Annotated in this window: 98 protein-coding genes and 1 tRNA gene; 68 read left to right on the forward strand and 31 right to left on the reverse strand. The window is 62.8% G+C overall.

Going from position 1 to position 85762, the window contains the following annotated elements:
- The first annotated feature begins 6 nt into the window (after positions 1-6).
- The 13 genes from tuf to ACN5W5_RS22965 all read left to right on the forward strand — a co-directional run bounded on the left by tuf (position 7) and on the right by ACN5W5_RS22965 (position 7271).
- Entirely contained in the window at positions 7-1197 is a 1191-nt protein-coding gene (gene tuf, locus ACN5W5_RS22905) for an elongation factor Tu (protein ID WP_420050742.1), read from the forward strand.
- Positions 1198-1208: 11 nt separating this feature from the next.
- Positions 1209-1523: a 30S ribosomal protein S10 gene (gene rpsJ / locus ACN5W5_RS22910; RefSeq protein ID WP_068174613.1), complete on the forward strand. Its 315-nt coding sequence runs from the start codon at positions 1209-1211 to the stop codon at positions 1521-1523.
- A 217-nt stretch (positions 1524-1740) separates the two neighbouring features.
- Positions 1741-2415 carry a 50S ribosomal protein L3 gene (rplC, locus tag ACN5W5_RS22915; protein WP_177137002.1) on the forward strand — a complete coding sequence of 225 codons (675 nt, stop codon included), beginning with the start codon at positions 1741-1743 and terminating at the stop codon, positions 2413-2415.
- On the forward strand, positions 2415-3035 hold the full coding sequence (gene rplD, locus ACN5W5_RS22920; protein ID WP_420050743.1) for a 50S ribosomal protein L4: 621 nt from the start codon (positions 2415-2417) through the stop codon (positions 3033-3035). The genes rplC and rplD overlap by 1 nt, the downstream gene beginning before the upstream one ends.
- Positions 3032-3346: a 50S ribosomal protein L23 gene (gene rplW, locus ACN5W5_RS22925; RefSeq protein ID WP_177137004.1), complete on the forward strand. Its 315-nt coding sequence runs from the start codon at positions 3032-3034 to the stop codon at positions 3344-3346. Before rplD ends, rplW begins: the two co-directional genes overlap by 4 nt.
- A 2-nt stretch (positions 3347-3348) precedes the next feature.
- Entirely contained in the window at positions 3349-4173 is an 825-nt protein-coding gene (gene rplB, locus ACN5W5_RS22930) for a 50S ribosomal protein L2 (RefSeq protein WP_305360856.1), read from the forward strand.
- A gap of 12 nt (positions 4174-4185) precedes the next feature.
- Positions 4186-4461: a 30S ribosomal protein S19 gene (gene rpsS, locus ACN5W5_RS22935; RefSeq protein WP_077334601.1), complete on the forward strand. Its 276-nt coding sequence runs from the start codon at positions 4186-4188 to the stop codon at positions 4459-4461.
- A gap of 9 nt (positions 4462-4470) precedes the next feature.
- Positions 4471-4806 carry a 50S ribosomal protein L22 gene (gene rplV / locus ACN5W5_RS22940; protein WP_177137006.1) on the forward strand — a complete coding sequence of 112 codons (336 nt, stop codon included), beginning with the start codon at positions 4471-4473 and terminating at the stop codon, positions 4804-4806.
- A gap of 15 nt (positions 4807-4821) precedes the next feature.
- Positions 4822-5697 (forward strand): 30S ribosomal protein S3, encoded by an 876-nt coding sequence (gene rpsC, locus ACN5W5_RS22945; RefSeq protein ID WP_226464578.1) that lies wholly within the window; start codon positions 4822-4824, stop codon positions 5695-5697.
- Between the two features lie 2 nt (positions 5698-5699).
- A complete protein-coding gene (rplP, locus tag ACN5W5_RS22950) occupies positions 5700-6116 on the forward strand; it encodes a 50S ribosomal protein L16 (RefSeq protein WP_300865739.1) in 417 nt (138 codons plus the stop codon).
- A gap of 16 nt (positions 6117-6132) precedes the next feature.
- Positions 6133-6339 (forward strand): 50S ribosomal protein L29, encoded by a 207-nt coding sequence (gene rpmC / locus ACN5W5_RS22955; protein ID WP_177137009.1) that lies wholly within the window; start codon positions 6133-6135, stop codon positions 6337-6339.
- An 11-nt stretch (positions 6340-6350) separates the two neighbouring features.
- Positions 6351-6620, forward strand: coding sequence for a 30S ribosomal protein S17 (gene rpsQ / locus ACN5W5_RS22960; protein WP_177137010.1), 270 nt, complete (start codon positions 6351-6353; stop codon positions 6618-6620).
- A gap of 138 nt (positions 6621-6758) precedes the next feature.
- On the forward strand, positions 6759-7271 hold the full coding sequence (locus ACN5W5_RS22965; RefSeq protein WP_177137011.1) for a peroxiredoxin: 513 nt from the start codon (positions 6759-6761) through the stop codon (positions 7269-7271).
- An 83-nt stretch (positions 7272-7354) separates the two neighbouring features.
- Here the strand turns inward: ACN5W5_RS22965 and ACN5W5_RS22970 are convergent, their stop codons facing one another.
- Both ACN5W5_RS22970 and ACN5W5_RS22975 read right to left on the reverse strand, forming a co-directional pair.
- Positions 7355-7849: a GNAT family N-acetyltransferase gene (locus tag ACN5W5_RS22970; protein WP_177137012.1), complete on the reverse strand. Its 495-nt coding sequence runs from the start codon at positions 7847-7849 to the stop codon at positions 7355-7357.
- Positions 7850-7915: 66 nt separating this feature from the next.
- Positions 7916-8590 (reverse strand): cytochrome b/b6 domain-containing protein, encoded by a 675-nt coding sequence (locus tag ACN5W5_RS22975; protein ID WP_420050744.1) that lies wholly within the window; start codon positions 8588-8590, stop codon positions 7916-7918.
- A 149-nt stretch (positions 8591-8739) separates the two neighbouring features.
- Here ACN5W5_RS22975 and ACN5W5_RS22980 point away from each other — a divergent pair, with 149 nt between their 5' ends.
- On the forward strand, positions 8740-9192 hold the full coding sequence (locus ACN5W5_RS22980; RefSeq protein ID WP_420050745.1) for a c-type cytochrome: 453 nt from the start codon (positions 8740-8742) through the stop codon (positions 9190-9192).
- A 105-nt stretch (positions 9193-9297) separates the two neighbouring features.
- On the opposite strand, the gene ACN5W5_RS22985 is transcribed toward ACN5W5_RS22980, so the two are convergent.
- The 3 genes from ACN5W5_RS22985 to ACN5W5_RS22995 all read right to left on the reverse strand — a co-directional run bounded on the left by ACN5W5_RS22985 (position 9298) and on the right by ACN5W5_RS22995 (position 11720).
- Entirely contained in the window at positions 9298-9783 is a 486-nt protein-coding gene (locus ACN5W5_RS22985) for a TlpA disulfide reductase family protein (RefSeq protein ID WP_420050818.1), read from the reverse strand.
- A 164-nt stretch (positions 9784-9947) separates the two neighbouring features.
- Entirely contained in the window at positions 9948-10280 is a 333-nt protein-coding gene (locus ACN5W5_RS22990; protein WP_420050746.1) for a hypothetical protein, read from the reverse strand.
- A 174-nt stretch (positions 10281-10454) separates the two neighbouring features.
- Positions 10455-11720, reverse strand: coding sequence for a CaiB/BaiF CoA transferase family protein (locus ACN5W5_RS22995; protein WP_420050747.1), 1266 nt, complete (start codon positions 11718-11720; stop codon positions 10455-10457).
- A gap of 56 nt (positions 11721-11776) precedes the next feature.
- Between ACN5W5_RS22995 and ACN5W5_RS23000 the strand changes: the two genes are divergently transcribed.
- From ACN5W5_RS23000 to ACN5W5_RS23025, 6 genes are read left to right on the forward strand one after another with little or no spacing between them, the layout of a single operon-like run.
- Entirely contained in the window at positions 11777-12313 is a 537-nt protein-coding gene (locus tag ACN5W5_RS23000) for a hypothetical protein (RefSeq protein ID WP_420050748.1), read from the forward strand.
- Entirely contained in the window at positions 12310-13593 is a 1284-nt protein-coding gene (locus tag ACN5W5_RS23005) for an MFS transporter (RefSeq protein ID WP_420050749.1), read from the forward strand. Before ACN5W5_RS23000 ends, ACN5W5_RS23005 begins: the two co-directional genes overlap by 4 nt.
- 9 nt (positions 13594-13602) lie before the next feature.
- Positions 13603-14049: a PTS sugar transporter subunit IIA gene (locus ACN5W5_RS23010; RefSeq protein ID WP_177137019.1), complete on the forward strand. Its 447-nt coding sequence runs from the start codon at positions 13603-13605 to the stop codon at positions 14047-14049.
- The gene (locus ACN5W5_RS23015) at positions 14018-14287 is read left to right on the forward strand and encodes an HPr family phosphocarrier protein (RefSeq protein WP_420050750.1); all 270 of its coding nucleotides are present in this window, start codon (positions 14018-14020) and stop codon (positions 14285-14287) included. The genes ACN5W5_RS23010 and ACN5W5_RS23015 overlap by 32 nt, the downstream gene beginning before the upstream one ends.
- Positions 14288-14291: 4 nt before the next feature.
- Entirely contained in the window at positions 14292-16064 is a 1773-nt protein-coding gene (gene ptsP / locus ACN5W5_RS23020; RefSeq protein WP_420050751.1) for a phosphoenolpyruvate--protein phosphotransferase, read from the forward strand.
- 19 nt (positions 16065-16083) lie between these two features.
- Positions 16084-16488 (forward strand): VOC family protein, encoded by a 405-nt coding sequence (locus ACN5W5_RS23025; RefSeq protein ID WP_420050752.1) that lies wholly within the window; start codon positions 16084-16086, stop codon positions 16486-16488.
- A 35-nt stretch (positions 16489-16523) separates the two neighbouring features.
- Here the strand turns inward: ACN5W5_RS23025 and ACN5W5_RS23030 are convergent, their stop codons facing one another.
- Complete coding sequence (locus ACN5W5_RS23030; protein WP_420050753.1) at positions 16524-17360, reverse strand: DMT family transporter; 837 nt, start codon at positions 17358-17360, stop codon at positions 16524-16526.
- Positions 17361-17463: 103 nt separating this feature from the next.
- Between ACN5W5_RS23030 and ACN5W5_RS23035 the strand changes: the two genes are divergently transcribed.
- On the forward strand, positions 17464-17814 hold the full coding sequence (locus tag ACN5W5_RS23035) for a carboxymuconolactone decarboxylase family protein (RefSeq protein ID WP_420050754.1): 351 nt from the start codon (positions 17464-17466) through the stop codon (positions 17812-17814).
- Positions 17815-17936: 122 nt separating this feature from the next.
- Here the strand turns inward: ACN5W5_RS23035 and ACN5W5_RS23040 are convergent, their stop codons facing one another.
- From ACN5W5_RS23040 to ACN5W5_RS23060, 5 genes are read right to left on the reverse strand one after another with little or no spacing between them, the layout of a single operon-like run.
- Positions 17937-18620 carry a helix-turn-helix domain-containing protein gene (locus tag ACN5W5_RS23040; protein WP_420050755.1) on the reverse strand — a complete coding sequence of 228 codons (684 nt, stop codon included), beginning with the start codon at positions 18618-18620 and terminating at the stop codon, positions 17937-17939.
- A gap of 2 nt (positions 18621-18622) precedes the next feature.
- The gene (lipA, locus tag ACN5W5_RS23045) at positions 18623-19645 is read right to left on the reverse strand and encodes a lipoyl synthase (protein ID WP_420050756.1); all 1023 of its coding nucleotides are present in this window, start codon (positions 19643-19645) and stop codon (positions 18623-18625) included.
- 27 nt (positions 19646-19672) lie between these two features.
- Positions 19673-20365: a lipoyl(octanoyl) transferase LipB gene (gene lipB, locus ACN5W5_RS23050; RefSeq protein ID WP_420050757.1), complete on the reverse strand. Its 693-nt coding sequence runs from the start codon at positions 20363-20365 to the stop codon at positions 19673-19675.
- A gap of 2 nt (positions 20366-20367) precedes the next feature.
- Positions 20368-20652 (reverse strand): DUF493 family protein, encoded by a 285-nt coding sequence (locus tag ACN5W5_RS23055; protein ID WP_420050758.1) that lies wholly within the window; start codon positions 20650-20652, stop codon positions 20368-20370.
- A gap of 10 nt (positions 20653-20662) precedes the next feature.
- On the reverse strand, positions 20663-21586 hold the full coding sequence (locus ACN5W5_RS23060) for an aminotransferase class IV (RefSeq protein WP_420050759.1): 924 nt from the start codon (positions 21584-21586) through the stop codon (positions 20663-20665).
- Positions 21587-21720: 134 nt separating this feature from the next.
- Here ACN5W5_RS23060 and ACN5W5_RS23065 point away from each other — a divergent pair, with 134 nt between their 5' ends.
- The 10 genes from ACN5W5_RS23065 to ACN5W5_RS23110 all read left to right on the forward strand — a co-directional run bounded on the left by ACN5W5_RS23065 (position 21721) and on the right by ACN5W5_RS23110 (position 29824).
- Complete coding sequence (locus tag ACN5W5_RS23065; protein ID WP_420050760.1) at positions 21721-22221, forward strand: ATP synthase subunit I; 501 nt, start codon at positions 21721-21723, stop codon at positions 22219-22221.
- 28 nt (positions 22222-22249) lie between these two features.
- The gene (gene atpB / locus ACN5W5_RS23070) at positions 22250-23134 is read left to right on the forward strand and encodes a F0F1 ATP synthase subunit A (RefSeq protein ID WP_420050761.1); all 885 of its coding nucleotides are present in this window, start codon (positions 22250-22252) and stop codon (positions 23132-23134) included.
- 77 nt (positions 23135-23211) lie between these two features.
- The gene (gene atpE, locus ACN5W5_RS23075) at positions 23212-23460 is read left to right on the forward strand and encodes a F0F1 ATP synthase subunit C (RefSeq protein WP_420050762.1); all 249 of its coding nucleotides are present in this window, start codon (positions 23212-23214) and stop codon (positions 23458-23460) included.
- A gap of 121 nt (positions 23461-23581) precedes the next feature.
- Positions 23582-24052, forward strand: a complete 471-nt coding sequence (locus tag ACN5W5_RS23080; protein ID WP_077334649.1) for a F0F1 ATP synthase subunit B — start codon at positions 23582-23584, stop codon at positions 24050-24052.
- Between the two features lie 46 nt (positions 24053-24098).
- Positions 24099-24629: a F0F1 ATP synthase subunit delta gene (locus ACN5W5_RS23085; RefSeq protein ID WP_177137031.1), complete on the forward strand. Its 531-nt coding sequence runs from the start codon at positions 24099-24101 to the stop codon at positions 24627-24629.
- 60 nt (positions 24630-24689) lie between these two features.
- Entirely contained in the window at positions 24690-26246 is a 1557-nt protein-coding gene (gene atpA / locus ACN5W5_RS23090; RefSeq protein ID WP_226464594.1) for a F0F1 ATP synthase subunit alpha, read from the forward strand.
- A 31-nt stretch (positions 26247-26277) separates the two neighbouring features.
- Positions 26278-27144, forward strand: a complete 867-nt coding sequence (atpG, locus tag ACN5W5_RS23095) for a F0F1 ATP synthase subunit gamma (RefSeq protein WP_177137033.1) — start codon at positions 26278-26280, stop codon at positions 27142-27144.
- Between the two features lie 44 nt (positions 27145-27188).
- Positions 27189-28595 carry a F0F1 ATP synthase subunit beta gene (atpD, locus tag ACN5W5_RS23100; RefSeq protein ID WP_177137034.1) on the forward strand — a complete coding sequence of 469 codons (1407 nt, stop codon included), beginning with the start codon at positions 27189-27191 and terminating at the stop codon, positions 28593-28595.
- Positions 28596-28714: 119 nt separating this feature from the next.
- Positions 28715-29131 (forward strand): F0F1 ATP synthase subunit epsilon, encoded by a 417-nt coding sequence (locus ACN5W5_RS23105; RefSeq protein ID WP_177137035.1) that lies wholly within the window; start codon positions 28715-28717, stop codon positions 29129-29131.
- 120 nt (positions 29132-29251) lie between these two features.
- The gene (locus ACN5W5_RS23110; protein WP_420050763.1) at positions 29252-29824 is read left to right on the forward strand and encodes a cyclic nucleotide-binding domain-containing protein; all 573 of its coding nucleotides are present in this window, start codon (positions 29252-29254) and stop codon (positions 29822-29824) included.
- A gap of 30 nt (positions 29825-29854) precedes the next feature.
- On the opposite strand, the gene ACN5W5_RS23115 is transcribed toward ACN5W5_RS23110, so the two are convergent.
- From ACN5W5_RS23115 to ACN5W5_RS23125, 3 genes are read right to left on the reverse strand one after another with little or no spacing between them, the layout of a single operon-like run.
- Positions 29855-30382, reverse strand: a complete 528-nt coding sequence (locus ACN5W5_RS23115; protein WP_420050764.1) for a TPM domain-containing protein — start codon at positions 30380-30382, stop codon at positions 29855-29857.
- A 5-nt stretch (positions 30383-30387) separates the two neighbouring features.
- The gene (locus tag ACN5W5_RS23120; RefSeq protein ID WP_420050765.1) at positions 30388-31287 is read right to left on the reverse strand and encodes a TPM domain-containing protein; all 900 of its coding nucleotides are present in this window, start codon (positions 31285-31287) and stop codon (positions 30388-30390) included.
- A complete protein-coding gene (locus ACN5W5_RS23125; RefSeq protein WP_420050766.1) occupies positions 31284-31892 on the reverse strand; it encodes a LemA family protein in 609 nt (202 codons plus the stop codon). The genes ACN5W5_RS23120 and ACN5W5_RS23125 overlap by 4 nt, the downstream gene beginning before the upstream one ends.
- Positions 31893-32091: 199 nt before the next feature.
- Here ACN5W5_RS23125 and ACN5W5_RS23130 point away from each other — a divergent pair, with 199 nt between their 5' ends.
- From ACN5W5_RS23130 to ACN5W5_RS23140, 3 genes are all read left to right on the forward strand, one after another.
- Positions 32092-32529: a YybH family protein gene (locus ACN5W5_RS23130; protein WP_420050767.1), complete on the forward strand. Its 438-nt coding sequence runs from the start codon at positions 32092-32094 to the stop codon at positions 32527-32529.
- Positions 32530-32542: 13 nt separating this feature from the next.
- On the forward strand, positions 32543-33550 hold the full coding sequence (locus ACN5W5_RS23135; protein ID WP_420050768.1) for a YheT family hydrolase: 1008 nt from the start codon (positions 32543-32545) through the stop codon (positions 33548-33550).
- Between the two features lie 139 nt (positions 33551-33689).
- The gene (locus ACN5W5_RS23140; protein ID WP_420050769.1) at positions 33690-34268 is read left to right on the forward strand and encodes a DUF2946 family protein; all 579 of its coding nucleotides are present in this window, start codon (positions 33690-33692) and stop codon (positions 34266-34268) included.
- Between the two features lie 77 nt (positions 34269-34345).
- Here the strand turns inward: ACN5W5_RS23140 and ACN5W5_RS23145 are convergent, their stop codons facing one another.
- The gene (locus tag ACN5W5_RS23145; protein WP_420050770.1) at positions 34346-34888 is read right to left on the reverse strand and encodes a c-type cytochrome; all 543 of its coding nucleotides are present in this window, start codon (positions 34886-34888) and stop codon (positions 34346-34348) included.
- A gap of 144 nt (positions 34889-35032) precedes the next feature.
- Here ACN5W5_RS23145 and ACN5W5_RS23150 point away from each other — a divergent pair.
- The 4 genes from ACN5W5_RS23150 to ACN5W5_RS23165 all read left to right on the forward strand — a co-directional run bounded on the left by ACN5W5_RS23150 (position 35033) and on the right by ACN5W5_RS23165 (position 38126).
- Positions 35033-35108, forward strand: a tRNA-Arg gene (locus ACN5W5_RS23150).
- 205 nt (positions 35109-35313) lie between these two features.
- Positions 35314-36717, forward strand: a complete 1404-nt coding sequence (locus tag ACN5W5_RS23155; RefSeq protein ID WP_420050771.1) for a hypothetical protein — start codon at positions 35314-35316, stop codon at positions 36715-36717.
- Positions 36714-37172, forward strand: coding sequence for a hypothetical protein (locus ACN5W5_RS23160; protein ID WP_420050772.1), 459 nt, complete (start codon positions 36714-36716; stop codon positions 37170-37172). Before ACN5W5_RS23155 ends, ACN5W5_RS23160 begins: the two co-directional genes overlap by 4 nt.
- 138 nt (positions 37173-37310) lie before the next feature.
- Positions 37311-38126 carry a hypothetical protein gene (locus tag ACN5W5_RS23165; protein WP_420050773.1) on the forward strand — a complete coding sequence of 272 codons (816 nt, stop codon included), beginning with the start codon at positions 37311-37313 and terminating at the stop codon, positions 38124-38126.
- A gap of 314 nt (positions 38127-38440) precedes the next feature.
- Here the strand turns inward: ACN5W5_RS23165 and ACN5W5_RS23170 are convergent, their stop codons facing one another.
- The gene (locus ACN5W5_RS23170; protein WP_420050774.1) at positions 38441-39751 is read right to left on the reverse strand and encodes a Y-family DNA polymerase; all 1311 of its coding nucleotides are present in this window, start codon (positions 39749-39751) and stop codon (positions 38441-38443) included.
- A 27-nt stretch (positions 39752-39778) separates the two neighbouring features.
- Positions 39779-40153 (reverse strand): LexA family protein, encoded by a 375-nt coding sequence (locus tag ACN5W5_RS23175; protein WP_420050775.1) that lies wholly within the window; start codon positions 40151-40153, stop codon positions 39779-39781.
- 231 nt (positions 40154-40384) lie between these two features.
- Here ACN5W5_RS23175 and ACN5W5_RS23180 point away from each other — a divergent pair, with 231 nt between their 5' ends.
- The 14 genes from ACN5W5_RS23180 to ACN5W5_RS23245 all read left to right on the forward strand — a co-directional run bounded on the left by ACN5W5_RS23180 (position 40385) and on the right by ACN5W5_RS23245 (position 54884).
- Positions 40385-41347, forward strand: coding sequence for an SOS response-associated peptidase family protein (locus ACN5W5_RS23180; RefSeq protein WP_420050776.1), 963 nt, complete (start codon positions 40385-40387; stop codon positions 41345-41347).
- A gap of 443 nt (positions 41348-41790) precedes the next feature.
- Complete coding sequence (locus tag ACN5W5_RS23185) at positions 41791-42003, forward strand: hypothetical protein (RefSeq protein ID WP_420050777.1); 213 nt, start codon at positions 41791-41793, stop codon at positions 42001-42003.
- 64 nt (positions 42004-42067) lie between these two features.
- On the forward strand, positions 42068-42484 hold the full coding sequence (locus ACN5W5_RS23190) for a hypothetical protein (RefSeq protein WP_420050778.1): 417 nt from the start codon (positions 42068-42070) through the stop codon (positions 42482-42484).
- Between the two features lies 1 nt (position 42485).
- Positions 42486-43838, forward strand: a complete 1353-nt coding sequence (locus ACN5W5_RS23195) for a ParA family protein (protein ID WP_420050779.1) — start codon at positions 42486-42488, stop codon at positions 43836-43838.
- On the forward strand, positions 43831-45222 hold the full coding sequence (locus ACN5W5_RS23200; protein WP_420050780.1) for a hypothetical protein: 1392 nt from the start codon (positions 43831-43833) through the stop codon (positions 45220-45222). The genes ACN5W5_RS23195 and ACN5W5_RS23200 overlap by 8 nt, the downstream gene beginning before the upstream one ends.
- Before the next feature lie 300 nt (positions 45223-45522).
- The gene (locus ACN5W5_RS23205; RefSeq protein WP_420050781.1) at positions 45523-45780 is read left to right on the forward strand and encodes a hypothetical protein; all 258 of its coding nucleotides are present in this window, start codon (positions 45523-45525) and stop codon (positions 45778-45780) included.
- A gap of 69 nt (positions 45781-45849) precedes the next feature.
- Positions 45850-46470, forward strand: a complete 621-nt coding sequence (locus ACN5W5_RS23210) for a hypothetical protein (protein WP_420050782.1) — start codon at positions 45850-45852, stop codon at positions 46468-46470.
- Positions 46471-46891: 421 nt separating this feature from the next.
- The gene (dcm, locus tag ACN5W5_RS23215; RefSeq protein WP_420050783.1) at positions 46892-48139 is read left to right on the forward strand and encodes a DNA (cytosine-5-)-methyltransferase; all 1248 of its coding nucleotides are present in this window, start codon (positions 46892-46894) and stop codon (positions 48137-48139) included.
- Position 48140: 1 nt separating this feature from the next.
- A complete protein-coding gene (locus ACN5W5_RS23220) occupies positions 48141-48632 on the forward strand; it encodes a very short patch repair endonuclease (RefSeq protein ID WP_420050784.1) in 492 nt (163 codons plus the stop codon).
- Between the two features lie 18 nt (positions 48633-48650).
- Positions 48651-50024, forward strand: a complete 1374-nt coding sequence (locus ACN5W5_RS23225) for a type II restriction endonuclease (protein WP_420050785.1) — start codon at positions 48651-48653, stop codon at positions 50022-50024.
- A gap of 156 nt (positions 50025-50180) precedes the next feature.
- On the forward strand, positions 50181-51827 hold the full coding sequence (locus ACN5W5_RS23230; RefSeq protein ID WP_420050786.1) for an ATP-binding protein: 1647 nt from the start codon (positions 50181-50183) through the stop codon (positions 51825-51827).
- Positions 51828-52003: 176 nt separating this feature from the next.
- Positions 52004-52636, forward strand: coding sequence for an HNH endonuclease (locus tag ACN5W5_RS23235; protein WP_420050787.1), 633 nt, complete (start codon positions 52004-52006; stop codon positions 52634-52636).
- Positions 52633-54465: a DEAD/DEAH box helicase gene (locus tag ACN5W5_RS23240; protein ID WP_420050788.1), complete on the forward strand. Its 1833-nt coding sequence runs from the start codon at positions 52633-52635 to the stop codon at positions 54463-54465. Before ACN5W5_RS23235 ends, ACN5W5_RS23240 begins: the two co-directional genes overlap by 4 nt.
- Complete coding sequence (locus ACN5W5_RS23245; protein WP_420050789.1) at positions 54462-54884, forward strand: EcoRII N-terminal effector-binding domain-containing protein; 423 nt, start codon at positions 54462-54464, stop codon at positions 54882-54884. Before ACN5W5_RS23240 ends, ACN5W5_RS23245 begins: the two co-directional genes overlap by 4 nt.
- Positions 54885-55116: 232 nt before the next feature.
- Here ACN5W5_RS23245 and ACN5W5_RS23250 read toward each other — a convergent pair whose 3' ends face one another.
- The 3 genes from ACN5W5_RS23250 to ACN5W5_RS23260 all read right to left on the reverse strand — a co-directional run bounded on the left by ACN5W5_RS23250 (position 55117) and on the right by ACN5W5_RS23260 (position 57163).
- The gene (locus ACN5W5_RS23250) at positions 55117-55350 is read right to left on the reverse strand and encodes a hypothetical protein (protein WP_420050790.1); all 234 of its coding nucleotides are present in this window, start codon (positions 55348-55350) and stop codon (positions 55117-55119) included.
- A complete protein-coding gene (locus tag ACN5W5_RS23255; RefSeq protein WP_420050791.1) occupies positions 55347-56360 on the reverse strand; it encodes a hypothetical protein in 1014 nt (337 codons plus the stop codon). Before ACN5W5_RS23255 ends, ACN5W5_RS23250 begins: the two co-directional genes overlap by 4 nt.
- A 524-nt stretch (positions 56361-56884) precedes the next feature.
- Entirely contained in the window at positions 56885-57163 is a 279-nt protein-coding gene (locus tag ACN5W5_RS23260; protein ID WP_420050792.1) for a helix-turn-helix domain-containing protein, read from the reverse strand.
- A gap of 761 nt (positions 57164-57924) precedes the next feature.
- On the opposite strand from ACN5W5_RS23260, the gene ACN5W5_RS23265 reads away from it, so the two are divergent.
- Complete coding sequence (locus ACN5W5_RS23265; protein ID WP_420050793.1) at positions 57925-59400, forward strand: IS3 family transposase; 1476 nt, start codon at positions 57925-57927, stop codon at positions 59398-59400.
- Between the two features lie 162 nt (positions 59401-59562).
- On the opposite strand, the gene ACN5W5_RS23270 is transcribed toward ACN5W5_RS23265, so the two are convergent.
- The 11 genes from ACN5W5_RS23270 to ACN5W5_RS23320 form a co-directional block, all read right to left on the reverse strand.
- Complete coding sequence (locus ACN5W5_RS23270; protein WP_420050794.1) at positions 59563-60342, reverse strand: SDR family oxidoreductase; 780 nt, start codon at positions 60340-60342, stop codon at positions 59563-59565.
- 24 nt (positions 60343-60366) lie between these two features.
- Positions 60367-61113: an SDR family NAD(P)-dependent oxidoreductase gene (locus tag ACN5W5_RS23275; RefSeq protein ID WP_420050795.1), complete on the reverse strand. Its 747-nt coding sequence runs from the start codon at positions 61111-61113 to the stop codon at positions 60367-60369.
- 27 nt (positions 61114-61140) lie between these two features.
- Positions 61141-62490: a 3-hydroxyacyl-CoA dehydrogenase NAD-binding domain-containing protein gene (locus tag ACN5W5_RS23280; RefSeq protein ID WP_420050796.1), complete on the reverse strand. Its 1350-nt coding sequence runs from the start codon at positions 62488-62490 to the stop codon at positions 61141-61143.
- Between the two features lie 9 nt (positions 62491-62499).
- A complete protein-coding gene (locus tag ACN5W5_RS23285) occupies positions 62500-63288 on the reverse strand; it encodes a crotonase/enoyl-CoA hydratase family protein (RefSeq protein WP_420050797.1) in 789 nt (262 codons plus the stop codon).
- Positions 63289-63324: 36 nt separating this feature from the next.
- The gene (locus ACN5W5_RS23290; protein ID WP_420050798.1) at positions 63325-64302 is read right to left on the reverse strand and encodes a PDR/VanB family oxidoreductase; all 978 of its coding nucleotides are present in this window, start codon (positions 64300-64302) and stop codon (positions 63325-63327) included.
- Between the two features lie 11 nt (positions 64303-64313).
- Positions 64314-65606 (reverse strand): Rieske 2Fe-2S domain-containing protein, encoded by a 1293-nt coding sequence (locus tag ACN5W5_RS23295; RefSeq protein WP_420050799.1) that lies wholly within the window; start codon positions 65604-65606, stop codon positions 64314-64316.
- Positions 65607-65610: 4 nt separating this feature from the next.
- Entirely contained in the window at positions 65611-66585 is a 975-nt protein-coding gene (locus tag ACN5W5_RS23300; protein WP_420050800.1) for a tripartite tricarboxylate transporter substrate-binding protein, read from the reverse strand.
- A 93-nt stretch (positions 66586-66678) separates the two neighbouring features.
- Positions 66679-67914 carry a Rieske 2Fe-2S domain-containing protein gene (locus tag ACN5W5_RS23305; protein ID WP_420050801.1) on the reverse strand — a complete coding sequence of 412 codons (1236 nt, stop codon included), beginning with the start codon at positions 67912-67914 and terminating at the stop codon, positions 66679-66681.
- Positions 67915-67925: 11 nt separating this feature from the next.
- A complete protein-coding gene (locus ACN5W5_RS23310) occupies positions 67926-68927 on the reverse strand; it encodes an amidohydrolase family protein (RefSeq protein WP_420050802.1) in 1002 nt (333 codons plus the stop codon).
- A 33-nt stretch (positions 68928-68960) separates the two neighbouring features.
- Positions 68961-69347 (reverse strand): RidA family protein, encoded by a 387-nt coding sequence (locus ACN5W5_RS23315; protein WP_420050803.1) that lies wholly within the window; start codon positions 69345-69347, stop codon positions 68961-68963.
- Positions 69348-69379: 32 nt separating this feature from the next.
- On the reverse strand, positions 69380-70126 hold the full coding sequence (locus tag ACN5W5_RS23320) for a GntR family transcriptional regulator (RefSeq protein WP_420050804.1): 747 nt from the start codon (positions 70124-70126) through the stop codon (positions 69380-69382).
- Between the two features lie 343 nt (positions 70127-70469).
- Between ACN5W5_RS23320 and ACN5W5_RS23325 the strand changes: the two genes are divergently transcribed.
- The 15 genes from ACN5W5_RS23325 to ACN5W5_RS23395 all read left to right on the forward strand — a co-directional run.
- Complete coding sequence (locus ACN5W5_RS23325) at positions 70470-72620, forward strand: acetate--CoA ligase family protein (RefSeq protein WP_420050805.1); 2151 nt, start codon at positions 70470-70472, stop codon at positions 72618-72620.
- Positions 72621-72633: 13 nt separating this feature from the next.
- Complete coding sequence (locus ACN5W5_RS23330; protein WP_420050806.1) at positions 72634-73827, forward strand: acyl-CoA dehydrogenase family protein; 1194 nt, start codon at positions 72634-72636, stop codon at positions 73825-73827.
- A gap of 34 nt (positions 73828-73861) precedes the next feature.
- A complete protein-coding gene (locus tag ACN5W5_RS23335; protein ID WP_420050807.1) occupies positions 73862-74977 on the forward strand; it encodes an acyl-CoA dehydrogenase family protein in 1116 nt (371 codons plus the stop codon).
- 68 nt (positions 74978-75045) lie between these two features.
- Positions 75046-76023 carry a Bug family tripartite tricarboxylate transporter substrate binding protein gene (locus tag ACN5W5_RS23340; RefSeq protein WP_420050808.1) on the forward strand — a complete coding sequence of 326 codons (978 nt, stop codon included), beginning with the start codon at positions 75046-75048 and terminating at the stop codon, positions 76021-76023.
- A 33-nt stretch (positions 76024-76056) separates the two neighbouring features.
- Entirely contained in the window at positions 76057-77274 is a 1218-nt protein-coding gene (locus ACN5W5_RS23345) for a thiolase domain-containing protein (protein ID WP_420050809.1), read from the forward strand.
- A gap of 5 nt (positions 77275-77279) precedes the next feature.
- Positions 77280-77720, forward strand: a complete 441-nt coding sequence (locus tag ACN5W5_RS23350) for a Zn-ribbon domain-containing OB-fold protein (RefSeq protein ID WP_420050810.1) — start codon at positions 77280-77282, stop codon at positions 77718-77720.
- 11 nt (positions 77721-77731) lie between these two features.
- The gene (locus ACN5W5_RS23355; RefSeq protein ID WP_420050811.1) at positions 77732-78949 is read left to right on the forward strand and encodes a CaiB/BaiF CoA transferase family protein; all 1218 of its coding nucleotides are present in this window, start codon (positions 77732-77734) and stop codon (positions 78947-78949) included.
- 21 nt (positions 78950-78970) lie between these two features.
- Positions 78971-79972, forward strand: coding sequence for a protocatechuate 3,4-dioxygenase (locus ACN5W5_RS23360; protein ID WP_420050812.1), 1002 nt, complete (start codon positions 78971-78973; stop codon positions 79970-79972).
- A gap of 21 nt (positions 79973-79993) precedes the next feature.
- Positions 79994-80665 carry an RraA family protein gene (locus tag ACN5W5_RS23365; protein ID WP_420050813.1) on the forward strand — a complete coding sequence of 224 codons (672 nt, stop codon included), beginning with the start codon at positions 79994-79996 and terminating at the stop codon, positions 80663-80665.
- 129 nt (positions 80666-80794) lie between these two features.
- Positions 80795-81457, forward strand: coding sequence for an RraA family protein (locus ACN5W5_RS23370; protein WP_420050814.1), 663 nt, complete (start codon positions 80795-80797; stop codon positions 81455-81457).
- Positions 81454-82116, forward strand: a complete 663-nt coding sequence (locus tag ACN5W5_RS23375; RefSeq protein ID WP_420050815.1) for a 4-carboxy-4-hydroxy-2-oxoadipate aldolase/oxaloacetate decarboxylase — start codon at positions 81454-81456, stop codon at positions 82114-82116. The genes ACN5W5_RS23370 and ACN5W5_RS23375 overlap by 4 nt, the downstream gene beginning before the upstream one ends.
- Positions 82117-82130: 14 nt before the next feature.
- Positions 82131-82940 carry an enoyl-CoA hydratase/isomerase family protein gene (locus ACN5W5_RS23380; protein WP_420050816.1) on the forward strand — a complete coding sequence of 270 codons (810 nt, stop codon included), beginning with the start codon at positions 82131-82133 and terminating at the stop codon, positions 82938-82940.
- A gap of 177 nt (positions 82941-83117) precedes the next feature.
- On the forward strand, positions 83118-84101 hold the full coding sequence (locus tag ACN5W5_RS23385; protein WP_420050817.1) for a porin: 984 nt from the start codon (positions 83118-83120) through the stop codon (positions 84099-84101).
- Between the two features lie 93 nt (positions 84102-84194).
- Positions 84195-84944, forward strand: a complete 750-nt coding sequence (locus ACN5W5_RS23390; protein WP_420048748.1) for an electron transfer flavoprotein subunit beta/FixA family protein — start codon at positions 84195-84197, stop codon at positions 84942-84944.
- A 12-nt stretch (positions 84945-84956) separates the two neighbouring features.
- Positions 84957-85762: electron transfer flavoprotein subunit alpha/FixB family protein (locus ACN5W5_RS23395; RefSeq protein WP_420048747.1), on the forward strand; the 806-nt coding region annotated here is incomplete at its 3' end.

The following is an 85762-nucleotide window of genomic DNA, read 5'->3' on the forward strand; positions in this document are numbered from 1 at the left end:
TGAAAAATGGCAAAAGAGAAATTTGAGCGGACCAAGCCGCACGTCAACGTCGGCACGATCGGTCACGTTGACCACGGCAAGACCACCCTGACCGCGGCCATCACCACCGTGCTGGCGGCCAAGTTCGGTGGCGCCGCCAAGGCCTACGACCAGATCGACGCAGCGCCTGAAGAAAAGGCCCGCGGCATCACCATCAACACCGCCCACGTGGAATACGAAACGGCCAACCGCCATTACGCCCACGTTGACTGCCCCGGCCACGCCGACTACGTCAAGAACATGATCACCGGTGCCGCCCAGATGGATGGCGCCGTGCTGGTGTGCTCCGCCGCTGACGGCCCGATGCCCCAGACCCGCGAGCACATCCTGCTGGCCCGCCAGGTGGGCGTGCCTTACATCATCGTGTTCCTGAACAAGTGCGACATGGTCGACGACGCCGAACTGCTCGAACTCGTCGAAATGGAAGTGCGCGAGCTCCTGGATAAGTACGACTTCCCCGGCGACGCCACCCCCATCATCCACGGCTCGGCCAAGCTCGCCCTCGAAGGCGACAAGGGCCCCCTGGGTGAAGAAGCCATCATGAAGCTGGCCGACGCCCTGGACACCTACATTCCCACGCCCGAGCGCGCTGTGGACGGTGCCTTCCTGATGCCCGTGGAAGATGTGTTCTCCATCTCCGGCCGCGGCACCGTCGTGACCGGTCGTATCGAGCGCGGCATCGTCAAGGTCGGCGAAGAAATCGAAATTGTCGGTATCAGCGACACCCAGAAGACCACCTGCACCGGCGTGGAAATGTTCCGCAAGCTGCTGGACCAGGGTCAGGCTGGCGACAACGTCGGTATCCTGCTGCGCGGCACCAAGCGCGAAGACGTGCAGCGCGGCCAGGTGCTGTGCAAGCCCGGCTCCATCAAGCCCCACACCCACTTCACGGGTGAGGTGTACGTGCTGTCCAAGGATGAAGGTGGCCGTCACACGCCGTTCTTCAACAACTACCGTCCGCAGTTCTACTTCCGCACCACCGACGTGACCGGCTCGATCGAGCTGCCCGAAGGCAAGGAAATGGTCATGCCAGGCGACAACGTGTCGATCACGGTCAAGCTGATTGCCCCGATCGCCATGGAAGAAGGTCTGCGCTTCGCCATCCGCGAAGGTGGCCGTACCGTCGGCGCCGGTGTGGTTGCCAAGATCATCGCGTAAGGAGCATCCACATGTCTTCCAAGCAAAAGATCCGCATCCGCCTGAAAGCGTTTGACTACAAACTGATCGATACCTCAGCTGCGGAGATCGTCGACACCGCCAAGCGCACCGGCGCCATCGTCAAGGGCCCTGTGCCCCTGCCGACGCGCATGAAGCGTTTTGACATCCTGCGTTCGCCGCACGTCAACAAGACGTCGCGCGATCAGCTCGAAATCCGCACCCACCAGCGCCTGATGGACATCGTGGACCCGACCGACAAAACGGTTGACGCCCTGATGAAGCTCGACCTGCCGGCCGGCGTGGACGTCGAAATCAAGCTGCAGTAATGCACGCATGGCAAGCTTGGCGAGAGCTAGGCTTGCGCAATTTCAGCCTGCTGGTTATACTCGTAGGCTTTTCAGGCCTTTGGTCTGAGAGATGATCGTTTTTTCGGTGCTGCCCGGTGGGTCCGGAGCGCCTTAACAATGTGCCGCAGCGCTGCCTCAGGGTGGAGGCGGGCACAACATCAGCCCCGGCCAATTGAAGTCGGGAACGGAGAAAACAATGAGTCTTAGCAACTCCCTCGGGTTGTTGGGTCGCAAGGTGGGCATGATGCGCCTGTTCACCGATGATGGGGACGCAGTTCCTGTCACGGTGGTCGACGTGTCCAACAACCGTGTGACACAAGTCAAAACCCAAGCCAACGATGGCTACGATGCGCTGCAGGTCACCTTTGGTGCCCGCCGTGCCTCCCGCGTCACCAAGCCCGAAGCGGGCCACCTGGCCAAGGCCGGTGTTGAAGCGGGTGAAATCATCCAGGAATTCCGCGTCGCCTCCGACGTTGCTGCCCAGTACCAGCCCGGTGCCGTGGTGGCTGCCAACGCGATCTTCGCGGCTGGCCAGAAGGTGGACGTGCAAGGCACCTCGATCGGTAAAGGCTTCGCCGGCACCATCAAGCGCCACAACTTCAAATCCCAGCGCGCGTCGCACGGCAACAGCCGTTCGCACAACGTGCCGGGATCGATCTCCATGGCACAAGACCCAGGTCGCGTGTTCCCCGGCAAGAAAATGACCGGACACATGGGCGATGACACCAAGACCATCCAGAACCTCGACATCTTCCGCGTTGACGAAGCCCGTCAGCTGCTGATGATCCGTGGCGCTGTGCCGGGCTCCAACGGCGGTTTCCTGACCGTTCGCCCCGCCATCAAAGCCAAAGTCAACAAGGGAGCTAACTGATGCAAGTTGAACTCCTGAATGACCAGGGTCAAGCGTCGTCCAATGTGGACGTGCCCGAGACCGTGTTTGGTCGTGACTACAACGAAGCGCTGATTCACCAGCTGGTCGTGGCCTATCAGGCCAATGCCCGCCAGGGTACGCGAGCACAGAAGGACCGTGAGCAGGTTCATCACTCGACGAAGAAGCCGTTCAAGCAAAAAGGCACGGGCCGCGCCCGCGCCGGTATGACCTCTTCGCCGCTGTGGCGTGGCGGTGGTCGCATCTTCCCGAACAGCCCCGACGAAAACTTCACCCAGAAGCTCAACAAGAAGATGTACCGCGCCGGCATGGCCTCCATCTTCTCGCAGCTGGTCCGTGAAGGCCGTCTGTCGGTGGTGGATTCCATGAAGGTGGACTCGCCCAAGACCAAACAGCTCGCCGACAAGTTCAAGGCCATGAACCTGAACCATGTTCTGGTGATCGCCGAGGAAGTGGACGAAAACCTGTACCTGGCTTCGCGCAACCTGCCCAACATCCTCGTTGTTGAGCCGCGTTACGCCGATCCGGTGTCGCTGGTGCACTACAAGAAGGTGATCGTCACCAAGGGCGCCATTGACCAGCTCAAGGAGATGTTCGCATGAGCGTCACGAAATACGACGAAGGCCGTCTGATGCAGGTGCTGGTTGCACCGATCGTGTCGGAAAAGGCCACACAAGCCGCCGAGCAATCCAACGCCGTGCTGTTCAAGGTGCTGCGGGATGCTTCCAAGCCTGAAATCAAAGCCGCTGTGGAATTGATGTTCAAGGTGGAAGTCAAGGGCGTGTCCGTGCTGAACCAAAAAGGCAAGTCCAAGCGCTTTGGCAAGTCCGTTGGTCGCCGCGACCACGTGCGCAAGGCCTACGTGACGCTGATGCCGGGTCAGGAACTGAACTTCGGCGGGGAGGCTGTTTAATCATGGCAGTTATCAAGATGAAACCTACCTCACCAGGCCGTCGCGGCATGGTGAAGGTCACGCGTGACCACCTCCACAAAGGTGAAGGTTATGCACCGCTGCTGGAACCACAATTCCAGAAGGCCGGTCGCAACAACAACGGTCACATCACGGTTCGCCACAAGGGCGGTGGTCACAAGCACCACTACCGCGTGGTCGACTTCCGTCGCAACAAGGACGGCATCCCGGCCAAGGTCGAACGCATCGAGTACGACCCCAACCGCACCGCCCACATTGCGCTGCTGTGCTACGCCGATGGCGAGCGCCGTTACATCATCGCTCCGCGCGGTGTTGAAGTTGGTGCCACGCTGTTGTCCGGTTCGGAGTCGCCGATCCGTGTCGGCAACACCCTGCCGATCCGCAACATCCCCGTCGGTTCGACCATCCACTGCATCGAACTGCAAGTCGGCAAAGGCGCGCAAATCGCCCGTTCCGCTGGTGCTTCGGCCGTGTTGCTGGCCCGCGAAGGCATTTACGCCCAGGTGCGCATGCGCTCGGGTGAAGTGCGCAAGATCCACGTCGATTGCCGCGCCACCATCGGTGAAGTGTCCAACCAGGAACACAGCCTGCGTCAGCTGGGCAAAGCCGGTGTGAAGCGTCACATGGGCATCCGTCCGACCGTTCGCGGTACCGCGATGAACCCGATCGACCACCCGCACGGTGGTGGTGAAGGCAAGACCGGCGAAGGCCGTGCTCCGGTGGATCCATGGGGCAACCTGACCAAAGGCTACCGTACGCGCAACAACCGCCGTACGCAGTCGATGATCGTGTCGCGTCGCAAGAAGTAAAGGGTTGACAACATGACTCGTTCACTCAAAAAAGGCCCTTTCATTGACCATCACCTGATGGCCAAAGTGGAAAAGGCCGTGTCCACCAAGGACAAAAAGCCCGTCAAGACCTGGTCGCGCCGCTCCATGATCCTGCCCGAGTTCATCGGCCTGACCATTGCTGTGCACAACGGCAAGCAGCACGTGCCCGTGTACATCACCGATCAGATGGTGGGTCACAAGCTCGGCGAGTTTTCGCTGACGCGCACGTTCAAAGGCCACCCGGCCGATAAAAAAGCGAAGAAGTAAGGACCAACCATGAATACAGAAACTCGCTCTGTCGTTCGCGGCGTGCGCCTGTCGATGGACAAGGGCCGCCTGGTTGCGGACCTGATTCGCGGCAAAAAGGTTGACCAAGCCCTGAACATCCTGGCGTTCACGCAAAAGAAGGCCGCTGGCATTGTCAAGAAAGCGCTCGAATCCGCGATCGCCAATGCTGAACACAACGACGGTGCCGACATCGATGAATTGAGGGTCAAGACCATCTACATCGAACAAGGCACCACGCTCAAGCGTTTTTCGGCCCGCGCCAAAGGCCGCGGCAACCGCATCAGCAAACCCACCTGTCACATCTATGTGACGGTTGGCAACTGAAGAGGTCACTGGAATATGGGACAGAAAATCAACCCCACCGGGTTCCGCCTCGCGATTTCACGCAACTGGGCCAGCCGCTGGTATGCAAGCAACCGCGACTTCGCCGGCATGCTGGCCGAAGACATCAAGGTGCGCGAGTACCTCAAGGGCAAGCTGAAGAACGCCGCGGTTTCCCGCGTCGTGATCGAGCGTCCTGCCAAGAACGCCCGTATCACCATTTACTCGGCACGTCCGGGCGTGGTGATCGGCAAGAAGGGTGAAGACATCGAGAAGCTGAAGAAAGAACTGGCCGCCAAGCTGGGCGTGCCGGTTGCGGTCAACATCGAAGAAGTGCGCAAGCCCGAAATCGATGCCAAGCTGATCGCCGACAGCATCACGCAGCAGCTCGAAAAGCGCATCATGTTCCGCCGCGCCATGAAGCGCGCCATGCAGAACGCCATGCGTCTGGGTGCCCTGGGCATCAAGATCATGTCGTCGGGTCGTCTCAACGGTATTGAAATCGCTCGCTGCGAGTGGTACCGCGAAGGCCGCGTGCCGCTTCACACCCTGCGCGCCGACATCGACTACGGCACGTCCGAAGCCAAGACCACCTACGGCATCATCGGTGTCAAGGTCTGGGTCTACAAGGGCGACACCCTGGGTCGCAACGATGCGCCTGTGGCCATTGAAGCACCCCGTTCTGAAGAAGATCGTCGTCCGCGTGGTCCGCGCCGCGAGCGTCCGGCTGGTCCTCCTGCCCGCGCTGCGGTTCGCCGCCCTGGCGCCAATGCCGCCCCGGCCGATGGCAGCGACAAGCCTGCCGAAGCCACGGGTGGTGACACCAAACCCGCCGTTAAGCGCGTTCGTAAAGACGCACCCGCATCTGCAGCTGCGGACGGCAAAGGAGAATAAACATGTTGCAACCCGCTCGTCGCAAGTACCGTAAAGAGCAAAAAGGCCGCAACACGGGCGTCGCCACCAGTGGCGCTACCGTGGCTTTTGGTGACTTCGGTCTCAAGTCCACCGACCGCGGCCGTCTGACGGCCCGTCAGATCGAAGCCGCACGCCGTGCGATTTCCCGTCACGTCAAGCGTGGCGGCCGCATCTGGATCCGCGTGTTCCCGGACAAGCCGATCTCCAACAAGCCGGCCGAAGTCCGTATGGGCAACGGCAAGGGTTCGGTTGAGTACTACGTGGCTGAAATCCAGCCCGGCAAGGTGCTTTACGAGATCGTCGGCGTGCCCGAACAGCTGGCGCGTGAAGCTTTCACGCTGGCTGCCGCCAAACTTCCTTTGCGCACCACATTCGTGACGCGCATGCTGGGTCAGTGATTCAGGAGAACATGAGATGAAAACTGCTGATCTGCGCAAAAAGGATGTGGCCGGCCTCGAAGCCGAAGTGAAATCGCTGCAAAAGGCCCACTTCGGTCTGCGCATGCAAAAAGCCACGCAACAACTCAACAACACCGGTACGCTGGGCGACACCCGCCGTGCCATTGCCCGCGCCAAGACCATCCTGGCCGAGCAACAGCGTGCAGCGGCTGCTGCCAAATAAGGAGCGAAACCATGACGGAAGCTAAAACATCCCTCAAGCGCACCTTGATTGGCAAGGTCGTCAGTGACAAGCGTGCCAAGACCGTGACGGTTCTGGTTGAGCGCCGTGTGAAGCACGAGCTCTACGACAAGATCGTTGCCAAGTCGAGCAAGTACCACGCGCACGACGAAGCCGGTGAATACAAGACGGGCGACGTGATCGAGATCACCGAAAGCCGTCCGCTGTCCAAGACCAAAAACTGGGTGGCCACCCGCCTGGTTCAAAAGGCCGCACTGGTGTAAGCCTGTTTTTGCGCCCTGCAGCGCAACTCGAAGAAGCGACCGACAATTCGGTCGCTTTTTTCATTTCTGGCGCCGCGTTTCTCGCGGATTGGCCAATCCGGCCCTGCGGGGCTTTATCCAGTACAACGAGGAGCCCCCATGATTCAGATCGGCGACAAGATTCCTGCAACCACCTTGATGGAATTCATCGAGGTTGCGGGAGAAGGCTGCAGCATTGGCCCCAACCCGGTGGACACGGCCAAGGCCAGCGCTGGCAAGACCATCGCTATTTTTGCCTTGCCCGGTGCGTTCACCCCTACTTGTTCGGCCAAACATGTGCCCGGCTATGTGGCTCAGTTCGATGCCCTCAAGGCCGCGGGCGTTGACGAAATCTGGTGCCTGAGCGTGAACGACGCGTTTGTGATGGGCGCCTGGGCGCGCGACCAGAAAACCGGTGACAAGGTGCGCATGCTGGCCGATGGCAGTGCAGAATTTGCCAAGGCGACCGGCCTGACACTGGATCTGACGGCACGCGGCATGGGTTTGCGCAGCAACCGTTACTCCATGCTGGTGAAGGATGGCGTGGTCAAGGCGCTGAACATCGAAGGCCCGGGTCAGTTCGAGGTGAGCGACGCCGAAACCTTGTTGGCACAGGTCAAAGCCGGTCTCTGAGATCGACGGCACGGATCAAGGGCAGGCCACCAGCGGGAGGTCTGCCCTTTCCTTTTCCCCAACCACGGATCATTCACACCAGGCTAGAGCACAGCCTTGAGGTAATGGGCTCCGGCCAACGGGTTGTGGTAATAGGGGGGCACCTCGACAAAACCCGCTTCCTGGTACATGGCCCGTGCCGTCTCCATGTCGCTCAGCGTGTCCAGCAACATGGTGGTGTAGCCCGCGAGTTGGGCCAGGGTCATGATGCGCTCGACCAGTTGGCGGCCCAGGCCAAAGCCACGGAACGCACGCCGGACAAACAGGCGTTTCATTTCGCAGGCGTTGAGGTGGTCGCTGCTGATCAACGGCCGAAAGGCGCAGCAGCCGGCGGGTGCACCGTCGACACAGGCCAGCAACAAACCGCCACCAGGCGCCGCGTAATCACCGGGCAGGGTCGCCAGTTCGTCGGCAAAGCCCTGGAAGCACAGGTCCACACCCAGATCGGCCTGGTACTCCAGAAAGAGCGCACGAATGGTGGCCACATCTTCGCCAGAGTGAACCAGGCGCAGGGTGACTTCGGCAGGGGACTCGTTCATGGATTCAAGGTGCTCGGGCGATTCCGGGTCACGACTATACGACAAGCTGCTTTTCGCAGCCGACAGTCAAAACCCCGACGTGACACCCAGACCCACCAGCCGATACACCGCCAGCGCGCACAGGCACAACACGCCCAGCGCCAGCAGGCGCGACTGCGTTGAATCGCGGGCACTCGGCACGGCGGTGGGCACGTGCTTGTCGCCCACGATCATCGGGCGCACCAGCACTTCTTTTTTGGCGATCCTGTAGAAAACAATGGCCAGCAGGTGCAGCGCCACGAGGCCAATCAGGATGAATTTGCCAATGTTCTTGTGGTAACTGGTGGCCAGGCCGACCGCCTCGCCGGAGACCAGGCTCACGAGCGGACCAGTGAACGCGATCTCATCGTCGCTGAAAAGACCGCTTCCCACCTGCAACAGCAAGATGATCAGCAGGCCAAAAACGGAGAACGCCCCCAGCGGGTTGTGGCCGACGCGGTGTTCCGGGCGCGCATGGCCCCTGAGGTAGTTCAGCACCGTGGTGGGTCCATAGAGGAAGCTGGAGAAACGGGACCAGTGCCCACCCACAAAGCCCCAGACCAGACGGAACAGCAACAGGGTCAAAACGGTGTAGCCCAGACGCAGATGCCAGTTCATCCAGTTGCCGCCCACGTTGGCGGTGACGATCTGGCCGATGACGCAGACCACCAAGGCCCAGTGGAACAGGCGGGTGGGCAGATCCCAGACACGGACGGTGTGCATGAAAAGACCTCCAGCGATGACAAGTGGATTATGGACAAGAACAGATGGTTAGCGGTTCCTGCGGAACTTAGGCACCCGACGTAGACTCAGCGCGTTGTAGCACGCAAGAGCTACAACAACACCTCCAATCCACTTGCACAGGAGTCCCCATGAAAATGCTTGCCTCATTTGCACTCGCTGTCGCTGCGATCGGCTTGTCCGCTCCCGCTGCGGCGCAGTTCCAGAAGCCCGAAGATGCGGTGAAGTACCGCAAGGCCGCTTTCACTGTGATGGGTGCCCATTTCGGGCGCATTGGTGCCATGGCCAATGGCAAGGTGCCCTTCGATGCCAAGGTGGCGGCGGACAACGCGGTCATTGTGGAAACCATGAGCAAGCTGCCCTATGCGGGCTTCGTCCCGGGCACTGATAAAGGCGACACGCGCGCGTTGCCCGCGATCTGGACCGAGCAGGTCAAGTTCAACGCGGCGGCTGAAAAAATGCAGGGCGAAGTGTCGAAGCTCGCTGCGGCCGCGAAGACGGGGAATCTGGACGCGGTGAAGACGGCGTTTGGTGCGGCGGGGCAGTCGTGCAAGGCTTGTCACGACGACTTCCGAAAGGACTGACGCGCGGAATATCCCGTTTGAAGAGCGGATGACGGCGTCAATGAACAAAAAAAGCCGGCGTATTCAACGCCGGCTTTTTCATGCGAGAACCTGTGAGGCCAGGCCTCAACCCTTGGCAAGCAACTCTTCGATCAGGTTGTGCAGCGCCGCCATGTCGGGTTCGCCGACGAAGCGTTTGACGATGTTGCCTTGTTTGTCCAGCAGGTAGGTGGTGGGGGTGAGTTTCACATCGCCCCAGGACTTTGCCAGTTCCCCGGTGTTGTCGAGCGCGACCTTGAAGGGCAATTGCCGGGTTTTGGCGAAATTGAGCACGTAAGCGGGCGGGTCGTAGCTCATGGCCACGGCCACGGTGTCGTAGCCCCGGTCCTTGTATTTGTTGTAGGTCGCGGTCAGGGCCGGCATTTCCTTGACACACGAAACGCAGGTCGTGGCCCAGAAGTTCACCAGTGTCACCTTGCCCTTGAGATCGGCGGTGGTGGACTGGCTTCCGTCGATCAGCACAAAGGTGGAGGCGGGCGCGGCGTCGCTGGTGCTGCAACCACTCAACGCGATGAGGGTGCCAACGGCTGCCACAGCGAACAGCGTCGCCATCGAGCGGCGGCGGGTGGGCAGAACGGGCAGGGTGGAACGGGATGGCATGGGGTGCGGGTCGCTCAATGGGGTGGCGCGGATGGCGGCCGGAATATCTGCAGGAGTGGACCTGTTTCCTGGACCAGAGTTCAATGAAATCGCTGAAAGTTTAACGGGCCGGGGCCTCAGGCGGTGTTTGTCGTTTTCAACCGCTTGCGCGCATCCAGAAGCCGGGCATCAAGGTAGTCCCCGTAAAAATCCGGCACCGCCACCCCCACCAGGCGTTCCGCCAGCTCTTGTCCCTTGGGTCCGAAAAAGAGCACTGTCGGTGCGAAACGCGCTTTCCACAGCCGAGCCTGTTCGGCCGGGGTGGTGTTTTCACCCATGAAGCCTTGCAGGTTGCTGCTGCGGTCTCGGATGTCGATCTGCACCGCCTGCACCTTGCCCTCGCGACGCAGGGGCAGCAGATAGCTGTTGCGGACCAGGTCGCAAAAAGGGCAGCCGCTCAGCGTGGTCATGACCACCAGGGGTTCCCCGAGCGCCGCGGCAGCCTGCGCCGCGCCGCGCAAGGACGCCGGACTGGGCAAAGCGCTGGAACGGTTGACTGGGGCGGGAACGGCTTCGGGCTTGGTGGCGGTGGTGCTCATGGCAGAAGGGGCAGGGGCTCGGAAGAGGGGGCGTGCGGGTCAACGTCAGACGATACCGCGCGCGCGGAGTTCCGACAAGCGTTCGGGTGCGAGCGCCAGCCAGTCACCCAGGACCTCAGCGGTGTGTTCGCCCAGCAGCGGCGGCGGCAGGTCGCTGCGCACCGGTGTGGCGCTGAGCTTGAGCGGACTGGCGACCAGGTCCACCGCGTCGGCCAGCGGGTGTTGCCAAGTCTGCACCATGCCGCGCTGTTGCACCTGCGGATCGGCAAACACCTCGGCCAGGTTGTTGATCGGGCCACCGGGCACCTTGGCGGCTTCGAGCGCGGTCAGCCAGTCGGTCTTGCCGCGGGTCTTCATGATGGCTTCGAGCAGCGGTACCAGCACGGCGCGGTGGCGCACGCGGTTCTGGTTGCGGGCGAAGCGCTCGTCGGCGGCCAGTTCGGGCCGGCCGGCCACCTCGCAGAACTTGGCGAACTGGCTGTCGTTGCCCACCGCCAGGATGATGTGCTGCGGCTGGCCCTGCGCGTCGGGGGCGACTTCGAACACCTGGTAGGGCACGATGTTCACGTGCGCGTTGCCGGCGCGGCCGGGCACCTTGCCTTCCTCGCGGCCGCGCACCAGGTAGTTGGCGCCCAGGTTGGCGAGCATGGCGACCTGGGTGTCGAGCAGGGCCATGTCGATGTGCTGGCCCTCGCCGGTGCGTTCGGCGTGGCGCAGCGCGGCCTGGATGGCGACCGTGGCGTACAGGCCGGTGAAGAGGTCGGCCACCGCCACGCCCACTTTTTGCGGCCCGCCGCCGGGCAGATCGTCGCGCTCGCCGGTCACGCTCATGAGACCGCCCATGCCCTGGATCGCGTAGTCGTAGCCCGCGCGGTCCTTGTACGGCCCCGTCTGGCCGAAGCCGGTGATCGAGCAGTAGACCAGCTTCGGGTTGATGGCGTGCAGGGAAGCGAAGTCCAGACCGTAGCGCGCCATGTCGCCGACCTTGTAGTTCTCCACGAACACGTCGGCCTTGGCGGCGAGTTCGCGGATCAGCGCCTGGCCTTCGGGCTGGGCGATGTCGCAGGTGATGGAGCGTTTGTTGCGGTTGGCGCCCAGGTAGTAGGCGGCCTCGGCGGTGTCGGTGCCGTCGCGGCCCTTGAGGAAGGGCGGACCCCAGCCGCGTGTGTCGTCACCACCGGGGTGGCTGGGGCCGGGCGGGCGCTCCACCTTCACCACGTCGGCGCCCAGATCGGCGAGCGTCTGCGTGCACCAGGGCCCGGCGAGCACGCGGGACAAATCGAGTATGCGGATACCATCCAGAGCGTTCATTGGGCCATTGTGCCCGCCGCGGCGGCGCCACGCTGTCGCGCATTTCGGAGACACCTTTGCCGCATTCTTCTCGCGCCGCTGGCCTGGCGGCGCTGCTGGCCGTGAGCGCCTGCAGTCCCACTTTCAACTGGCGCGAACTGCGTCTGGACGGCACACCCCTGCAGGCGCTGTTGCCCTGCAAGCCCGAAAGCGCCACGCGAGCGGTGCCGCTGGCCGTCACGCCGACCGAACTGCACATGCACAGCTGCGAAGCCGGGGGGCTGCGCTTCGCTGTGGCCTGGGCCGATGTGGGGGATGTGGTCCAGGTGCCGGTCGCGCTCGCAGCCTGGCGCAGCGCCAGCCTGCAGGCCATCCGCGTGGTGCCCCCGCCAGTCGATGACCCGTCCACCCAATGGGGCGTGACCGTGGCCGGTGCACCCGCCGCGCAAGGCGTCAGCGCGCAAGGGCAGGACCCGCAGGGCCAGCCGGTGCAGACGCGCGCGGCCTACTTCGCTCAGGGCACGCAGGTCTACCAGGCCGCGGTCTACGGCGCGAAATTGTCGGACGAGGCGGTGGACGGATTCTTTGCTGGTCTGCGGCTGTCGGGCCCATGAGCGCCGCGCCGGGTCGTTCCAAAGCCAGCACACCGGTGCCCGAAAACGAATGGCTGGCACCGCGCACGGCGGCGTGGGTCTTCATGGCCTTTGCGCTGGCCTATTTCCTGTCGGCGCTGGTGCGTGCCGTCACGGCCACACTCTCTCCTGTCCTCAGTGCCGAACTCGCGCTGCAGGCGAGTGACCTGGGCCTGCTGGCCGGCGGCTACTTCTTTGGTTTCGCGCTGACGCAGATGCCGCTGGGCACCTTGCTGGACCGGTATGGTCCGCGCCGCGTCATCCTGGCGTTCCTGTGTGTGGCGGTGCTCGGTTGTGCCGCCTTCGCCATGGCCACCAGCTTCGCCGGGCTGCTCGCCGCGCGGGTACTGACCGGCATGGGTGTGAGCGCCTGCCTGATGGCGCCACTCACCGGTTACCGGCGCTGGCTGAGTCCGGCCACGCAGATGCGCGCCAATTCCTGGATGCTCATGACCGGCTCCTTCGGCATGGTCGCGTCGACCTTACCCGTGCAGTGGCTCATGCCGCTGCTGGGCTGGCGGGGTTTGTTCTGGTTGCTCGCCGGGCTGGTGGTGGTGTCCATGCTGGGTATCGCCGCGCTCGTACCGGCCTGGCGTCACCACGGGAGCGCCGGTGCGCCCGCTGCGGGCAGGGCCGTTGGCTATGGCGAGATCTGGCGCCACCCTTATTTCCGCCAGATGGTGCCCATCGGATTTGTGAACTATGGTGGCATGGTGGCGGTGCAAACCCTCTGGGCCGGTCCCTGGCTGGTCAAGGTGGCCGGCTACACGCCAGACCAGTCGGCACTGGGCCTTTTTGGCATCAACCTGTGCATGCTCGCGGCGTTCTGGCTGTGGGGTGTGATCAACCCCCACCTCGCCCACCGCGGCCTGTTGCCCGAACGCCTGATCGCGTGGGGCCTACCACTCAGCTTTGTGGCGCTGGGCGCCATCGTCGGGCTGGGCGCAGATGCTGGCTGGCCCCTGTGGGCCGCGTTTTGTGTGGGCAGCACTTTTGTGGCCTTGTCGCAGCCGGCGGTGGCGCAGGCGTTGCCGCCCCAGGCGGCTGGTCGGGCGCTCTCGGCCTTCAACCTGGTGATCTTTGCCGGGATCTTTGTGGTCCAGTGGTCCATCGGTCTGGTGGTGGACGCCTTTGGCGCGATGGGCTGGAGCACCGAAGCCAGCTTCCGCGGCGCAGTGGCTGTGTTCGGGCTGTGCTGTTTGTTGGCGTATGGGGGTTTTTTGCGCGGCTACCGGCGCCATGCGATCGCGTCGCGGGGCTAAACTGCACCCATGAACGGCATCCTCATCATCGCGCACGCCCCGCTGGCTTCGGCCTTGCGCCAGTGTGTGCTGCATGTGTTTCCCGACAGCGCGGAAGCGGTGTCGGCCTTGGATGTCCAGCCCAACGTACCCCCCGAAGAATCGCTGGCGCAGGCACGAGCGCTGTTGCGCCAGCTCGACAAGCCCAACACCCTGGTCGTGACCGACGTCTTTGGTGCCACACCCTGCAACGTGGCCCAGAAGCTGGTGGACGGTGTGCGCTCCAAGCTGATCGCCGGTGTCAACCTGCCCATGCTGCTGCGCACCGTGTCCTACCGCCACGAGTCGCTCGACGCCCTGATTTCGCGCGCCATGATCGGTGCCACGCAAGGGGTCATTCAAGTGGCCGTCACCGCACCTCAGAACCAGGCCCGAAGAGCCACCCATGATCAAGACCACCGTGACCATCAGCAATAAGCTCGGGCTGCACGCACGCGCCTCGGCCAAACTCACCAAAATCGCCGGCAGTCACAGCTGCGATGTTTGGATGTCGCGCGGCGAACGCCGCATCAACGCCAAGAGCATCATGGGCGTCATGATGCTGGCCGCCGGGCTCGGCAGCACGGTCGAAATCGAGACCAACGGGCCCGACGAGCAGCAGGCGATGGAGGCCATCGTCGCCCTGATCAACGACAAGTTCGGCGAGGGAGAGTGACGGCATGAGCTTCACTGTCCATGGCCTGGCGGTCTCCCGGGGCATTGCCATCGGGCGGGCTGTCATCGTGGCGTCGAGCCGCGTGGACGTGGCGCACTATTTTGTCAAGGTCGAACAGGTCGAGGCCGAGATCGAGCGTCTGCGCTCGGCGCGCAAGGCGGTGGTCGAAGAGATCGGCCGCGTGCAGCACAGCCTGGGTGAACTGGGGTCCAACGATGCCCACCCGGAACTCAGCGCCCTGCTCGATGTGCACCTCATGCTGCTGCAGGACGAGCAGCTCACCAACGGCGTCAAACACTGGATCGTGGACCGCCATTACAACGCCGAATGGGCGCTGACCACCCAGCTGGAGGTGATCGCTCGCCAGTTCGACGAAATGGAAGACCCCTACCTGCGCGAGCGCAAGGCCGATCTGGAGCAGGTGGTCGAGCGCATGCTGCGCTTCATGCGAGGTGTGGCCTCGCCCGTCGCGGCGCCACGGCCCGCTGCGGCAGACGGCAAGAGCGACACCCTGTTCGATCCCTCGGTCGAAGTGCCGCTGGTGCTGATCGCGCACGACCTCTCTCCGGCCGACATGCTGCAGTTCAAGCAGAGCGTGTTTGCGGGCTTCGTGACGGACGTGGGCGGCAAGACCAGCCACACCGCCATCGTTGCGCGCAGCATGGACATTCCGGCCGTGGTCGGTGCGCGCTCGGCCAGCCACCTGATCAACCAGGACGACTGGGTCATCATCGATGGCGATGCTGGGGTCGTGGTGGTCGACCCTTCGGCGATCCTGCTGGCCGAGTACGGCTTCAAGCAGCGCCAGGGTGAGGTCGAGCGCGAGCGCCTGTCGCGTCTGAAAAACACACCGGCCGTCACGCTCGATGGACAGAAGATCGAACTGCTGGCCAACATCGAGCAGCCCGATGACGCGATCGCAGCGCTCAAGGCGGGTGCCGTGGGTGTCGGCCTGTTCCGCACCGAGTTCCTGTTCATGGGGCGCAACGGCAAGCTGCCTGACGAGGAAGAGCAGTACCAGGCCTACCGCCGCGCGGTCGAAGGCATGCAGGGCCTGCCCGTCACCATCCGGACGGTGGACGTGGGCGCGGACAAACCCCTGGACCGAACACCCGTGCGCGCCGGCGAAGACCACCTGAATCCTGCGCTGGGCTTGCGCGCCATCCGCTGGAGTCTGGCCGAGCCGACCATGTTTCTGGCGCAGTTACGGGCCATCCTGCGCGCTGCGGCGCACGGCGCGATCAACCTGCTCATACCGATGCTGGCGCACGCCAGCGAGATCCGCCAGACGCTGGCATTGGTGGACCGCGCCCGCGAGCAGCTCGATACACGGGGCCAGGCCTATGGCCCGGTGCGCCTGGGCGCGATGATCGAAGTGCCCGCTGCGGCGCTCACCATTCCGCTGTTTCTGCGGTACTTCGACTTTCTGTCCATCGGCACCAACGACCTGATCCAGTACACGCTGGCCATCGACCGCGCCGACGAGGCCGTCTCCCACCTCTACGACCCGGTGCACCCGGCTGTGCTGCAACTGCTGGCCAGCACCATCGCGCAGTGCCAGGCCCAGGGCAAGGGCGTGAGCGTGTGCGGCGAAATGGCGGGCGACGTCGCCATGACGCGACTGCTGCTGGGCCTGGGTCTGCGCAGTTTTTCCATGCATCCGTCACAGATCCTGGCCGTCAAGCAGCAGATCCTGCGCAGCGACACCGTGCGCCTGCAGGCCTGGGCCCAGAGCGTGCTCGTGGCCGAGGATCCTGCGGCGTTGATGGCCGATTGATCGGATGGAGGGCGGCCTCGTGTTGTTGCGCATCCACCATGCCGCGATCATCTGCGCGGACTATGAACGGTCCCGGCGGTTTTACACCGAGGTGCTGGGGCTGCCGGTGATCAGTGAACATTTCCGCGAGACGCGCCAGAGCTGGAAGCTCGACCTGGCCCTGCCCGACGGTTCGCAGATCGAACTGTTTTCGTTCCTGGGCGCTCCACCCCGGCCCTCCTATCCGGAGGCGCAGGGTTTGCGTCACCTGGCCTTTGAAGTGCTTGACGTTGAGGCCACCAAGCGCATGCTGGAGGCGCAAGGCGTGGAAGTCGAGCCCGTGCGGGTGGATGAATACACGGGACGGCGGTTCGCCTTTTTCGCCGATCCCGACGGCTTGCCGCTGGAGCTGTACGAGGCAGCGCCGCCGAATCAGGTCGATTGATCCACGCTGTGGTGCGCGAGCCGGGGCGGAGCGTCTCAGCGGATCCGCGTCGCCATCACCGCGGCGCCGATGATCATCACCGCGGCCAGGACCACGGAAGCGCTCGGGGCCTCCCCGCGCACCCAGAGCAGCGTGAGGGTGGACAGCAGTGGCGTGAGAAAGCTCAACACGCCGATCTGCCGCGCATCCCCGCGCTTGAGCGCCGCGTCCCACAGGAAGAACGCGCCACCCAGCGGCCCCAGGCCGAGCAGCGCGATCAGGCCCCAGTCGCGCGCTGACAGCGCAGTGGTGGTTTCCAGCCAGGCGTGGCAGAGCAGCGAGAGCAGCCCCGAAACCAGCGCAAAGCTGCCAATGGCCGCAGTGGGGAATGCCCGCACCCGTTTTGTCAGCAGCGAATAGCTGGCCCAGATGAAGGCCGAGCCGAGCGCCGGGATGTAGCCCCAGGCCCAGACGGTTTCACCGCTGCCCCCGCGTCCGAGTATGGCCAGCGCCGCGCCGGCAAAGCCGATCAGCGCAGCCAGCACGTGGCGCGCGGTGAGCGACACGCCGGGTAGGAACAGCGGCGCCATCACCACGATGCCCAGCGGCCAGAGGTAGTTCACCAGATTGGCCTGCACCGGCGGTGCGTGGCGCAGCGCGATGAAGAACAGGAAGTGGTAGCCGAAAAGGCCATAGACCCCCAACACCAGCGTGGAGGGTGGGATGCGCCATTGGCGCCAGTCGAAGCGCGACAGCGGCAAGGCGATCACGCTGCCCACCAGCAGGGCCAGCCCGGTGAGCAGAAAGGGTGGCACTTGCGACAGCGACACCCCGAGTGCGGCCAGTGATGCCCACAGCGCCATGGCACCAAGGGCCAGCAGATGGGCCGTCATTCAGGCACCCGGAGTGCCGCCACGGCGCTTTGATCCACGACAAGGCAGCGTGCGGGCTTCATGGTACATACTCCACAGGGTATTTTTCTTCGAAGGATTTCAATTGAGCACGTTCAATCACAGCGACCTGATGCGCGACATCAACGAGAGCCTGGCGCCTTTCCGCAAAGCCCAGCCCAACGCCATGGCCGGCTTCGGCCAACTGGCCAAGGCCGCCATCACCGATGGCGAACTCAGCGCCAAACACAAGGAGCTGATCGCGTTGTCGATCGCGGTCACGCAACGTTGCTCGGGTTGTATCGGGTTCCACGTCAAAGCGCTGGTCCAGCTCGGCTGCACCCGGCCCGAACTGGAGGAAATGCTGACCGTCTGCGTCTACATGGGCGGCGGGCCCGCCCTGATGTACGCCGCGGAAGTGATCGCGGCGTGGGAAAAGCTCAGCGTGAAGGCCTGAGAACCCGAACGCATGGGTGCGCGCGGATGGGCTGATCGCAGGGCGTTGACACATGGCGTCAGCATAGTGGCCGCACCATCGCGAGCCGAGGGTGGATCGTCGCGATCCACGGGTCTTGTCCGTCAGTGGTCCGTTTGCTTTCGCAGGGCGGCGGTGAGCGCCGACGGCGAGTGGTAGCCCGTGCGCCGCGCCACTTCGGCAACCGGCAGGCCCTGGCGCCTGAACTGGCGCGCTTCGGCCAGCCGCAGCTCGCGCAGCCAGGCCATGGGGCTTTGTCCCAGGTCTTCTCTGCAACGAGCGGTGAACTGTGCGGCGCTCAGGTGCACGCGCGACGCCAGGTCGCTCACTTGCAGGGACTCATGACTGTGGGCCTGTGCCCAGGCGGTCAATGCGGCCCAGTCGATGGCGCGCCGTGCTCGCCGCACCGCCGCAGGCGGTGTCCAGGCTTCCAGCATCAGGGCCGGGCCTAGCATCCGGGCGCGGGGCAGGGCGCTGCCGCAGGCCGCGGCGAGGTAACTGGCCAGGGGTGCCAGTGCCGGGGGCGCGGGGTTCTCGCGGGCGTATTGCCAGCGCGCGTCGTGGGAGTCGAGCACCAAGCAGCGCGCCGCACCGGCGGCCTCGAAATCGTGGCGATCCCCGGGGACGATCACGGCGCCGTCGCCGGCCGCAAGGCGACGACCTCGCCCATCCACCTCCAGCTCCAGCACGCCGTCCAGTCCGAGCAGGATCTGGAAGTGTTCGTGCGCATGGCTGCCGTGCGAGGCGCCGTAGCACCGGACCGACAGGGCATCGGCCGGGAGGCGCATGGTCAGCCCTTGGTGGCGCCAGCGTTCAGCACGCCATGCGCCTGCTGGTCGGCGTGGTACGAGCTGCGCACCATCGCGCCCACGGCGGCGTGGGTGAAGCCCATCTTGTAGGCCTCGGCCTCGAACATCTTGAAGGTGTCCGGGTGCACGTAGCGGCGCACCGGCAGGTGGTGGCCGCTGGGCGCGAGGTACTGGCCGATGGTCAGCATCTCGATGTCGTGCGCACGCATGTCGCGCATGACTTCGAGGATTTCTTCGTCGGTCTCACCCAGACCGACCATCAGGCCGCTCTTGGTGGGCACGTGCGGGAACAGCGCCTTGAACTTCTTGAGCAGGTTCAGGCTGAACTGGTAATCAGAACCCGGGCGTGCTTCCTTGTACAGGCGCGGCGCGGTTTCCAGGTTGTGGTTCATCACGTCGGGCGGTGCGGCCTTCAGGATCTCCAGCGCGCGGTCGTCGCGGCCGCGAAAGTCGGGCACGAGCACCTCGATCTGCGTTTGCGGTGACAGCTCGCGGGTCTTCTCGATGCAGGCCACGAAATGGCCGGCGCCGCCGTCGCGCAGGTCGTCGCGGTCCACGCTTGTGATCACCACGTACTTGAGCTTGAGCTGGGCAATCGTCTTGGCCAGGTTCTCCGGCTCGTTCGCGTCCAGAGGGTCGGGGCGGCCGTGGCCCACGTCGCAGAACGGGCAGCGGCGCGTGCACTTGTCGCCCATGATCATGAAGGTGGCCGTTCCCTTGCCGAAACACTCGCCGATGTTCGGGCAACTGGCTTCTTCGCACACCGTGACCAGCTTGTTGGCGCGCAGCACGTCCTTGATCTCGTAGAAGCGGGTACTCGGCGAGCCGGCTTTGACGCGGATCCACTCGGGCTTCTTCAGCACTTCGGCTGGCACGATCTTGATCGGGATGCGCGAGGTCTTGGCCTGGCTTTTCTGCTTGGCGGTGGCGTCGTAGCCGGCGGCGGGCTGGGCTTCGCGGACCGTTTGGGCGTCGGCGGCCGTGGGAGTGTCGGGGCGGGTCATGGTGTATGCGCGGTAGCGCGTTGGGGTTCAGGGGCTGAGGGTGGTGCCGAGCTTCTGGCTCAGGACCTGGGCCGCTTCATCCCATGAAACGGCGACCCCGATTGTAGAAAGGTCCACCGTCTGCAGGCCGGCATACCCACAAGGGTTGATGCGCCAGTAGGGCTGCAGGTCCATGGCCACGTTGAGCGCCACGCCGTGGTAGGTGCAATGGCGGCTGACCTTGATGCCCAGTGCGGCGATCTTGCCCAAGCCGGTGAAATCGGGATCGGCGGCGGGTTGGCCCTCCACTTTTTTTTGTGGCCGTTGCGGCAGCAGGGCGTGACTGAACGGGTCGTCCAGCCGCACGTAGATTCCGGGCGCACCACCGACACGATGACCAGTCACGCCGAAATGGATCAGCGTGCGGATCACAGCCTCTTCGATGCGATAGACGTATTCCTTGACGAAGTAGCCGGCACGTTGCAGGTCGATCAGCGGGTAGCCCACCACCTGGCCTGGGCCGTGGTAAGTCACCTGGCCACCACGGTTGGTCTTGACCACCGGGATGTCGCCCGGCGACAGCAGGTGGTCGTCCTTGCCGGCAATGCCTTGCGTGAACACGGGCGGGTGCTCGCAGATCCAGAGCTCGTCGGGCGTTTCCGCGGTACGTGCATCGGTGAACGCCACCATGGCGTCGTAGGTGGGGGCGTAGTCCACCCGGCCAAGGTTGCGAATCTGCATGCTCAGAGAACGATCTTGACCATCGGGTGCGTGGTCAGTGTGCGGTACAGCTCGTCGAGTTGCTCGCGACTGGTCACATACACCGACAGCGTCAGACCCATGTAGTTGCCGGCCTTGCTCGGGCGCAGTTCGATGGTCGAGGCGTCGAAACTGGAATCAAAGCGCTTGGCCACATGGGTCATGGCCGTGACGTAGCCGTCCACATTGGCGCCCATCACCTTGATGGGAAAGTGGCAGGGGTATTCGATGAGGGATTGCTCGGGCGGGATTTCGCGGGGCTGGTCCATGGGGCGCTCCTTAAACCGATTGGCTGGCCTTGGCCTGCTGGTAGGCGGCGTACAGGCGGGTGTAGATCGGACCTGGGCGACCACGCGCGGCGCCGTGGCCCACTGGCTGGTCGTCCAGGGTAGTGATGGGCAGGACCTCTTTGGTGGCAGACGACAGCATCAGTTCGTCGGCATCCAGCACCTCGGCGCGGGTGATGCGCCGCAGCTCGAACGGGATGCCCAGGGCCTGGCACAGTTCTTCAATCAGGCCGAAGCGTATGCCTTCGAGCAACAAGTGGTCTTTGGGTGGGCCCATCACCACACCGTTCTTCACCACCCACACGTTGCTGGATGACGCCTCGCTGAGGTAGCCACTGCGAAACATCACCGTCTCGACCGCGCCCACGTCGGCGCTGATCTGGCGGGCCATCACCGCGGCGAGCAGGCTGGTGGTTTTGATGTGGGCCTTTTGCCAGCGGAAATCGTCGGCACTCACACAGTGCACACCCTGTTCGCGCTGGGCTGGCATGGCTTGCTTCATCTCGCTGATCATCACAAACACGGTGGGGTGCAGGCCGGGCAACATCACGTGGTCGCGAGGCGCCACGCCTCGCGTGATCTGGATGTAGACCAATTGATTGGGCGCCCCGGTGGACGTCACCAGCGCGTCGATCAGGCGCCGGGCTATCGCCAGCCATTCGGCGTGAGTGTGCGGGTTGTGAATGCGCAATGCCCCGAGCGAACGGTCCAGCCGCGCCATGTGTTGCTCGAAGCGAAAAATGCGGCCACCGTAGGCGGGCAACACCTCGTAGACTCCATCGCCAAAAATGAAGCCACGGTCCAGAACGCTGACCTTGGCGTCGCACAGCCGGATGGTCTCGCCGTTCAGGTAGCACAGCGACTCAGGCAATGGAGGCGGGAGGTCGGGTGTGGTGCCCGGCATCAGGATGTTCATACCAGGGAATTATCCGTTGCCGCTGGCGCACGCACCCTCACGCTCACAGACACCTTGACGGAAGGATGGGGTTTCTACGTATAATCAACGGCTGTGCCCAATCGCATACCTTTGTAACCTGTCAGTAATTTGCCATGTCGACAATACCGCCTGTGGGGTCGACTTCGCGAACCTCTGATACTTGGGAAGATGGGGCGGTTGATCCCGAGTTCAAGCCCCTCACGCCTGAAGAAGCGTTGCAGTGGCGGCGCAGCCAGCCCGCGTTGTCGGCCTGGCGTGTGGTGGGTGTGCAAGTGCTGGTGGGGTTGGTGGCCGGAGTTCTGGGGTGGTTGTTCACCCGTTCGGTTCCGGTGGCCTCTTCGGTGTTGTACGGCGCAGCTTCGGTGGTGATCCCGACGGCCTTGATGGCCTGGGGCATGACGTCGAGTGCTTTGTCCCGTCGATCGGCGGGACACGTGATCTCGATGTTCATGAGTTTTGTTTTGTGGGAGGGGGTCAAGATTCTGTTGACGGTAGCCATGTTGTGGTCCGCACCCAGAATCGTTCCCGACCTGAATTGGCTGGCCCTGGTGGCGGGCCTGGTGATTGTGTTGAAGGTGTACTGGTTTGGATTCTGGATCCAGACCCGTCGTTGAATAAATCGGTTGATGGACGCAAACAAACATGGCTGCTGAAGGTAACGCAATCACCCCGGGTGAATACATCCGGCACCACCTGGTTCACTTGAACAACTCGGGTGAAAAACAGCAATCCATTGTGGATTTTTCGATCATCAACCTGGACTCCGTGGTGTTCAGCGTGGTGCTCGGCGCCTTTGTGTGTTTCCTGTTGTGGCGCGCCGCGCGCAAGGCGTCGGCGGGCACGCCAGGCCGCTTCCAGGCGGCCGTGGAGATGCTGGTCGAAATGGTCGACGGTCAGGCCAAGTCGGTGATCCACAACGCCAAGAGCCGCAAGCTGGTGGCTCCGTTGGCGCTGACGGTGTTCGTCTGGATCTTCATGATGAACTTCATGGACATGTTGCCGGTTGACCTGTTGCCACGTCTCTGGGCTGAGTACTACTCCGCCACCGGTCACGATCCGCACCACGCCTATCTGCGCGTGGTGCCCACCGCCGACTTGTCGACCACGCTGGGTCTGTCGATCTCCGTGCTGCTGCTTTGCCTGTTCTACAACATCAAGATCAAAGGCATCGGCGGCTGGTCGCACGAACTGGTGACCGCTCCGTTCGGCACCAGCAAAAACCCGATCGCAGCCCTGCTGCTGGGCGTGGTGAATTTCTCTATGCAAATGATCGAGTTCGTGGCCAAGACGGTTTCACACGGCATGCGGTTGTTTGGCAACATGTTCGCGGGTGAGCTGGTGTTCATGCTGATTGCGTTGCTGGGTGGTTTCGCCGCCTTCTCGCTCAGCGGTGGACTGTTCTTCATCGGACATGTGATCGCGGGCACGGTGTGGACCATCTTCCATATTTTGATCATCACCTTGCAGGCGTTCATTTTCATGATGCTGGCCCTGATTTACCTCGGGCAGGCGCATGACGCTCACTAAGCGGCGCGGGTTTCCCGTTCGCTGAGTTTTCTCTCTCCCTTTCTCTTTAATCTTTTCTCCATCTCAAAGGAAACATCATGGAAAACGTTCTGGGTCTCGTCGCACTGGCTTGCGGTCTTATCGTCGGTCTGGGTGCCTTGGGCGCTTCTATTGGCATCGGCATGATGGGCGGCAAGTTCCTTGAGTCCGGCGCCCGTCAGCCTGAGCTGATGAACGACCTGCAAACCAAGATGTTCCTGCTGGCCGGTCTGATCGACGCGGCCTTCCTGATCGGCGTGGCCATTGCCCTGCTGTTCGCATTCGCCAACCCCTTCACGCTGGCCTGATGGTTCTTGCTGCCGTGCGCGGCGGCCAGAGGTGACCGGGCTCTGAGCCCGGTCGCACCAGCGCCGTCCATGCCGCAGCAAGCGCGTCTACTCCCTTGTCAACACACAGAAAGGCGTTGCGATGAATATCAATGCAACCCTCTTCGCGCAGGCCGTCGTTTTTGCGATCCTGGTGTGGTTCACGATGACTTTCGTGTGGCCACCCATCGCAAAAGCCCTTGACGAGCGTGCGTTGAAGATTTCCGAAGGCCTGGCCTCGGCTGAAAAAGCCAAGTCCGAGCTCGCTGTCGCCAACAAGCGCGTGGAAGAAGAGTTGAGCCAATCGCGCAACGAGTCCGCCATCCGTCTGGCCGATGCCGAGCGCCGTGCACAGACCGTGATCGAAGAGGCCAAGGCGCGTGCGACCGAAGAAGCCGCCAAGATCGTGGCCGCTGCTCACCAGGAAGCACAAGCTCAGGTCGTCAAAGCCCGTGAGGCGCTGCGCGAAGAAGTGGCTTCCCTGGCTGTCAAAGGTGCCGAGCAGATCCTCAAGCGCGAAGTCAACGCCGGTGTTCACGCCGAGTTGCTGGGCCGCCTGAAGACCGAACTCTGATCCCGCGATCCTCCACGCTTCCCCAGCAGGCATCCACAGGTAGACCATGGCCGAAATCGCAACCATCGCCCGTCCATACGCGGACGCGCTGTTCAAAGCCGCTGGCGCAGATGCCGCCGGCACCGCTGTCTGGCTTGATGAGCTGGCAGCCATCGCCAGCAACGAGCAGTTGCGCCAGTTCGCCGACAGCCCCAAGGCTTCCAGCGAGCAGGTGTTCGGTGTCATCACCGGCGTGCTCAAAGCCGGCTTGTCCACGCCGGCGCAGAATTTTCTGCGCATCGTGATCGAGAACGGTCGTCTGGCCGCTTTGCCCGAAATCGCCGAGCAGTTCCGGGCGTTGAAAAACGCCCAGCAAGGCAGTTCCGACGCTGTGGTTCACAGCGCCTTCGAGATGGACAGCGCTGCGCTGGCCGATCTTTCGGGTGTGCTGGAAAAACGCTTTGGACGCAAGCTCAACCTGAAGGTTGAGCTCCAGCCCGACCTGATCGGTGGCGTTCGCGTGGTGGTGGGTGACGAGGTGCTCGACACTTCCGTCAAAGCCCGCCTGGAACAAATGAAAGTTGCGCTAACGGCTTGAAGCCCGTTGGTCGAATCCCGGGCGCGCCCTCATCCCATTTAACGAAAGAAGGAAAGAGTCATGCAACTCAATCCCGCCGAAATCTCTGAACTGATCAAGTCCCGCATCGAGGGTCTGGGCGCATCGAGTGATGTGCGCAACCAGGGCACCGTGGTGTCGGTGACCGACGGTATCGTCCGCGTGCACGGCCTGTCCGATGTGATGCAGGGCGAAATGCTGGAATTCCCGGCCAACAAGGATGGCGTGCCCTCCTTCGGCCTGGCCCTGAACCTCGAGCGCGACTCTGTCGGCGCCGTGATTCTGGGTGAATACGAACACATCTCCGAAGGCGAGACCGTCAAGTGCACGGGCCGCATTCTGGAAGTGCCGGTCGGCCCCGAGCTGATCGGCCGCGTGGTCAACGCCCTGGGCGCTCCGATCGACGGCAAAGGCCCGATCAACGCCAAGATGACCGACGTGATCGAAAAGGTCGCTCCGGGCGTGATCGCCCGTAAATCGGTGGACCAGCCGGTGCAGACCGGTCTGAAGTCGATCGACTCGATGGTGCCCGTCGGCCGTGGCCAGCGCGAGCTGATCATTGGCGACCGCCAGACCGGCAAGACCGCTGTTGCCATCGACGCCATCATCAACCAGAAGGGTCAGAACATGACCTGCGTTTACGTCGCGATTGGCCAGAAGGCCTCGTCGATCAAGAACGTGGTGCGTGCCCTGGAGCAAGCCGGCGCGATGGACTACACCATCGTCGTGGCCGCTTCGGCCTCTGAATCCGCCGCCATGCAGTACCTGTCGGCCTACTCCGGCTGCACCATGGGCGAGTACTTCCGCGATCGCGGCCAGGACGCCCTGATCGTCTATGACGATCTGTCCAAGCAGGCTGTGGCTTACCGCCAGGTCTCGCTGCTGCTGCGTCGCCCGCCAGGCCGCGAAGCCTACCCCGGCGACGTGTTCTATCTGCACAGCCGTCTGCTGGAGCGCGCCGCTCGCGTCAACGCCGATTACGTGGAAGCCTTCACCAAGGGTGAAGTCAAGGGCCAGACCGGTTCGCTGACCGCACTGCCCATCATCGAAACGCAAGCCGGCGACGTGTCCGCTTTCGTTCCGACCAACGTGATCTCGATCACCGACGGCCAGATCTTCCTGGAAACCAGCCTGTTCAACGCCGGTGTCCGCCCCGCCATCAACGCCGGTATCTCGGTGTCGCGCGTCGGTGGTGCTGCCCAGACCAAGCTGATCAAGAGCCTGTCCGGCGGTATCCGTACCGATCTGGCCCAGTACCGTGAACTGGCTGCGTTCGCGCAGTTCGCTTCCGATCTGGACGAAGCCACCCGCAAGCAGCTGGACCGTGGTGCCCGCGTGACCGAACTCCTGAAGCAGGCCCAGTACAGCCCGCAGTCCATCGCCTTGATGGCCTCCACGCTGTTCGCCGTGAACAAGGGCTACCTCGATGACATCGAGATCAAGCAGGTCCTGCCCTTCGAAGCCGGCATGCACGCCCACCTCAAGGACAAGTACGCGGCCCTGCTGGCCAAGCTGGAAAACGACAAGGCCATGGACAAGGATGCTGAAGCCCAGCTGGCCGCCGCCATTGCCGAGTTCAAGAAAACCGGCACGTACTGAACCGGCCCATTGACCCGATAAAGGAGCAGCAATGGCAGCAGGCAAGGAAATACGCGGCAAGATCAAGTCGGTGGAGAACACCAAGAAGATCACCAAAGCCATGGAGATGGTCGCCGCCTCCAAAATGCGCAAGGCGCAGGACCGCATGCGTGCGGCCCGGCCTTACGCGGAAAAGGTGCGCCAGATCACCGGCAACCTGAGCCGCGCTAACCCCGAGTACACGCACGCCTTCATGAAGGTCAACGACGCCAAAACCGCCGGTTTTGTCGTGGTGACGACCGACAAGGGACTGTGCGGCGGCATGAACACCAACGTGCTGCGGGCCTTGACGACCCAGCTCAAGGATCTGCAGGCCAAAGGCATCGGCGCCGAGGCCGTGGCCATTGGCAACAAGGGTCTCGGTTTTCTCAACCGCATCAACGCCAAGGTGGTGTCCAGCGCAACCGGACTGGGCGACACGCCCCATCTGGACAAGCTGATCGGCCCCGTGAAGTCGCTGCTCGATGCGTACACCGAAGGCCGCATCAACGCGGTCTACCTGTGCTACACCCGGTTTATCAACACGATGAAGCAGGAAGCAGTGACCGAGCAGTTGCTGCCGTTGAACGCAGGCACCTTGCAGGATGGCGCGGGCGGACGCGACTGGGATTACATCTACGAACCCGACGCACCCGCCGTGATTGACGAGCTGCTGCTGCGCTATGTGGAAGCCCAGGTCTACCAGGCCGTGGCCGAAAACATGGCCTCCGAGCAGTCGGCGCGCATGGTGGCCATGAAGGCCGCCACCGACAACGCCGGCAGCGTCATCGGCGAACTCAAGCTGGTCTACAACAAGACTCGCCAGGCCGCGATCACGAAAGAACTTTCGGAAATCGTCGCCGGTGCCGCAGCGGTCTGAAGCAGCCGTTCAACAGAATCCAGAGAATTTAAAAGGTATCCATCATGTCTCAAGTACAAGGCAAGATCGTCCAATGTATCGGCGCCGTGGTTGACGTGGAATTTCCGCGCAACCAGATGCCCCACATTTATGACGCCCTGAAAATGGAGGGCTCGGCCCTGACGCTGGAAGTCCAGCAACAGCTGGGTGACGGCGTGGTGCGCACGATTGCGCTGGGTTCGTCCGACGGCCTGCGCCGTGGCATGCTGGTGACCAACACCGCAGAACCCATCATGGTGCCCGTGGGCAAGGCCACCCTTGGCCGCATCATGGACGTGCTCGGCACGCCCATCGACGAGCGCGGCCCGGTTGACCAGACCCTGACCGCTTCCATCCACCGCAAGGCCCCGGCCTACGACGAGCTGTCCCCTTCGCAGGAACTGCTCGAAACCGGCATCAAGGTGATCGACCTGATCTGCCCGTTCGCCAAGGGCGGCAAGGTGGGTCTGTTCGGTGGCGCCGGCGTGGGCAAGACCGTGAACATGATGGAACTCATCAACAACATCGCCAAGGCCCACAGCGGTCTGTCGGTGTTCGCTGGTGTGGGCGAGCGTACCCGTGAGGGCAACGACTTCTACCACGAGATGGCAGACTCCAAGGTGGTGGACCTTGAGAACCTGCCCAACTCCAAAGTGGCCATGGTCTACGGCCAGATGAACGAACCCCCGGGCAACCGTCTGCGCGTGGCCCTGACCGGTCTGACCATCGCCGAGTCCTTCCGCGACGAAGGCCGCGACGTGCTGTTCTTCGTGGACAACATCTACCGTTTCACGCTGGCCGGTACCGAAGTGTCCGCCCTGCTGGGTCGCATGCCTTCCGCCGTGGGCTACCAGCCGACGCTGGCCGAAGAAATGGGCCGCCTGCAAGAGCGCATCACCTCGACCAAGGTCGGTTCGATCACCTCCATCCAGGCCGTTTACGTGCCCGCCGATGACTTGACCGACCCGTCGCCCGCTACCACCTTCGCCCACTTGGATTCCACCGTGGTGCTGTCGCGTGACATCGCTTCGCTGGGTATCTACCCCGCAGTGGACCCGCTGGACTCCACCAGCCGCCAGCTCGACCCGCTGGTCGTGGGCCAGGACCACTATGAAACCGCGCGCGCCGTGCAGAACACGCTGCAGCGCTACAAGGAACTGCGCGACATCATCGCGATTCTGGGCATGGACGAACTGGCGCCTGAAGACAAGCTGGCCGTGGCCCGCGCTCGCAAGATCCAGCGTTTCCTGAGCCAGCCGTTCCACGTGGCCGAAGTGTTCACCGGCTCGCCCGGCAAGTACGTGCCGCTGTCGGAAACCATCCGCGGCTTCAAGATGATCACGGCTGGCGAATGCGATCACCTGCCCGAGCAGGCCTTCTACATGGTCGGTTCGATTGACGAAGCCTTCGAAAAGGCCAAAAAAGTCGCGTAAAGCGGCGTACTCGGGCCCCGGCGTTGTTGGAGTGCTCGATGTGCGAAAGCACATCTCCGCGCACCGCCTAGCCGGACACCCGATTACTTGCTTTTCTTCGACTTTTTACAGGAGTACATATGAGCACCATCCACGTTGATGTGGTCAGCGCCGAAGAGTCGATCTTCTCGGGCGAGGCCAAATTCGTGGCCCTGCCGGGCGAAGCGGGTGAGCTGGGCATTCTGCCCGGTCACATTCCGCTGATCACCCGCATCAAGCCCGGTGCCGTGCGCATCGAGAAGGCCGATGGCGGCGAAGAGTTCGTGTTTGTGGCGGGTGGCATTCTGGAAGTGCAGCCCAACTGCATCACCGTGCTGTCCGATACCGCCATCCGAGGCAAGGACCTGGACGAAGCCAAGGCCAGCGATGCGCGCAAGCAGGCCGAAGAAGCCGTCAAGAACGCCAAGAGCGATATCGATCTGGCCAAGGCCACGTCCGAACTCGCGGTCATGGCCGCGCAGATTGCAGCGCTGCGCAAGTACCGCCAGAAAAAGTAAAACGCCCGCGCGTTGGCTCCAGAAAGACCGGTCGTTGGCCGGTCTTTTTTTTGCCGATTGTTGCTGTGCACCCGCACAATACAAGCATCTTGTCGAACCACTTCAACCCGCATCGCTGCCATGTCGTCGATTTTTGAAAACCCGGACATGGCACCGGAGGAAGTGGCGGCGCGTCTGCTGGTCACTGCGTCAGCACTCGATGACCTGACCTTGGCGGACGCCATGAAGATCGTGGCGTATATGCGACCCAAGCGCATCAAGTCAGGAACGGTGTTCATCCAGGAAGGCGAAGTCCGTCAGAACGACTACATGTTGCTGGTGCTCGAAGGAGACATCGCCGTGGAGAATGCCTTGCCCGGTCTCAACGAAAGCATGGTGGTCAACATCATGGGTCCAGGACATCTGATCGGCGAAATGGGTGTGCTGGATGGCGCGCCCCGCTCAGCCACCTGCACCGCTATCACAGACATCTATGCGGCGGTCCTCTCCCGAACCGCGCTCATGCGACTGCTCAAGGACGAACCTCGGGTCGGTGCGCGCCTGTTGCTGGCGATCTCCAAGCGCATGGCCGACCGCTTGCGTGAGACCACCCGCAAGCTCAAGACCTTTGCCCAGATGAACAAGGCCTTGCAGCAGGAGTTGCAGGTGGTCATGAACAACCGTGGCGGGCTCGACGCCCAGAAGCGCAGGTAGGCCGAACGCCGACCGACGGGCCAGTCGGCGTCAGGCGCGCACGACGCTGTTGCTCAGCTGGTTGGGGCGCCAGGTTTCGGGCGGGGCAGGGAAGTGCTCCACCAGCAACGCCGAAACCTCCTCCAGCGCCTGCGTCAGGCCATCTTCCAGCTCACCCCGGTGCAGGCGGGCACCGAGCCGGTCCACGATGGCCTGCCACTGCGCCTGATCCACCCGTTGCGCGAGGGCACGGTCGGCGACGAATTCGATCGCGTGCTCGGCCAGCAGCAGGTAGATCAAGACGCCGTTGTTGTGTTCGGTGTCCCAGACGCCCATGCGACCAAACCAGCTCACCGCGCGGTCGCGCACCAGAGCCTTGATCGGCCGGTCTGGTTGCAGGCGCCACAGGTAGGACAACGGCAGCGCCGCTTCGACACACAAGCGCACCTCACCGGTGTGCCGGGCTTCGCTGGCGCCCACCCGCTGCGCCAGGCGTTCGGCCATGTCGTCGGGTACCGCGCGGCGTGTGTCCGAGGCGTCGAACCAGCGGTGTTTGAGGATGCGCAGCCATTTGTTCATCTTGCTCACCAGCCTCCGGACGCACCGCCGCCGCCAAAGTCGCCCCCGCCGCCGGAGCCAAAACCGCCGCCGCCACCGAAGCCACCCCCACCGCCAAAACCGCCGCCGCCCCAGCCACCGTGGTGCCCCCCCCGGGAGCCACGCCCCGACGTGGGCGACGTCGGCAGAAACTGGATGAACAGCGCAGCCAGCATCCCCAGCAGACCCGCGCCGATGGCGATCCAGGCCACCGAGGTGATGAACCAGGCCAGTCCGCCCGCCGCGCCACCGGTCAACACGGTGCCGAGCTTGTTGCCAAAGATGCCGCGCAAGACCCCCGAGGCGATCGGCACGGCGAACACCAGGAAAATCAGCACGTCCATCCACTCGAAGTCATTCACCGCAGTGGGTGAGGCCTGCGGCAACGGAAGGTCTTCGCCCGAGATGCGGGCAAGGATCTGGTCCACGCCGGCCTGGATGCCGCCCGCATAGTCGCCTTGGCGGAAGGCGGGCGTGACCGCCTGATCGATGATGCGGCGCGCAATCAGGTCGGGAATGGCGCCTTCCAGTGTCTTGGCGGTCGCGATGCGCAGGCGGCGGTCGTCCTTGGCAATGACGAACAAGACCCCGTCGCCCACGTCTTTGCGCCCGAGCTTCCAAGCGTCGCCCAGGCGCTGGGTGTAATCGGCGATGTCTTCCGGAGCGGTGGTCGCCACCATCAGCACCACGACCTGTGAGCCGCGGCTTTTCTCGAACGCCTCCAGCCGGGCTTCGAGTGTGGCGAGGCTGCCGGCATCCAGCGTGCCGGTCTGGTCCATCACCCGCGCGCGCAACTCGGGCAGCGGCTGCAGGCCTTGGGCCCAGGCCACGGCGCCCAGCAGCCAGAAGACCGCCGCCAGCAGCGGGCGATGCCAGTGCACGGTCATTGCTTGTTGAAGTCCACCTTGGGCGGGCTGGAAATGGCGGCTTCGTTTTCGACCTGGAAACCCGCCTTGGGCGCGTAGCTGAACACCATGGCGGTGAGGTTGGTCGGGAAACTGCGTGCGAGCACGTTGTATTCCTGGATGGCCTGGATGTAGCGGTTGCGGGCGACCGTGATGCGGTTCTCGGTGCCTTCGAGCTGCACACGCAGGTCGCTGAAGGCCTGGTTGGCCTTGAGGTTGGGGTACTGTTCGACCACCACCATCAGGCGGCTCAAGGCACTGCCCACCTCGCCCTGTGCGGCCTGGAATTTCTGCATCGCGGCCGGGTCGTTCAGCATCTCCGGCGTCATCTGGATCGAGGTCGCCTTGGAGCGTGCCTCGATCACCTTGGTCAGCGTTTCCTGCTCGAAGTTGGCTTCACCCTTGACCGTGGCGACGATGTTGGGGATCAGGTCGGCGCGGCGCTGGTACTGGTTCAGCACCTCGGACCAGGCGGATTTGCTCTGTTCGTCCAGTCGCTGGAAATCGTTGTAGCCGCAGCCGGTGAGACCGGCCGCCAGGAACAGGGCCAGGGCCCAGGTGGTCAGGGGTTTGAACAGGGTGCGCATGTGTCCTCCGGAGGCGTTGACCAGAATGGTGGCAGGCCGTACGGGCCTGTTGTCGGGCAACTATACCTGTGGCGTGTGGCAGGGCAGTGCCTTGGCCGGCAACGCCAGTGCGTGACGGGCAGGTGATCAAGGGGGCGTCGGGCCGGGGAAGCAGGCGCCAGCCGCCCAGGCGCCCCGGGCAAGCGGCAAAATGGCTGCCATGCGCAAAACCAAACTGCCCCCCGGTTCCCCCGACGACACCGAACACGCGTTCTACGACGCCCTGCAAAACGGCGACCTCGAACGCCTCATGGCCTGCTGGGCCGACGAGGACGACATCGTCTGCGTGCACCCCGGCGGTCCCCGGATGGTGGGGCATGCCGCGGTACGCGCCGCGTTCGAAGCCCTGTTTGCCAACGGCAGCGTCAAGGCCCATCCGGAAAAGGTGCGCCGCCTGGATGCGGGCAGTTGCAGCGTGCACAGCGTGGTCGAGCGCGTGGAGGTGTTGAGTGACGACGGGCTGCAGCACGCCTGGGTGGTGGCCACCAACGTCTACGCCAAGACGGCACAGGGCTGGCGCCTGGTGGCCCATCACGCCAGTCCGGGTTCGCGCACCGAACCGCCCGAGGTCACGACCACACCGCCGGTCCTGCACTGAGCGTTCAACCGACATGAAACGCGAGCCGCCGACCACTGCGATGGACGACTACCGCGCGCCCTGGTGGCTACCCGGCGGCAACGCGCAGACGCTGTGGGCGGCGCTGTATGCCCAGCGCCATTTCGGGCCGGCGCCCCGTTGGCAGCGCACCCGCTGGGACACGCCCGACGGCGACTTCATCGATGTGGACCTGGCCACGCACACCGCCCCGCCAGGCGCCCCCTTGCTGGTGTTGTTCCACGGACTCGAAGGGTCGTCGGCCAGCCAGTACGCTGTCGCCTTCGCTGACTTTGCCGCGTCGGAGGGACTGGCCTTTGCTGTGCCTCATTTCAGGGGTTGTTCGGGCGAGATCAACCGCGCACCCCGCGCCTACCACTCAGGCGACTTCGAGGAGATCGACTGGATCCTCAAGCGGCTCGCGGCCAGACACCCGGGCCGTCCCTTGCTGGCGGTGGGCGTCTCGCTGGGCGGCAATGCGCTGCTGCGCTGGGCGGGCGAGATGGGCGAGGGGGCGGCACACACCGTGCGCGCGGTGGCCGCCGTGTGCTCGCCGCTGGACCTCGCCGCGGGTGGGCACGCCATCGGCCGCGGTTTCAACCGCCTGGTCTACACCCGCATGTTTTTGTCGAGCATGGTCCCCAAAGCCCTGCGCAAGCTGGAGCAATACCCGGGCCTGTTCGACCGCGAGGCCTTGCTGGCGGCGCGCGACCTGTACAGCTTCGACAACCTGTTCACCGCGCCCCTGCACGGCTTTCGCGACACCGACGACTACTGGGCGCGTGCGTCGGCCAAGCCCGTGCTGGCGCAGATCCGCGTGCCCGCGCTGGCGCTCAATGCGCGCAATGACCCTTTTGTGCCCGCTGCTTCGTTGCCGACGCCGCGCGACGCCGGGCCCTGCGTGACCCTTTGGCAAACGGCGCAGGGCGGACATGTGGGTTTCCCGGCCTTGCGCCCGCCGTTGCGCAGCCATGTGCGCGCCATGCCCGAAGCGGTCGGCCGCTGGCTGTTGGAGAGGATTTGACCCACCCCCGCCCCGCTGCGCGCGACCCCCTCCAGGGGGCGACCCGGCGAAGCCGGCTCCGCGGTGCCCTTGGAACGACTTCCCCTCTGCCGGCATTGACTTGTGCCTCGTGCGCCTGAAACGGGTTGTAATCCACGGTATGGATGACATCGTCAAAGCCGCCCTCGCCAAATGGCCCAACGTGCCGCACTGTTACGGCTGGCTGGGGCTCGACGCGCGCGGCAACTGGTACATGCGCGACGATCGCTGCCAGGCGGCCGGCCCGTTTGCGCGGGCCGAGGGGGACGGCGGCCCCGCCAGCAAGGGTTCCCTGCTCAAACACGAGAAGCTGATCGATTTCATCCACCGCAACTACGCCGCGGACGAACAAGGGCAATGGTTCTTTCAGAACGGGCCCCAGCGGGTGTACGTCGAGCTCGAAAACACGCCCTTCATCTGGCGCGTGCAGCCCGATGGTCGGGTCTGGTCCCACACCGGGCTCGATGCGGGCGAGGTGAGGCAGAGCCTGCTGGACGAACAGGGCCGCCTCTATCTCGTGACCGCGATGGGCCTGGGCCTGGTGCACACCAGCGACATGGCGCAAGCGGCCGATGCGGTGGAGTCGGGGCGCTGGGTGCCCGAGCCGGTGCAATGGTCTGCGCTGCCGATCGACGGGGGTTTTGTGCGCAGCCCGCAGCGCTTGCATGTCAGAGAAACCCAATCCGTCAGTAAGCCCTGACGCGCGGTCGGCAACGCACATAAAAAAAGCCGGTCAGCGACCGGCTTCTTCGTGAAAGGCACAGAGGCCTTTCAGGCTTATTTGACCGCGGCAAGGATGAACTCGACGGCCGACTGGATCTCGGCATCCGACGCCGTGGAACCGCCCCTGGGGGGCATGGCGTTCTTGCCCTTGATCGCGCTGGCGGTCAGCGCTTCCAGGCCAAGGCCGATACGCGGGCCCCAGGCGGCCTTGTCGCCGAACTTGGGTGCGCCGGCCACACCGGCCGCATGGCAGGCCATGCAAGCCTTGTTGTAAAGCGCTTCGCCGCTGAGTGCAGCGGTGGGGGCGCCAGCGGCCGCGCCGTCAGCGGCTGGGGCCGGGGCTGCGCCCGAAGCCGCCATGGAGGCAGCGATCGTTGCGGCATCACCCAGTGCCACCGTGCCCACGCGCTGAATGCGCTGGGCGGTCGCAAGCTCGGGGTCCACCGCGCCGGCGGCCGGCTTGTCGCCGGAGGTGACGAAGTACACCAGGCCGATGATGATGAAGATCGGGGCAACGAACGAGAAAAACGACGTCCAGAGCAACTGGGCAGGGGTTTTGATCGGGCCGGTGTGGGAATCGTGCGCGTGGTCGCTCATGGTGTCCTCAAGAATGGCGGAACGGGGGCCAGGATGGGTGGGGCAGGCCGTGCCCGGCCAAGTGCCGGGCAGCCCGCAATTATAGCTAAACCCCTCTTGCCGCAGACTTGCAGCTGGGCCCACCTGATAGAATCGAATGCTGTTGCGGCTGTAGCTCAGTGGATAGAGTATCGGCCTCCGAAGCCGAGGGTCGTGGGTTCGATCCCCGCCAGCCGCACCACATCTCCATACCAGCGTTGATCTAGCTGGTTTTTCTGGAGTTGGCGCCCCAAAGCGCAGCACCCTATCCCAAAGGGTGTCAAATGGACCATCTTCTGCGCAGGCCTAGCGGTATCTACGTCGCGCGCCTTACCATTCCCGCGCGGCTCCGTCCGATCCTCGGTTTCAGAGAGTTTGTCGCCACTACGGGTTCACGCAGTAGGTCGATGGCAAAGCTCGTGGCCAGCGAGCTTCTGGCTGGCTGGAGGCGACAACTCTGGGAAGTCGATCAGCTTCAACTTCCTGCGGCCTCTATGAACTACGACAGCATCCTCAAGCTTGCGGATGGCAGCCCTTACCTGCGCTCCGGCAGCTACCTTCCGATTGCACAAGCAGCCGCTGCGATGGGCGTGGAAGTGTTTGACTTGCTCAGGCAGGCAGCCGACGGGCATCTCTCGCTGTATTGCCGACTGGTCAGAAAACTGGGGTACAGGACAAAGTTTTCGTCCTTCGAGACAGACGATCCGGATCTGGGGACCGTCCTTGTGCCCACACAGGAGAACAGGCCGCCAGGCTCTCGTGAAGCGTACGGTTCGGGCATCTATCGCGTTCCTGCCGACGAGACGGACGCCGTCGCCGCGCGCTTGCTGACTGGCAAAGGCGCCGACATTGTGGCCCTTGAGATCATCGGCGAAGAGGATGCGGACATGGCCTTTGTGCCGGAGGGCGCATTGCTTCTCGAGACCAGTCAAGTGGAACTCTCGTGCGCCGAACTCGAAACGCGCAGGCGACATATGGCTGACGCCATTCCACCCGCCGTTTTGGCCGCAGCCAGAGAGGCACACAGCGCTGCTGCGAAGGGCGCACCGGAATCAAGTGCTGCACAACGCTCAAAGGCCCCGCTTTCAAAGGTCTTGGACGCCTTCTGCAAATCTCACCTGCCCCAGGTCTTGACCTCAGCCAAGGGGATCGAGCGGATGCGTGCCGGTATTGCTCTGCTGATCGAGTTCGAAGGCGATCTCAGCATAGGTGCCGTCGATTCGGAGCGGCTACGCCACTTCCGCGACGTTCATCTCGCGCGCATGCCCGCCAACGAGAACCGAGTGCGCAGCAAGCTTGGCACCAGATCCATGGCCGACTCCATTCAGGCTATCGCTGATACGGACTGGCCACGAATGTCGGCGAGTGAGCGAGACATGCGCATGAAGTGGATTGCGCGCATGTTCCGGTGGGCGCATGACCAGAAGTGGATTCAAGATGACCCGTGCACCGGACTGCGCAAGGAGTCTGTCCTTACGAAGGCGGAGCGCACTCGGGTCCAGATCGAGCGGCCAACCAGAGAGGAATTTACCAACGAGGAACTCGACAAGATTTTTGATGCGCCGTGGTTCAGGACCGGACAGGGTGAAAAGACCAAGGCAGGGACCTATCGCACGTTCCAGCCGTTTCATTACTGGCTCCCGTTGTTGGGCTGTGCACCGGCGCGCGCATCAACGAACTCGCGCAGCTTCACCTCGACGACGTTGGCCAGGATGCTGATGTCTGGTACATCGATATCAATCGCAGGACGGCAGACAAGAGCCTCAAGAACGAGTGGTCGGCGCGAAAGATACCGATCCACTCTCGCTTGATCGAGCTCGGCTTCGCTGAATGGTGCAGCAAGCTGCGCGAGGCGGGTTTCAAGCGTGTCTTTCCTGAGCTTTCCTGGAACAGCACGAATTGGTACGCAAAGGATGCGATCCGCGTGATGTCGCAGTACTTGGAGAGCCTCGGGATGCAGCGCGACGGAACCAAAGTCTTCCACTCGTTCCGCCACGGCATCAACAACGCTTTTCAGAAGCGAACCAGCATGCCGGACTGGATGCGAAAACGCTTCATGGGTCATGAGCCTGGCCCGGGTGTCAATGAGCAGCATTACCTCAGTGATTCTTCGCCGACCGAGATGTCAGCTTTCTTGGAATCGATAAAGATGCCCCTGGGAAAGGTGACAGCTTTTCAGACTGCACAAGGCATTGACGCGATTCGCGACGCCTTGCGACGCAAAAATAAAGGGCGGGGATCCATGGAAGCCATCGGATCGACGTAGCATCTGAACTGAAATGCCAGAGCCGTATTGGGAGCAAGAATGCCCAGAAGACGTATTGCTGTTCGTAAACCCATCCTTCAGGCATACGTTGTCGAGCGGCTGGCTTACATAGACTCGGTGTTCGCCAGAAGCACGAAGATGATTGACCCTGCCGACCTGGCGCGGCTCAAAGGTACCTTGATCCCAGATGAGAGATTTCCTGACATTAGGTACTTCGGTGGCAAGCATAAATACGTCAACATGGAGACGGGTGAGATCTTGTACCACTACGTGCACAAGATTCACCAGCCTACTAAAGCGACGTTCTGTGTTTTGCAAGATATCCAGGAACGGAATCCGGAACTCCTTCATCTGCTGGATGTGCACTTAGCACTGGATCTCACGACAAGCTGTGATCATGACGCAGCCCAGTTGCACGAAGCGTTACTGGGAGTCCTCACCCCTGCGCGACTGGCGACGACCGATCACGTCCAAGAGTACGAGACTAGTTATATCGGAACAAAACGTAGCGGAAATGAGATCGCCGTGTACAGCGATGGGAAGAGGAAGGTTCGACCCGAGAGCCCCAGAGTCCATTTAGAGTGGCGTATCCATGGGGCCAAAGCTCTTAGACGGGCGAATATCAAGTCAGCGATGGATCTTGCTGGACTCGATCACAGGGCTTTCTGGGCCAAGCATCTACGGCTGCACATCATGCCTACGCTGTCACGACTTACTCGAGTCCTGGAACACAGGGCCGCGCGGAACGGACGCCCATTGAGTCTGGAGAGAAAACAACGCACGATGAGTTTGCTCTCGCGGATCAGCAGGGACTACCAAGGAAGATTCTTTGCGCAGGGGTTGGACGAACTTCTGGTTCGTGGTCTGCACCCTAAGCCTTCGCGGCTCTACAAGCCGATTTCAAACGAGTGGGCGCTACCAGCACCAGGTAATGCGCTATGGGATGAAGAGTAGGCGAACGGTTGTTTTTCAACAGTGCGCAAGAGTCCAGGAGTCTGCTACGGGCTTATGTAAGGCCTCACAGCAATTAAATAATCAAAATAATCCCAAAAAAGGCTTAGCAACTACTCAGCAAAGACCCGCTGCCTACGTACACCCAAACTAAGTAAGTGGACACAGCTTGATCCCGCCACCAATTTACTTTCCCGACCGAGTGAATTGCGGCGACGTACTGCTCTACCGCTCTTTCCGCGCATGTGGCCCCAAGCGGTGTAGCAAAAGCCACCAGGAGCACAGTGGTTCGCAACGCAAATTCCTTCTCTGGTCTGTCATGCACGGATCACGGGCATGTCTTCCCACCGGGTCGTGTACTGCGGGGTGCGCCGCTCCTGCTTCATGGCCCAGCGCCGGCGATCACCTGCAAGCCCGGTGCTGGCGAGCAACACGGTGCCGCGGCCGTAGCGCCGGTTGATCTGATCCAGTGTCCCCATCAACTCACCCAGGTCCTTGTCTTGCTCAGGTTCCAGGTCCAGCTCATCCTGCTGTACGGAGTCCGGTTGCAGTTCCAGCAGCATCACACCCACCTTGGCGTACAGAAACCCGGGTTTGAAAATCTGAGCCAAGCCTGCCAGTGCGGCTTCGGCAATCTGGGTCGAGTCGGCAGTCGCTCGTCGCAGAGGCACGACGATGGACCCGCTGTACTGGGGGTCAGGTCGGAACGGGCTGGTCCTCACGAACGCGTGAACCAGGTTGGCCAGTCCGTGCTGGCGACGCAGCTTCTCAGCCGCGCGGCTCGCGAACTCGCTGACTGCCTCTTTCAAATCGGCGAGCTCGGTCACCGGCCGACCGAATGAACGCGTGCAGGCGATCTCCTGTTTGTCAGGGGCCACGTCCTCCAGATCAACGCATGCCTGCCCCTGCAGTTCTCGCACCGTCCGCTCCAGCACCACCGACCATCGGGTGCGCACGGTGGCCAGGTCCATCCGCGACAACTGCAGAACGGTTTCAATCCCGGCCTGCTTGAGCTGGAATGAAATCCGCTTCCCCACCCCCCAGACCTCATCCACAGCTGTGTTGGCCAGCACCGACTCCAGGGCATCACGGTTCAGATCGGCCAGGTTGCAGATCTGGGCCAACTCGGCGGGGTAGCTGCCCGGTTTGCGTTCCGCGGTCTTGGCAATGTGGTTCGCCAGCTTGGCCAGGGTTTTGGTGGGTCCCAGTCCGATGCAGCAAGGGATACCCACCCAGCGCAGCACCCGCTCACGGATCGTTCGGCAGCGCTTGATCAGATCCCCTCGAACGCCACTCATGTCGATGAAGGACTCGTCGATGGAATAGATCTCCTGGCGATGGCCCAGGCCCGCGACCAAACTCATCATCCGGTCACTGAGGTCCCCGTACAAACAGAAATTCGCGGACAGTGCGACCAGCCCGTGTGTCTCCTGCAGCTGTTTGATCTTGAACCACGGAGCGCCCATGGCGATGCCCAGGGCCTTGGCCTCATTGGAACGCGCAATGGCACAGCCATCGTTGTTGGACAGCACGATGACGGGTTGACCGTTCAGGCTTGGCCTGAAAACGCGTTCGCAGGACACGTAGAAGTTGTTGCCATCCACGAGGGCATAAAGTGATGCGGCCATGAGGAGTCCCAACTCAAGCGCAAACGCTCAACACTTGAACTGCTTGATCGAAGCGATCACGACTCCCCAGACCTCCACCGTTTGCCCCTCGGTGGGGACGATGTCGGCAAAGGTGGGGTTGGCCGCCTTCAGCTTGAGACGGCCACCGCGCATCCAGAGCTGCTTGCAGGTGAACTCGTTGTCCACCACGGCCACCACGATGTGTCCGTGGGCCGGCTTGACTGCCCGGTCCACCAGGACCACATCACCGTCAAAGATCCCCACGCCTTCCATGGAGTGCCCCCGGACGGCCATGCTGTAGGTGGCCTGGGGATGGGTGACCATGCGTTCGAGGATGTCGATGCGTTTGGCCTGGAAGTCCTCGGCTGGCGATGGAAAACCGGCGTGTACAGGGGTCTCCAATTCCAAAACCGAGATCGGAAACTGGCGCAGAGGAATGGGTACCTCCCCAGCGAAAGGTCGCCCTCTTCCCAGCGCATCTGCAAAATCGGTGAAGCTGTACATTCATCCAGTATATTCTCGGTACCCATTTCTGCGAAGAATCTTCGACCGCGCCAAGTCACGGCAAGGGGCATGTGTGCCACGCAGTCCCTGAGGCAAACTGGTGGCGATTCCACAACCTCGGAGGTGGTCATGTGCTATTCGGCTCAGGTCTGGGCGGACTACAGGAGGTATGTGCGCGAATGGGGCGCAGACATCACCATCAAGGAATTCTTTGACCTGTTCTTCCGGCGTGCGGGTGGTGAACGGGTGATCATTCCTCGCGCCATGGAGGCCTCCTTCGAAGACTCCACAGGACCGGATGGCGAGCGCATTCGAGCCCTCATCGAACAGCACCGAAACCAGCAGCGGCAACAGTTGCGGGACGACCTGGAAAAGCAGCGGGTTCGCCTTGCCGCTGCGGAAGCAGCGCTGAACGTGAAGACCACGAAAACAGCCACAGACAGCAAGCGCATCGCCAGCTCAAAGATCGTTGCGATCCAGAGGCGGTTGGATCAGTTGGACAACCCGGAACTGTTGCCGAGCGATTCGCGGATTTTTCCGGGGAGCTACGCCCTGGTCATGGTCTCCATTGACGGTCATCGGCTGGTCCTACCCATGCGCTACCAGTGCCGTCCAGCCGGCAAGCCGGCTTCGTACGACACCCGTTTCCCGGGTACCTACAACGCACGCAGAGACAACCTCGACGGGTTCTGGAGAGAACAGTTCGGGCACACCCACGGAGTACTGGTGGCGAACGCTTTCTACGAAAACGTGCTGCTCCATCATGCCGAAGGGCGTGATCTCAGACCCGGTGAGGAGCCGCGGATGGTGGTGGTGGAGTTCAAGACCGAACCACCCCAGGAGTTGCTGTTGGCGTGCTTGTGGTCGAGGTGGACGGCACCGGGCGAGCCCGACCTGCTGTCATTTGCACTCATCACGGACGATCCACCGCCGGAGGTGGCGGCGGCTGGTCATGACCGGTGTGTGATCGCATTGCGCCCAGAGAACCTGGACAAATGGCTCAACCCCGAGGAACAGGACACGGGTAGTCTGCTTGCGCTGCTGGATGATCGGCCGCCGCATCTGCACTATGTGCACTCACGGGCAACATGACGCCAGCGGAACATGCATCCAGGTGGCGCAAACTGACGTTGCCTACCCGTTGCAGCAGTTCGCACTCGCGGCCAGAGCAACCGCAAAGCAGCGATGGCTGACGGTGGGTGCTGCCAGGCGTACTCACGCTGACTGTCACGAAGCGGCTGTTGGGTACGGCAACCGGCGTTGGCCCGAATGACGGCTGTATGAGGTACTGCGGTCATAGGGCGTCCACGACCCGGCTGGCGCAGCGCCACCGACCTCTTCCCCAATACCTGGACTGGCGGTACCGACCCACTGCTGTCCGTCGACGGTCGATTGCAAATGACTTCTATGCAAAGTGCAATCGACATAGTCGGAGTCGGGGCCTTAACGCACAGAATAGGAGCACCTTTAGTCCTAGTCGGCCTGATCCGGCGGCGGCAGTCTGCAGTACATTTGCGGTCACTAGAGCAGATTCCATGACTTCGACTAAAACCGCTACGCTCACTCTGAGGATTGATCCGGCTCTGAAAGACGCGTTGAAGCGCGCCGCCGAGGCAGAGCATCGGTCCATTGCGAATATGGTGGAGGTGCTGATCCTTGACCACTGCAACCGTGGCGGCATCTCTATCGAAGCGGTTAGCCACGAGAGGGGCAACAGTGGCAATCCTTTGATCAAAATGACGAAGTAGTCCGGCCCTCAATCTGGTTGCCGCCTGACCGATATGGCGGCGCTTTCGCGCACAACGATGCTCAATGAACGCAGATTTTTTCAACGCACATGATCGGCACCGGCGCGACGCCGACGTGCTTTTTTCTCACCACCGCTGGGCCAACGCTGACCACCTATATGGCATGGCCGCAGAATGTGGTTTGAAGCGGATCATGCAGGTTTTTGGTATGAAGGTGAATTCGGCCACGGGCAGCCCTACTCTGCACGATGACAGGAAACACGTGGATCTTGTCTGGGCACGTTTCGAAAGCTACCGATCTGGCCATCACCAAGGAACAGGCTACGCACTCCCGCTGCCAAGCCCCTTCGATGATTGGAAAGCCGAACAGCGCTATGCGCATGAGGCCAGTTTTGACCAGGCGCGCGCGCAGGCTCATCAAGCTGGCGCGGAACTAATATTTGGGCTTATCAAGAAAGCCCAGCTTGACGGATTTATTTGACATGCTGACCTTTGACCAAATCCTGCCTACGGTCACCGAAGCGCTAAGGCAGCAGTCCGATTGGCTGCGTACGGTGGACTGGGTGATAGTCAATCGCGATTTGTTTGGCAAAATTCGTCTCGTCGTGCCAGAGGCGCTAGGAAACGCATCGTTGCTTCTAGGTGAGGAAGAGGGCACGATATCTCTGACAGTTGAGCGCCGGCCAACGCTACCCTATGCACTCTTGACTCTTACGGCTGTATTGTCTGAACAGCTAGGGCAGCACGCCTATCCGCCTACTGCGATGGTCCTATTTGAGCTGGACCGAATGTCCGCGTGTCGCGGCGCATCATCATTTTTGCTGGACGATTTTGAGAATGTGTGGGTCGTAGATCGTTTGGCGACTGAAGGTGACTGGGCCAGCATTGCACCTGTAGCCGTTGGTGTACCCCGTGTGGTGTTCTTCTCGATCAAAGGTGGGGTCGGCCGGTCAACGGCGTTGTCCGCGACGGCTTGGCGTTTGGCTCAAGCCGGCAAACGCGTGTTGGTATTGGACCTAGACCTTGAATCGCCAGGGTTATCAACATCGCTGCTACCAGATGATCGCCAGCCCGCTTTCGGCATCACCGACTGGCTAGTGGAAGACTTGGTGGATAACTCTAATGCTGTGTTTGATGATCTGATAGCTACGAGCACGCTGTCCCACGATGGGGAGATTTACGTTGTGCCCGCACACGGAGCTAAGCCGGGCGACTACGTCGCCAAGCTCGGTCGTGTCTGGATGCCAAAGGTCCGGTCTGACGGCACGAAAGAAAACTGGTCCGACCGCCTGAAGAGGTTGATCGATGCGCTTGAGGCGCGCGTGAATCCGGATGTCATCCTCATCGATTCTCGCGCTGGCATTGACGAAGTAGCCTCAAGTTGCGTTACTGACCTGGGCGCAAAGTTGGTGCTCTTGTTTGCGCTGGAAGGTAGTCAGACTTGGGCGGGGTACCGCATCTTGTTCGAGCACTGGTTGCGACGCGGCGTCGCTGCAGAAATCCGCGAACGCCTACAAATTGTTGGTGCGCTGCTTCCGGAAACAGATGAGATTGCCTACCTCGAAGGCCTACGGGAACGCGCTGCTGATTTGTTCTCTGCTGTCTACGATGCCATCCCGCCCGGCGAGTCCACGGCAGAATGGTTTCACTATGAGGAGGCCGATACCTCCGCGCCTCACTATCCATGGGGGATCAAGTGGCACCGGAGTTTTGTCGGGCTGCGTTCGCTAGATGGTCGTTTGGCGGTGATCGACGCCCAGCAAGTGCAGTCCATTTTCGGCGCCCTGATCAACGGCGTGACCAACACGTTGGAACTGGACGGCATGAATGTTTGATTCAGCAGCAATCCGCCGAGCCATCCTCGCTGCTCCACTGGAGACCAGCAACCACGGCGAATCGCCGCAGTTAGGTACGCTCTATGCCCCACTATCCCATCTCAAAGCCTTGCGATTGGACGCCCAAGTTGTCGTGGGCGGACGCGGGGTAGGAAAGTCATTCTGGACAGCCGCCCTCCAATCGAATGAGTTGCGGGCGACGCTTGGGACGAGTTTGCGTGAGCTTGATGGCGTAGTCATTCGCGTTGGTTTCGCTAGCAAGGATTCTCCGGAGTATCCCAACACGGACGCATTTGCCAATCTGCTGGCCGGCGGCTTCCATCCCTACGATATCTGGCGAGCCGTGATCTTGCGTTGGGTGGCCGAGCTTTCGGAGTTTCCGATCCCCAGTCAGACTTGGCAGAACACAGTGGAATGGCTGAAGCAGCAACCTGAAGCTGCGGTTGCGCTGATGGCTCGAAACCGCTCGTGGCGCGGTTTGATCGTTTTCGATGCGCTTGATCGCACCAGTGCTGACTGGCAACAGATGGATGAAATCGTCCGTGGCCTTTTACGAACGGTGCTTTGGCTGAAGTCGCACCCAGGGCTCCATGCAAAGGTATTCCTTCGGGAGGATCAAGCGGAGAGAACTGTTTTCAATTTTCCCGACGCATCAAAGCTTCTTGCAACTAAAGCAGAACTGGTATGGGCGAGGCACGATCTCCACGGTCTGCTTTGGCAACGCCTTATCAGTGCGCCCGGAGATCAGGGCGACCTCATGCGGGGAATTGGCTTGGCTGAGCTTCGTGATGGTCAGTGGTATTTGCCTGAGGAAATGAAGCGCGAAACAGATCTCCAAAAACAAGCCTTCGAAGAATTGGCTGGTCCTTGGATGGGCCGCGACAGGCGTCGTGGTGTGCCATACACATGGGCGATTGGCCACTTGGCCGACGGTCGAGGTCAAACGTCGCCACGCTCGTTTCTGGCCGCAATTCACCAAGCCGCTGACGACTCGCTTGAGCGGTACCCACAGCATGATTTCGCACTCCATTTCGAGAGTATCAAGCGCGGTATTCAGAAGGCGTCCGAAATCCGAGTCGCTGAAGTAGCCGAAGACTACCCTTGGGTCAAAGACGTACTGGGTGTGCTGAAAGGATTGAACGTACCTTGCGCATACGACGACTTGCTGGCTCGATGGGACGAGAAGTTTCCCCATGGCCCGAGTAGCATTCACTCAGACCGTTTGCCAGCACAGCATGCAGACCGGGGATGGGATGGCATTCGCGATGACTTGCAGCGTCTTGGCCTCATTGAGACAAAGAAGGATGGCCGAATCGACATGCCTGATCTCTATCGAGTAGGGTTTGGCTTGGGCCGAAAAGGCGGTGTGGCTCCTAAAAGTTAGGCGCGAGTAAGAACATCATCCCGTCCCGGTAACGCTCTAGATGGTCTGCTTTCTTATGATCGGAACCCTTAGGTCGCGGCAATCACCTGTCCGCGACCAGTCTTGACCTGTCGGTCAGGTGGGCGTGTTGACCGACTGCGTCTGGATAAAATTTTCACTAGGAGGTGGCGCCAGCAAGCCGACTTTCGGTGAGACGTTCCTGCAGGTCAGCATCAGCTTGCCCTTGCCAAAGAACTCGTTGCACAGGGCTTCATCGCTCGATTTACCGAGAACTGCACTGCACTTCGGCTGACACTCCCAGTGCAGTTCAAGTTTGCCGGTGAGGCAGGGACCACGGACCGCAAAATCGAACTTGCCAACGCCGGGATGACCGGAGTCGATCCATCACAAGTGCTCAGCGAGGGCGAGCAGACGGCGGCGCTGGTGGACTTTCTGACAGAGGTGGAACTCAACGGCGCCTGTGTCGGGGTTGTCTTCGACGATGCGATGACGTCGATGGATCACGTGCGCAAGGAGGCGATCGCGCAGCGGCTTGCGACCGAAGCCGAGCGGAGGTAGGTTGTCGTCTTCACGCACGACATCCTGTTCACAAACTATCTCGCGACGGCTGCCGAGGAGAAGGGGGTGGTGTTCGCCGGGCGCACCGTATGGCGCGATGATGCCAATTCGCCCGTATCCATCGATCGGCAGGCCTTTCCACACGAACACTATGAGGGGGCTGCGCATGACCGGGCCAAGGGGCACTACGAGTCGGCGCGGACCTTGGCGGGCGACCCGCAGAGGGACGCACTAGAAGAGGCCTGTGGCAGTCTGCGAACAGCCTATGAGGACTTCATCCAGAAGAGACTGTTCAACAACGTGGTGCGGCGTTGGCGGGAGAACATCACGTTTACACTGAATCAGGTGTACTTCGATGAAGTAATCGCGGAGCGCATTCATGATCGGATGGCTGCGCTATCACGCTACATCGACGCACATTCCCACTCGGAAGACTTCCGTGAGGTGCCGCTCACAATCGATTGGTCAAGACCAAATTGGCCCATTTCGATGCCATCAAGTCAGACTACAAGAGAGCTCGTGCGGAATGGGAAAAGGCGAAGCCGAAGGCCGCGAGCGTCTTTAGTTGAAATCTCTTGGAATTGCCTGAACATGTACGACCTACACGGCCTGGGATGGAACAGCTTCAAGCAGCTTTGTCTCACCATCGCCCGGGAAGTTCTTGGGCTGTCGGCGCCGATCCAAATTTGAGCCACCGTGACCGGCCTTTTGCGGCTGGTGGGTGAGCACGAAGCACGTGAGCGCATCAGGGTTCAAACCGCCCTGCCCTGGTCAGTACCCTCGCCCGCCATACCCCAGTCCCCAGTCTCGACCTCGTCGATCACCACGAAGGAAGGCAACGATGGTGTCCACCAAGGAATTTAGGTGGACATCATGAAAAAGCCAGGAAGAAGACATGCCGGAGGTACAACGCCGAGCTCAAGCAGCAAATCCTCGCTCAGCGCGCTGTGCCGGGTGCTACGGTGGCCAGCATGGCCCTGTCCCACGAGTTCCCATCGAAGCCGCCCTTCATGAACGAATTCAGGAGTGGGCGAAAACACTGAAAATAGATACAGGAGGACGAAGAAAAGACATCCTGTCTGGTATTCTTCCCAGATTCTGGAGAAAACATATGGGCGACTCGAAAGACTTCCTCGACATCCTGCGCGACGCACTGACGCGGTTCAACAAAAAGGAGCTCGCCGAGCTCCTAAATCTCGATCCTAAAACCATTGGTCGCTGGGAACGACAGGAGACACATCCCTCTGCACTGGAATTGCCTGCCATCAGAAACATCCTGACCGCTGAAAAACGCAAGGCGGCCAGTCCGGCCGCTGACTTCACCTTCATCGACCTTTTTGCTGGCATCGGCGGCAATCGAAAGGCTTTCGAGATGGCCGGCGGGCAATGTGTTTTCACGAGCGAATGGAATCCTTTCGCGGTGAAGACCTACAAGGCAAATTTCTCGCATGATCATCATTTTGAAGGTGACATCACCAAGGTTGACGAGCACAGCATCCCCGATCACGATGTTCTGCTGGCAGGTTTCCCATGCCAGGCATTCTCGATCGCAGGGGTTTCCAAGAAGAACTCTCTGGGTCGCGACCATGGCTTCAAGGACAAGACGCAGGGCACGCTTTTCTTCGATGTAGCGCGCATTCTGGCGGCTAAACGCCCTAAGGCATTTCTTCTTGAGAACGTCAAAAACCTAGTCAGTCACGACAAGGGAAACACCTTCCGCATCATTCGCGAAACCCTGGAGAAAGAACTTGGGTATCACATCGAGTACCGGGTAGTTGATGGCCAGCATTTCGTGCCTCAGCATCGCGAGCGCATCCTGATTGCGGGCTTTCGCCGTGACGCAGGTTTCCGGTGGGACGATGTCCATCTGCCTGAGCAGGGCCCTCTTCTGAAATCAATCCTGCACCCGCAGGATGGCAGCGAAGAAGCCGAAGAGCCGTACACCACCGGTCCCAAGGCCATGGTGTCGCCGCGTTACACCCTCACCGACAATCTCTGGGCCTATCTCCAGGCCTATGCGGCGAAGCACAAAGCTGCGGGCAACGGCTTTGGTTTCGGGCTGGTTGATGGCCATTCAGTCACACGTACGCTTTCTGCGCGCTATCACAAAGACGGCTCTGAAATTCTCGTGTCGCAAGGCAGCCGCAGAAACCCACGACGGCTGACCCCGCGCGAGTGCGCGCGGCTCATGGGATTTCCGAAAGACTTCATCATCCCCGTTAGCGACACACAAGCCTATCGTCAGTTCGGCAACTCGGTGGTAATGCCGGTGATGGCGGCAGCTGCAGCGGCCATGAAGCCGGCCATAGTGACCCTGATCGAAGAGCAGAAAAACGCTGCCCAGCTCATACTGGCCTGAGGTGGACATCGTCGACCGCGCTACACGTAGCCGGATGATGTCCGGCATCCGTGGCCGCGACACTAAGATCGAACTGCTGGCACGCAAGGCCCTTCATGCAAGAGGCCTGCGCTACAGGTTGCATGACAGGAAGCTGCCTGGGCGACCAGACATGGCGTTCATTGGAGCGAAGGCTGCCGTCTTCATGAATGGCTGCTTCTGGCATGGGCATGATTGCCCGCTCTTCAGACTTCCGGCTTCCAACACTGAGTTCTGGCGGGTGAAAATCGACGCGAACCGGTCACGCGATATTGCCTCTCTCGAGGCCTTGCACGCGATGGGGTGGCGCACCGCGGTCGTCTGGGAGTGCGCCATGCGAGGCCGTCCGGCTTACGAATTCGCCGGTCTGCTGGACCGCCTTGAGGAATGGGTACGCAAAGGTTCAGGCAATCTGGATTTCAGACGTCCCTTGCCCGAGCAGACTACGGCGAAGCTTGCGGGCACAGAAACCTGAAAGAAACTGGGCAATTTCATGCATGACGACTTCTTCACCACTGGGCCGGACACATCTCTCGATGAGCTCATTGCCGTTATCGAAGGTGCGGAGCAGGTGTATCTCAAGAAGCTCTCGCTGAACGACTGGCAGTGGAGCGAGAACCCGCTGGCTCACCAGGGAGGCGTATACATTCCCCAGCAGGACCGCGATGGCGGATTCTTCCCCTCGCTCGGGCTTAAGGACCGGCCAGGGGGTGGGGCGCCGATCCGCGAAATCTGGTTTGAACTCGAATGGCCTCAGGTCGCCAGGACGAAAACCGCCCGGCTGGTTCACTACACCAGCAAAGGACAGGAGACGCACCTCACCAATCTGGTGAAGGACCAATTTCGAGGCGTCAACCCTGCATCCTTTCTTGTGATTGCGCGAGATCGACTGCGCGCGGGCGAACCGCGGTTCAGGGCGCTCATCGTGGATTCGAATGGCGCTGGCGTTGACTACCTTCGCGATCTTTTCCGCTTCGACTCTGCTTTCATTTCGGGTTGTTTTGTCCCCGAGATTGCGGCGAAAGAATCCGAAGATCGCGTGCTGGACCATGTCGAACAGGCGGTTCTTGCGTGGCGCGCCGGCACACTGGAAGCGTTTGCCGGGGCCCATGCAGTCATTCCGGGAACCGGCCAGCTTGCGGCGATGGCTCAGGCGGCGTACTTAGAAGCCAACGGCCAGTCCTCCCTGGATCCCTTTGCTATGGAAGCGCCCGGCGACGCAGTGATGCAAATCAGCCGCGACATTGAATACTGCCTGTTCAGGGACTTCGAGCTTCGGGCGAGATCGATGGAGCTTGTGCGCCTCGTGCTGGGCATGGACAGCACCAGCATGTCCGTTGAGCGGGCTCTGCGGGCATTGATCACCGAGTTCCCGCGCATCGACAAGGTATTGCTGTCTGCGTCTCAGCAGCGCAAATCGAGAGCTGGCAAATCATTCGAGCTGCATATCGAGCGCATGCTGAAAGACGGGCGAGTCCCCTATGAGGCACAGGTGGTGATCGAGTCGAAGAAACGTCCGGACTTCGTGCTGCCTGACTTCCGTCTCTATGCGGACTCGGGACGGGCACGAGAGGAAGCCTTGGTGCTCAGCGCAAAAACTACTCTTCGCGAACGTTGGAAACAAGTACATGGAGAAATCCGCGACTGCGACCTGTATCTGGCGACAGTTGACGAGAACGTCGCTGCAGCCGCAATTTCCGAGATGGGAGAAGCAGGCATCACCCTTGTTGTCCCTGAGTCGCTGAAAGTTTCAGACGCAGCGGTTTACCGGCAGCAGACCAACGTCATCTCGTTTGGCGAATTTTTCACTCTGCACTTGCGTCGCGATCGGTATCCGCTCTGGCGAACGAGGGGACTATTGACGTGAATGGTCTGACCCGATCAGGCAGCAAGCGGTTCGGGATGCTGGTTGTGTGCTTTTTTTGGGGTCGACAATCATCGTGAATCCGGTACATTCTGATACAGGGGGCTGCGAGACATTGGACTGCCGAACGGCCTGGGTGAATTTTTCCGAGGCCTAAAAATGAACAACCTGACCAACCTCCCGGACCCTTCGCGTCTGATCCATGGGCTCCGCGACACGGGCTATGACTTCAACACAGCCGCAGCCGACATCGTTGACAACTCGATTGCGGCAGAAGCGCAGAACGTCAATATCCGGATAGATCTTCATGCAGACGGACGGAAATTCGTTCTGTTTGGGGACGACGGCAAGGGCATGGATGAGGCAGGCCTGTTTGCCGCGATGCGCTATGGCGCGCCCGCACGTACCAATCTGCAGAGTCTTGGCAAATTCGGGCTGGGACTGAAAACTGCGTCAAGTTCAATCTGCCTGCGGTTCACACTGATCTCGCGCAATGCTCCTGATGCACCGCTTTCTAAGCTTGCCTGGGATCTGGAGCATGTGCAGACAGAGAACAAGTGGGAGATGCTGCAGGAGCCGATCACTAAGAGCGAAGAGAAAGACTTCGATGAGCTGTGCGGAGAGACGGGCACCCTGCTTATCTGGTCCAAGTGCGATCGCATGCTCTCGAAATCCTACACAGAGCCAGCGGGTGCAGCCGAGCGGAAGGCAGTGAGCACCCGGGTGAAGAAGCTGCGCGAGCATCTTGCACTCGTATTTCATAGATTCCTCGATCACGAGGAAACCCGTTATCGCAACGTGCGAATCTCGGTCGATGGCGAAGCTGTCTCACACTGGAATCCCTTTTATCCGCAACGATCTCTTCAGGCGCTACCTGAGGGCGCTAGGGTTTTTAAGATCGAGCTCGAAGACCAGTCCATCGAGCAAGCGACCATGAACGCTTGGCTTCTCCCTCACGCAAAGGAGATGACCAATGAGGAAAACGAGCGCTATGCCAAGATTTCCAGCCGTGGTCAAGGTTTCTACATCTATCGCGAAGGTCGTCTCATCCATCACGGTGGCTGGCTGGGGGTATTCCGTTCGGACGATCCGCATTACTCGCTGCTGCGGGTCGAGTTTGATTTTGGACACAAGCTTGACGATGCATTCAGGGTTGACGTCAAGAAGTCACGCATTCTCTTCGATCCAGCGCTTGAAGAAGAACTCAAGGAAAGGTTGACTTCTGTTCACCGCGAAGCCGACCAGCGTTACCGTCGCAAGAAGAAACAGCTTTCGGCTGAGCTGGACATTGACCATAGCAGCGCCAACAACAGCATCGCGGGTGCCCGCTTTACGAAGAAGCCGTCAGTCCAGTCTGTGGATCCTGCAGCGCAGGAAGCGGTGGTCAGCAATAACAGGGGCGCCGGCATTCGCATACACGTTCCAGTCCAGGGGAATGTGGATCCAGCTTCTGTGTACGTTGAGGCTGTATCGGACATCACGAGTGGTCGGCTCTGGGAGCCAGCGCTTCGCAGTACTGGAACATCAGGTTTCTCGACTGGTGTCCGACTGAACAAGCACCATGATTTTTATCAGAAGATCTATCTCAAAGCTGCCGCTTCGGGCTACGCCGTCGAGGGTATGGACCTGCTGCTCTGGGCCTTTTCGGCGGCCGAACAGAACAACACCGACCACGAGTTGCAGCCGATCTTTGAGGACATCCGGCAGGAGATCTCTGGCAACCTTGAGAAGCTGCTGCGGGACACCCCATTGCCGACAGAAACTGAGCTGGATGAGCTCAGTGGTGACACTGCCGTTGATCCATGATCAGGGACAAGTCTGACCTCTTGCGCGAAGAAGCCTGGCGCGGCGTAGGTGCCGGTGTTGTTGTCGTCCCTGACTCGCGTGGTTCGCGTTCTGGTCTCCGCGTTCACTTCGAAGGGTTTGGGCCTGAGGAGGGGCCGTACTTCAGGATCGTTCCCTCGGGATTAAAACGACACACGGTGACAGCCGAAATCGGGAAATTTGCCAAACCCTGCGTTGAGCAGATGAGGAAGGCACTCCCGGAACGCGTGGTCGTGGCACGTGCCTTGATCCGCCAGCTCGCAGCTTCGCATGTTCTTGAGATAGTGCCGGACCAGTCTGTCGACGATTGGTCCGTCACCGGCGGAGACTTCCGGATCAAAGTGACTGTCATGGGCATTGCTGATCCCCACAGTGACGAGGCGCTGAGTCTTACTGCACGCGAAGTGATCGTGCCTCTGATGGCATCCATGGCCGAACTCATTGGCTATGACGACCTTGCAGGCGCAGACGCGGAGTTTGATGAGGAGGGAAGGTTCACCGAGGCAACGGTGAAGCGGCGTGAGCGAAGTCCACGCAACCGGCTGCTCTGCCTTTCGATTCACGGGAAGCGCTGTGTTGTGTGCGGTTTTTCTCCACGAGAAATGTATGGCCAGGCTGGAGATATTCTTGAAGTTCATCACATCGAACCCCTTGGACAACTCGCTGCACCCCGCACCTACGATCCGGCCGTCGACCTGATTCCTCTGTGCCCTAACTGCCACCGGGCAGTGCATACCCGGCGCCCCGTTCCACTCCACCCTGACGAACTTCGCGCGTTACTCCAGCCATGACGATCACAGTTCCGGCAGATCTTCCACACTCCTACGACGATCTGGTCGCCGCTGCTCCTGCCGGCTATGAGGTCTCTACCCGGGTGATGCCGCCGGTGCTCGTGATCTTGCGTGAAGGGAAGCGGTATTTCGCAAGACCAGGAGCTCGAAAGACCGCCCGTGGAGTTACTCATACGATCAGGGCGGCAGGCATACATTGCAACTGGATCGAGCATGCTGGCACCATCTACCCACTCCCCCGGGATGTGGACAAAGTGATCTCTGCTGCACTGGCCGGCATGGACCCGGAGCGTCTGACTTTCCCAGAGATACTGCGTCTTGAGCGCAACGCCGGCGAGGAGCTGCCGGTATGCAGAGAGATTGATGTCCTTGTGCCTGCCAATGAGGAAGCGAGCCGGGAGGAGGACATGAGCGCCATTGCCGGGTTGCAGGCAACGCTGTACGGCTACCAGGCGCAAGGAGTAGCATGGATGTCCCGGATGCTGGATCACACTGGCGGGGTTATCCTCGCCGATGAGATGGGTCTCGGAAAAACGATCCAGATCATTGCGCTGTTTCTGCTGGATCCGCCGCAGCAAAAGACCCCTGCTCTCATCGTCTGCCCAACGACGTTGATTGAAAACTGGGTCCGCGAGCTGCGATCGTTTGCACCGACTCTCTCCGTTCTTGTGCATCGTGGCTCAAATAGAGCCGGGCTGCACTGGGATCTCCAGAAGGCGCAGCTGGTCATCACCACCTACGACACACTCGCGAATGATCATGTCATCTTCGGTGCGATCGAGTGGTCGTTTCTTGTCTGTGACGAGGCTCAGGCCATCAAGAATCCGGCCTCGCGTCGCAGAAACGCGATCGCGGGCTTGCGTCGGCGGCGTGCGATTCCGGTCACTGGTACTCCTGTCGAAAACGGACTACTCGACTTATGGTCCCTGATGGACATAGCCATTCCGGGCCTCCTGGGTCCGCAGCCAGAATTTGAAACCCGCTGGCCTGATGACGTCGACTCCGCGCGCTCACTTGCGGTGATTACAGATCCATTCGTACTGAAACGGCAAGTTGCGGAAGTCGCAAAGGATCTGCCGGAACGGATCGACATCGATGTGCCGCTCGAGCTCGGTGATTCGCTCGCGCAGGAATATGAAAATGTTCGCGCCGAAAGTCTGGCAAAGTATCCGGTGGCCGGCGCGTTGGTGGCTACCGGCCAGCTCCAGCTGTTTTGCGCGCATCCTTGGTTGCGGGTGCGGGATACAACACGGCCGAATTGGGAGGATGAGGTTGATGTTGACAGTGCATCCAGACTGTCCCTTCTCACCCCGAAACTCGAGCGCACGCTTGAACTGCTGGGCGAGGCGTTTCTCCGCGGGAAGAAGGTCCTGCTGTTTGCTACCTTCAACCAGTGCGGGCCGCTCATCAGGCAGGCTGCTTCGACGCTGCCCGTGGCATTCTGGGGAGCCATCAACGGTTCAACCCCACAGAAGGAACGGCAGTTGATGGTGGACACCTTCACAGCACACGCAGGCCCGGCTATCCTTGTCCTCAATCCGCGCGCGGCTGGAGCCGGTCTCAACATCACGGCTGCAACAGTCGTTATCCATTTCACACAGGTGTGGAATCCGGCGCTCGAAAAGCAGGCAAGTGCACGTGCCCATCGTCGGGGCCAGACCCATCCAGTCACGATCTACCGACTCTTTTATGTGAACACTGTCGAGGAAGTCATGCTCGACAGGACTCACTGGAAATCACAGCTGGGAAACGAAGCAGTTCCAGTGACTGTTCGCGACGGCCACGATCTAGCCCGCGCATTGCGCATTTCTCCAATGGAGCGGACATGAAGCGCCAGAGCTACGCAAAGATTCTCAGCGCCAACGATACGGGTGCTACAGGCGCACATCAGGCGGGCATTCTGGTACCCAAAGCAGATGCCGAGCTACTCGCTTTTTTTCCTGCGCTCGATGCATCGATCAAGAATCCCGACGCATGGATCCAGTGCGAAGATGAGAGTGGCGAAGTTTGGGAAATGCGCTACATCTACTACAACAACAAGCTGCACGTTTCCAGAGGGACCCGAAACGAATATCGCATTACCTGGATGACCAAGTATCTTCGAGCGAAAAAGGCTGAAGCGGGGGACTCCCTCATCTTCGAGGCCACGGATGAGCCCGGGTACTACAGGATCTCGGTCAGCTCAAGAGTTCCGACGGAGAAAAAACAGGGTATTGTTAAGCTTGCGGGTTGGCGACGAATCCATTGATTGCCTCCTGCACTCGGTAGCGCGCGGGAATCCCACATAAAAGCTCTCCCGCAGGGGGTGTAGGGCTTTGTACCAGCTTTCTCATCGCCGTCCTTGGCTATGAGCAACAGGTACCGCCTACGATCGCCGGGGCGGTTCATGATGAGATCGCCAGACTACCAAGGGCGTAGGTCTTGGGAACCTACGCAGCACATCTCAGGTACGGAACCTGCAGGTTGAATGGACACTCGAATCACCGAAGCGCATAGCTGTCGACTCGTCCCAACACCATGTGTGCGACCTTGCTCACAAAAGGACGTTCCTTAGCGTGTGCGACGAAGTGCTCGACGGCCGCGTACCCTTGTTCAGTAGGAATTACTCCCGCGTTGATACGACCAACAAATCGAGCAATTCCAATCTGCTCAATCGTCTTGAGTAGCTCTGGGTCATAGTTGAGTACTGGTGACTCCACATGGTTTTGGCTCATTTGGCCTCCAGCTTGACGTTGTGTGCTGTACGACTTAACAACTGCTCGATGAGGGCAATGTAGGGCATAGACCGACTAAACGCAACGTCGGCGAACCCGCCCACGCCCTTCGTGTGGTCGCCCCACCGCCAAAATCGGTACGGTTTCGAACTGTGGACGCAGATGACCCCAACACAGCTATCCACCACTTGAGGGGCACCATGATGTCCCGCTGCTGGTGGAAGCTTCTCGACACAAACGATCGGGATATAAAGCACGCTCCGGTAGTCGATGTCATGGCTTCCTCTCACTGAGACCCGCTTCGGTGGGAACGGGTTCTTTCCGTTCCTAAAATCATGTTCGACAAAATTTCGTCCTTCAAGCGCGACGTAGTAGGCAACAAACCTCTTCGCATCGACAGGTCTTTTGACCTCTTCATGGTTTGCCGTCCGAGCGCGCACCTGCATCTGCTTGCCCTCCGGGTCGCAAAACTCAAGCAGGGTTACATCAGTCACTCGTTTGCTGGGCACTCCGCCTATCAAGAGAGACATTTCGTCGCGTAAAGCACCTAGCGCCAACCGGATTGCATCATCTGTTTGCTGTGTTTGGATGCCTTGCTGAATCGGTGTTTTTCTGAGCGCTGCGGTCAAGTCAAAGAAGGGTGAATGCGCCTCGACATCTTTACTTTTGTCGAACAGGTCAAGCAGCTTCGGAGCACCGACTACAAAGAGTGCGATTCCACCAAACACATAGTCAAGCGATGATGCGTTTGCAATTGCAGTTCCAATGTATGCAAACCCCTCACCAACCGTATTGATCGATTCCGGCTGAGAGGTAGTAAGTGTTTTTCTCACTAACAGCGGGAACAAGGCCGTTGCGGCAACCACCAAGATGCGAGAAAGCAAAATGACAAGCGCGCGTAACGAAATGGATGCGCGAGGACTAACGAGCGCTGGGAGTGTGCTGTGCCAAAACCCACACAATGCCTCAGGAAACCCTCCCACAGCATGAATTCCATTGTGGACGTACATGTGTGCCTCGTCAGAGGAAGGAACTTGTGCTCCCCCTTTTGTTGATGTTCGCATTTTTATCTTTTATTCAGTGGAAGACACGCCCCGTGCATCTAAAACGATCAGAAGCCAAGGATTCATTGTTATTGTCCACGGTTTTGTTGAGTGGCTTCGCCAGCGGAGGGTTTATTCGGCGATCCTTGAATGACAAGTGACCTCAGCTGCCGACACTCACGCGTGCCAGGTCACCGATAGCAAACAGATGTTGTTGTTCTCCTCTAGAAACGATACCAACCGCGTGTAAGCAGAGCAAAGGAGACCAGCGCCTCAGGTCACCCCACTTGATGAATACGTGAAGGAGAATCTTCAATCCGCTGTGCAACATCCAACCCTTCAAGGGTGGGATGGCCGCATACGTCTATCTCAATGCTTGGGCGCTGCTAGCGTTGCCTACCTTCAGCGCATCGTGCAGGAGGCCGTGCCGGATCTAAGTGAAGAAGGACAGCGCAACCAGAAGCTGGCAGGCCGTGGCGGGACATGAGTGATCATTCCTGTGGCGGAGGGAGTTTGAGTCGGCGACGGGGCAGACGTACTCCTGAGATCAGCAACTGCATGGGGCCTAAAGGATCAACGTTTAGCGCCTTGGTCCATTGCACATAGTCCACCAGGTCAAGCCTCCGCTCACCTGTTTCTACCTTAGAAACATGGGACTGAGGCTTGCCTAGCCTGTCCGCAAGAACGTACTGACTCAAGCCCGCACTCTTACGTTCCTTGATCAGTAGATCAAGAAAGTCGCGATAGGCTTTTAGGTGAGTAGTCTTCAAGGCGGCAGGTGACGAGCAAGCCGCTTTATGATTCTGTTTTGGAATAAACCCAAAATGGGATTTTGGAGGCTAAATGAAAGCTAAGCGTGAGCGAGTGAGCTCCTTCGCAGGAAAGGGGTGTTTTGTGCAGGCCCTCGGGATACTTGCCCCGTTCGTGTTGGGTGCAGTTTTTGGAGCAGTGGGGATCGCCATCGGTATCTTGCTTCTGCTTTGGCTCTTCTTCTTGGGCTCTTCAATGTCGATGACGTGGCGCTGTGGACACTGTAGGAATCCACTTGCGAGCAAGAGCGTTCGGATATGTCCAACGTGCACTGCTGATCTGGAGTAGCAACATTCTTGTCATGGGACGAATGTTGTAGGTTCTGACCCCCTCCCGGGAAACTGGGGGAAGCCCAATGCTGAGCTGAGCTAGGTTTCCGGAGGGCGATCAGGCTTTGAGTTGTAGGGTTTGATATGCGAAGTCCAACTCCAGCCATGCATGCTGGTTGAGCACCAGGGTAGTTTGAGCTTGCCATGTGATGCTCCTGCCTTGGGGGATGCTGCTAGCCCAAAGTAGTGGCATAAAATGCTCACTCAACCACCGGTGCTCGCAATGGGGCTGAGACATGGGGTTAATCCCCGCCAGCCGCACCAAACCTTGCGTTGCACGCAAGTTGTTGCCCACGTCATATGGGTAACATCACGCCCCCGTTTGTTGATTCATCAGCACAACTGCGCCAGTGGGGATGCGGCTAAAAACCTGGACTACCTGGAGGTAGTTCATGTATTCCTACGAAGACCGAATCCGAGCCGTCAAGCTCTACATCAAGCTTGGCAAGCGCCTCAGGGCCACCATCTGCCAGTTGGGCTATCCGACCAAGAACTCGCTCATTGGCTGGTACCGGGAGTACGAGCGAAGCCAAGAACTGCGAGTCGGGTACTCGCGATCAGGACAGAAATATTCCGATCAGCAGAAGCAAGCTGCGGTGAAGCATTACCTTGATCACGATCGATACATTGCCTCGACCATGCGGGCATTGGGATATCCCGGTCGGGCGCTACTGACCGAGTGGATTGACGAGCTGCACCCCGAAGTTCGCCACCGAATGGTGGCGCGGTCACCGAACACCCTGCACTCCGACGCACTTCAAAGTGCAGCGGTGATTGAGCTTTGCACTCGAAAGACCAGCGCACAAGAAATTGCGCAGAAGCTGGCGGTGTGTCGGCCTACGCTGTACAACTGGAAAAACCAGTTGCTCGGCCGCGAGGTACCCGCATCCATGAAGCGTCCAAACGATTCACCGCCAGTGCCCGATACCGCCGAACTGCAACGGCAAGTCGAGTTGCTTCAACAGAGCATTCACCGTCTTCAGCTCGAATATGACATCTTGAAGAAGGTCAACGAACTGTTAAAAAAAGGCCTGGGCGTCAACCCTCAGCTCCTGAGCAATCGGGAGAAGACCCTGCTGGTTGACGCCCTGAAGCCCATCTACTCGCTCACAGAGCTACTTGGCGAACTTGGCTTGGCTCGCAGTTCCTACTTCTACCACTGCGCCCGCCAGCGAAGACCTGACAAATACGCTGACGCCCGCGTTGCCGCTGCCGATGTGTTTCAGAGCAACCACCGCAGCTATGGTTACCGGCGCATGCGTGCGGCGCTGGGCAGACGCCAGGTGCACATGTCTGAGAAAGTTGTGCTGCGCCTGATGAAGCAGGAGGGCTTGAATGTTCCCGCTCGCAAAAAGCGTCGATACGGGTACTACCTCGGAGAGATCAGCCTTGCGCCAGACAACCTCCTCAACCGTGACTTCCAGGCGGCGACACCGAATGAGAAGTGGCTCACCGACATTACGGAGTTCCAGATCCCGGCTGGAAAGGTTTACCTCTCGCCTGTGATCGACTGCTTCGATGGCATGGTGGTGAGTTGGACGCTTGGTACCCGACCGGACTCCGACCGTGGTGCCCATTACCGCTGGCCGGGCTGGCTCGCTCGAATGCACAGCGCGAAGCTGACGCGGTCGATGTCGATGTCGATGTCGCGCAAAGGGTGCTCACCGGACAACGCGGCCTGCGAAGGTTTCTTTGGGCGCCTGAAGAATGAGATGTTCTACCCGCAGGATTGGAAGTCGACCACCATCGAGGTGTTCATCCGAGCGGTGCACAAGTACATCGTCTGGTACAACGAAAAACGGATCAAGATATCGCTGGGCTTCCTCAGCCCCATCGAGTACCGCGAAAGTCTGGGCTTAGTCAACTGAAACCAGTCCAAGAATTACGCCGCACCCCCAATGGCTCAACTTTGGAAATGAATCAACAGGGTTGATCCCATTCTGGAAAGTGGTCGGCACTTGCCTGACACGAATGCTCCAGTCTGACCTTGCTGGCATCAGCTGAGGAGAATCAATCGCGGTCCTAAGTCCTTACACCAAACCGCAATAGGCGCCACCATCCAGTTGCAGGTTTTGCCCTGTCATGAATCCTGACTTGGCGCTGCAGAGAAATGCGCAGGCTGCACCGAACTCGGCGGGATCTCCAAACCGCTTGGCGGGCAAGGTGTCGGTTATCTTTCGTCTGGCTTCATCGCGGGGTATCCCCTCTTCCTGCATCAGGCGCGATGCCATGAACGCCTGCCGCGGCGTATCAAAGCGCTCGGGCAACAGGTTGTTGATGGTGACGTTGTCGACGATGGCCTCGCGCGACAAGGCCTTGCAGAGCGCGGTGAGGGCGGCGCGAGCGGCGGTGGACAGACCCATGGCCGCGTGGGGCGACTTGACCATGGCCGAGGTGATGTTGACGATCCGCCCAAACCGGCGTTCGCGCATCCCTGGCAGGGACGCCTGGATTAGAAAGGTCGCGGCGAGCAGGTTGCTCTCCAGCGCCCCGATCCATGCCGCGTGGTCCCAGTCCGCCAGCTGTCCGGGCGGTGGGCCGGCGTTGTTGTTCACCAGAATGTCGGGCGCCGGGCACGCGGCGAGCAGGGCAGCGCGCCCGGCCTCGGTGGCAATGTCGGTCTGAACGGGTGTAACGCGGGCATCCGTCTCGCGCCGCAGGGCCTCGGCCGCCCGCTGGAGCTTGGGCATATCCCGCCCATTGATGATGACCTCACATCCTTCCTGCGCCAAGGCGAGCGCACACGCATAACCCAGCCCTTGTGATGAAGCGCAAACCAGCGCCTTCTTTCCTTGAATGCCGAGATCCATACAGTCTTTCGGTTGGTTGGCCCGTCAATGCAGGTATCCGCCGCCGTCGCACAACATCATCTGTCCGGTGATCATCTCGGCCTCGTCACTGGCGAGGTAGGCCACCAGACTGGCCAGGTGCTCAGGTCTGCCGCGCTTCTTCAGGGCCTGGTTCTGCATCACGCGGTCAAATGCGTCTTCACCCGAATGCGCCAACGTGCCGGCCGTGGCGATCATGCCGGGGGCGACGGCGTTCACGGTGATGTTCTCTTCCCCCAGCTCCTTGGCCAGCACGCGCGTCATGCCCATGACCGCGCCCTTGCTGGCCACATAGGCCATCTGTCCGGGGTTGGCCAGGAAATAGGTGCGCGAGGCGATGTTGATCACACGGCCGGCGGTGCTTTTTTTCAACAGGGGATAGAAAGTCTTGGTGATCAGAAAGTAACCCATGAAGTTGACCTGGAGGAAACGGTCCAAATCCTCACGCGTATGTTCAAACCAGGGTTTGCGGCCGGACAGGATTCCGGCGTTGTTGACCAGGATGTCGACCCGCCCCCAACGCTCGGCGACCGCCAGTTGCGCGGCCGCCATGTCGGCATCCTGGGTGACATCACAGCGCAGGCCGAACGCATCACCTCCGGCCGCGAGGATCTCATCTCGAACGGCGGTGGTGTCCTGCACATCCAGCAGTGCAACGCACGCGCCCTCGTGCGCCAGCTTGAGCGCGATGCCTCGGCCCATGCCCGACGCAGCGCCGGTGACCACCGCAATCTTGTGTTTCAGTCGTTCCATGATGGTTCTGCTTGTGGGGTCGAGTGTTCAGGTCACTGGCTGAAGATCCGCGAAGCGCTTGCCTTCCCGCACCAGCTGTTCCAGCAAGGGCGCCGGCTGCCACCAGTGGCCATACTGGGCGTGCAACTGCTGAATGTCGGCCAGCACATTCGCCAGACCGATGCGGTCCGCCAGGTACATGGGGCCGCCGTGGTGGGCCGGGAAACCGTAGCCGGTCAGGTAGGTGATGTCGATGTCGCTCGGGCGCGAGGCAATGCCGTGCTCCAGCAAACGGGCGCCCTCGTTGACCATGCCGTAAAGGCAGCGTTTGATGATGTCGTCTTCGCTGATGGGCTGGCGCACGATGCCCATGCGGGCCGACTCGTCGACGATGAAACGCTCCAGATCGGGATCGCGCTGCGGCGTGCGGTCACCGGCCTCATAGCGGTACCAGCCCTTGCCGCTTTTCTGCCCCAGGCGGCCCTGGTCGCAGAGCTTGAGGATCAGGTCGTTCCAGCGCCGGTCGGTCGGTCGCGTGGCCATCTGGGCCTTGCGGGTCTGGTAGCCCACGTCGTTGCCGGCCATGTCGTGCACCGCGAAGATGCCCATGGCGTAGCCGAATTTTTTCAGTGCGGCGTCCACCTCGTGGGGCAGGGCGCCGTCCTCCACCAGAAAGTGGGCTTCGCGGGTGTAGTGGCGGAAGAGCGCGTTGCCGATGAAGCCGGGGTAGATGCGTGAGAGCACGGCGATCTTGCCCATGCGCCGGCCCAGGTCCATCAGGGTGGCGATCACGTCGGGCGCCGTCCGGGCGCCTCGCACCACCTCCAACAGTTTCATGACATGGGCCGGGCTGAAGAAGTGCGCACCCACCACGTCCTGCGGGCGCGAGGTGACGGCCGCGATGGCGTCCACGTCCAGGCCCGAGGTGTTGGTCGCCAGGATGGCGCCCGGTTTGCAGAGGGTGTCGAGCTGGCGGAAGATGTCCTGCTTCAGGCCCATGTCTTCGAACACCGCCTCGATCACCATGTCGGCGTCTTTCACATCGGCCATGGCCAGGGAGCCAGTGATCAGTGCCAGGCGCTGGTCCATATCGGCCTGGCCGAGCTTGCCCCGCTTGACGGTGGTGGCGTAGTTGTCTTTCACGCGGGCCAGGCCGCGCTCCAGCCCCTCGGCGCTGCTGTCGATCAGGGTGACGGGAATGCCCATGGCGGCCAACGACATGGCGATGCCGCCGCCCATGGTGCCGGCGCCGATGACGGCGACCCGGTTCACCGGGCGCAGCGGCGTGCCGGCCGGGATGTCGGGGATGTTCGCGGCCTGGGTGGTGGCCATGCGGGCGTGGGCCGTGGCGCGGGCGCGCTCTTCTTCGCTGACGGTGAACAGGTCAATGGTGCTCATGGTGGTTTCTCAGGCCTGGTTGTCTTGCAGCTTCTTCGCTTTGCCGTCGACGAACTCGCGCAGGCGGGCCTCGGCTTCCGGCGGACGCGCGCGGGCGGAGTTGAGTTGCTCGACGAAGAGGCCGTCGTCGTGCGACATGTCGTGGATGCGCGGCAGCACGTTGATGATCATCCAGTTGGTGTCCAGGCTGTTCTTGCCGATGCGCGCGGCCAGCTCACGGGCCTTGGTGAGGGCCTCGCCGGCGGGCGTGACGTAGCGCACCACGTGTTCCTGCAGACCCTCGGCGGGCGTGAGCAGGCGACCGGTCAGCATCATGTCCATCATCACCGTGGTGCCCACCACGCGCTGGATGCGCACGGTGCCGCCGCCGCCCACGAAGATGCCGCGCTGGCCTTCGGGCAGACCAAAAAGCGCGGTGTCGTCGCACACGCGCACATGGGCCGCCATGGCCAATTCCAGTCCACCGCCGACCACCGCGCCATGCAGCGCCGCCACGAACGGAATCGGGCCGCGGGCGATCAGGTCGAACACCTCGTGCCAGTTGTGGCGCTTGCGTTTGCGCGGCGCCTTGATCTGTCCGGTGGCGCGGGCCAGCGCCTCGGCCAGGTCCAGTCCGGCGCAGAAGTTGCTGCCATGGCCGAACAGCACGGCCACGTCGGCCTCTTCGTGGGCGCGCAGCACCGCGGCGCGCAGTTCGTCGATCAGCGGGTCGTTGATGGCATTGCGTTTGTCCGGGCGGTTCAGGCCGATCAGGGCGATGGCGCCGTCGAGTTGGTAGGTGATCAGGGGTTCGCTCATGAGTCGACTTTCGGTTTGGAACGGGGAGGCGGCGGCTCAGAGATCGAGCACCAACTTGCGGGTCTTTGCGCCGGAGCAGCAGACCATCATGCGGTCGCCCACGGCGCGTTCGGCATCGGTCAGCACCAGGTCGCGGTGGTCGGGGATGCCTTCGAGCACGCGCACCTCGCAGGTGCCGCACACGCCTTCGCGGCACGAAAACGGCGGCTCCACCCGGAGGTCGATCAGGCAGTCCAGGATGGACTTGCCTTCGGGCACCTCCAGCGTCTTGCGGCTGCGCGCCAGCTCCACGGTGAAGCCCCCGCCGGTGGCGGCGGCTTCCTTGGCCGCGAAGTACTCGCGGTGCACGCGCTCGGGCGGCAGGCCGGTCGTGGCCCGCTCATAGGCTTCGAGCATGGGCAGCGGGCCGCAGCAGTACACGTGCGCCCCGGCGGGCAGTCCGGCCACGACGCGGTCCAGGTCCAGCATCTGCCCACCGGGTTCCTGGTCGAAGTTGAGCAGCACCTCGGCGCCGGCCTGGCCCTGGTAGGTGGCCAGCACCGCCAGAAAGCCCGTGTGTTCCCGGGTGCGCGCGGTGTAGTGCAGGCGCCAGGGCGTGCCCAGCGCCTGTGAGCGGGCGATCATGCCGAGCATGGGCGTGATGCCGATGCCGCCCGCGATGAACACGTTGAAGGGCGCGCTCTCGTCGAGCGGGAAGTTGTTGCGCGGCTCGCTGATGGTGAGCACGTCGCCCGCGCGCAGCGCTTCGTGCACATGGCGCGAACCGCCGCGCGACTTCGGGTCGCGGTTCACGCCGATGCCATAGCGGTGGGTTTCCCGCGGGTCGTTGAGCAGCGAATAGCTGCGCACCAGCGGGCCGCCCGGGGTGTTCAGGTGCAGGTCGATGTGTGCGCCGGCCGTGAACGCGGGCAGGCGCTGGGCCGGGTGCAGGGGCACCAGCTCGAAGCCGAGGATGTGCTCGGCCTCGAAGGTGATGGAACGCAGGCGAACCTGGAAGGTGGAAGAAAGGGTCACGTGTCGGTCCTTCAGAGGTCGATCACCTGCATCGGCTGGATGGCCACGCCCGTGGCCTCTTCGTGCGCTTGCTGAACCCAGGCCGGCTGGCCGGCGTGGAAGATGAAGTGGTTCAACAGCCGGCCCCACTTGGGGTGCCGCTGGTAGTCGGCCAGGTGCAGGCCGTTGAGGAAAAAATCGCGCGAGTCGCTGGGCAGCTCCAGGCGCTCGTTGCGTTCGGGGTCGCGCAGAATGCCCTTGGGATCGCGCCCCGCCTGCACCGCGTCGATGTCCTCGAACAGCTGGCGGCGCAGCATGGCGATGCCACGGTCGCTGGCCCCCAGGTGTTCCTGCGTGCGGTCGGCGATGCGGCCCTGGCCGACCCAGGCCACGATGTCCTGGTTGATCACGTGGCTGGTGAGCCAGCGGCCATCGGGGTCGCGGATCGGGCTGACCCAGGTGGGGATGCTGGCTTGCTGGTAGGGCTCGGACTCCCGTGGGACGCGGATGAACGACCAGGTGACGCTCAGCGTGTTCTCGTCGTCCACCGGCACGCGCCACTCGAAGTGGTCGCCGAGAAAAAAGCCGTTGGGCCACAGGCAGACGCGCCCGATGGTCCAGAGCGGGTGGCGCTCGTCGGTGTCGGCGGTGATGCGCTTGTACAGAAAACCGTGTTCGAACGCTTCAAACGCCAGCTTCAGGTGCGTGGGCGCGTAGCCGTCCCCTTCGGGCCCGGCCGCACCGCGCAGTCGGCGGCTCCAGTTGGCGTGCATCCACTCGAAGTGCACCGGGTCGATCGAGTTCTCTTGCGTCTGCAACCAGTTGCAGGGCACATCGGCAAACACCGCCTGCACAAAGCCGTTGGGCCAGTGGAAGGGCGCCCAGTCGGGCAGTTCGGGCGCAGGCAGCGGGCCCATGTAGGCCCACAGCAGGCCGGCGAGCGGTTGAACTTGGTAGGCTTTGAGCTTGACTTTGCATTTCAGTCGAGCTTGTGGATCAACCTGCTCTTCGTACGGCTGAGCCACACACTGTCCGTGGGCGTCGTATTGCCAGCCGTGGTAGTTGCAACGGATGCCGTTGGCTTCGACAAAGCCGTAGCTCAGGTCGGCGCGGCGGTGGGCGCAATGGCGGTCCACCAGACCGTACCGACCCGAGAGGTCCTTGAACAGCACCAGGTCTTCGCCCATCAGCCGCACCGGCTTGACGGGGTTGCGATCCAGCTCGTCGATGCCGGCAACCGGGTGCCAGTGGCGACGCAGCACCTCGCCCATGGGGGTGCCCGGCCCCACCTGGGTCAGCTGCCGGTTTTTGTCTTCGCTCAGCACGCCATCACTCGGGCTTGAAGCCCGAGGCCTTGATGATGGGTTCCCAGTGGGCCAGCTCCGCGCGCTGCAGTTTGTCCATCTCGGCGCCGTTGCGGAAGTGCGGCTGCACCCACAGGCGCTGGGCCATCTGTTCCTTGACCTCGGGCATCTGCAGCACCTGCTGGACGGCCTTCTGCATGCGCTCGATCTCGGCGGCGGGTGTGCCCGCGCGTGCCCACATGCCGGTCCAGCCTTCGCCCGAGGTGACGTCGATGCCCTGTTCGGCAAAGGTCGGGATGTCGGGCATCAGCGGTGAACGCTCCTTGGTGAAGATGCCGATCACGCGGATCTTGCCGGCGCGGTGGTGCGCCATCATGCCGTCCATGAGGCTGATGGCCGATGGCACATGGCCGCCCAGCAGGTCGTTCACCATCGGCGGCGAGCCCTTGTAGGGTGTGACGGGCAGGTCGATGCCGGCCGTCTTGGCCAGCTGCTCGCCCAGGAAAGCGTTCTGCCCGCCGAGGCCGGGGGTGCCGAAGCTGCCCTTGCCGGGGTTTTTCTTGACCCATTCAATGAACTCGCGCGCGTTCGTCGCCCCGGTGTTCACGGCCACGCCCATGCCCAGCGGGTACGAGGCCACGGTGGCCACCGGGGTGAAGTCTTTCACGATGTTCCAGCGGATCTGGTGGCCGAACACCAGCATCTGGAAGGTGGGGGTGGCGTTGGGGGCCACCATGAAGGTCAGGCCGTCGGCCGGCGCTGCGAGCAACGCGTCGGCGGCCATGCGACCGCCCACCCCGGCCTTGTTGTCGATGATCACCGGCTGCCCCAGCAGGTTGGGCAGGCGGTCGGCAACCACCCGGGCGATGGCGTCGGTGGCGCCGCCCGGGGGGAAGCCCACGAGGATGCGGATGGCGGGCCTGGTCTGGGCCCAGCTGGCCTGGGGCAGCGCCAGCAGGGCGCCACCGGAGAGCAAGAGGTGACGGCGGTTGATCTTCATGTTTGTCTCCTGGATAAGGACATGCACGGACCAGACGGTCCGGTGGTGGCCCGAGGTGTCTGTGCACCTTTCGGACCGGTGAAGTGGAGCGGCTCAGGCGTCGGCCAGGGCGCGCCAGTCGGTGCCGGTGGGCAGCACCACGCCCACCGAGCGGATCTTTCGGTAGTCCAGGTCGGGGTGGTGGGCCATGGTGGGCGCCTTGCCTTCCATGAATTCGCGCGCGGCCTTCAGCAGCGCCTGGCGCACGCGGATGACGGCGCCGTCGGCCGAGCAGAGTTGCTCGTCGGTGCGGTCGGCGATCGGGCCCTGGCTCAGAAACATGGCGAAGTCCTCGGTGCCCAGGTGCTGGGGGAAGCCGGTCTTGTGGCCGCGTTTCATGATGTCGCGGTTCTGGCCCCAGTTGTCTTTGGCGGCGCCCGGCGGCAGCGGCGGGAAGTTCCACACGTCGGGCGTGGCCGACATGATGGTCATGCCCAGCGGACGGTGCGGGTTGTAGTGCACGAACCAGGCGCGGTGCGTCACGTCGTCCACCGGGGTGGAGAAGAACACCGTGGTCGGGCCCTGGTCGTCGGGCGGGCAGATGATGCCGTACCACGGCATGACGAAGTTGTTGATCCGCGCGTAGGTGTTGCCGTCGGGCAGGGCTCGCAAGGCGGCGTAGCGGTAGCCGTAGGGTCGCTCCTCGAACTCCAGCTTGGGCGCCAGCGCCTTGGTCATCAGCATGCGCTGGTTGCCGCCGCCGGCCGTGAGCTGGGTGGTGGACTCGTGCAGCACGCCCACGTGCGAGGAGTCCATGGACGCTTCCACGCCCTGCACCCAGTTGGTGGGCACCTCCGCGCTGGTCACCGAGCGCTGGGTGGCCGGCAGGTCCATGAACGGCAGGTCGGGGAAGGGGGGCGGCGTGTCGCCCGTGCCCAGCCAGACCCAGACGATGCCACCCCGGTCCACCGCGGTGTAGCGGTTCACCCGCACGTGCTGGCAGAACTGTTCCTGGTTGCCAGCGTGGTTGGGGGCTTCCACCACCTCGCCTTTGACGTTGAACTTCCAGCCGTGGTAGATGCAGCGGATGCCGTTGTCCTCGTTGCGGCCCAGGGCCAGCGAGGCCTTGCGGTGTGGGCACTGCTCGTCGAGCACGCCGACGTCGCCGTTGGTGGCGCGGAAGGCCACGTAGTTCTTGCCCAGCAGGCGCACGCGCACCGGCGCGCCATCGGCCTCCAGCTTGAAGGCCGGCACGGCGGGCATCCAGTAGTGCTGGCGGATCATTTCGCCCATGGGCGCGCCGTTGTCGACGCGGGTCAGCAGATCGTTGTCTTCTTTGCTCAGCGGCATGTCGGTTCTCCTCAGCAGTCTTCGTCTTTGCGGAAGGCGCGCGGGTACACGCGCCGGCAGTTGCACTCAAAGATGTTTTTCTTCTGTTCTTCGGTCAGCCAGCCGATGCCTTCGATGACCGGTTTCATGTCGTCGTAGTCGCGCCCGGTGAGGGGATCGCGTGCGCTGCCGGTTCCGGGCTTTTCGGTGCCGAACAGGACGTTGTCGGTGCCGGCCACCTTGAGCAGCAGCTCCATCGCTTCGCTGCTGTAGTTGCAGGTGTCGAAGTAGAGCTTCTTGAGCTGTTCGTCGAAGGTCTCCTTTTCGCCCTTGCGCACGTTCCACGAACGGAAACGGCCCATCTGGTAGGGAATGGCGCCGCCGCCGTGGGCCACCACGATCTTGAGATCGGGGAAGGTGTCGAAGGTCTTGGCGCCCAGCAGCGAGACGATGGAGATGGTTTCCTCGTTCAGGAACTTGAGGGTGTAGGACTCGCGTTCGCTGCAGCTGCTGGCGGAGTGGATGAGGCCGGGCACGTCGAGTTCGACCATCGCCTGGTAGAGCGGGTGCCAGTACGGGTCACCCATGCCGGGTGGATCCCCCAGGCCTTCGGTGGCATCGGGGTTGATGAGGCAGCCGACAAAGCCGAGTTCGTTGACGCAACGCCGGAGTTCCGGGATGGCACGCACGTCGAGCGCTTCGTCCATGAACTGCGGCAGGCCGGCCACGCCCCGGAAGCGGTCCGGGAACAGCTTGACGAACTCGGCGATCAGGCCGTTGCAATGCTGGGACCAGAGTTCGGTGACCTTGCCGGGCTTGACCGAGTGCAACTGCAGGTAGGGGCGCGGCGAGATGAACTGGATGTCGGTGCCGACCGAATCCATGATGCGGATCTGGTCCTCGGCCACCTTGCGGATCGAAGCCTCCGGAATCTTGGGCAGGGTGTAGGGGTTGGCACGCCCACCAACGAGTTCCGCCATGAAGCGGAAGCTCTCCGGCGGCATGTGAATGTGGGCGTGGGAATCGATGATCATGAAACGGCGTCTCCTGTGGAAGTGGTGAAGGGGTTACGAAACGAAGGCCATGACCTCGATCTGCAGCCACAGGCCGTGCTGGAGGTCCTGCACCACGATGTGGCGTGCCGGGCGGTCGTGCGGGTCCGGGAAGCAGGCCAGCCATTCGGCGTTGAGGGGCTCGCGCACCGAGTTGTCCTTGATCGTCACACTGAACTTCGCCACGTCGTCCAGCGAGGCCCCGCCCGCCTGCAGCACCGCCCGCAGGTTCGCAAACGTGTGGCGCACCTGGGTGGCCGCGTCGGCGGGCAACTGGCCGGTGGCCGCGTCCTTGCCCGACACCGCCGAGGTGCAGAGCAGCGGGCCCACACGGGCCGCCGCCGGGATGGGCGCGTTGTGCGAGGCGCCGGGGACGTCGATGGATCGGGGAGGGCGTGGCATGGTGGGGACGGGTGGGTGTTGGGCCGGGCGCGTCAGGATTCGCCGGCTTCGGTTTCGAACAGGCTCATGGGCATGCGGGCGAGGAATTCGGAGAACCCGGTGGAGCCCGAGGGCACGTGCAGGATCATCTGGTGGGCGGCGGTGGCTTCGTCACCGTCCTGGATGGCGCGCGCCACCTTCAGGTGGTCCTGCATCGACTTGTTGATCTGCGCCTTGGTCACGAAATTGCGCAGGCTGTAGCGGTAGATCTGGCGCCGTGCGGTGCGGATCAGGTCGGCCAGGTAGGTGTTGCGGCTGCCCACATAGATCACTTCGTGGAAAGCGGTGTTGGCCAGGGCGTACTCCTCGGTTCCGCCCTGAATCGCGGCGTCCTGGCATTGCTGCAGGGCCGCGTCCAGCTGGGTGCGCAGTTCGTCGTCCACCCGGCGTGCCGCGAGCCTGGCGCACACGCCTTCGAGCTCGCCGATGGTTTCCATGATGGCGCGCACCTGGCTGATGGACAGGCGGGCCACCGACATGCCCTGGCGCGGCGCGATGCGCACCAGATCGCGGGCGGCGAGCTGCTGCAGCGCTTCACGCACGGGGGTGCGGGAGACCTGGAAACGCGCGGCCAGCGCGCGTTCGTCCAGCGGGCTGCCCGGGGGCAGCTTGCCAGATTCGATTTCCTCCTGCAGCGCGTTCCGGATCTCGTTGGCCCGGCCGCCGCGCGGGCGCGCGTCGTCGCTCGGCACCGCGGCATCGGGGTCGTTCAGGGGGTCGAGGTGGACAAGGTTTTCCATGGGCATGGCAAATATACCTCCAAGTTGTTGTGGTATGCAATAAAAAAATCAATGGATGCCACAAATGGCGACTCCAGCGATCAGATTCCATCCTAACCACAGTGGACGGCGGGCAGCGGAAAACCGCCGCTGTCATGGGTAAAAGGCCCGGAATACATGGAGAACTTCGTGTTTCTATTGGAGGGTTACAGGCTTTGAAGGGTCTCGGTGTAAACCCTATAAAACCAATTTTGCCTATCGTGGTGTATTGAAAACACATTTTATGTATGCCAGAATCGCCGACAGAAAGAACACGTCGGTGCACTCAGGTGCCGCGTTCGACATACCAGAAAGGTGTTTTTGCATGTCTCAGCCTGCTTCAGCGTGTGCGTCGGTGGCCTTGCCGGTGGACCGGATCCTTCGGCCGCGTTCCATCGTGATCGTGGGTGCGTCCGCCGACCCGCGTTCGTTCGGCGGCTTCGTGCAGGGCAACCTGGACCGCTTTGGCTACGACGGCGCGCTGCACCTGGTCAGTCGCAGCAGCGATGAGATTCAGGGGCGTCCCTGTGTGAAGACCATCGACGCGCTGCCCGAGGGCATCGATCTGGCGGTGCTGGCGATTCCCGAGTCGGGCGTGATGGAGTCGGTGAAGGCCCTGGCCGCGCGCCGTTGCCACGCGGCGGTGCTGTTTGCCTCGGGCTATGCGGAGGCGGGCGAGGAGGGGCAGACCCGGCAGCAGGCGCTGGCCGAGGCTGCGCGGGCGGCCGGCATCCTGCTGGTAGGCCCCAACTGCATGGGCTTCACCAACCTGGCGGCGGGCGTGCCCGTCACCTTCGAGCCGCTGGCGGCGCGCGAGCGCGAGCAGCGCCCCGGGGTCGGCGTGGTGGCGCAGAGCGGTTTCATGGCCGCCAACCTGCGCGACGCGTTCCTGGGCCGCGGCGTGCCGGTGACCTCGGTGTTTTCCACCGGCAACGAAGTCTCGGTCTCGGTCGAGGACGTGCTGGCGCACCACATCAGCGATGCGCAGACCCGCGTCATCACGGTGTACGTGGAGCAGATCCGCCGCCCGCAGCTGTTCCTGCAGCTGGCGGCGCAGGCGCGGGCCGCGGGCAAGCCGCTGGTCTTGCTGATGCCAGGGCGCAGCGCCCGGGCCCGTGAGGCCGCGCAGTCGCACACCGGCGCGCTGGCCGGCGACCACGCCACGGCCAGTGCCCTGCTCCAGCGCGAGGCGGTGGTGGTGGTCGGGTCGCTGGACGAACTGCTCGACACCAGCGCCATCCTGTTGCGCTACCCGCAGCCGCCAGCGGGCGGCACGGCCTTCATGACCGGCTCCGGCGCCATGAAGAACATCGCGCTCGACTTTGCCGACGACCTTGGCCTGGCGCTGCCCGAACTCACCGCACCCACGGTGGCCCAGCTCACCGCGCTGCTGCCGGCCTACGCCGTGCCCGAGAACCCGCTGGACTACACCACCATCGGCGTGCGCCAGCCGGGCCTGATCGGCGAGCTGTTGCTGACCCTGCTGGCGGACGAGGGCATCGGCAACCTCGTGCTGGCCATTCCGGTCGGCCCCGAGATGGCGCAGCGCGACAAGGCCGAGCACATCGTGCCCGCCATCGCGCGCGCCACCAAGCCCGCCGTGCTGGTGCTCACTGGTGACGGCAGCGCCGTGGAGCCGTTCTTCATCGACGCCATCACGGCCAGCGGGGTGCCGCTGTTCCGTTCGGCTGACCGCGCCCTGCGCGCCCTGCGCCAGGTGGCCGCCTACGGCGAGGCCCTGCAGCGCGCCGCCCGCGCCACCCGCGAGCTGCCGCCCGTTTTGCCCTTGCCGGGCGCGGTGCCGGCCAACGGCATCTTTCCGGAATACCAGGGCAAGGCCTGGCTGGCCCAGGCCGGTCTGGCCGTGCCACAGGGTGCGCTGGCCACCAGCGCCGACGAGGCGGTGCGCATCGCCGCCACCGTGGGCTACCCGGTGGTGCTCAAGGCGCAGGCCAGCGAGTTGCCCCACAAGAGCGACGTGGGCGGTGTGCTCGTGGGCCTGGCCGACGAAGCCGCCCTGCGCGCGGGCTGGACGCGCCTGCACACCAGCGTCGCGAGCCACCGGCCCGGGCTGGTGCTGGACGGCGCCCTGGTCGAGGCCATGGGGCCGCGCGGGCTGGAGCTGGTGGTGGGTGCCAGACGCGACGCCGAGTGGGGCCCCGTGGTGCTCGTGGGCCTGGGCGGCATCTGGATCGAGGCGCTCAAGGACGTGCGCCTGATCCCGGCCGACATGGCCGTGGCCGACATCGTGGTGGAGCTGGGCCGCCTCAAGGCCGCTGTGGTGCTGCAAGGCATCCGCGGTGCGGCCGGTGTGGACCTGCACGCGATTGCCCGGGTGGTCGCGCAGGTGGGCGCGCAGATGCGGGCCAACCCCGCCATCACCGAGATCGACATCAACCCCCTGGTGGCCTACCCCGCCGGGTCGGCCCAGCCCGTGCTGGCGCTGGACGCGCTGGTGGTGGCCGCGGCCGCCTGAGAGACCCCCGACCATGAAACTTCAGTTTTCCGCCGCCGACGAGGCCTTCCGCCTGGAAGTGCGCGCCTTCGTCAAAGCCCATCTGCCGGCCGACATCCGCCGCAAGGTGGAACTGGGCCTGCGCCTGGAACACGCCGACTACGTGACCTGGTTCCGCATTCTCGAAGCGCGCGGCTGGCTCACGCCGGGCTGGCCGGTCGAACACGGCGGCCCCGGCTGGAACCATGTGCCGCGCTACATCTTCGACGAGGAAACGCTGCTGGGCGGCGCGCCGCGCATCATCGCCAGCGGCATCCAGATGCTGGGTCCGGTGCTGCACGCCTTTGGCACCGAAGAACAGAAGCGCAAGTACCTGCCCGACATCCGCCAGAGCAACACCTGGTGGGCGCAAGGGTTCTCGGAACCGGGCGCCGGCTCCGACCTCGCCGCCGTGCGCACCACCGCCGTGCTGGAGCCCGACGGCCAACACTTCGTGGTCAATGGCCACAAGGTCTGGACCTCGTACGCCCAATGGTGTTCGATGATGTTCGCGCTGGTGCGCACCGACCCCAACGCCAGCAAGCCACAGGAAGGCATTTCCTTTCTGCTGATCGACATGGCCTCGCCCGGCCTCACCGTGCGCCCGATCCGCATGCTCGAAGGCGGCACCGACCTCAACGAGTGTTACCTCGACAACGTGCGCGTGCCGGTGGAGAACCTGGTGGGCGAGCTGCACAAGGGCTGGTCGTATGGCAAATACCTGCTGGGCCACGAGCGCACCGGCATTGCCGGCATCGGCTCCTGCAAGCAGCAGCTGGCCCGGGCCCGCCAGCTGGCCGAGCAGCAGGACCTGGGCGACGACCCGGTGCTGCAGGCGCGACTGGCCCAGTTCGAGGTGGAGCTGATGGCGCTGGAGTTCACCGCGCTGCGCCTGCTGAGCGCCCACCAGCAAAGCCGCACGCCCGCGGTGGAGGCTTCGATGCTCAAGGTGCGGGGCACCGAGCTGCGCCAGGCCATCTTCGAGGCGCTGCTCGACATCGCCGGGCCCGATGCGGTGCCGTTCTCGCTCGACGCGCAGAACCTGGAGCACCTGGACGAAGCGGTCACCGACCCCACGCTGGTGGCGCTGGCCGCGAACTGCCTCGACGCCCGCAAGCTCACGATTTACGGCGGGACCAACGAGGTGCAGCGCAACCTGATCGCCCGGGCCACGCTCGACGCGTTCTGAGCCCTGACCACAGCCGCAGCCCCAAGGACACGCCATGGATTTCTCTCTGAATGACGACCATCTGGCACTGCGCGAAGCGGTGCAACGCTTCTGCGACGGTGAGTACCCAGCCGAACACCGCGGCAACGCCGAGACACCCGAGCAGTCGCAGGGCCGTTGGGCCGGCATGGCCGGGCTGGGCCTGCTGGGCCTGCCCTTCCCGGCCGACGCCGGAGGCAGCGAGCAGGGCCCGGTCGAGGTGATGCTGGTGGCGCAGGAACTGGGGCGCGCCCTGGGCGGTGGCGCCTTCGTGGCCAGCACCGTGATGGCCGGCCAGCTGCTGATGCGCCTGGGTTCAACCGAGCAACAGCAGCGCTGGCTGCCCCGTCTGGCCAGTGGCGAGCTGCAGGCCAGCGTCGCGCTGTACGAAGACGGTGCCCGCTACGACTGGCAGCGCACGCAGCTGCTGACCCGCGCCACGCCCGAAGGCCATGTGCTCAACGGCCGCAAGACCGGCGTGTTGCAGGGCGACAGCGCCGGCTTGCTGCTGGTGGTGGCGCGCACCGGGGGGCAGGGCGACGAGCGCCAGGGCCTGACAGTGTTCGCGGTGAACGCGGACGCGCCCGGCGTGCAGGTGCGGGGCTTTGACACGCTGGACGGCCGCCGCGCGGCCCACGTCACGCTGACCGATGTGGTGGTGGCTTCTGATCGCGTGCTCGGCATGCCCGGCGAGGCGGCCGACGCGGTGGAAGCCGCACTGGACGCGGCCATCGCCGCCCTGTGCGCCGAGGCCGTGGGCGTGGTGGACGCGCTCATGGTGCACACCGCCGAGCACCTGCGCACCCGCAAACAGTTTGGCGCGCCGCTGGCGAAGTTCCAGGTGATGCAGCACCGCATGGCCGACATGGCCATCGCGCTGGAGCAGCTGAAGTCCATGGCCTGCGCCGCCGCCATGGCCGTGGACGCGGGCGATCCGGCCCAGCGCCGCCGCCTGGTGTCGGCCGCCAAGGTGCTGGTGAGCCAGTGGGGTCGCCAGCTCGGTTTGTCGGCGATCCAGATGCATGGCGCCATGGGCATGACCGACGAGTGCCGGGTCAGCCATTGCGCCAAACGCCTGATCGTCATCGGGCAACTGTTCGGCGACGCTGGCTGGCACCTGAAACGGGTGTGAGGGGTCGATCCCGACAGCACGATGGATGCATTTTTCAGCCTTCATTTCAAAACAACCAGGAGACAAGCATGATGAACAGAAAGACTTTTTCGGCCGTGATGGCCGCCGCCCTGTTGGGTCTGGGACTCAATGTGCAGGCACAAGACAAATTTGCCATCAAGTTTCTGGTGGGTTTCCCCCCCGGCGGCTCGACCGATACCGTGGCTCGCCTCCTGGCGGAGAAGATGTCGGTGGTTCTCAAGCAGACCATCATTGTCGAGAACAAGGCCGGCGCAGGGGGCCGCCTGGCCGCGCAAGCGCTCAAGACCAGCGCGGCCGATGGCCTGACGTACATGATCGCGCCCAACGCGACCCCAGTCTTCCAGACCCTGCTGTACCCGCCCGATGTCCTGAAGTACGACATGCTGAAGGACTTCGCACCCGTGGGGGTGGTGGTTTCCTACCCGCTGGCACTGGCAGTGGGCCAGCAGACGGGTGTGAAAACAGCCAATGAGTACGTGACCTGGGTGAAGGCCAACGTCAAGGACGGCAGTTTCGGTTCAGCCGGGGCTGGTGGCCACACTCATTTCAGCGGCATCCAGCTGGGCAAGGCGATTGGCGTGGATCTGCAGGTCATTCCCTACCGTGGTAACGGTCCAATGGTGACCGATTTGCTGGGCGGACAGGTGCCGGCAGGCGTCATGACCGCCGGGGACATCCTTCCACACCACAAGAGTGGAAAGGTGCGCATGGTCGGCGTGTTTGGTGCCCGGCGCTCGCCCCTGCTGCCCGACGTGCCAACCTTCAAGGAGCAGGGCATCAACATCGACACCGGTGACGCCTGGACCGGGATGTGGGCCCCGGCCAACGCGCCCAAGGACAAGCTGGCTCAGGTGCAGAACGCCTTGAAGTACGCGCTGGCGCTGCCCGAAGTGCGCGACGCCCTGATCAAGGTCACGCTGAATCCGGACTTTCGCCCCGCCGAAGAAATGGACCGCCTGCAACGCAAGGAGCTGGCCTATTGGGCCCCGGTCATCAAGGCAACCGGCTTCACGCCCGAGCAGTGAAGCACCGCTCTTAACCCACCCCAAACAGCCACCATGAGCCTCAACGGATCCGCCTGCATCGTGGGCGCCTACGAACACCCCACACGCAAGGCGGACGAGCTGTCCGTGGTGCGCCTGCACGCCGACGTGGCCAAGGGCGCGCTGGACGACGCCGGCCTGTCCAAGAACGACATCGACGGCTATTTCTGCGCCGGCGACGCGCCGGGCCTGGGCACCACCACCGTGGCCGAGTACCTGGGCCTGAAGCTGCGCCATGTGGACTCGACCGAGTGTGGTGGCTCCGCGCCCATCCTGCACGTGGCGCACGCGGCCGAGGCCATCGCCGCCGGCCGCTGCAACGTGGCGCTGATCACCCTGGCGGGCCGCCCGCGCGCCCAGATGGCCGCGGCCCAGGCGGCGGCCAAGGAAGGCAAGGGCGGCAAGGCGCCGCTGGCCCTGCGCCCGCCCGACCCCGACGCGCCGGAACTGGCCTTTGAGCTGCCCTATGGCCCGGCCACGCAGAACCTGTACGCGGCCGTGGCCAAGCGCCACATGTTCGAGTTCGGCACCACGTCCGAGCAGCTGGCCTGGATCAAGGTGGCTGCATCGCACCACGCCCAGCACAACTCCCACGCCATGTTGCGCGACGTGGTCACGGTGGACGACGTGGTGAATTCACCGCTGGTGAGCGACCCCCTGCACCGGCTGGACTGCTGCGTCATGAGCGACGGCGGTGGCGCGCTGATCGTCGCGCGGCCGGAGATTGCCCGCGAACTGGCGCGCAAGAGCGGTCGCCCGCTGGTGAGGGTGCGCGGCACCGGTGAAGCGCCCAAACACGGCATGGGCGGCCGGATGGACCTCACGTATTCGGCCGCGGCCTGGTCGGGCCCCATGGCGTTTGCCGAGGCCGGCGTCACGCCCGCCGACATCCAGTACGCCTCGCTCTACGACAGCTTCACCATCACCGTGCTGATGCAGCTCGAAGACCTGGGCTTCTGCAAGAAGGGCGAGGGCGGCCGCTTCGTGATGGACGGCAACCTGATCTCGGGCGTGGGCAGGCTGCCCTTCAACACCGACGGCGGCGGCCTCTGCAACAACCACCCGGCCAACCGCGGCGGCATCACCAAGGTCATCGAGGCCGTGCGCCAGTTGCGCGGCGAAGCGCACCCCGCCGTGCAGGTGCCCAACTGCGGCCTGGCGCTGGCCAGCGGCATCGGCGGCGCGCTGGCCTCGCGCCACACCGCCGCCACCCTGATTCTCGAAAGGGTCTGAACACCATGAGCACCCACGACACCCTGCAAGACAAACCCGCACGCCCGCCCGCGCCTGCCGCCGGTCCGCGAAAGATTCCGGCGCCCCGCGTGCTGCCCGAAACCCTGCCGTACTGGACGGCGGCCGACGAGGGCCGCCTGCTGATCAAGCGGTGCAAGGCCTGCGGCGAAGTGCACCACTACCCGCGCGACATCTGTCCGCACTGCCTCAGCGCCGACACCGAGTGGCAACAGGCCGTGGGCACCGGCACCGTGTATTCCTTCAGCACCATGGGCAAGGGCGAAGCGGCCTACACGCTGGCCTTTGTCACATTGACCGAAGGCGTCACGCTGATGAGCAACCTGGTGGACTGCGACCCTGCGGCGGTGGTCATCGGCCAAGCCGTGCGCGTGGTCTTCAAGCCCAGTGAAGGCGGTCACGCCGTGCCCATGTTCACTCTCGTTTGAGATCACCGCCCATGACCACACCCGAACCGATCCCGCCGCGCAAAGGCCCGCTGTCGCGCTTCACCATACTGGACGCGTCGCGCGTGCGCGCCGGCCCCACGGCCATCCGCACCTTCGCCGACCTGGGCGCGCGCGTCATCAAACTGGAGATTCCCCCGGGCGCCCCCGGCGGCGACGACATGATCGGCGGGCGCGACCACAACCGCGCCGACTACGAAAACCTGCACCGCAACAAGGAGAGCCTGACCCTCAACATGAAGGAGCCCGAGGGGCTGGCCATTCTTCAAGAACTGGTGAAAACGGCCGACGTGTTCATCGAGAACTACCGGCCCGACGTGAAGTACCGCCTGGGCATCGGCCCCGACGCACTGCGCGCCATCAACCCCCGGCTGGTCTACGCCAGCATCTCGGGCTTCGGTCAGGACGGACCCTACGCCAACTGGCCTGGCTTTGACTCCATCGCCCAGGGCATGGGCGGTCTCATGAGCGTGACCGGCAAGCCTGAAGACGGCCCCATGCGCGTCGGCATCCCGATCGCAGACCTGTGCTCGGGCCACTTCTGCGCCCAGGCCATCATGGCCGCGCTGCTGGAGCGCGAGGTGTCGGGCGAGGGCCAGTGGGTGCAGACCTCGCTGCTCGAATCTCAGATCGCCATGCTCGACTTCCAGGCCGCGCAGTGGCTGATCGACCGCAAGGTGCCCAAGTCCACCGGCAACGAGCACCCGCTGACCGTGCCCACCGGCGTCTTCGCCACCAGCGACGGGTTCATCAACCTGGCCGCCATCGGGCAGACCATGTGGAAGCGCCTGTGTGTGGCGCTCGATGCGCCTCAGCTCATCGATGAGCCCGGCTTCGGCTCCGACCCCGAGCGCGTGCAGAACCGCACCCGCGTGAACGCCGCCGTCGGCGCCGCCTTCAAGACCCGCACCACGGCCGACTGGACCGAGCGCCTGCTGAAGGCCGGTGTGCCGTGTGGCCCCATCTACACCGTGGACCACATGTTCGAGGACCCACAGGTCAGGCACCTGGGCATCGCCCGCCCCATGCACCACCCGGAGCTGGGCGACATCGAGGTCGTGGGCCTGCCCATGCAGTTCTCGCGCTACCCGCGCGACGAGGGGCCGCTGCGGCCCGCGCCTCACCAGGGCGACCAGACCGAGGTCATCCTGAGCGGCCTGGGCTACAGCCCGGAACGCATCGCCGAGCTGCGCGCGCAGTGTGTTGTCTGACGTATTTGCAAAGGCTGTCCCATGGCTCGACTCGTCGCCGCTTTCGGCTCTTCCCACAGCATCATGCTGGTCTCGCAGCGCGAAGACTGGCAACACGGCTTCCGGGTGATCGACACCAAGAACGTGCACTATTACGACAAGAGCGGTCACAAGACCGACTACGAGGCCCTGCTCGCTGCGGCGCCCGCCGGCGCTGAGGCCATGGTCACGCCCGAGAAGATGGGCGAGCGTTACGACGCGGCCGAGGCCGCCATGGACCAGCTGAGCCAGCGCATCCGGGACGCCCGGCTCGACGTGCTGCTGATCGTGGGCGACGACCAGACCGAGCTGTTCCGCACCACCAACAACCCGGCCTTCGCCATCTACTACGGCGAGACCATCCGCAACACCGCGCGCGAGCCGGCCTCGCCCAGCGACAACTGGGTCAAGTCGGCGCGCATGTGGCGCCACGAGCCCGAGGTGGACCGCGACTACCCGGTGCAGAGCGACCTCGCCGAGTGGCTGATCCGCCAGCTGTGCGACCGTGATTTCGACATCGCCGCGATGGACGGTCTGGAGCGCGGGCAGTTCGAAGGCCACGCCTTCCAGTTCATCCACCGCCGACTGCTCAAGGAACAGGTGCTGCCGGTGATCCCGGTGATCCTCAACACCTTCGACCCACCCAACCAGCCCACGCCGCGCCGCTGCGTGGCGCTGGGGGCGGCGCTGCGCGAGCTGATCGCGGCCTGGCCGCAGGACCTGCGCGTGGGCGTCATCGCCTCCGGCGGCCTGAGCCACTTCGTGGTGGACGAGGCGCTGGACCAGCAGGTCATCACCGCGATCCGCCACAAGGACAGCGCCGCGCTCGCCGCGCTGGACCCGAAGCTGCTGCAGGCCGGCAGCTCGGAGATCCGCAACTGGGTGGTGGTGGGCGAGATGGCCCGCGACCTCGACCTGGAATGGATCGAGTACCAGCCCGGCTACCGCAGCCCGGCGCTGACCGGCACCGGGCTGGCCTTCGCCGCCTGGAAAACACTTTTCTGAACCCCTGTACCTGGAACCTCTATGAGCGATCACAACGTACAACGCCTGCGCCGGCTCGACGCCTGCGCCGTCTCCGATGCCCTGGACAAGCTGCAGCTGCCCGGTGTGGTCACGGGCCTCACCCAGCGCAGCGGCGGGGGCCGCATCGCCGGGCGCGCCGTCACCATGAAGGTGGGCCCCGGCCAGCCGCCGCCCGGCCCGGCGAAACACCTGGGCTGCACGGCCATCGAACAGTCTGGTGCCGACAACGTCATCGTGGTCGAGCAGCGCTCAGGCCTGGAAGCCGGCTGCTGGGGCGGCCTGCTGACGCTGGGCGCCAAGGTGCGCGGCGTGGCCGGTGTGGTGGCCGACGGGCCCTTGCGCGACGTGGACGAAGCCATGGCCTACGAGTTCCCGGTGTTCAGCCGCAGCCTGACCTCGCGCACCGCGCGCGGCCGCGTGGTCGAGCTGGGCGTGCAGGTTCCCGTGACCATCGGCGCCGCGTTGGGCGGCGAGGTCACCGTGATGCCTGGCGACTACGTGCTGGCCGACCGCAGCGCGGTGATCTTCATCGCCGCCGCCGACATTCAGCGTGTGCTGGAGGCCGCTGAAATGATCGTGGCCAAGGAGGCCGCCATGGCCAAGGCGATCCTGGCGGGCACGCCGATCGGCGAGGTCATGGGCGGCAACTACGAACACATGTTGAGAGCTTGAGCCCCCCCGCGCCGCCTGCGGCGTCACCCCCCAGGGGGCAACACCTGCGGCCCGGCGGAGCCGGTTCCGCGGTGTTCCCGGTTTGACATCCCTTCGCACACCCGCTGTGCAGCCAACAGGAGCCTTTGAATGAGTGATACCGACAACAACGTGGCGCGTGCCGCCCGGCTGGACACGCCGACCTTGTCCGACGCCCTGGACAAGCTGGGCATCGTGGGCCAGTGCTACAAGATCAAGCCGCGCGATGCGAGCTTTCGCATGGCCGGCCGCGCCTGGACGCTCAAGTACGGACCGGCCGCCCAACCCTGCGGCACGGTGGGCGACTACATCGACGACGTGGCGCCCGGCAGCGTGGTCGTGCTGGACAACAACGGCCGCGAGGACGCGACCGTCTGGGGCGACATCCTGACCGAGATCGCCCACCGCCGTGGCATCGCCGGCACCGTGATCAACGGCATCAACCGCGACACCCACCTGTGCCTGTCGCTGGGCTACCCGGTGTTCTCCATCGACCACTGGATGCGCACCGGCAAGGACCGCGTGCAGGTGGAAGCCACGGGCGTGCCGGTCAACATCGGCGGCGCCCGCGTGGCGCCGGGCGACATCCTCAAGGGCGACACCGACGGCGTGGTGGTGATCCCCAAGGAGCACGAAGACCGGGTGCTTGACGTGGCGGAAGAGATCGAGGCCGCGGAGAACCACATCCGGGAGGCCGCGCGCAGCGGCGTGCGGCTGGACGAAGCGCGCAAGCAGTTCAAGTACCACCAGCTCCAGACCCGCGAGACCCCATGAAACCCCACGACGCCACCCTCACCATCCGCCGGGACTTTCAGCGCCTGAGCCCCGAGCTGCTGGCCGCCGCCGCCCGACTGCCCACCGCCACCCTGCACGAAGCCGGCAAGAAGATCGGCGCCTTGCCCTCGGCGATCAAGCCGGTGGCGCCGCAGTTCCGCTGCGCCGGCTCGGCGCTGACCGTTCATTCCCCCGGCGGCGACAACCTCTGGCTGCACCGCGCGCTGGACATCGCGCAGGCCGGTGACGTGATGGTGGTGTTTGCCAACGGTGCCCACGAGCACGGCTACTGGGGCGAGATCATGACCACCATGGCGAAAGTGCGCGGCATGGCCGGCCTGGTGATCGACGGCTGCGTGCGCGACGGTGTGCTGCTCGGCGAGATCGGCTTCCCCGTGTTTTCACGCGGTCTGTGCATCCAGGGCACGGGCAAGGACTTCGGCGCCATGGGCTGGATCAACCACCCCGTCACCATGGGTCATGTGGTGGTGCATGCCGGTGACTTGATCGTCGGCGATGCGGACGGCGTTGTGGCGATCCCGCACGCGCGCGCGGCCGAGGTGGTGGCTGCTGGCGAACAGCGCGAGGCCGAAGAAGCCGCCATCTTGCGTCGTCTGGAAGCCGGTGAAACGACCCTGTCGGTGTACGGCTGGAACTGACGGAGTCCGACCCGATGACACACGACCAAACTCGGTTTGATTTGGATGCGAACGATGCGTCCCCACCGGTGCTGTCGGTGGAGGGTGTCGTTGCCACCCTCACTCTGAATCGACCCGCGCACCGCAACCGCCTTGAAGCGGGTGACCTGCTCTCTTTGTTGAGCCAGTTCGAACAAGTCAACGCCGACCCAGGCATTCGCGTACTGAAACTCACAGCCAATACCAAGGGGCAACCTCGGCCTGTGTTTTGCGCCGGTTACCACATCGGCAGCTTCAGTGAGCAGGACAGCGACCCCCGGTTGTTCGAACGCGTGGCCAACGCGCTGGCGGCGCTGCGACCCATCACGGTGTGCGCGCTCAACGGGAGCGTGTACGGCGGAGCCACCGACCTGATGCTCGCCTGTGACCTGAGTGTGGGATTGACCGGCATCGAGTTCCGCATGCCCGCCACCGCGCTGGGCCTGCACTACTACCCGGGTGGCCTGCAGCGCTACGTGGCGCGACTGGGTCTGTCAGGCGCCAAGCGTGCATTCTTGTCGGCGCGCCCATTCACCGCTGACATGCTGTGGCACATGGGGTGTTTCGAGGCGCTGGCCGCACCGGAAGACTTTGACATTGCGGTGGACCATCTGGTCAACGAGATCGCCGATCTGGCCCCGCTGGCTGTGCAGGCGACCAAACAGTCCTTGAACGAGATTGCATCCGGTCAGACCGACCTGGATGCCATGCGCACACGGGAGGCCGTGACCTCCAGCAGCGAGGACTTTGCCGAGGGACGGCGGGCCTTTCAGGAGAAACGCAAGGCACGTTTCGCCGGCAGGTAGCTGTGGCTTATCGATGGACGCTCCGTCGTTTCAGCGCTGCTGTCAAGAAGGCGGAGATGGTCAACCCGTTAGCCATTGCAGAGGAGGGTGTCGTCAAAGCAATGTGAATCAACAAGACCCGTTGGAGACGCTCAATCTCCCCCAAATCCGATCTCGTTTAGCAGTAGGAGACATCATATGAAGAAGTATCTGGTTCCCGTTATGGCCGTTTTTGCCTCTTGCGCCGCACTGGCTCAATCCAACGTCACCCTCTCTGGCGGCGTCGTGATCGGGCTGAAGCATGCATCTGCCAAAGCCAACGGCACTGCCTCCAAGAACAGCCTCGAAAATCTGGACGCTGCCGGCAACAACATCACCTTTCGCTCGGTCGAAGACCTTGGTGGTGGTCTCAAAGCCAGCGCGCTCCTGAACTACCGTTTGAACCCGACCGATGGCTCCACGGGAGCTGGTCACGACCACTTTGCCAACACCCGGTTGAGCCTGTCAGGTTCGTTCGGCGGTGTCTCCATGGGCCGCTTCTGGGGACCTGTGGACGGTCTGCTGCGCCCGTCCCTGGATGTCTACAAGCCGCTGGGTTTGGGAACATCCGTGTTTGGTGGCCCGCTGGATGCGTCTACGCGCTACAACGGTATGCTGATGTACGAGACGCCAGAGATGCAGGGGTTCGTAGCAGGCGTCGCCTTTGTACCCAAATCGTCGATGACGAGCAACAAGGTCAATACCACCGAACTGGCATTGCGTTACAAGGTTGGTCCGCTGGCCCTGGGTCTGGGCATCACCAAAAATGCCGGCGTAAGCCCTTCTGCCAAGGACAACATTGAAGGCAAGGATGTGCTGACGGTTGGTGGTTCCTACGATTTCGGTGTGGCCAGGGCAGGTTTGACTTATTCGAATGTGGATGCGTACGGCACCACGGCGGAATCCGACCGCTGGAGCACGGCTGTTCGAGTACCTCTGGGTGGTGGCTTCCTAGTCAAGCTCGGCTACGAGAACCAGAAGTTCAAGGGTGGGGCAAGCACCTCGGCGGTGGCCTTTGGTGGCGAGTACAGCCTGAGCAAACGCACGATGCTGTTTGCCGAAGCGGGCAAGGTCAGCTCTGACACCCCCAGCAGGGACGAGACGGGGCTGACATACATCGCAGGCATCAAACACAGTTTCTGATGCAGTTCCTGAGATAGCAGTTTCCCAAAAATGGGTTGCCGCCCGCACTTGCGGGCGGCGATTTTTTTTCATCCACATCAACGAAATGAATGTATGAAGGTCATCGTCCCCGTCAAACGCGTGGTGGACTACAACGTCAAGGTGCGCGTCAAGGCCGACCAGTCCGGCATGGACCTGGCCAACGTCAAGATGAGCATGAACCCGTTTGACGAGATCGCGGTCGAAGAAGCCGTGCGCCTGAAAGAAAAGGGCGTCGTCACCGAGGTCATCGCTGTTTCCTGTGGCGTCACGCAGTGCCAGGAAACCCTGCGCACCGCCATGGCCATCGGCGCCGACCGCGCGATCCTGGTGGAAACCGCCGAAGAACTGCAACCGCTGGCCGTGGCCAAGCTGCTCAAGGCGCTGATGGACAAGGAACAGCCCGGCCTCGTGATCCTGGGCAAGCAGGCCATCGACGACGACTGCAATCAGACCGGCCAGATGCTCGCCGCCCTGGCCGATCTGCCGCAGGGCACCTTCGCCAGCAAGGTCGAAGTGGTCGACGGCAAGGTCAACGTGACCCGTGAAGTGGATGGCGGCCTGGAAACCCTGAGCCTCAGCCTGCCGGCCATCGTCACCACCGACCTGCGCCTGAACGAGCCGCGCTACGTGACCTTGCCCAACATCATGAAGGCCAAGAAGAAGCAGATGGACATCGTCAAGCCCGAAGACCTCGGCGTGGACGTGAGCCCTCGCCTCAAGACCCTGAAGGTCAGCGAGCCGCCCAAGCGCGGTGCCGGCATCAAGGTGGCCGATGTGGCCGCCCTGGTGGACAAGCTCAAGAACGAAGCCAAAGTGATCTGAGGAAGAAACAACATGACCGCACTCGTCATTGCCGAACACGACAACGCCAGCATCAAGGGCGCCACGCTCAACACCGTCACCGCCGCCGCCCAGTGCGGGGGTGATGTGCACGTGCTCATCGCCGGCCACAACGCCGGCCCCGCAGCAGCCGCCGCTGCCCAGATCGCGGGCGTCGCCAAAGTCATCCACGCCGACGCCGAGTACCTCGCGCACGGCCTGTCCGAAAACATGGCCGCCCAGGTGCTGGCCATTGCATCGGCCTACAGCCATATCCTGTTCCCTGCCACCGCCAGCGGCAAGAACATCGCCCCGCGCGTGGCCGCCAAGCTCGACGTGGGCCAGATCAGCGACATCACCAAGGTGATCGCCGCCGACACCTTCGAGCGTCCGATCTACGCCGGCAACGCCATCGCCACCGTGCAGAGCGCCGACGCCACCAAGGTCATCACCGTGCGCACCACGGGCTTTGATCCCGCCGCCGCCGCCGGTGGATCGGCCGCCGTGGAAACCCAGGCAGCGCAGGCCGACAGCGGCAAGAGCACCTTCATGGGCAGCGAGATCGCCAAGAGCGACCGCCCCGAACTGACCGCCGCCAAGATCATCGTCTCGGGTGGCCGCGCGCTGGGCAGCGCCGAGAAGTTCAACGAGGTCATGACCCCGCTGGCCGACAAGCTCGGCGCCGCGCTGGGCGCGAGCCGCGCCGCGGTGGACGCGGGCTACGCCCCGAACGACTGGCAGGTGGGCCAGACCGGCAAGATCGTCGCGCCGCAGCTCTACGTGGCCTGCGGCATCTCGGGCGCGATCCAGCACCTGGCCGG

The organism is Hydrogenophaga sp. ZJX-1 (assembly GCF_048590325.1).
In the GTDB taxonomy this organism is placed as follows: Bacteria; Pseudomonadota; Gammaproteobacteria; order Burkholderiales; family Burkholderiaceae_C; genus Hydrogenophaga.

Bases quoted from the DNA above. Each gene is read 5' to 3' on its own strand.
- ACN5W5_RS23350 (WP_420050810.1), top strand. From the start codon at position 77,280: ATGAGCACCCACGACACCCTGCAAGACAAACCCGCACGCCCGCCCGCG.
- lipA (WP_420050756.1), bottom strand. From the start codon at position 19,645: ATGACCCGCCCCGACACTCCCACGGCCGCCGACGCCCAAACGGTCCGC.
- ACN5W5_RS23375 (WP_420050815.1), top strand. From the start codon at position 81,454: ATGAAACCCCACGACGCCACCCTCACCATCCGCCGGGACTTTCAGCGC.
- rplV (WP_177137006.1), top strand. From the start codon at position 4,471: ATGAATACAGAAACTCGCTCTGTCGTTCGCGGCGTGCGCCTGTCGATG.
- ACN5W5_RS23155 (WP_420050771.1), top strand. From the start codon at position 35,314: ATGGCAAAGCTCGTGGCCAGCGAGCTTCTGGCTGGCTGGAGGCGACAA.
- ACN5W5_RS23360 (WP_420050812.1), top strand. From the start codon at position 78,971: ATGGCTCGACTCGTCGCCGCTTTCGGCTCTTCCCACAGCATCATGCTG.
- ACN5W5_RS23365 (WP_420050813.1), top strand. From the start codon at position 79,994: ATGAGCGATCACAACGTACAACGCCTGCGCCGGCTCGACGCCTGCGCC.
- ACN5W5_RS23185 (WP_420050777.1), top strand. From the start codon at position 41,791: ATGACTTCGACTAAAACCGCTACGCTCACTCTGAGGATTGATCCGGCT.
- ACN5W5_RS23200 (WP_420050780.1), top strand. From the start codon at position 43,831: ATGTTTGATTCAGCAGCAATCCGCCGAGCCATCCTCGCTGCTCCACTG.
- rpsJ (WP_068174613.1), top strand. From the start codon at position 1,209: ATGTCTTCCAAGCAAAAGATCCGCATCCGCCTGAAAGCGTTTGACTAC.
- atpE (WP_420050762.1), top strand. From the start codon at position 23,212: ATGGAAAACGTTCTGGGTCTCGTCGCACTGGCTTGCGGTCTTATCGTC.
- ACN5W5_RS23310 (WP_420050802.1), bottom strand. From the start codon at position 68,927: ATGATCATCGATTCCCACGCCCACATTCACATGCCGCCGGAGAGCTTC.
- ACN5W5_RS23330 (WP_420050806.1), top strand. From the start codon at position 72,634: ATGAAACTTCAGTTTTCCGCCGCCGACGAGGCCTTCCGCCTGGAAGTG.
- rpsQ (WP_177137010.1), top strand. From the start codon at position 6,351: ATGACGGAAGCTAAAACATCCCTCAAGCGCACCTTGATTGGCAAGGTC.
- ACN5W5_RS23315 (WP_420050803.1), bottom strand. From the start codon at position 69,347: ATGCCACGCCCTCCCCGATCCATCGACGTCCCCGGCGCCTCGCACAAC.
- ACN5W5_RS23300 (WP_420050800.1), bottom strand. From the start codon at position 66,585: ATGAAGATCAACCGCCGTCACCTCTTGCTCTCCGGTGGCGCCCTGCTG.
- ACN5W5_RS23265 (WP_420050793.1), top strand. From the start codon at position 57,925: ATGTATTCCTACGAAGACCGAATCCGAGCCGTCAAGCTCTACATCAAG.
- ACN5W5_RS23285 (WP_420050797.1), bottom strand. From the start codon at position 63,288: ATGAGCGAACCCCTGATCACCTACCAACTCGACGGCGCCATCGCCCTG.
- ACN5W5_RS23380 (WP_420050816.1), top strand. From the start codon at position 82,131: ATGACACACGACCAAACTCGGTTTGATTTGGATGCGAACGATGCGTCC.
- ACN5W5_RS23080 (WP_077334649.1), top strand. From the start codon at position 23,582: ATGAATATCAATGCAACCCTCTTCGCGCAGGCCGTCGTTTTTGCGATC.
- ACN5W5_RS23225 (WP_420050785.1), top strand. From the start codon at position 48,651: ATGCATGACGACTTCTTCACCACTGGGCCGGACACATCTCTCGATGAG.
- atpG (WP_177137033.1), top strand. From the start codon at position 26,278: ATGGCAGCAGGCAAGGAAATACGCGGCAAGATCAAGTCGGTGGAGAAC.
- ACN5W5_RS22965 (WP_177137011.1), top strand. From the start codon at position 6,759: ATGATTCAGATCGGCGACAAGATTCCTGCAACCACCTTGATGGAATTC.
- ACN5W5_RS23145 (WP_420050770.1), bottom strand. From the start codon at position 34,888: ATGAGCGACCACGCGCACGATTCCCACACCGGCCCGATCAAAACCCCT.
- ACN5W5_RS23130 (WP_420050767.1), top strand. From the start codon at position 32,092: ATGCGCAAAACCAAACTGCCCCCCGGTTCCCCCGACGACACCGAACAC.
- rpmC (WP_177137009.1), top strand. From the start codon at position 6,133: ATGAAAACTGCTGATCTGCGCAAAAAGGATGTGGCCGGCCTCGAAGCC.
- ACN5W5_RS23030 (WP_420050753.1), bottom strand. From the start codon at position 17,360: ATGACGGCCCATCTGCTGGCCCTTGGTGCCATGGCGCTGTGGGCATCA.
- rplP (WP_300865739.1), top strand. From the start codon at position 5,700: ATGTTGCAACCCGCTCGTCGCAAGTACCGTAAAGAGCAAAAAGGCCGC.
- ACN5W5_RS23325 (WP_420050805.1), top strand. From the start codon at position 70,470: ATGTCTCAGCCTGCTTCAGCGTGTGCGTCGGTGGCCTTGCCGGTGGAC.
- ACN5W5_RS23240 (WP_420050788.1), top strand. From the start codon at position 52,633: ATGACGATCACAGTTCCGGCAGATCTTCCACACTCCTACGACGATCTG.
- ACN5W5_RS23005 (WP_420050749.1), top strand. From the start codon at position 12,310: ATGAGCGCCGCGCCGGGTCGTTCCAAAGCCAGCACACCGGTGCCCGAA.
- tuf (WP_420050742.1), top strand. From the start codon at position 7: ATGGCAAAAGAGAAATTTGAGCGGACCAAGCCGCACGTCAACGTCGGC.
- ACN5W5_RS23230 (WP_420050786.1), top strand. From the start codon at position 50,181: ATGAACAACCTGACCAACCTCCCGGACCCTTCGCGTCTGATCCATGGG.
- ACN5W5_RS22975 (WP_420050744.1), bottom strand. From the start codon at position 8,590: ATGCACACCGTCCGTGTCTGGGATCTGCCCACCCGCCTGTTCCACTGG.
- ACN5W5_RS23245 (WP_420050789.1), top strand. From the start codon at position 54,462: ATGAAGCGCCAGAGCTACGCAAAGATTCTCAGCGCCAACGATACGGGT.
- ACN5W5_RS23390 (WP_420048748.1), top strand. From the start codon at position 84,195: ATGAAGGTCATCGTCCCCGTCAAACGCGTGGTGGACTACAACGTCAAG.
- ACN5W5_RS23040 (WP_420050755.1), bottom strand. From the start codon at position 18,620: ATGCGCCTCCCGGCCGATGCCCTGTCGGTCCGGTGCTACGGCGCCTCG.
- ACN5W5_RS23275 (WP_420050795.1), bottom strand. From the start codon at position 61,113: ATGGAACGACTGAAACACAAGATTGCGGTGGTCACCGGCGCTGCGTCG.
- ACN5W5_RS23105 (WP_177137035.1), top strand. From the start codon at position 28,715: ATGAGCACCATCCACGTTGATGTGGTCAGCGCCGAAGAGTCGATCTTC.
- atpD (WP_177137034.1), top strand. From the start codon at position 27,189: ATGTCTCAAGTACAAGGCAAGATCGTCCAATGTATCGGCGCCGTGGTT.
- ACN5W5_RS23115 (WP_420050764.1), bottom strand. From the start codon at position 30,382: ATGAACAAATGGCTGCGCATCCTCAAACACCGCTGGTTCGACGCCTCG.
- dcm (WP_420050783.1), top strand. From the start codon at position 46,892: ATGGGCGACTCGAAAGACTTCCTCGACATCCTGCGCGACGCACTGACG.
- ACN5W5_RS22970 (WP_177137012.1), bottom strand. From the start codon at position 7,849: ATGAACGAGTCCCCTGCCGAAGTCACCCTGCGCCTGGTTCACTCTGGC.
- ACN5W5_RS23280 (WP_420050796.1), bottom strand. From the start codon at position 62,490: ATGAGCACCATTGACCTGTTCACCGTCAGCGAAGAAGAGCGCGCCCGC.
- ACN5W5_RS23250 (WP_420050790.1), bottom strand. From the start codon at position 55,350: ATGAGCCAAAACCATGTGGAGTCACCAGTACTCAACTATGACCCAGAG.
- lipB (WP_420050757.1), bottom strand. From the start codon at position 20,365: ATGCAGATTCGCAACCTTGGCCGGGTGGACTACGCCCCCACCTACGAC.
- ACN5W5_RS22995 (WP_420050747.1), bottom strand. From the start codon at position 11,720: ATGAACGCTCTGGATGGTATCCGCATACTCGATTTGTCCCGCGTGCTC.
- ACN5W5_RS23055 (WP_420050758.1), bottom strand. From the start codon at position 20,652: ATGGACCAGCCCCGCGAAATCCCGCCCGAGCAATCCCTCATCGAATAC.
- rplC (WP_177137002.1), top strand. From the start codon at position 1,741: ATGAGTCTTAGCAACTCCCTCGGGTTGTTGGGTCGCAAGGTGGGCATG.
- ACN5W5_RS23165 (WP_420050773.1), top strand. From the start codon at position 37,311: ATGATTGACCCTGCCGACCTGGCGCGGCTCAAAGGTACCTTGATCCCA.
- ACN5W5_RS22985 (WP_420050818.1), bottom strand. From the start codon at position 9,783: ATGGCGACGCTGTTCGCTGTGGCAGCCGTTGGCACCCTCATCGCGTTG.
- ACN5W5_RS23170 (WP_420050774.1), bottom strand. From the start codon at position 39,751: ATGGCCGCATCACTTTATGCCCTCGTGGATGGCAACAACTTCTACGTG.
- ACN5W5_RS23305 (WP_420050801.1), bottom strand. From the start codon at position 67,914: ATGCCGCTGAGCAAAGAAGACAACGATCTGCTGACCCGCGTCGACAAC.
- ptsP (WP_420050751.1), top strand. From the start codon at position 14,292: ATGAGCTTCACTGTCCATGGCCTGGCGGTCTCCCGGGGCATTGCCATC.
- ACN5W5_RS23140 (WP_420050769.1), top strand. From the start codon at position 33,690: ATGGATGACATCGTCAAAGCCGCCCTCGCCAAATGGCCCAACGTGCCG.
- atpA (WP_226464594.1), top strand. From the start codon at position 24,690: ATGCAACTCAATCCCGCCGAAATCTCTGAACTGATCAAGTCCCGCATC.
- ACN5W5_RS23180 (WP_420050776.1), top strand. From the start codon at position 40,385: ATGTGCTATTCGGCTCAGGTCTGGGCGGACTACAGGAGGTATGTGCGC.
- ACN5W5_RS23065 (WP_420050760.1), top strand. From the start codon at position 21,721: ATGTCGACAATACCGCCTGTGGGGTCGACTTCGCGAACCTCTGATACT.
- ACN5W5_RS22990 (WP_420050746.1), bottom strand. From the start codon at position 10,280: ATGACCACGCTGAGCGGCTGCCCTTTTTGCGACCTGGTCCGCAACAGC.
- rplW (WP_177137004.1), top strand. From the start codon at position 3,032: ATGAGCGTCACGAAATACGACGAAGGCCGTCTGATGCAGGTGCTGGTT.
- atpB (WP_420050761.1), top strand. From the start codon at position 22,250: ATGGCTGCTGAAGGTAACGCAATCACCCCGGGTGAATACATCCGGCAC.
- ACN5W5_RS23060 (WP_420050759.1), bottom strand. From the start codon at position 21,586: ATGAACATCCTGATGCCGGGCACCACACCCGACCTCCCGCCTCCATTG.
- ACN5W5_RS22980 (WP_420050745.1), top strand. From the start codon at position 8,740: ATGAAAATGCTTGCCTCATTTGCACTCGCTGTCGCTGCGATCGGCTTG.
- ACN5W5_RS23340 (WP_420050808.1), top strand. From the start codon at position 75,046: ATGATGAACAGAAAGACTTTTTCGGCCGTGATGGCCGCCGCCCTGTTG.
- ACN5W5_RS23190 (WP_420050778.1), top strand. From the start codon at position 42,068: ATGAACGCAGATTTTTTCAACGCACATGATCGGCACCGGCGCGACGCC.
- ACN5W5_RS23085 (WP_177137031.1), top strand. From the start codon at position 24,099: ATGGCCGAAATCGCAACCATCGCCCGTCCATACGCGGACGCGCTGTTC.
- rplB (WP_305360856.1), top strand. From the start codon at position 3,349: ATGGCAGTTATCAAGATGAAACCTACCTCACCAGGCCGTCGCGGCATG.
- rpsC (WP_226464578.1), top strand. From the start codon at position 4,822: ATGGGACAGAAAATCAACCCCACCGGGTTCCGCCTCGCGATTTCACGC.
- ACN5W5_RS23320 (WP_420050804.1), bottom strand. From the start codon at position 70,126: ATGGAAAACCTTGTCCACCTCGACCCCCTGAACGACCCCGATGCCGCG.
- ACN5W5_RS23125 (WP_420050766.1), bottom strand. From the start codon at position 31,892: ATGCGCACCCTGTTCAAACCCCTGACCACCTGGGCCCTGGCCCTGTTC.
- ACN5W5_RS23195 (WP_420050779.1), top strand. From the start codon at position 42,486: ATGCTGACCTTTGACCAAATCCTGCCTACGGTCACCGAAGCGCTAAGG.
- ACN5W5_RS23335 (WP_420050807.1), top strand. From the start codon at position 73,862: ATGGATTTCTCTCTGAATGACGACCATCTGGCACTGCGCGAAGCGGTG.
- ACN5W5_RS23255 (WP_420050791.1), bottom strand. From the start codon at position 56,360: ATGTACGTCCACAATGGAATTCATGCTGTGGGAGGGTTTCCTGAGGCA.
- ACN5W5_RS23110 (WP_420050763.1), top strand. From the start codon at position 29,252: ATGTCGTCGATTTTTGAAAACCCGGACATGGCACCGGAGGAAGTGGCG.
- ACN5W5_RS23120 (WP_420050765.1), bottom strand. From the start codon at position 31,287: ATGACCGTGCACTGGCATCGCCCGCTGCTGGCGGCGGTCTTCTGGCTG.
- ACN5W5_RS23385 (WP_420050817.1), top strand. From the start codon at position 83,118: ATGAAGAAGTATCTGGTTCCCGTTATGGCCGTTTTTGCCTCTTGCGCC.
- rpsS (WP_077334601.1), top strand. From the start codon at position 4,186: ATGACTCGTTCACTCAAAAAAGGCCCTTTCATTGACCATCACCTGATG.
- ACN5W5_RS23010 (WP_177137019.1), top strand. From the start codon at position 13,603: ATGAACGGCATCCTCATCATCGCGCACGCCCCGCTGGCTTCGGCCTTG.
- ACN5W5_RS23370 (WP_420050814.1), top strand. From the start codon at position 80,795: ATGAGTGATACCGACAACAACGTGGCGCGTGCCGCCCGGCTGGACACG.
- rplD (WP_420050743.1), top strand. From the start codon at position 2,415: ATGCAAGTTGAACTCCTGAATGACCAGGGTCAAGCGTCGTCCAATGTG.
- ACN5W5_RS23355 (WP_420050811.1), top strand. From the start codon at position 77,732: ATGACCACACCCGAACCGATCCCGCCGCGCAAAGGCCCGCTGTCGCGC.
- ACN5W5_RS23015 (WP_420050750.1), top strand. From the start codon at position 14,018: ATGATCAAGACCACCGTGACCATCAGCAATAAGCTCGGGCTGCACGCA.
- ACN5W5_RS23135 (WP_420050768.1), top strand. From the start codon at position 32,543: ATGAAACGCGAGCCGCCGACCACTGCGATGGACGACTACCGCGCGCCC.
- ACN5W5_RS23270 (WP_420050794.1), bottom strand. From the start codon at position 60,342: ATGGATCTCGGCATTCAAGGAAAGAAGGCGCTGGTTTGCGCTTCATCA.
- ACN5W5_RS23345 (WP_420050809.1), top strand. From the start codon at position 76,057: ATGAGCCTCAACGGATCCGCCTGCATCGTGGGCGCCTACGAACACCCC.